The organism is Embleya sp. AB8, from assembly GCF_049739465.1.
Classification (GTDB): Bacteria; Actinomycetota; Actinomycetes; order Streptomycetales; family Streptomycetaceae; genus Embleya.
Genome location: NZ_JBMHHY010000003.1, coordinates 1 through 115,343 on the forward strand (window position 1 = coordinate 1; position 115,343 = coordinate 115,343).

Consider the following 115,343-nt stretch of genomic DNA (forward strand, 5'->3'; position numbering starts at 1 on the left):
ACCCCCCCCCCCTCGTGTTCAGGCCCCGGCTTCCTCCGTGATCTACCCCCAGGTTAACCCTCGGTCCACCCCCGACGCTCTTCCGATCTGTTCGCTCCGCGAACACGACGCGCGCACCTACGGTGCGCAAGGGTGGTGGGTGGGTCCGACTCCGTCGTACCCACCCACCACGCAATCGCTACGCGATTGCCCGGCGGGACTTGGTCGTAGGGCTGCGGACCATAAAACTCGGGAACTGCGCTGGCAGTAATGGGAGTTGGGAGGAGCCTCGAAGGTGCGAGGGTCCATGTTGTGAGGTTTCCCTCGACTGCTACCGCCTCCCTTGATCTGATGACTCGTCAACTTGCTTCAATAGGAGCTGTTTTGCTCGACTCATTCACTGATTCCCCTTGATCTCAAGGGCTTTGCACGATCCCGATGTCCACTTCATGGTAGGCGAGCTGCGCGGATCCGTCCATCGCGTGCATCATTCTCTTCCAAGGGTAGGATTTGGGTCCAGGTCGATGTCCCATCGAGTTGCGAAGCGCTCCGCGAACCGTGCCGGCGCCGTTCACGACGCGAAGGTGCTCCTTCTCCCGGGAATGATCCCGGTGGGACGCGTCCGGCCCCGGTTCCTTACCACTTTCCTCACTCGAAAATTCCTATACGAAACCCTCCGCGCTCTCGCGTCGTATCGAGGCTCGTGCGCGAACCACTGCGGCCCGGCAGTCCCCACCACGACGGGAACCTGTGCGCACCGCACCGCAGATGCCGTCACGCCCCGGCGGCCGAACGATACGACGCGGATCCACCGGCGGCGCAGCGGCGGGCGGATCCAATGGGCGGGGTGTCACGGTCGACATCGGTACAGCCGGTGAGAAGGTTGGGTTCGGGTCCGGGTCCGGAGCGCGGGAGTTGCCGCGGCGCAGCGTACAGGGCGGCGCAGACGACGACGTCGGGGGCCACGCGGCCCGGGGCACCGGTCGACGGCCTCGACGCTCCGGGCCCATCCGCCTGTCCGGCCGTACTCCCCGAGCCACTCGGGCCGGCTTGGGCACGAGAAACCTCAACGATTCCTTACCACTTACCACAATCACGAATTCCTTACAGAAAACCTGTGTGATTGTGCGGTGGTGGCCGGGGCGCCGGTGGGGTGAGGGCCGGGCTGGTGTGGTCACCGCCGGGTCTCGCGCCGTCAGGATGGCGGGAGGTTGAGGGGCGTGCGAGCGGAGCCTGTATCGATCGGCGAGCGCAAGCAGTCCGGGGACGGCCCCGTAGGGATCGGCGGGGCCTGCGAACAGGAAGGCGCTCACGCCGGAGGTGATCCACGTCAGGTGACGGGCGGCGATCAACGAACGGCGGGCCCAGGGCGGCACGGCGTACTCCACGCAGCCCGTGGTGAAAGCCGGACGGATCGTGCAGGAGCAGGGCGTCGGCCTCCGGGGATGGATCGCCGGCACGGGACCGGACGAGCCGGGCGGTGGGGGCGGCCGTGAAGACCGTGGCCACCGCTACCGCGGCGGGGCGGGGGTGGGCGGTCGCGGCGCCCCGCCTGCGGACGACCTCCGCCGCGGTGGACCACCGCAGGCCCGGCACGACGGGGTGGTCAGGGGGCGTCCGGTGACTTTCCCTGGGCGATGACGGTGGCGAGCATTTCGATGATCGCGGCGTGCCCGGTTCGGACGTCGCTCGCGAGCGCGTCGAGCTTGTGGTCGAGGCTGTTGACCTTCAGGGTCAGCGTGGTCAACTCGCTCTTGATGATCGCGAACTCGGTCTCGGTGCGCCGTGTGAGCGCGGCGAGTTCACCGGTCGTCAGTGGATCGTCGGCCATGCGGGACTCCTGTGGGTAGTGATCGTGTGTCTGTCGATGCCGGGTCGGGCTGCTGCCGATCAGGCTGTGGTGACAACGGCCCGGGTGCCGCCGAGTGTCTGCGAGCGGCGGGCGGGAGGCAGCAGTTCCAGGGCCCGTGTGGGGCCGGCGAGCAGGTCCGGCACCGGGACGCCGTAGTGGACGGAGACCCGGTCGAGGTCGGCCAGCAACCAGGCCGACAACCCGGCCTGCTTGCGCGAGACCTGCCCCTGACTCAGCCGGACGCCCCGGCCGAGATCGGTCTGGCTCTCGCCGGTGGCATGCATCAGCGCCGCGATCGTCGATCGCAGCAAAGTCTCCGTCGCAGTGGCCACCACCGACGCCCCCCACGTCCCAGCGCCGGCGAATTCGGCGCACCCTCGGTCCGGACGGCGTACCCGAGCCGGGCTCGCATGCTAGTACCCGCTGGTTCATGCATGCAACGCATATCGCTTGTGCGGGTGATGCGATCCGACGCACGCCGCTGCGCCGATGAAGCCCCTTGAAAGTGGCTGTGATGAGCGGATGCCGTCGGTGACGTTCGGCAAACGCGGTCGGCGGGTCCGCATCGCCCGGATCGTCTTGGTCCGACGAGTTGGGCGGGGCCGGGCGATATTCGGTGTTCCACCGGGTCGTCCACCGCGGCACCTCGGTGGTGAAGTCGCGGAAGGCGAGCGGGGGTTGGGCGGGTTGTCGGCCATGGCGGCTGCGAGGCTCGGGGGTGGGTGTGCAGCCGGGGAGGGCGGCGAAGAGCATGCGGTCGACGGTGCCGTTGAGGTTTTCGACGATGCCTTCGAGGTGGGGGCTGTGGGGCGGGAGCGCGCGGGTGGTGACGCCGAGCGCTCCGGAGCGGTGGTGACCGTGGTCGACAGGAAGTCCTTGCCGCGGTCGGCGCGCAGGTTCTCCGGGACTCCCCCGGCCGGGCCGTAGGGCTCGGTGCGCAGCGCTGCGGCGCGCAGGATGGTCGGGGTGGATGCGCGGGTGGGGTGTCCCGGGGTGACGGCGACACGGGTGACGACCTTGGTGGTGGTGTCGATGAACCGGGTGATGTGCGGGGCCGGTGACGGCACGGCCGGCGGGATCGGGGGCGTGTTCGTGTCCCCTGTTCCTGTCGTGCGGTGTGTGGCGGCCGCGTGGGCCTGGTCGGTCGACTCGCGGTGCACGGCTGCCGCGTTCCGGCCCCACAGTGCCGGCCGGGCGTGCAGGTCGGCGGTGATCGTGAACCGTGGCCGTGGGCGAGGGGTGGTACGGCCTTCCTCGCGGGCCGTCCGTGGCCGGCGCTGCAGGGTCGTGGTGACTTCCCCGCCGGCCGCCGCCGGGCGTAGGTGCTCGGGGGTCAACGCGCCCCGGGCCTCCAACCCCGCGAGGCGGGCGATCACTTGCCCCCCGAGCCGCAGCCGCCGGCACCACATCGGTTGCCCACCGACCGTCCTCGGGTGCATCGGTCACCACCACTCCCCTTCCCCCTCTTTTTTCCTGTCCCGGTCTCGGAAGTCCGGAGGACCCGGCCGTCGGAACACCGGCTTCCCCCCAGGAACACGGAAACCGCGCCGTCATGACGCCGAAAACGGCATTCCGACGACGCGGGCAGGACGTTCCGGTAGAAGCGGGAAAACGGGCGGCGCACAGGGAAGTTGCAGGACACCGACCTGCGGAACGGTGTTTCCACGACGCCCCAAAACCGCACCGAAACGACACGACCAAGGACCCACGCGGCCGTGACCACGCACGACCTGCCGCACCATCGACGACATACTCATGCAGCCACCACGACACCCAACCGCAACTTCACACCCGCGCTCGTACCGCTGCCTCGCCGTGCCGAAGCATGCCGGCTGTCACAAAGGCAGGCTTGTCGGCGCCGGGATCGCCGAGGCGCGGCGGCGTGCCACAAAGGTCGAGTTCCCGGGGCTCCGGCAACTTCGGCCACCAGGGCTGAAACCGACCCACCCGCGCCTGGTTGCCCCGATCACCGGCCCCGGGGCAACCAGGCGCCACCGGGCCCGAGTCGGGAACCGACCCACGGCCGAGGCCGGATACGACCCCGGCCCTGTCGCCTCACACGCCGACGATCCAACGATGCGACGCGGACCCGACGGCGGCGCAGCGGCGGGCGACACCGATCAAGCGGCCACCCGCGGCGGCCCTCTTCACCCTCGATCGCCGAACCCCACACACCGGGCGGGCCGCAGCGGAGCGCCTGCAGCATTCGACCTTGAAAACTTACAATATTTCCTCACGACTCCTTGGCGCTGCGGGGACGGGGGGCGAGTATCCGGTCCAGGTCGCCGAATACACCGGTACCAATGGGTTCTTCGGGCCGTTGCCGGTCTTGGTGCTGTCTCCCGGGCCGTCGGGGGTGGCAGCCGACGAATCGACGAGCTCGCCCGGATCGTCGACCGACGCCCGCAAGGGCGCGGCCGTCGACCGCGCCGTCTTCGCGGACATCGTCGCGGGGACCGCCTCGTTCCATCGGACGCGCGACCTTGTGGGTCGTGCTGCGGATCCTCGTGCTCGGCGCGGCGTCGGGGCGCCGGTTCGTGTGGTCGGGGGTCACCGGCGGATGGCGAGTTCGTTGTCGGGTGTGCGGTGCCAGGGGGTTTGGGTCACGTCGTGGGTGGTCGCGGTGGCGGTGAGGCCGAACTCGGTGGGTCCGGGGCGGCCGGCCTTGTTCCAGTGGTGCCAGGCGTCCTCGACCTCGCCCCATTGGTCGCGGGGGCCGAATTGATAGGCGGTCGGGGTCTGGTCGGTGTCGGGGAACCACGCGGCGGCGATGGAGGGGCCGGCGCCGGTGTCGGGGGCGTCGAGCCACAGCGTGCGGCCGTCGAGTTGGGGGACGCAGTGGGGGACGTGGAGGCCGATGACGACCTCGACGGGGTCGTACGCACCGCCGGTGACGTCGGCCAGGTCCACGCTCGGTGTGCTCGTGCGGGCGTGGTCCATCCAGGAGTTGTCGGTGAACGCGGAGGTGGTGTGCTCGCGTTGGTCGCGCAGTTTCATGAACGACAGCGCGCGTGTGAACGGGCCGGTGGCGTGGTCGGGGCCGGTGACGGTCAGGCGCAGCGCCCAGTCGTGGGGGCTGTAGTCGGTGCCCCAGGGCATGACGATCACCCCGCCCGGTCGGGTCTGTCGGATCCAGGCGGCGGGGATGCGGCGCACTCCGGCGGTGACGTGGACGCGGTCGAACGGGCCGGTCGGGGGGTGCCCGTCGGTGGCGTCGCCGGTGATCACGGTGACGTGGTCGGCGTGTCCGGCGCGGGCGAGGTTCGTCCGGGCCCGGTCGGCGAGGTCGGGGTCGATCTCGATCGTGGTGACGGTGCAGCCGTGGGCGGCCAGGAGGGCGGCGGTGTATCCGGTTCCGGTGCCGACGTCCAACACCCGCGTGCCGGGCGCCGCGTCCAGGTCGCCCAGGAGGTCGGCGACCGCGGCCGGGGCGGACGCCGACGAGGTGGCGAGGGTGCCGGGTGCGTCGCCGGTGTGGGCGCCGTCGTCCCACTGGGTCACCAGGGGATTGGGTCCGGCCGCCGCGGCGTGCCACGTCTTCGGGTCCCGGGTCCGGTCGACGGCGTGGCCGTAGGTTCCGGTGGCGTGGTCGAACGGCCAGACGCGGTTCGGGACGAACAGCGTGCGGTCCACCGCGGCGAACGCCTTCTCCCAGTCGGGAGGCAGGGCGTTCGCCGCGCTGAGTCCGGCGACGATCGCCGCGCCCGCGGAAAGCTCCGTCACTCGTCGTCCTTGCGATGATCGCCGTCGCCACCGGGGTCGCGGCCGTCCGGGTTGGGGTTGCTCGGCGGTTTCGGGCTGCGGTCCGGCGGGCGACTGTCTTTATCCGGTTTGCCACGATGGTCCGACATCGGGTCCCTCCCGGGCGACGACACGAGCGTCCGGTCTCGGTGGCGGGCCTTGAATCGTCCGCGACGCCTTCGATCCGGATCCTCTCCGAGCGTTCTCCTCCTGTGACCCTGCGTCAAGCCTTGCTGTGCGCACTCACCTGCGGACCCGGGAGATCACACCGCGCGATCGTGGGTCGGCGCCTGTATACCCCACATGGCCGCGTACTCGGCGCCTTCGCCGCCGATCCACGGCGACGGCCCCGGGCTGTACCCGTCCGGGCGGCGTCGCCCGTCCCGGGAGACGGCCGAGGGCGTTGCGCGCGTCGGCGGGCGCTTCGTGGGCGTGGCGACAAGCCCCGCCGAATCGGCGCCGGAGAGGGAGGCCGGCGTCGACGTCGGGCCCCGGGCACCCTGCCGTGTCGCAGGAGTCCGACCGATTTCCCTACCCCTGCTCGGCGGCCTCGCGTTCCCCGGTCGGCCGGTTCCGCCCGACGCCGACCGCCCGGGCGGCCCGGGCCGGATCCGCCGCCGAGCCGTCGGAGAGGACGCGGGTCGGGAACGACACGGACGGCCGCCGACAACGGCCCCGACACACGAACACACCATCCACCACAGGGAATTCTCAATCGCGCTGCGCGGCCTTCTCAAACCCTGCGACACCGCGGGTCAACCGACCCTTCGCCGAGGGACACGCCCGACAGCACACACCGAATTCCCAGGTCACAAAGCACAGACCACCATTCTCAATCGGTGCTGCACCCCAGATCAGAGCACCGCACCAGCACAACTCGACCGAGACGACGCACCCCTGGACGGCCCCTCCGGCCCTCGGTGCCCGATCTTCGCCACCAAAGCCCCGCAACGGACACGACAACTCCAGGCGGCCCCGATCGAAAGCCCCGAAGTTGTAAGGAAAAATCCGGACAGGAATCGGGACACCACAGAGCAACCACCTCCACTCGGCACCGCACCCCCACCCACACGACGGACCGGGCACGGCCAACTCCCGGGCACGCATGGGAAGTTGCAGGACGCTGCCCTGCAAAACGTCGTCTCCACGACACCGGAAACCATCCAAACGACACGAACGGCGCCCTGCGCGGCCGCGACGAGGCACACCCGTCACACCGACCCACGACATCCTCACACGGCCACCACGACACCCGACCGCAACTCCACAGCCCCTACGGCCCCACTCCCCCATGCCGCCAACGATCCGACATCGATCTCCAGGCGCAGCGAACGGGCCCTCCACCGTCGTCGCGAGCCCCGCCTCGGACCACCAGGACACCGCGGCAAGAAGCGCCAGACGCCCCCTGCGGCCCTCGTGCTCCGATTCCGCCACGGCCCGCGGCCGAGCCCCGAACCACGCCGCAGGACGGCACTGGGCGACGCCGACGAACCCGGACCCTCCCACCGAATGTCGTAAGGAAAACCACACAGAAACCGGACAACAAACCACCACGCCACCACACCCGAACACGACCCGAACCGGCAGAGACCAGGACGACAGGGCCTGCCACCGCGACCACACACGGCGCAGCGGACGACCCCGGCACGACTGGGGCCCGGACAGATCGAGCAGCTCGACGAGCTCGGCATCCGGCCCGAACACGGCGCGGCGGTGGACGGTGGCGGCGCAGCGGACGGCGACGTGGCGATGGCTGCGGGCGGCGACGTCGGCGGCCCTGGGGCCGACCGCTCCGGGGCGCGGGCGCACCGGCGCGGTCGGGGTGCGTGGGAGACGGCGTTCGCGGCGGCCGTCGACTACCGCGAACGCGAAGGCGATCTCGAAGTGCCCCGCGCGCACGGCGAGACTGTGCATGTGACGGGTGGCGCATTGGTGGAAGGCGGCGCGGCGGCGTCGGTGGTCGGCGGCTCGGGGACGGGTCCCGGCCCTGCGGATGGCGGTGCCGGCGAGAGGGTCGAGGTGCGGTTGGGCAAGTGGATCAACAACCAACGCAACAGGCGCGGATCGCTGAACGAGGAACGGGTGCGGCTGCTCACCGAACTCGACATGCGGTGGTGAACCGCGGTGTCGGGTGGGGTCTTCGTGTTCGGCGGGTGTGAGGTTCGCAGTGAGATCGAGGGGTGGAGGTGGCAGGTGGCTGGGTCTAGTTGCCGGAGCCGAGGCGGCTGAAGGCCCAGCGGAGCACTTCCTGGTCGACGTGGGTGCGGCCGGTGCGTTCGAGGGCGGTGTGGGTGTGGGCGGTCAGGCGGGCCCGGTTGCGGAAGTTGCCGTGCGCGGCGTGGTTGTCGGCGAAGGCGATGTCGCCGGGAGTGGCCTCGGCCCGGATGGGGTGGTAGAGCGGGATGACGTCCTGGACCTCGTCGGGGGTGAGGCGGGTGAAGCGCTGCCGGATGAAGATCCGGGAGGAGAGCATGGGTTCCTTGCGCAGGGTTTGGTGGCAGCCTTCTCCTCCCACGAAGACGATCGCGAGTTGGGTGTACGGGTCGTCCCAGAGGTAGCGGACGTATTCCAGTTGGTCGCTGGAGAGCCACTGTGCCTCGTCGAGGACGAGGGTGCGGGGGTGGGTGGCGAGTTCGGTCTTGAGGAGGTGGTCGAACTCGCCGGCGTAGCACGGTGGTTGGCCCGGGAGCCCGAGGCTGGTGAACAGTTCGTGGCGTACCGCGCGGGTGGTGGGGCGGGCGTGGAAGGTGATGCGGTGGATGTCCTGGTCGGGTTCGAGTTCGCGCAGGCAGCTGGTGACCGCCACCGTCTTGCCGAAGCCGGCGCCGGCGTGGATGCAGGTCATCGCGCGGGCGGCGATCGTGTCAGTCGGGTTCTCCCGCACGGTGAGCAGCGCGCGGGTGGTCACCGGGCGTGCGTCGGGGAGGGCGACGTACTGGTCAGTGGGGGCGGGTGGCAGGTGGCGGGTCATCGGGGGTCCTCGCGGGCGGGGAGCGGTTCGGGTGCGGTGGGTTCGGTGGGCCTGACGGGCCTGGTGGCCGTCTTCAGGGAGTCGGGGGTCGCCCAGTCGGCCGGGGGCGGTGCGGGTGGGATCAGGTCGGGCAGGGCCGGCGCTGCCGGGTCGCTCTCGTGGTGCCGGGCCAGTTCCCGGGCGGCCTCGCCGGCGGTGACGGCGTCCAGGCGGTGGGCGTCGGCGGGGAGCGTGGCGGGGGCGAAGCGGTCCCGACGGAGCTGTTCGGCGGCTTTGGCCTCGGCACGCAGGCGGCGGGCGCGGGCCGCTCGGGCGCGGCGCAGCGCGGCGCGTTGTTCGTCGGTGGCCTGGTCGGCGAGGTGGGCTGTGCCCAGGTGGCGGCCGTGGGGTGTGCAGACCTCGATCTCGTGGGTGTGGTGGGGCATGAACCGCACGGTGACCTCGCGGCTGGCCTGTCCGGTCATCCGGTCGGCGATGTAGTCGCGGTTGCGGAAGGCCACTCCGTGGCTGGTGATGACGCGAGTGCGGGCGTCGTCATCGAGGGTGAGGGACCACACGTCCGCTGCCGGGATGTCGTTGAGCGGGGTGGGGTCGGCCTGCCATGCCTGCAGTGGAGTGGTGCCGTTCAGGGCGGCGGGGCGGTGCTCGGTGTTCCACCAGGTCGCCCACCGCAGGACTTCGGTGGTGAAGGCGCGGAACGACATGGGGGGCGGGGCGTGTCGCCGGTCGCGGCGGCCGTGGGCTCCTCGGGGTTTGGGCGTGGGTGTGTAGCCGGGGAGGACGGCGAAGAGCATGCTGTCGACGGCGCCGTTGAGGTTCTCGATGCTGCCCTTCAGGTGGGGGCTGTAGGGCGGCAGGACGGTGATGTCGGCGTCCAGGGCGGTCAGTGCGGCGGTCACGGTGCGGGAGAGGAAGTCCTGGCCGCGGTCGAACCGCACGTGCTCGGGCAGCCCGCCGAAGGGCCCGTACGGATCGGTGCGCACGACTGCGGAGCGCAGCGCGGCCAGGACCGAGGCCCGCGTCGGAGGGCCGGGCGTGACGGCGACGCCGGTGATCGCCTTGGTCGCGCAGTCGATGAACCACGTGACGTACGGGTGGACGAGGTCGCCGTCGGCGTCCACACGCAGCGGGGCCTGGACGTGGTCGGCTTCCCAGGTGTGGTTGCGCCAGGTCCGGGGGCGTTTGGCGAACACGTCCAGCACCCGGGCAGCGTCCGGGCCCTTGCGGTAGCCGACCCGCTCCCCCGCGGTCAGGTCCCGGCGGAGCGCGCGCAGGAACGTCGACAGGGACGGGACCGGATCGAGCACCGGCACGGCGGCCGGCGGCGCGGCGCCCGGGGGCGGCATGCCGCCCGGCGGGGGCGGTGGTGCGGCGGGCGAGGCCGGCGAGGCGGCGTCGCCGGCCGTCGTGCCCGGGCCGGCGGCCGCACGGGCGCGGGCGACGAGTTCACGGTGGACCGCGGAGGCGTTGCCGCGCCAGTAGGACAGCAGCACCCGGATGGGCGGGGTGATCTCGAACCGGTCGCCGACGCGGGCGCCGGGGTGGGTGGCTGCGTCGGGTGTCGTGGTGGCGTCGGCCAGCCAGCGCCATACCGTGCGATCGGAGACGTTCAGGCATTGCGCGGTGGTGTGGACGTGCGCGCGGGTGAGGCGGCGTTCGGCGCGCAGTGCGAGCAGGCGGCGGACGGCCGGGGCGCGCAGGGCGGTCGACGACACGGTGTCGAGGGCGGGCTCGGCCGGGGGTGTCGAAGACTCCCGGGTGGTGTCGTCGTGGGGGGTGGTCATCGGAGTCCCTCGTTCCTGCCGTGGGAGCGGTGGATCGGCACGGGTCAGGGGTTGGGGCCCAGGCCGGAGCAGGCCCGGGTCGGCAGCGCGTGGTCCACCGCGGTGTCGGGGTCGCGGCTGCGGGCGGCGTAGGCGTGGGAGGTGATCTTCGCCCAGGTGCGGAAGTTCCCCCGCGCGTGCGCCCGGTCGGCGTGGAGGAGGTCCTCGTCGGTCGCGCCATCCCACAGCGGATGGAACAGGCGCAGCACGCCGGGGACTTGCGATGCGTCCGGACGTGGCACGTGTTGCCGGGTCGGGACGCGGGAGGCCGGCGCGGGAGCCCGGGCGAGGGTGCGTTCGGCGCCGGCGCCGCACAGCACCGGGCCGGTGTGGGTGGTGGGGGCGTCCGCCGGGAGGCGGAGGTAGTCGAGTTCGGGGGCGGCGACGCGTCGGAGCGTCGTCGATCACGAGCACGCCCGGGGGCGCGAGGGCGCCTGGGAGCGCGCGGTCGGCCGCGTCGGTGCGGTTCGTCGGGTGGGTGGCCGGCAGGCCGAACGCGGTGAGGAGCGCGGCCCGTAGCTGGGGCAGGGCCGGTTTCACCGCGACCGGCGCGCGGCGTACCGGGACGCGGCGCGGGAGCAGACGCAGTGCCTGGTGGAGCGCGATCGTCCTGCCGTGTCCGGGGTCGCCGTACACGCACACGATCCCGCGGGCGGCGACGGTACGGACGAGTGCCTCGGCGACCTCGCCGAGTCGGCGCGTCGACACCGGGTGCGCGCCGGGCACGTGGAGCCGCGATCCGTGGGCGAACGGCGACGGCCGGGTCACGGGGTCGGTCCCGGCCGCGGTCGGGGTGTGCTCGGTCGGGGGCGGCGGGGTGATCCGGCCGGTCTCGTCGACTGTGCCCGGGAGGGCGAGTTCGGCCAGGGCGCGGTCGTAGCGGTCCGGGTCCCGGCGTGCGTGGGCGGGTCGGGAGATCCCCCGGGACACGGCCCGCGCGTTGCTCGCGGTGGACCGCGTGATACAGCGTCGTCGGCGACGGCAGTGGGTTCGCGGTCGATGACGGCCGGGCCTGGTCAGGGTGTTCCCGCATCCAGTCGTGCAGGGCTTTCACGTTCGGGCCCAGGTCCGACAGGCACGCCCACAACGCGTCGGTGAGCGTGAAGGAGAGACGCCGGGCGGGTTCCGCCCGTCCGGACTCGCGGGCGATCGCCGGCCAACGCCACACGGTGCGCGGCGCCACCCCGGCCGCGGCCGCGGCGATCCGCACGTGCACCGTCTCCACCGTCCCGGCCTCGTCCAGCGCGAGAAGACGGGATACCACCGACCGGCGCGTGAGCGCACGGTCCCGGGACGGGGACGCGGCCAGCGACGCCTGTGCCGCGGCGGACGGCGGCGTGCCGGGCTTGCCCGGACCCGAAGACACCGGCGGCGAAGACGACTTCGCGCTCATGCCCGCAAGCACACCCCGCCCTCGCGCCGGCCGACACCGGAATGTGCATCCCCACGACAGCCGGACCACGCATGTGCCAGCCGCTGTCGGGCAGGCCACGACAGCAGTCCGGTCACACCATGACAGCAATGAATCCCGCAATAAGACCGACAAAACCCAGCCCAACAAGGAGAAACCGAAACCGGAACCGCTGACACCCACCCCGCCCACACCACACCACACACTCACAGGGGTCGGCGACCCGCAACAGAGCGGCGTGCGACCCGTCGCCCCAGTGGTTGCGACACGCCGCCGCGGCGACCAGGCCCAGCGCGTTCGTCGGTTCGTGCCCGAGACGGTTCGCGGCGATCCGCAACAGGAACGGCACCGCGAGCGGCGCCACCGAACCCGTCGTGCCCTGATGACACACCGAATTCCACAGCACCGAGCACGCGCGCCGTGCCGCAGTCGCGTCCGCGGAACGGATCAACTCCAGGTGGCCGGGCACGTCCTGACCCGAACCGTACGCGTGGGAGAACCGGCCCCGGGGCGCCTCCCCGAGGAGGAACCCGTCCTTGACGGCCCTCGGCAGGCCCGCGACCACGACACGCACATCCAGCGCGGTCCCCTCGTACACCTCGAACCCGTCCACACACGCCCGCCGGTAATCGAACGCCGGATCCTCGGACGTCACGATCGCCTCCCATGGATGTCACCGACCGAAAGACCCTTGCGTACCACCGGACACCGACACCACCTCGAAGAAACGCGGTTCGCGCATCGAGGGCAGGACACCGCCACGGCACGGTCGCCCGCTCGGCAGGACCGATTGCGGCCCCGAAGTCGTCGTCGCGCCGTGCCGGCCCGGACCGGTCGTCCCGTGTCGGCGGTGTACATCTGCGGCAAGCGGAGGCGATGTCGCCGGCAATGCGCACGTGGTGCCCGGGCATCCGCGTGTCCGAGAACGCACAACCGCCACGGCACGACTCGCGCCTGCGGTGCCGCTTGTGAGGCGGCGTCTTCGAGCACGTACCGAATCCTTCTCCACGCGCTCGGGCAAAACGCGAACCGGGGTCGAAACGGTCCCGGGTGCCGGAGAGTTCGGGGCCGGACCGGTGGCGCAGGCGTTCGACGGTCACCGGGCGGATGTGTCGGTGCCCGGGTGCGGTGTCGGTCGGGCGGCGTGTGCAAGGATGCGCGCGTCCCCAGGCATCCAGTGATTGGCCGGCCCTGTTCATGCACCCCGCCCGCGGGCGTCTCACCGCCGTCGTCGTCGTTGCCCTGCTCCTGGCGGCCGGGGCGTGTCGGTCGGACTCGGACGAGGCCCTTGCTCCGAGACGCTCTCCCAACGGCCCGAGCGTCGCGGCGAGTTCGCCCGCGGTCCCGTCGAGTGGCGCGTCCGACGCGGCGAAGGGCGGGGAGTTCACCGTCGAACGATTGCGGGCGGCCTGGGTCGTACAGGGTGATCTGCCGACGGGATGGACGCCGACCGGGGAGGCCACCCGGCCGGCGTTGAACCCCAAGGCGACCAGGCCGCAGTGTCAGCCGATCGCCGACCTGGAGGACCTCTCGGGGTCCGCCGCGCCCGCGGCCGTGACCCACCTCGGGCTGGACTCGCAGGACTCGCCGGGCACCTTCAACGCGGTGAGTATCGCCGTGCTCCCCGGGAACGACGCGGCCAAGGCCCTGGAGGCCGCCGGGAAGGCGCTGCCGTCGTGCGGCGACTACGCGGTGGCGACCGACGACCCCGCCGAGGAGGGTTCCGCGGCCGCGTACACACTGACCGGCGGCGCCGGCCACGACCTCGGCGACGACAGCCTGACGATGGACTTCGGCACCGGCGGGCAGTATTCGTTCGTCGTCACCGTGGTGCGGGTGGGGCCGATACTGCTCAGAGGCACCTCCATGGGAACGTACGGTCCACCGCCCACGGCGATCCCCAAGGCCGTCATGAAGGCCCAGGTCGACAGGATCGCTCGGCTGACACGCCCCGCGCGATGAGATCGAAGAACGCCCCGCGGCCCTGGTTCGCGCCCCCGGTCCACGACCACCGCCCCGTCATCCGTAGAACGCCACCGTCGCCCATCGCCCATCGCCCTTCGAGCGGCCGCGCCGTCGACGCCCGACCCGTCGCAACGATCCGCCGTCGGGATCGGAAAAGGGGGAGGCGGCGCGCGGGGGCGACCCTGCAGGATGCGGTGATGGTGAACCGTCGCGTGTATGTGGATCCGGACCGGGTCGAGGATCTCGATCACGGCTGGTTCCACGTGGTCCTGGAGAGGCTCTCCGGAGTCGTCCACGAGATCCGGCACGGCGGTCATTCCTGTTGCCCGGGGGCGATCGAGGGTTGCCTGGTGCCGGTCGAGTCGCGGGACGGGTACGCCGCGCCGATCGACCTGTTCGTGAACCGGCTGCACGGCGCGCGGGTGGCGATGGCGTCCATTGCGGAGCGCCTGCCCGCACTGCGCGCGGCCGTCGCCATGATCCGGTTCCCGGCGAGCAGCGAGTCCTCGCCCCCATTGGGCGACGACCCGGGCCCGATCGTCGTCGACGAGACACGCCCGGAGGAGACGACCGAGGCGCACGTCCCGGTGACCACGGAGTTCGGCCCGCGGCATCCTGGTCCGGTCCGACTCCGACCGAACCCCGCCACCGGGGACGGAAGAACGACCGCCTCGACGAGGACCTCGCCCCGGCACACCCGACTCGGTCTCGGTTGGCGCCGCGGAGGTGTCGGGGGTCGAAATGCGCGCACATCTGATGTCAGCGCCACCCTGTCCGGTCGGTGAACGGGACCTGCGGAGGCAGCCGTTCGAGTGCCGCGGCCAGGTCGTCCGTGTCGCGCCGGCGACCGATCCACGCCACCCCCGCCCCGGTCCGCGGACGCGGCTTCCGCTCCCCGTGGACCCGGACGCTCCACGTGGACCCGGACGCGGTGTGCAGCCGGTCGTCGGGCGGCGAGTGGAACTGCACCGCGCGGGAGCCGAAGCCGGAAACCACGACCCGACACACGTCATCCCGGGCGAAGTACCGGCACGGACACTCTCGGTGAAACCACCCTGGGGCCGGGTCGCGCTCAGCTACGTGTCGGTTCGATTGGAGACGAAGGAGTTCCACCTCGATGCCGGCTGGTATCGGACGGGCTTGCGGGTCGTTCTTCTCGCCCCCGGCTGGGGCAACGTGGACCGGTCCCACGCCAGCGCCGGCCTCGACGGCTTCGGCAGCACGCTCGAAGCCTGGCCGGGGATGGTCACGAAGTACGGGAGACTTCTCCGACCAGCCGTCGGGTGATGTCGATACGCCGGTGGCGTGCGCGAGTGTTTCGCGCGAGTTGTGTCGTCGTGGAAGCTTGCCCGTCCGACACCGCCTGGTTCCCGCGGCGACGGCGCAGTATCGTCGTCTTTGGGGTGGGGCATGGCGGGTCCTTTCGCATTGCGCGACTATCAGCGGCTGCTCGATCTGGCCGTGTCGGTGCTGGAGAGCGATGCCGCGGCGCTGCCGTGGACGCAGGTACGGCCCGCGCTGAGGCAATTGCTGGGCTGCACCGCCGCCGTGCTGTTCTACACCGACGGCTGGTTCCTGCGTCCTCCCGGTGGCCACCCGCCGCCGCTGCTGGGGGACTTGCTGCCGATGGACTTCGACGCGGCCATGCACCGGCATCCGTTGGTCGGCCACTACGAGCGGGTCCGCAGCGCTGCGCCGCCGACCGTCCACACCCTGAGCGCGGGCTCTCCTTGGGAGGACCAGGAGGCGCGGGAGATCTTCCAGGCCACGTTCCGCGCCGAGCAGCAGCTGGCGATTCCGCTGCCGGCGCCGCCCGGACAGGCGCACCTGATCATGATGGGCCGAGACGGCGGCCCGTTCGACGCGCGCGGGCGTGAACAGGCCGCCGCGGTCCAGCCGGTACTGCAAGCGCTGGTACGCCACTTCCACCAGCTGCGGCGGGCGTACGCGGCCGCGCCGGACGTGGCGGCCGTCGAGGCGATCCTCACCCCACGGGAGGCGGCGGTACTGGTTCTGCTGGCCGAGTCCCGTACCGCCGAGGCCATCGGACGGCGGCTGGGCATCTCCCCACGTACGGCGCACAAACACATCGAGAACCTCTACCGGAAGCTGGGCACGCACGACCGACTGGAGACGGTGCTGCGCGCCCAGCTCCTCGGGCTGCTGCCGGACATCTCCCGGCCGTCCGCGAACGGCCGGGACGACGTGCCGGAGGCGGGTTCGTGTCCGCACGGGTCCTAAGCGGGCGTCAGGTCCACTGGATGGACTTGGCCCGGTCGTCCATCGCTCCCAAGTACCCGGCGGAGCCGGAGAATCCGTAGCTGGAGCCCCACCAGTAGGTGTTCTCCCACAGCTTCAGGTAGCAGTTGCCGAAGCCGACGAAGGAGCTGATCCGGTTTTGCCAGTCGTTTTGGATGTTGACCTGGAAGTCGATGTCGCCGGTGGAGTCGGTGCACTGGTTGCCCGCGGTGTAGACGTAGCTGGGGCCGGCGAAGTTGCTGTCCCAGTAGGTGATGCCGATGACCACGTTGGTCTTCGCGGCCGGGGTGATCGTCCCGCTCGTCGGGTCGTTCAGCTCCTTGGTCAGGTGTTCGTCGGCCAACCCCGCCTTGGCGGTCGACGGCGCGTCGGTGACCCGCCCGCCGGTCGCCGCGGAGATGGCCTCCCGGAAGGTGGCGAAGCAGTGCCGGTGGCCGGTGGTGACGTTCATGGAGCAGTTGGGGTGGGCGTTGTCGGGCCGGGCACTGGAGGTGGCGGCCTGGGCGGTGGGCACGCTCAGGGCCATCGACGCCATGAGCGTCACCGCGCCGAGGGTGGCCTGCAGGGACTTGCGCAATGCCATGGGTCTCTCCTGAAAGAGATTGCGGATGTGGACCGGAGGGCCGGCCGGGTCCCGGGATCCGGCCGGCCGGCCGCAGCCAGGACGCCACTCCCGTGAACGGGGGCTTTGGCCGAAGAGCGCCTACTGACTTGGCAAGAAGCATGGCGGGCACGGGCCCGCCCCCGCGATACGCACATCTGCGTAGTGACCCACATGGGCCGGGCAATGGAGGGGGCGGATGGCCCTGAATGGATCCGCGCTGCTGCGCGACGCCGCAAACCGGCTTGGGTACGTCCCGGAGGGGCATCCGTTTCGGCGATCGGCGTTGCGGGGACGGGTGTCGAGGCGATCGGTGGCCGGTCTTTCGTGGGTCGAGATCTCCGACGTACGTGAAATCCGTTGTACGGCCCCGGTGTTCGGACAGGTCCGGGATTGCGCAGGTCCGGGATTGCGCAGGTCAGGGATTGCGCAGGTCAGGGATTGCGCAGGTCAGGCCGTTGATACGGGAATCCGTTGTACGGAAGAGCGGGCCCCTTGGGTAACTACCAGTGCCGAATTCCGCTTTGGGTGGGTGGGTGGGTCGTGGTCGAACGGTGCTGTTTCGGCTGCTCGGGGGCGAGTGTGGTGCCGAAGTTCCCATGGCCCGTCAACCCGTGGACGGGGACGAGGAGAAGAGGATCCGGAGGCCGGCGGGGGCGCGTCACGCACCGGGCGACTGGATCCTGCGGGCGCGGATCGTCACGCCGAGCCGGGAGGGTCTGTACGTGCCGCGGGTCGCCGCCCTGGCGGGGTGCGATGCGAAGACCGTGCGGCGGTGGCTGCACCGGTTCAACGAACAGGGCCCGGGCGGCCTCGGCGACCGGCCCGGCTGCGGCCGCAAACGGCGGATCACCGAGGCCGAGCGCTCACGGATCGTCGCCCTGGTCAAGCCGACTCCGCCCGGCCGGCCGGAAATTCGGCCGTCCGACGAGTTGTGGGTCGCGGGCGGGGCCGGGCCGCCGGAGTGGCCGTTGGATTCCCCGGCCGCCGAGGCCGGGAGACCGGGAGACGGGGAGACCGGGAGACGGGGCATCGAGGTGGGCCGTTCCCGGGTCCGTCGACGGATCTCGGGCAGGCTCGGCGGGGCGAGCCCCTCGCGGTCGTGTCCGGGCTTCCGTTTCCGTCTTCATGGCCCCGCAACGGGGCTTCCGGCCTTCGGGCCCGGCACGGGATCCGCCGGGCGACTCTCCAGCGTGCCGGCATCCGCGGCACGCAGATCCGCGATCACCCGCGGATCACGACCGCACGTCGCGATCCCCCACCTCGCCGAGGCACTGCCGGGTATCACAGCCGCGCCACCGGGACGACCGCCACCGTCACCGCGCGCACGATCACGCCGGCCCCCGACCCCGCAGCCGGACCGGCGCAGTGGGGCGCGATCCGGGTACAGGGGCGAAGCCGCCGCCGCCCAACGACCGAGTCGGCCGGACCAGCGGCTGCCCGAGCACAAGCACACCGGCAGCCGACGCGAGAAGGGCCGACCGCAGGTGATCGCCGCGTCGCATCAAGATCGGCATCCTCGAGGCGACCTCATCCTCCGTCCACGGGTTTTCCCAACGGAACCGAGCATCCGTCCCGGATTCCGTAAAGCCACAGGCCACAGGCCACAGGCCGGACAACGTCGAGCAAGACAGCAAAACCCAGGCCACGCAGTCAAGATCCGAAGTCCCGGATTCCGCGAGCCCAATGGTCGACACGTGATCGATCGACGAAACCCTTCACAGCAGCCGGGGCGGAGCAACCCGGGTGGGACCGACCGCGTTCGGACCCTCGAGGCCCTGGGGTCGATCTTCCGCGTCCTGCGCGATCGAGGCACGGTCTTCACGGATGCGGCGGCCCGCATGCGTGTCGGGATGAACACCACTCGCGCGCCAAAGTCGACGTCGACCGGCGTGCAGTGGATCCGGGGACACCGGCGACGCCCCGACGGCGCAGCGTCGACGGCGCGGGCGGCATGTCGGCGTGCGGCGGGTTCGTTGCCGACGCCGAATACGGCCGCCGGCGGTCGGTTCGGGTCAGCCCTTTCCTCGAGAGGATCCGCATCCGCAGGATTTCTCTCCGGGGGAGTTGCACACGACCGTGGCCGGTCGGCGGCGTGCTCCCACGGCGCGGTGATCGCCTCGGCCACCCCGCCCTCGAGGCGGCCGGTCGGCGTCGACGCAGCCCTTCGCCCCGGGGCGGGCGGTCGGGGCGGGGTCGGCGGCCGGTTCCGGTGACGCGGTCCCGTGGCGGACGGCGGCGGCGCGGTCAGGGGGTCGGCGCGGGGAGCGGGCAGCAGGTCCGGCGGGGGCTGTACGTCGGGACGGCGTCGTGGCGGACGTGCGGATCGGGACCCGTGATCAGGGGGCCGCCGCGCCCGGTCCGAGACATCGCGCCGGTGACGGACGACCGACGACCGCGCCCCGGGATCCGGGTCTGCGGCCGGGTGCACCGACGACTCCTGCGGCGCATGGTCGTTCATCGCGGGAAACGCCCGCACGGACGGTTGCGGATCGTCGACCGGCCGGGCAATTCCGCAGGGTTCCAAGCTGATTCAACAACTGTCAAAAGTCGGTACTTGTGGGGGTCGTTGCCTGCGTGGTGCGCTTGCGGTTCGCCGGGCAACCGATACTCGAGGAGGCGCACGAGTCTCATGATCAAGCGAATAGTCGCCCTGACGGCGCTGATTCCGGCCATGCTGGTCACCGCACCCGGTATTGCCTCGGCGCAGTCCGCGCCGAAGGCGACCGCGGCGGTGGTCACCCTGACCTACGACACGAGTCAGGCAGGGCAGTGGTCGGACACGATCACGCAGGCGGTGCAGATCTGGAACGACGCGGTGCACAACGTGCACTTACAACCGGCAAGCTCGCCCGGGTCGGCCGACTACGTATACAGGGCGACCGACGGCTGGCCCCAGGCGACGCTGGGGCCGGTGTTCCCGGGTGGCGGGGGTGAAGTGCAACTGGGCCAGGGAGCGGTGACCGAGGGCTATGACGCGACCCGGATCGCGGCGCACGAAACCGGGCACATTCTCGGGCTGCCGGACACCTACAGCGGCCCGTGTTCGGAACTCATGTCCGGCCACGGCCCCGGCACGTCGTGTACCAACGCCAAGCCGGACGCGACCGAGGCGGCGCAGGTCGACCAGAACTACGCGGCCGGCCCGTCGGCGATCGGCCCGCGGCACCACCGGGTCGTGATCGACATCTGGTCCGGCTCGGCTCTCGCCCGCTGACCAGGCCGCGCTGCCGCACGTACGAACCGTCGTCGGCGTCCTCGGCGGTGGTGACGTCGTCCGGCTCGAACCCGGCGGCCGGTGACCACGATCCGCCTCGCCACGGGCATCTCCCCCGCAGGCGCCGCGGCCGGGCACCGCGCCCGCCGGGCAGGCCCAGGGACGCGTCGACATCGTCCCGCCGTCCCGGCGCAGCGCCGTCGTCCCGCGCTGAACGGTGCCGGCGCTCGGCCCGCTGACGAACTCGACACCGAGAACCGTCGGTTCGCCTCCGAGACGATCGGGGCCGCTCCCCGGGGCGAGTCACCCGAAGCCGCACGAACCAACAACACCACCACCGAACCCACGGCGCGACACGACCCCGACCGTCCCGCACCGCACCGCTCCCCCGATCGCGGTCCACTCGATGGACCGGCGTGGGACAGGGCGGACATCCGGGCCGAGACTGGCGGGGCCGATACGCCCGGGGCCGGCAGGGGCATCCGGTGCCGCGCCCGTCCGTACCGGACACTACGCATCGTCCGCGGCGCACATCCCGGCACCCGGGTTCAACGCCGGCGGCATCTGGGAGATCCACCGGACCAACAGCGCCGTGGTCGCGCTCGACGTGGCCCAGGACGGCCAGGAAAGGTCTACGGACGCGCGAATCGCAGACGCGAGTATGGAAGACCTCTCGGGAGCACGTCGACCTCCTCGAGTCACGGTCCGGCGCCGATGTTCCACGGATTTCCGTTGTGGCCACCGTTGTTGATTTCACAGAAGCCGTACGGGTTCGGGTCGGTCTCCGGTCTCCGGTCACCGGCATCCGGCATCCGGCATCCGGCATCCGGGAGAAGTCGAAGAAGCCCCCCCTTGCGGCAGGGCCCCGGTGAAGTTGCCCGAGTTGTTGATCGGCTTCGCGTCGAGGTATGGGTGGAGGTCCGGCATGAAGCTCTGGGTCACCAGCGCGTACGGCGGTTGCTCCACTGGTTGTATGCCTGGGCGGTGGGCTTGACGGTGCCGTCCTGGCAGACCTGGGCTGATCGCCGTGTCGTTCCCACATTTCGCCTCGCCGAACGTGGAGTTCAGCCGTGCGGCCGGTCCGGGTGTACGTGTCCACGTTCGGGGCCGCGAAGCGGCCGCATCGTGCCCGGATCGCGACCGCGGCTCCCGACGGGTGCACGGCCGGTGCCGCCGTATGGTCGCCGATGTGTCCGTGTCGGGGCGGGATTTGGTGATCGACCTGATGGTGCGTCGGTTCTGCTGAAACGCTCATGTCCCGGCGGGGCCACACGCCCCGCCCCGGCGCTTCCGCCGCCGGCCGGCGCCATACCGTACGTTCCGACGCCGGCAGCGACCGCCACTTACGCGCGGTCGACACCACCGGCCGGCCGCCACGGCCGGCAGACGCCGCGCCAGCGCCGGCCGCGCGCGCAGAACCGGCAACAGGATGCACCGATACCGAAGGCGGCGAGCAGCGCGGCACGCAACCGGCGCAGGGCAGGCTTCACCGGGACGCGGCGTCGGGCCGGCGCGGCGGCCCGACGCACCCCAGGTCTCCGATCGGGCACCGGGGATGTCCGACTGCGGAATCAGCCGATGGCCGAAGGAGTCGATCGGGCCGGCCGGGGCCCGGCCGCGGCGCGTGGTGGTCGCGGACGACCAGGAGTTGTTTCGCGACGGCTCCGCGCTGATTCCGGGCGCCGAACCGGACACCGAGGTGGTCTGCGAGGCCGCGGACGGCGAGCAGGCGGTGCGTCCGGCGCGGACGCTGCGTCCCGACGTGGTGCTGATGGACGCGCGCATGCCTGGGCTCGACGGGGTCGAAGGGTGCGGCGGGTTTGTTGCCGACGCCGAATACGGTCGCCGGCGGTCGGTGTCGGGTCAGCCCTTTCCTCGAGAGGATCCGCACCCGCAGGATTTCTCTCCGGGGGAGCTGCACCCGTGCCCGATCGCGCCATCCGCACCCACCGCGTACGCGTGTATCCCGGCCCCGGAAGCAACGAAGAGGTGTTTCTCGGCGGCCGCGAGCGCGACGATCGGCGATCGTACGGCAATCTCCGCCACGCACCGGAACTCGCCCAGGTCCCACAGGCGTACCGTGCGGTCCTTGCTGCCGCTGGCCGGCAGGGTACGCGCGCCGAGCGCCAACAGACACAGCCCGCGGACCCAGTCCCGATGCCCGGTCAGGACGCGCTCGCTCCGTCCGGTCGCGGGGTCCCACAGACGTACCGTGCCGTCGTGGCTGCCGCCGGCCAGCAGGGTCCGGCCGCCGATCGGCACGCCGTACACGGCGTTGACCCAGCCGCGGTGACCGACGAGAGGCTCGGGGTGTTCGTCGGCCGTGATGTCCCACAGCCGGATGTAGTTGTCCCAGCCGGTACAGGCCGGCAGGGTGCCGTCCGCCGGCGGGAGGGCGCACATGGCGTCGAGTCGGCCCTTGTGGTGGGCCACGGTGCGCAGGTGCTCGCCGGTCGCGGGGTCCCAGAGCCGTACATGCGCCACGTAGTCGCTCCCGGACTCTCCGCAGGTGCCCAGCAGCTGCCGTCCGCCCGACGGCACCGGGCACACGGACGTGAACCGATCGAAGACCAACTCCCCTTCGGCGGTGCGGGCGTGAGCACCTGTCCCGGGCTGCTCCGGAAGTGCGGAGTCCCCCAGGTATCCGATCATGCGGACCTCCTCGCCCGCGACGGGGTCGTGCAGCCGGATGGTGCCGTTGTGGCCGGCGACGGCGAGGAGCGTCCGGTCCTCGACGGGCAGCGCGCGGACCCCGCCGACCCGGTCATGGGTGAAATCGGTCTCCTCACGGTTCAATACATCCGTACGGGTGCCAAGCTCCGCGTCCCACAGGCGGACCGCCCCGTTGCTGGCGCCGCTCGCCACCAGGGTCCGGTCCCCGAGCGGCAGCGTGCAGAGCGACTGCACGTTGTCGGGCAGGCCCGGGTCCACCGCGGACGGGCCCGGTGGGGTCCCACAGCCGTACCATGCCGTCGAACTTGCCGCCTCCACTGGCGAGCAGGGTCCGGCCGCCGACCTGCGGGAGTGGACGTACGCCACCCCAGACCGGGCCCGTGTGACCCTGCAGGGTGCGCAGCAACTCTCCGGTGTTCGCGTCCCACACCCGCACGGCATCGCCTCCACCGCCGGCTCCGGCCAGACCGGTGCGGTCGCCCAGCCGCACGGGGCACAGGCCGAAGGTCAACCCCGCGCCGTCGAACGTGAGCAGCAGTCGACCGGTGGCCGGGTCCCACAGCAGGGCCTTGTCGCCCCACTGGCCAAGACGGTGCGGCCGGCAATCGACAGCGCGCACAGTGCGTACACCGGCCCGGTATGGCCCTTGACGGCGGTCTTGAGGGGGTGGGGGAATGCGCCGGACTTGCGGTACGGGTCGGGTCTGCCTACGAGTTCGTCCAGCAGCGTGCCGGTGGCGGTGTCCCACAGCCGGATCGTGCCGTCATCACCCCCGCCGGCCAGCACGGTGCGGTCGCCGAAAGTGAAGGCGCACAGTCCGCGGACCGGGTAGGTGCCCTCGTACGGTTGCGTGTGCGCGGCCAGACTGTGCAGGAGACGGCCGGTACTCGGATCCCACAGGCGTACGGTGCCGTCGTCCCCGCCGCTCGCCAGCAACACAAGGCCGTCGAACGGCACCGGGCACAGCCCGTTGACGAGTTGGCCGCTGTGTCCTGACAGGGTGCGAAGGAGCTCGCCGGTACGCGGATTCCACAGCTGCACCGCCGCGCCGGGGCCGCCGGCAGCCAATACCGTCTCCCCGTCGACAGGGAGCGCGCTCAGGGCATGCACCGGGGATGGCTGCTCACCCAGGACGAGAGTCTCCTGGCCCGTGGTCGGATCCCATAGACGGATCAGGCCGTCACTGGTGCCGCAGGCGACCCGCGTCCCCTCGGCCAACTGCAGTACGCACAGGGCTTCGACCGCTTCGGCCCCGCTGTCGAACGATGCCACCTCGTCGCGCCGTGGCCCCACGGCCCACAATTCCCGGTGCGCCATCACAGCTCTCTCCGCTCCCCTGAATGCGCAGTCACTTTACGCAACGGGTGTGGTTCTTCTCGTCGAGGAGCAGCGGCCCCTGTGCGAGAACGCTGAATCGGGGCTGTGTGCGGGCCTGTTCGTCTCTACCGTGAAGGTGGAGGTGGAGGTGGAGTGGCGAATGAGCTCGCCGCGGCCGATGACAGCCGTTATCCACGGAGGAAGTGCCCCTCGACCGAGCGGTAGACCCGCTCCGCCTTCGAGGCCGGCGGTCGGGTGCGACCGCCGATCAGGCTACGACGACCCGAACGACTCCTGACCGAGTCGGGCATGGGCTGATGAGTGAGGCGAAGTGGGTGTCGGGGCAGGCGTTCCGAGGGGGTTGGTCAGAGCCGAACCATGCGCACGACCGTGACCGGCAGGAGTCCCGTGGTCGGGGCTACCAAGCCCGGCGGGGATCGCGGTATTCCTCCGGGGTCTGGTCGGGCAGATCCCCGCCCTGATCGGTCCGCAGCAGCATCCCCGGGGAGGGCTCGAACTCCTCGTCGGGCGGCGCGGGTCGGTGGAATCGCCGGGTGCCCGGAATGGCGGCCTCCACCAGCTTGCCATCCCGGAACATCCACAGACCGAAACAGTCGTCGTCCTGGTCGCGGAGCAGCACCTGCACCGTTCCCGGATACGGCCACGGCAGCGACTCCAGATGCTCGAGCAGACCGGAGCGGGCCCACACCTTGTCGAACTCCAGGGCCCACCCGAAGTCGAAACCCCACTGACCCGCGATCGGCACGAAGTGGCCGTGCCAGGTACGTCCCGCGTCCGGGCGGGTCAGCGGCTCCATGACCTCCTCCGCGTGGCGGGCGAGCACGATGACCTCGGCGTCTCTACTCATGGAGGAGTATCACCGCGCCCACACGACCCACCGCAACCCAATTCACCGAGCGCCGGTGCGAGTGCGTGGGGTGCCGGGCGCTTCTCGATCCGGCACCGCACAACGGCCGCAGGTCGCGGCGGCCCGCCGCACTCGTGGAAGGGTCAGCGCCCGGTGCGCCCGGTGCACCTGGTGCGCGCTGGGACGTGGCGGGTGTTCGACACCGGAGTGCGTGCAGACGGGCCCGGCGGTGGACCCCATCGAGTGCGGGCGGTCAACGCGGCGGCGGGCGGATCGGGCGCGGGCCTCGTCGGGTCGAGTACCTCGCGCCGGCATGCTCGAACCCGCATACCGCGCGGGGTTGTCGCCCGGCGCCCGCAGCCTCCCCGGGGGCGTGTGCGGATCGGCCGCACGACCGGGAAACCCGCACGGGCAGCGGAGGTTCGGCATGGCAGCGGGCGTCCGGATCGTGGGATCGATGTAGCCGGCCGCGAAACCGAACCGCCGTGGCGGGTTGCCGGCCGGCGGGCGGCGAAGCTGCCCGGTTTCCCTCGTCGACCGTGCCCGGCAGAGGCCGACGGCACAGCTGCCGGCGTTGCCGGGAGTTCGGTGGCCCAGCGACGGCGGCAGGCGTTCGTTGTCCGAGTCCGACGCGGCGCAGGGGTTCGGGTGATCGTCTTCATTGCTGCTTCGGGTGATCGTCTTCATTGCTGCTGTCGAATACTGCCGGCATGAAGGACACCCTGGCCGTCCCTCTCACACATGTTTCGAGGCCGACGACGAGGGCGAACCCCGGTGGATCCGAGCCGTGGTGTGCGCGGGCGGTTGCGCTGTCGCTTCCGGTCGGAGGGTTCGTCAGCGGTCGTGGGTGGTGCGCCGTTTCCGGGCCGATGCCCGGGCGGCCTCGGTCGACGAGCGTGGTGGTCCTGGCGACGCGTCCCGGCGGGATTCCTCGCCCGTATCCGAACGACGTGCGCTCCCGGGCTCCTTCGTCACCGACCTTGGGAACTGCCCCGAATGTGAGGCGGAGCCGGCAGGACCGGCCGTTGACGATCATCGAAGCTCAGTAGGGTGCGGGCATGACGGAGCGCCCCGGGTTCGGTGTGATGTTGGCGTGGTTGCTGGAGCACAGAGAGCTCGGCGTGGGGGATCTGGCCGATCGCGCCGGGTTGGCAGGAGACGAGGTCCGAGCGGTACTTGCGGGGGAAATCCCCGGCGAGGGCCTGCTGCGACGGGTCGCGCCCGCATTGGGATTCCGCGCCGTCGATCTGTTCATCCTGTCGGGACTGGCGGTCCCGGACGACATGGCACCGTTGGACGGCGCGGCCGAGCAGTGGGCGCCCCGGATCGTGATGGACGCGGTACACCTTCCGGTGGCGGCACGGCGTGAACTCCTGTGGATTGTCCGTTCGTTGCCGCAGGAAATGCGGCTTTGCGGCTTCGCCCCGAGGCCGCTCGGGCTCCTTGTCGATCCGGGTGGATCGGTCGTCCGCATGCTCCGGTACCGCAATCTGAGCCGGACGGGCATGGCGCAGACCTTGGCAGTCGTGACGCCCACATACCTGTCGGCGTCCACCTACGGTGTGATCGGCTCCGGTCGCAAGGAGTTGACGCCTCGCCTGGTGACGGACTTCGCGGCCTTGTTGGGGATCGACGCCCGGGAACTGGCGGTGCTGACGGGCGTTCACCTGCGCGAGGTGCCGGCACCCCCGCCCCGGGCGGCGGTCGATGCCGCCGTGCTGCTGTGGGAGGCACGGCGCCTGTCTGCCGCCCAGGCACGGCACGTCTGCGAGCTGGCGCGCTCGATGCGCGGGGACTCCGCCAACGGCTGTGTCATCAACTTCCCCGGAACCTGACAGATCAGGAGAGGGCAGGCGCGGAGGCGTTGCGTGCCAACGAACGGGCTGCCCGTTTCCGCTGCCGTTCGGGTGTACTCGGCGGGTCTACGGGAGCCCGGGTCACCACCGCGTCGCGCCGACATGCGCGCCGCCGATGAGATCTTCGCCGGTCTGCGGGGTATGCGATGCGGGACCGGCACGAACGGCGCGGCGGGTCAGGTCCATTCCAGGGTGTGCCTGCCCGAGGAGTGTCGGTGGGTGGTGGGCCGGGAGTCCCGGAACGGTGTGCCGTCCTCCAACGATCGGGCCAGGAGGTCGAAGAGTTCGGCCAGGCTCGTGGCCCACTCCACGGGTGGCCAACACCCGGATCCGAGGCCGATCTCGTACACGTGGCCGTACATCGGGCCGGGTTGGTGGTAGACGAAGGCGATGCCACCGTCGTTGGGGTGTGCGAAGGGCACCCAGCGGAGAATGTGGCCGTCGACGTGGTTTTTGCGGAAGTCGTCCACGTAGTCGGCCGGGTCGAAGTCGGCCTCGAAGTCCTCGGCCAGGGCGACGATTCCGGTGTATGCCGAGGCGATGGCGTCGGCTCCGTCGAGTCGGTGGCCGAGGGGGAGGAACGCTCCTGCCTGGAAGTGGTCGAGATCCCAACCGGCTTCGGCGTCGGGGACGCCGTCGTGGCGTTCCAGGAGAGCTCGGAGTTCGGGATGGAGCGGGAAGCCGAGTCGGGCTTCCAGCGCGTCGATCCGGGTGGCGGTCGCCGGAGGGCGCAGGGTGGAGCGATCCTCCGGCGACCGCTCGGCCAGTAGGGCCTCGAACCGATCCCATGCCTGTTGGAAGACGTCGACGTTCGTACCCGTGAGATCCATGCGCCGGACGGTATCCGCGGGCACCGACGTCCGTGGACACGACGCCGGATCCCGAGGCAAGTCGGTTGCCGGGAAACGACGTTCCCTCCGTCGGGAGCGGGGCGGCGATCCGGGCGATCGGGACCCCGGAACTGCTCGGCGCGGTGGGGTCGCCGAGTCCGCCGACGGCGACCGGTTTCGGGCGTGTGCCCGTGCGCGGCCGGGGTGCCGGCTGCTGGGCGCCGCGTGTGGGTGATGCGGGGCGGCCCGCCTCGCCGGGCGCCCCGGCGTCGTCGGGGCCGGCGGGGGTGCCGCCGGCGGTGCCGGACGGCGCCGGGGGCTGGATGCGTGGCTGGGCGAGGTGATCGCGGGGGCGACGGCGGATCTGTTGTCGGACGTGCCCGCGAGGCTGCGACAGCACCTGCCGGGCCCGGGCATACCGCGACCGCGAGGGTCGTCGGCCGGGTCCGGATGCTCGGCCGGGCGGAGGTCGACGGCGACAACACCGACACGGTCCGGCCGCCGAGATCTTCCGGGCCCGTGGGGCCGCTCGCGCGGGCGGCGTCGCGTGAACGAGCGGCCGATGCCGTGAGGTCGTCCGGGTGGGCGTCGAGAGTCCGGGCGAGGGCGGCCGGGTCGCGGATGGTGAACGCCCACGGGAGGCCGGCGAGGATACGGGCCATCGCCGGCAGGTCCTCGGCGCCGCCGGTCACCAGGACACCTCCGGTCGGGCACGCGTGGAGCTCGCCGAACGTCGGCGGGAGGCAACGGCGTGCGGCGTCGGGGTCGACGTCGGGGTCGACGTCCGTCCAGACCTCCGTGCGGTGTGTCCACGGCCCCAGGGTGAGCGCGTGGGTGACGTACCCCACCGGGTCGACCACCGGGTCGACGTCGACCGGGGGGACGAAATGGCCCGGGAGTTCGACGGCCGCGGTGATCCGGTCGATCCGGAACATGCGGATGTCGTCGCGCAGGTGGTCGTGGCCGACCAGGTACCAATGTCGGCGGTGGACGACCAGACCGTAGGGGTCCACGTCCCGGGTGCCGGGGGCCGGCCGGGCGCGGTGTGCACGATCCGTACCCGCCGGCGGGTACGCACTGCCGCTGGGCCTGGGAGCGGGTCACCCCGGACCCGGTCGCGGCCGGGCACGACATGCACCCGCTGACGCTGACCGGTTTCGGCGGCCGGGCCCACGTCGCCTCGCCCGCGACGACCTTGGGCACACACGCGCGACATCGCGTCGGCCGTCGAGGTCGCCGACCTGCGCGATGTCGTCCCGGTCGCGCTTTCGTACGCGGGCGCGCCCGCGACCGCCGCCGCGACCCGGATCGCCGACCGGATCACACGGATCGTCTACCTCGCGGCGGTACTGCCACAACCGGGCCGCACCCTGTTCGAACTGCTGCCGCCGGAAGTCGAGGACCTCATCGGCGCGACCGCGGACGCCGGCGGCGACGGCCGGCGCATCCCCGTCTTCGACGACATGATCCTCGACGGCACGTTCGGCGACCACGGCCTCGACCGCGGCGACCAGGGCCGGGTCGGAGCCACGGGGCGAAGCGGGGCACGGCCGGCGGCGCTCGGGCCCGGGTCGGCGGTTCGACCCGGGCGCCGGCGTCTTCGCCCGAGCCCGTCGCTACTCGAACCGCGTGGTGTCGCCCGCTCCTCGGCGGATGATCTCGGCCTCGTCGCCGGAGTAGTCGATGACCGTGGTCGGCCGGGTGCCGCAGTCGCCCGAGTCCACCACGGCGTCCAGCACGTGGTCGAGCCGTTCCTTGATCTCCCAGCCCTGTGTCAGCGGCTCGTCCTCGCCGGGCAGGAGCAGTGTGCTGGACAGGATCGGTTCACCGAGTTCGGCGAGCAGGGCCCGGGTGACGACGTGGTCGGGAATCCGGACGCCGACCGTCTTCTTCCTCGGGTGCAACAGTTGCTTCGGTACCTCGGACGTCGCACGGAGGATGAAGGTGTAGGGGCCGGGCGTCGATGCCTTGATGACGCGGAACACGTCGTTGTCCAGGTGTACGAACCGGCCCAGTTGGGCGAAGCTCTCGCACACCAGGGTGAAGTGGTGCCGGTCGTCGAGATTGCGGATCGTGCGGATCCGGCCGATGCCGTCACGGTTGCCCAATCGGCATCCCAGTGCGAAACAGGAATCTGTCGGGTACGCGACGAGCGATCCGGAGCGGATCAGGTCGACCACGCTGTCGATGGTGCGTTGCTGGGGGTTCTCGGGGTGCACATCGAAGTACTTCGCCATCCGCCGACCCTACGGGGAAAAGCCCCCGCGTCCGTGGGGTGGATCATCGCAAAGGGTCGGGCGTTGTCGTCGTCGTGTTCCACATCGGGCCGACGATCCGGACGGCGGTGACGACCGGGACGGCGGGTGCGACCCGGTAACCGACGAAGAAGCGGCCGATGGTGACCTCGGGCCGGTCCCTGTCGTAGGTCGGACTCGGTACGTATCCGTTGGGGGTCGTTCGCGAGCGTCCGCGCTCCCGCGTCGAGTTCGTTCCCGTCGCCCGGCGACAGGGCGCCGTGTTCCCGGTCCGCCCGCGGGCGGTACCTCACGTGGTAGGTCATTTCGGGCCCCCGGTTGTCGGTCGGGATGTGCCTCGGCCTCGGCGGCCGGACACTGTGCCCGGTCCGCGGCGGCGTACTCCGCGTGGAGTTGCTCCGGGGTGATCTCCCCGTCGATGACACCGACCTCGTCCACGACGAACGCGGCCCGGCGTGGGGGATGTTGGGGCGACGGCTGTGGGCGAAGCCCGCCGCTGCCGGGGAGCGGTGCCGTCGGCGACCGACCGCAGCGTGCTCCGCGCGCTCACCGGGATCCGGCGCCGGCACGCGTCCGGGCATCCACCGGTCTCGAACTCGCCGACGCCGCCGAGACCTACAGCCTCGGCGCGGCGATCCACTGGGCCTGGACCGGCACCGCCCCTGCCACCAACGGGGGCGTGTGGCGCGGACGTAGTCGCACGGTGGCGTCGCACGGGTGCGGATGGGCCGTCCGGGTGGGACGGCGCCGCAGGCCGGCGAGGGGGTGAGCGTCGATCCGGGCGGTACGCGGGCTTTTGCTTCGATCGCCGGCGGCGGTGGGGCGGGGCCGGTGCGGTGAGGCTCGCCGGGTGCGGCGCGGTGGGTCCGGGCGTTGTTTCGGGGGCCGGGTGGGGGCTCGGGCGGGTGGGGTTGGTCACATGGGTTGGTGGAGGGAGGGGTGGTGGTATGTCGATTTCGGGTCGGGGATTGGGGGGTCGGTCGTGGTGTTCGGGGTGTGTTGGTTCCGTTGAGGATTGTTGTGGTCGGTGATATCGGTGCTCGCAAGGGCTCGGCTATCGGCCAACTTGACGGGAATTCATTGTCGGGCGCGTCCGGCTTGCCGGGAAAGGCGAGGGATGTGCGAGGTAAGCAGATGGCGGGTGGTCGTGCGGAAGGGTCTTTCTCGGGTGCTCTGGTTCATCCTGGCAATCAAATGTCTGGCGTGCAGGGGGTTTGTGGTGTTCGGCTCCGGTGAATCGGTTCCGGCTTGGTGGAATTTGCCGGGGCGGTCGCGGCTCAGCGTTCGACCTGCGGGGTTTGTATGGTGGGAGGCGTGACGGGATGCGCAGGGAGATGTGATGTCGATCGGCGGAGAGCGGGTGGATCGGGGCGACGTGGTCGAATCGCGCGGGGTCTGTGGCATGGGGCTTACCGGGGCATAGTGGTCGAAATTGGCTACTGACTTGTTGTTCATCGGGAAACCATCACGAATTTGCGTTGGTAAAATAAGGGCCTTGGTCGCGCGGTTCGACGTGATCCGGGGCAGTCGGCACGGGGCCGCCGTCCGGCGCACGAAAATGATCAACCGCGACGGGTTCGGGAATCGGGCCCGGGAGCGTGATCGACATACGGGGACGAGGATCGGAGAAAAGAGCGGAAACGGGCGCCGGAAGCGGGACCGTGCGGAAGAAATCGGCATCGGGATCGCTTTTGTTCCGACGATCGCTCGAAGGTGGGAAGGTAATAAGCGGAGGAACTCTCCATTCCTTCGCGTGTGGTCGGGACGGATTCGGGTGCGGACATCGCCGTCGAATCGTCTCGGCGGCGGGAGCGGTCCGATCGGCGTGGTGCGATGCGACATTTCGTCAGTCCGACGGGGGAGAACGGCGAAGGATGGCAATGATCGAGCGCGACGACGAGCGCGCAGAGCTTCTCGATTTGTTCACCGAATGCCAACGAAACCGAGGCGGCGTCGCTGTCATCAGCGGCCCGATGGGGTGTGGGAAGACCGAACTGCTGCGGGATTTCGGGAATCGCGTCACGGCTGACGGGCTGCTGCTCAGTGCCTTCGGGGCCCGGGCCGAGCAGGGCGTACCGCTGAGCCTGATCGACCAGTTGCTGCACAACGCGGCCTCGTCGAGCGAGGACATCGTCGCCGCGGCCACACCGGAACTGGCCGAACTGCGGGCCTGCGCCCCGGGGATATCCGGTCTGCACATGATGCGCGATCTCGGTGCGACGCTGCGCAGACTCGCCGAGCACTCCCCCGTGGTGATCAGCGTCGACGACGCGCACTACGCGGACAAGGAATCCCTGCAGGCGCTGCTCTACTGCGTCCACCGGCTGAGTTCCTCGCGTGCCCTGGCGGTGTTCAGCGTGCCGACCATCCTGTCGCAGGAGTTCCAGCAGTTCCACGCGGACGTGCTGCGGCTGCCGCACGCGCGCCACATCGGGCTGACCCCGCTGTCCGAACCGGCCACGACCCGGCTCGTCGCCGAGACCTTGGACGTGTCGGCCGCGCACCCGCTGGTATCGGCCATCTACGCGACCACCGGCGGGAATCCGCTGCTGATCCGGGCCCTGGTGGAGGAGACCCGGATGCTCGCGAAGCTGACCGAGGGCGAGTTGCCCGCGCAACCGGTGGCGGGCGAGAAGTTCGGCCGGGCCGTCGCCAGCGGCGTCCGCCGCGGCGAGCCGGACGTACGCCAGGTCGCGGCCGGACTCGCGGTGCTCGACGCGGACTTCTCGCTCACGCTGCTGTACCGATTGGTGGACATGGACCCGGTCGCCTGCGCGCAGATCGTGCAGGCACTCCGCAGCGCCGGGTTGCTCGACGGGGGTCGGTTCCGCCATCCGAGCATCCGCCGCGCCGTCGTCGACGGGCTGACCCCGCAGCGGCGCGGCGAGTTGTACCGGCGCGCCGCGGTGTTGCTGCACGAGCAGGGCACGGCGGCGCCGAGCGTGGCCCGCTATCTGCTGTCCGCCGACGGGATCGAGGCGGCGTGGGCGCTTCCGGTGCTCAAGGAGGCGGCGGAGACGGCGCTGCTGCGCGACGATGTCGAGTTCGCGCTCGGGTGTCTGGGGATGGCGCTTCGACTGTGCGACGACGAGGCCGAGTACGCCGAGCTCAAGGTCGTGCGAGCGCGCGCCGAGCGGCGCGCCGATCCCTCCGCGTCGAACCGGATGTTGCCCCCCATGGCCGTCCAGGCCGATGAGGGCGGGCAGTCCCGGTCGAATCTGATCACCTCGCTTCTCGCGGACAGTACCGAGGAGGACGTGGTGGACATGCTGGAGCACATCGGGCTGCTTCGGCTGCCGTATTCGTTCCCCTCGCCCGCCGAGCGGGTGCGCAAGGCTGCGGTGGTGATCACCGCGGCGAGTGCCGAGGAGCGGGGGTCGGCCCGGGCGATGATCAAGATCCTGACCCGCGGCACCGACGAGGGGGCGATCGCCCACGCCGAGCAGGTCCTGCAGGGATCGCCGCTCACCGAGCGCACCGTCGACGGGCTGGTGCTGGCGCTGATGACGTTGATCTACGCCGACCGGCTCGACACCGCGCAGTTGTGGTGCGACACCTTCCTGGCCCAGACCATCACCCGTCGAGCCGACGCCTGGGCGGCCTCGCCGGCCGCCGTCCGGGCGGAAATCGCGCTGCGCCGGGGGGACCTGACCGCGACGAAGCGGCACGCGGGCCTGGCGCTGAGCCTGGTGTCGTCGCAGCGGGTGGGGATCGGCATCGGGCTCCCGCTGGCCTGTATGATCCGCGCGACCACCGAGGCGGGCGCCTACCGCGAGGCCGCCGAGTTGTTGGCTCGACCGGTGCCGCCGGAGATGTACGAGACTCGATTCGGGATGCACTATCGCAGCGCGTGGGGCCACTACCGCCTCGCGACCGACCGGGCCGATGCCGCGCTGGAGGAGTTCACCCGCTGCGGGGAATCGATGCGCAAGTGGGGAATCGACCGGCCTTCGCTGGTGCCGTGGCGTACCGACGCGGCGCTGGCCCATCTGCGGTTGGGCAACCGGCTCGCGGCCCGGGCGCTGGCGGTGGAGCAGTTGCAGCTGGGCATGGACTCCCGGTCACGAACCCGTGGCATCTCGCTGCGTGTGCTCGCGCTGACCGGGGAGGCGGGAAAGCGGCCGGCGTTGCAGCGCGAGGCCGTGGAGATCCTCGAAGGCACCGGCGACCGGCTCCATCTGGTGCGGGCATTACGGGACTTGGCCGCGACCAGCGGCGAGCGCGAGGACGCGGCGCAGGCCCGTATCCTGATGCGCCGCGCGGAGAAGCTCGCCGCGGACTGCGGCATCGGGCCGGTGGGCGCCGCCGAGTCGCCGCCCGCGTTCGTCGAGGACGCCGCGATCGACACGCTCAGCAAGGCCGAGCACCGGGTCGCGATGCCGGCCGGCGCGGGCTACTCGAACCCGCAGATCGCGCGCCGCTTGTTCATCACCGTCAGCACCGTCGAGCAGCACCTGACCCGGGTCTATCGCAAGCTCAACCTGTGCCGGCACGAACTGGCGGCGTGGTTCGGGGTCGCGCAGGGGGTGCACTCGCACGAGTCCCAGGTCGGCTGAGGTATGGCCGAGCCCCGGGCCGCGATCGCTCGGTCCGGGGCTCGGCCGGTCCCCGGGGTGGGCCCGGGCTCACTCGGCGACGTAGGTCGTGCCGTGCCAGACGAAGACCTGCAATTGCCGACCCTCGGACAGGCACGTCTGTGTGGTGCGCTCGAAGTGGTGGTAGCAGTTGCCGCGGAACAGCTTGAGCGTTTCCTGCCTGTTGGGCACGTACCGGATCCGTTCGCGCCCGGACAGGGTTGCCGGTCCGCCGCGGAGCATGGCGTTGGGGTGTTCGGACATGGAGTTCTCCTTCCGATGGGACCGCCCGAGCGGTCGGGCGTTTCGCGGCGCCGGCGGCGCCAGGGCGGGTCTTCAAGCCTCCGTCGGGCTCCGCGACGGGGGCTTGAAGACGCGCCCTACGACGGTGTGCTCACCATGGTCAGTACGGCGGCAGAGCAGATCCATCCCGGGCCCTGGGAGGTGAGCAGGACGTGGTCGCCCGGGCTCAGGTCGCCGCCGCGCACCAGGTGGTCCAGGGAGATGATCACGTCGGCCGCGCCGGCGTGCCCGATCGATCGACCGAAATCCCAGCTCGATCGATCGTTGGGGAGCCCGAGCGGGGCCATCACGCAGTACTCGACCATGCGCCCGTCGAGGTTGATCGGGACGACCTTGGTCAGGTCGGCCGCGTTGATGCCCGCGTCGACCAGGGCGCGGTGGATGATGCCGATCCCGAATCGGCTGAGGCTCTCCAGGGTGTCGGCGAGGGACATCTCGCTGTCGTGGAAGTACTCGGCCCGCTTGCCCACGTCGAACGTGTCCGGCGCGGCGTCGTACGGCGGCAGGAGCGAGTCCTCGCCACGATGCCACTTCTCCAGGTCGGGGAGGATGCCGGAGGCCAGCGATCGGACCTCGGCGAAGCCGCCCGCCGAGCCGACCAGCGCGGCGGCGGCGCCGTCGGCCAGGATGTAGGACTGGCCGTAGCCGCGCCAGCGGTCGATCAGCGGTGTGCTGAAGTTCTGCGCGGTGGTCAGCAGCGCCGCCTCGATCCCGGCGGCGCCGGTGATCTGCCCGACGGCCACCTCCAGGGCCGCGAGCATTCCGTTGCAGCCTTGGCGAAGATAGAGCGTCGACACGTTTGCGATGCCGAGTTCCCGCAGGATGTAACCCGGCGGGTAGGAGCCTTCCGGGCCCTGGTGGTAGACGCCGCTGTGGATATGGGATTCGATCGCGTCGATATCGAGCTTCGACCGGTCCAGGGCCTCCTGGGCGGCGGTGACGGCCATGTCCAACGCGGGTATTCCGTCCGCGACTTGGGTCCCGGTCAGGCCGCTCGCCTGGTACAGCTCCTCGTCGTGGCCGCCGTTTGCCACCGCCTGCTGCGCGCTCACCCATTCGGGTAGGTAGACCCCGAGTGCGTCGAGGTATACGCCTTCCACCTTCACGTCGACTCTCCTGACGTCTCGCGTTTTTGGTATTCGACTTCCAGTTCCCGAGGAGCTCCCGCTTGAGGTGGCGGACGAGCGCCACCGGGGTGGTGTGCTCGTAGATCAGCGCGGAGGGCAGCCGGAGTTCGGTCGCGGCGTTGAGTCGATTGCGTACGCTCAGCGCCGTCAACGAGTCGAATCCCAGGTCCCGGAATCGTTGGTCGGGCCGCACCACCTCGAGGGTTGGGTAACCGAGCACCGTCGCCACGCTGTTGCGGACCAGGTCGAGCAGGACCCGGTCCTGCTCCTGGTCGGACGTCCGCGCGACGAGGTGGCGAAGGGAGACCTCTTCGGTCGGGGAATCCTCGGCGGCTCGTCGGGCCGGATCGCGGACCAGGCCGCGCAGCAGCGTCGGCGTCGGCTCGGTCCGCGCCCGCCGGTTCAGTTCCGCGAAGGCCGGCCGCGCGGCCACCACCGTCGCCTCGCCGGACGCGCAGGCCGCGTCGAACAGTTCCAGCCCTTCCGCGGCGGAGAACTCGGCCACCCCCGCAGCCGCCAGGCGCGCCCGGCCGGCCTGGCCCAGTTGCTCCGTCATGCCGCTTTGCTCGGCCCACAGCCCCCACGCGATGGACAGCGCCGCCGCCCCCTCGGCGCGGCGCCGACGGGCGAAGGCGTCCAGGAAGGCGTTGGCCGCCGCGTAGTTGCCCTGGCCGGCCGAGCCGAGGATCCCCGCGCACGAGGAGAACAGCACGAACGCCGACAGGTCCAGCTCCCGGGTCACCTCGTGCAGGGCCAGGACGGCGTCGACCTTGGGCCGCAGTACGGCGTCGATCCGGTCGGGCGTCAGCGCCGTGACCACGCCGTCGTCCAGCACGCCGGCCGTGTGGATCACCGACTTGAGCGGCCGGTCCTCGGGCAGCGCGGTCAACAGCTCGGCCAGCGCCTCCCGATCGCTCGCGTCGCAGGCCGCCGGCGTCACGTGCGCGCCGAGGCCGCACAGGTCCGCCACGAGTCGGTCCGCGCCCGGCGCCTGCGGGCCCTGCCGGCTGATCAGCACCAGGTGCCGCGCCCCGTGTTCGGCCACCAGATGGCGGGCGAGCAGGGCGCCGAGCGCACCGGTGCCGCCGGTGATCAAGACGGTGCCCGTGGGATCGATCGGCGCACCCGACGGCCGGGTCGACGGCGCCGTGCCCGGCTCGATTCGCGAGAGCCTGGGCACCCGCAACGTGCCCTGACGCAGCGACAGTTGCGGTTCGTCTCGGCCCAGCGCCGCGGGCAGCGAGCGCCACGAGGCCTTGCCTCCGTCGATGTCGGCCAGCACGAGGCGGCCCGGGTGCTCGGACTGGGCGGACCGGATCAGACCCCATACGGCGGCGCCGATCGGGTCCGGCAGCGTGTCCGCGTGCTCGGGGCCGGCGGCTCCGCGGGTGAGGAACACCAGCTTCGAGGCGTCGAACCTGCCGTCGGTCAGCCAGAACCGGACCCGGTCGAGCGCGGCGTGGGTGCACCGTCGTACGGCGTCGGCCGTTGCCGCGCCGTCGGCCGAGGAAGGCGAGGACTTCGAGGCGGCCGAGGTCTCCGGCGCGCAGGTCACCAGCACGATGTCGGGCGCCGCCGCGCCCGCCTCGATCCGCTCGGCGAGCGCGGCCAGGTCCGGGTACGCCTCGGCGTACCGGCCGGCCGCCATCAAGGCGCTCCGGGCCCCGAGTTCGTCCGTCCCCACCACGGCCCAGGACTTCGGTGGGGTGCCCGCGACCGGTACCCCGACCCACTCGACCCGGAACAGGGCGTCGTGTTGCGCGGCGCCGGCGCTGCGGACCCCGTGCGCGGTGATCCGCCGGGTCCGGCAGGCGAGCCCGGCCAACGCCGGGCCCGGGCCCGGTTCGAGGAAGGTCGTCACGCCCAGGGTGTGCAGCGTTCGCACCCCGTCGTGGAAGCGAACGCCCGTGCGGATGTGGCGAGTCCAGTACTCGGGTGAGCGCAGCTCATCGGCGGTGGCCACCCGGCCGGTGACGTTCGAGATCACCGGAACGACCGGCTCGTGGTAGGTCACGCTCCGGGCCACTCGCCCGAACGCGTCGAGTACGCCGTCCATGTGCGCAGAGTGGAAGGCGTGGCTGACCCGCAGGAGCTTGGTCCGCGCGCCGCGGTCGGCGAACCGCCGGGCGAGGGTCCGGGCCGGTTCGGTGTCGCCGGAGACCACCACGGCGTTCGGGCCGTTGATCGCCGCCAGGCTCAGGGATGTCCCGAACTCCTCTAGCTGCGGGAGCACTTCGCTCTCGGGTGCGCCGATGGCGAGCATCGCGCCGCCCTCGGGCGCACTTTGCATCAGCGCGCCGCGCGCCGCCACCAGGGCGCAGGCGTCCGCCAGGGTGAGCACCCCGGCGACGTGCGCGGCGGCCAGTTCCCCCACCGAGTGTCCGATCAGCGCGTCGGCTCGCAGTCCGAACGAGTGCGCCAGTCGGTACAGCGCGACCTCGATCGCGAACAGCGCGGGTTGGGCGAAGGCCGTCCGATCAAGCAGCGCCGCCTGTTCGGTGTCCGGCTCGGCGAACACCACCTCGCGCAGCGACCGGTCCAGGTGCTCGTCCATGAGCGCGCAGATCTCGTCGAACGCCGCGCCGAACGCCGGGAAGGCGGCGTGCAGCCGGCGTCCCATGCCGGGTCGCTGGCTGCCCTGCCCGGTGAACATGAACGCCGTCGAGCCGGCTCCGGCGGCCGTCCCCACAACGGTGCCGGCCGAGGTCTCGCCGCGTGCGATCGCCGCCAGTCCGCCGAGGAGTTCGTCGCGGTCGGTGCCCAGGACCACCGCCCGGTGGCCGAAGGTGGTCCGGGTCGTGGCGAGCGCGCGGGCCACGTCGGTCGGGGCCGGTTCGGGACGGGCCGCGACGAACTCCCGCAACCTTCGGGCCTGTGCGCGCAGCGCGCGGGCGCCGCGGCCGGACACCGGCCACGGTAGGGGAGCCGTCGGGGCGGGCGCCGGCGCGCGTTCGGCCCGCGCGGACACCGGGGCGCCGGTGACGACCAGATGGCAGTTGGTGCCGCCCATGCCGAACGAGGAGACCCCGGCCAGTGGTGGGCGATCCGGGTGCGGCCAGTCGCCCGGTGCGGTCTGTACCCGCAGCCCGAGGTCGTCCAGCGGGATCTCCGGATTGGGCGTTCGAAAGTTGAGACTGGCCGGGATGGCCCGATGCTTGATGCTCAGCACGGTCTTGATCAGGCCGACGATGCCGGCGGCGCCCTCCAGGTGCCCCACGTTCGTCTTGGCGGAGCCGACGATCAGGGGATCGCCCGCCTGCTTGGCGGAGCCGATCACCGCACCGAGGGCGGCGGCCTCGATCGGGTCGCCGACCTTGGTGCCCGTACCGTGCAGTTCCACGAAGGCGATGTCGCCGGGCGCCACGCCGGCCTGCCGGTGGGCGAGGCGGATCACCTGTTCCTGGGCGGTCCGGCTGGGCGCGGTCAGTCCGCGACCGCCGCCGTCGTTGTTGATCGCGCCACCGAGGATCACGCCGGCCACGTCGTCCCCGTCGGCCAGCGCGTCGGCGAGTCGCTTGAGCACGACCAGGCCGCCGCCCTCGCCGCGGGCGTACCCGTTGGCCCGGGCGTCGAAGGTGTAGCAGCGGCCGTCCGGCGACAGTGCGCCGAAGCCGGCCATCGCCGCCGTGCCGTCCGGGGCCAGGATCAGGTTCACCCCGCCGGCGAGCGCCAGGCCCGTCTCCCCCTTGCGCAGGCTCTCGCAGGCCTGATGCACCGCCACCAGTGCGGACGACTGGCCCGAGTCGATCACCAGGCTGGGCCCGTGCCAACCCAGCACGTAGGAGACCCGGTTGGCGATGATGCTCCGGTGCATGCCGGTCGCCGAGTAGGGCGTGACCGCGCCCGGTCCCCGCCGGTGCGCCAGCGTCGCGTAGTCGTCCCCGATCGCGCCGACGAACACCGCGCCCTGGATGTCGCGGACCCGGTCCGGGATCAGGCCCGCGTTCTCCAGGGCCTCCCAGGCCAGTTCCAGGACCAGGCGCTGCTGGGGGTCCATCGCCACCGCCTCGCGCGGCGACACCCCGAAGAAGCCGGCGTCGAACCCGTCCACGGCGTCGAGGGCACCGCCGGCCCGCACGTCGCCGAAGCGGTGCGACGGCACCTCGCCGACGGCGTCGCCACCACTGCGCAGCAGCTGCCAGAAGGTCTCCGGATCACCTCCGCCCGGAAACCGGCACGACAAACCCACGACGGCGATCGCGTCGTTCTGCGCAACGTCGATGTCCGAGAACACGATTCACGAGCTCCATTTCGCCCATCCCGGGAATCGCGCCGCGGACGCTGCCGGATGGTCTGTCGGTGCGGACTCCGGCCCAGATTCACAGCGACGTCCAAAACCGTTCTTGCACCGGTCTTGGCCACCCCCGGGCCCCTCGGGCGCAGGTCGGACGGGGCGCGTCGTTCAAGGCGAACACAAGGATTTTCTAAGTCGACGCTGCGAGGGTCCGTAGCGGTCCGGGTGCGGCAGGCCCGGGAAACTCCCGGTTCGCGTTCGCCGGTATCGATGACTGCGTGAAGGAGTGCGTCGGATGAGAGTGGAGAACGTCTTCCTGGCCGGACTCGGTACCCACCTGCCAAAGCGCGTGAGCACCGAAGAGGCGGTACGGCAGGGCTGATACGACGAGAGCGAGCGCACGGACAGCCGGATGCTCTCGGTGGCGGTCGCCGGCGACGTGCCCGCGCCCGACCTGGCCGTGTTCGCGGCCGAGGAGGCGATCAAGCGCTCCGGGCACGAACCGGCGGAGTTCGCGGGCCTGTTCCACAGTCCGGTGCACTTCCAGGGGCCCGAGGGTTGGTCGGCCGCCCACTACATCCTGGACCGGACCCTGGGCACCCCGGTCGGCGCGGTGGAGATCCGGCAGGGCTGCCTGGGCATGCTGACCTCGATGCGGCCGGCGGCCGGTCTGCTGATGGCGGCCCCGGAGCAGCCGGCCTATCTGCTGACCGCCGCCGACAACTTCGGTACCCCGATCGTCGATCGGTGGCGGGCCGCCACGCACTATCTGCCGGCCGACGGCGGTTCCTCGGTCGTGCTCTCGCGCCGGTCGGGCTTCGCCAGGCTGCCGGCGGTCGGATCGGTGTCGAACCCGGCCGCGGAGATCCTGCACCGCGGCGGCGAGCCGCTGTTCCCGCCCGGGATCACCGTCGGCAGGCGGTTGGACATCGAGGCTCGGGCCCGGTACTGGCAGGAGCAGTGGGCGCAGGGCGTGCTGCCGCCCACGATCCATCTGGGCGACCTGGTGACCGAGGCGGCGAACCGGACCCTGGCCGAGGCGAGACTGGCGAGTTCGGACATCGCCCGGGTCGCGACCAGCGGCGTGGTGTGGACGCATGTGAAGCACGGCGTGCTCGAACCCCTGGGCTTCGACGAGTCGCAAAGCACCTGGGAGTTCACCCGTCGCCTGGGCCATGCGGGCGGCACCGACCAGATCGCCGGGCTGGAATACCTGCTGGAGGAGGGCGCGGTCGGTCCCGGCGACCACGTCCTGATGGTGAGTGTGACGGTGGGCATGGAGGTCGGCTGCGCCGTCGTGGAGATCACCGACACGCCGTGAACTCGGCGGCAGTGCGGGCAAGTCGAGAGGACCGAGCCAGTGAAGGACCCGAAGATGACGAATCCATCCTCCTCCGCAGCAATCGGACCGATCTCCCTGGAGGCATCGCGCGAGCGCGTCGCGGAGCTCCTCCGGCTCGCGCCCGCGGCGGTCGCCGACGACGCGCACCTGGCGAAACTGGGCCTGAAATCACTCCAGTTGATGCAGTTGATCAACGAATGGCGGCGAGCCGGCCTGATCGTCGACTTCCGCGAGTTGGCGGCCGATCCCACCATCGGGGCCTGGTGGGCGTACCTCCACAGAGCCGGCGCCGCGGCGAACCGACCGCAGCGCGACGCACCGCATCGGTGCGCGCGCCCCTATTGGAGACAGACCAATGAAGCCCACTGAGCAATTGTTCGAGTTGGCGGCCGGCGGCTGGATCGCCAAGGCGGTGGCCGTCGCCGCCGAACTCGACATCGCCGGACTACTGGACGAGACGCCGTTGACCCACGTGGAGCTGGTCGAGGCGACCGGGAGCAGTGCGGATGTCCTGCTCAACCTGCTCGGCTTGCTCGTCTCCCGTGGCGTGTTCGTGGCGGACGTGGACGGCCGCTTCGCGAACAACGAACTGTCCACCCCGCTGATCGAGGGTCGGCCGGAATCCATGCGGCACCTGGTCCGCTGGATGGCGGGCGTCTACGACACGGCCTGGTGCGGCCTGCTGCCGGCCGTCCGGCACGGCGGCACCGCGTTCGAGCACCAGTTCGGCCTGTCGTTGTACGCCTACCTGGCGGGTTCACCCGAGGCGGAGCGCGCCTTCCATCTCGCGATGGAGGACGCCACCCGCCCGACCGTCGCCGAACTCACCGCGCACTACGACTTCTCCGGCGTGCGGCACATCGTCGACGTCGGGGGCGGCAACGGCGGGCTGCTCAAGGGTTTGTTGACCGAGCTCCCCGACGCCACCGGCACCTGTGCGGACCGCCGGGAGGTGTGCGATCAGGCTTCCGCCGAACTCGCGAGCACCGACCCCGGGTTCGGGTCGCGGTTGGATTTCCGGGCCGCCGATCTCTTCTCCGACGTACCGCGGGGCAAAGACCTGTACATCCTCAAGAACGTGCTGCACGACTGGAATCCGGACAGCGCCCAACGCATTCTGCATACCGTCCGGGCCGCCATGAGCGGTCCCGACGCCCGGCTCCTGGTGATCGAGCCGCTGTTCGCGCGCGGCAGCCTGCCGGGGCTGCAACTGCTCAAGATGGTCATCTGCGAGGAGGGCACGCAGCTGCACGCCCCCGAGGAGATGCAACACATGGCGGAGATCGCCGGGTTCCGGGTCACGCGTACGTTCCCGGTGGCCTCGGGGCAGACCGTACTGGTGTGCGCGCTCGACGGGTGAACCCCCTCCGGTGGCGGCCGGCACGCCGCCACCGGAGCCCGGCGAGCCCCAACCGAACGGCATCGGATCTAGAACACGTCGCGCAGGGTCTCCAGGAGGCGGGCGATGTTCGCCTCGTCGCGGCGGTAGTAGGTCCACTTGCCCCGCCGGGTGGCGACCACCAGTCCTGCCTGGCGCAACATCGTGAGGTACTGCGAGGTGGTCGACTGTCCCATGCCTGTGCGCTGCGCGATGTCGGTCACGCAGACACCGATCTCGACGTCGTCGGGCTCCTGGCCGGGGAAACTCATCGGCTCCTTGAGCCACACCAGCATCTGCCGGCGGGTCGGGTTGGACAGGGCCCGGAACACAGCCAGCAAATCCGCCTCCGAGAACATGCGGTGATCGTAACGCACCTACATATTGACGATTTGCAATACGTCGATCTATGGTCGTCGCATGTCGACTTCGATGCGTGTGGTGGAACTCGTCCGCTTCGGTGCCGCGGACACCGCGTTCGCCACCCGAGAGCTGCCAAGACCCACTCCCGGACCGGGCCAGGTGCTGGTGCGCGTGGTGGCCACGTCCGTGAACCCGCTCGACCTGCAGACCCGGCGCGGCGACTACCGCGACCAGGTGGCGCTGCCCGCGGTGATCGGCAACGACGCGTCCGGCGTGGTGGTCGAAACCGGCCCCGGGGCAGGCGACTTCCGGCCGGGCGACGAGGTCTGGTACCTGGCGCCGGTGTTCGCCGGGCAGGGCACCTACGCCGAGTTCCACGTGGTCGAGCAGGCCCTGGTCGCCCACAAGCCCGCACGGTTGTCGCACGTCGAGGCCGCCGGTCTTGCGCTCGTGGGCGTGACGGCGTGGGAGGCACTGGTCGAACGCGCCGGGGTGCGGGCCGGGGAACGGGTCCTGGTGCACGGCGGAGCGGGCGGGGTCGGCTCGGTCGCCATCCAGGTCGCCGGCGCGTTGGGAGCCGAGGTGGTGACCACCGCGCGGGCAAGGGATCACGAGTTCGTCACCGGACTGGGAGCCGACATCGCGATCGACTTCTCGGCCGGTGACTACGTGCCGCAGGTTCGCGCGCTGGGTGGGGTGGACGTCGTACTGGACACGGTGGGTGGGGACACCCTCACCCGCAGCCCGGAGGTGCTCGCCGACCGAGGCCGCGTGGTGTCCATCGTGGACATCCCCGAACCCCAGAACCTGCTCGCCGCGTGGGGCGTGAACGCGACCTACCACTTCCTCTTCGTCAGCCCCGGCCGAGCGAAGCTCGAGGCCCTCGGCCGGCTGGTCGACCAGGGCAAACTCCGGCCGGTGATCGGCGCCGTGCTGCCGCTGGCCGACATCGCACAGGCGCACACACTGTTGGAAGCCGGCTCTGCCGGCGAGGGCCGCGGACGCCCACGCGGCAAGATCGCCGTCGCCGTGCAACGGCGTACACCGGGCCGGGTCACCGCCTGAAGGGCACCACACCGAGGCGCGCGGGATGAACATGGGATTGATCCACGACGCGCTCGACGAAGCGGGAATCGATCGCGCGCAGATCAGCGACGTGGCCATCACCCACAATCACGAAGACCACGTGAGCGGCCTGATCGCGCCGGACGGTTCGCAGGCGTTCACCGAAGTCGAGCGCGTGTGGATCGGCGCGGGCGACACCTCGGTATTCACCGGGCGGCTCAAGCCGATCCACGACCGGGTCGTACCCGTGTCGGAGAAGGTCGCGATCAACGACTGGAGCACCGCGATCCCGACGCCGGGCCACACCCCGGGTCACACCGTCTACGAGGTCAGGAGCAGCGCCGGTCGCCTTCTCGCCTGGGGCGACACCGTTCACGTTCCCACGCTCCAATTAGATCGGCCGAACGTGTCCTGGGAGCTCGACGGCAACCAGTCCCAGGCCCGCGCCGCGCGAGCGGCACTCCTCGAACAACTCACCCAGCCACACCACTTCGTGGCCGGCGCCCACCTCGACTCACCCGGCATCGCCCGCGTGACCCCCTCCGGCGACGGATACGCACTGGAATACCTCGCCCCACCGATCGGCTGATCGAGCCGGTCGGCCCCGAGCCGCGCTCGCGTACTCCGGCACGGACTCCCCCGCCCACGGGTGCCCGGTGTGGGTGGGGTGGTCAGATTTCGGTGTCGGCGGGGAGGTGGCGGATTCCTGGGACCAGGTCGTCGAGTTCGCCCGGTTCGAAGCGGCTCATGCCTACTACGTGCCAGAACTCGCCGGTGATGTCGCCGTCGAATTTGTAGCCTCCGGCGGGGTTGAGGGCTGCCCAGCCGCCTTGGACGCCGATCAGGGTGGCGCGTTCGGTGGGTGTGCCGTCGGGGGGCAGGGTCCACAGCCGGACGGTGCCGTCTTCGGCGCCGCCGGCCAGGAGGGTGCCGTCGGGGCTGAAGGCGAGCGTGAGGATGGCGCCGGTGTGGCCGGTGAGCAGGGCGGTTTCCTCGCCGGTGAGGGGGTTCCACAGGCGGATGGTGCGGTCGTCGCCCGCGGTGGCCAGGAGGTGGCGGGTGGGGTGGGCGGCGGCGGTCCACAGTCGGCCCGTGTGGCCTCGGAGGTGGTGGCGGGGGGTGGCGTCCTGCCAGATGATGGCCTGTCCGTCCCAGGAGGCGCTGGCCAGCCAGGCGTCGTCGGGGCCGTGGACGACCGCGTAGACGCGGTCGGTGTGGCCGGGGAGTTCGGCGCTCAGGTGGTAGGTGTCGGGGTCGCCGGTGAGGTTCCACAGGCGGACGTATTTGTCGTCGCAGCCGGTGGCCAGTTCGGCGGCGTTCGCGGTGAAGGAGAGGGATCGTACGCGGCCGCGGTGGCCGGTCAGGGTGGCGATGTGGGTGCCGGTGGTGCGGTACCACAGGCGGACGGTGTCGTCGTCGTTGGCGGTGGCGAGGGTTTGTCCGTCCGCGCTGAAGGTTTGCGCCCATACGTGGTCGGTCTCGGCGTCGATCGCGCGTTGGTATTCGCCCGTGTGGGCGTTCCACACGTGGACGGCGCCGTCGCTGCCGGGGGTGGCGAGCAGGGGGCCGCCGGGGATGCCGGTCGCGGAGACCAGGCGGTCGTTGTCGGTGGACAACTCCCGCACGCGGCGTCCGGTGGAGGGGTCCCAGACGCGGACCACGCCGTCGTTTCCGCATGCGGCCAGGTAGGTCCCGGCGGCGCCGAAGGCCAGGCCGGTGATCCTTCGGCCGTGGCCGCGCAGGATGCGCCGGCCATGGCCGGTGGAGGTGTCCCACAGCCGTACCGAGCCGTCGTTGCCCGCGGATACCAGCAGCGGGGCTGGGTCGGCGGTGCCGGCGCCGCCTCGCGGGCGGAATCGGCAGGCCCAGACGGATCCTTGGTGGTCGGCGGGTTGTGGGCGGACCGGGACGACGGACCAGCCGGTGTGGGTCGGGGCGATCCGCCAGAGCCGGACCGCGCCGTCGCTGCGGCCCGCGGCGAGCATGGTTCCCTCGGGGTCGAACACCACCTGGTACACGGCTCCGCCGCCGCGGGTGGGGGTCGCGACGGGGGTTCCGCTGATCGGGTCCCACAGCTTGACGTTGCCCTCGGTGTCCCCGGCGGCGAGGAGTCGGCCGTCGGGGTGGAAGTCCAGCGTGTAGACGCGCCCGGTGTGCCCGGTGAAGGTGTGGCGCAGGCTGCGCCGGCCCACGTCCCACACCCGGACGGTGCCGCCGTGCTCGTCTCCTCGGTCGCCGGTGGCGAGCAGGGTTGCGTCGGGGCTGAACGCGACGCGGTGGACGGCTCCCCGGTGGCCCGGGAGTTCGCCGATCAGGCGACCGGTGCGGGTGTCCCACAGGCGTACGGCCGCGGCTGCGTCGCCGGTGGCCAGGAGGGTTGCGTCGGGGCTGAAGACGGCGGTGAACACCGGTGCGGTGTGGCCGGTCAGCCGGTGGGCGACGGTGCCGGTGTCCACGTCCCACAGGGTGACGGTGCCGTCGGAGTCGCCGACGGCCAGGCGGTCGCCCAGGCGGTCGAGGGAGAGCGGCCATACTCCGTCGGGGTGGACCGGGAGTCGGTGCAGGCATGCTCCGGAGACCGGGTGCCACAGGCGGACGGTGCCGTCGGCGCCGCCGGTGGCGAGCACCTTGTCGCGGAACTTGACGGCGTAGACCCGGCCCACGTGTCCTTCGAGGGTGCGCAGGGCCGTCCCGGTGGCGCCGTCGCAGACCAGGACGCTGCCGTCCTCGCTGCCGAGCGCGAGCAGTTCGCCGCCGGGGCTGAACGAGGCGGGTTCGGGCAGTCGGATGGAGTTCATCCCGAAGCCGTACGGGACGCCGACCGCGCAGGGCCGCAGTCCCGGTTGGGCAAAGAGTCCGGGGCTGATCGCGGCGGCGCGCAGCTCCGGGGCGTCCAGGACGTCGGGTCCGGCGAGGGTGTTGATCAGGGCCGCGCGGTGCCAGTGGCTGCCCTGGACGCGGACGCCGCGCAGGTCGGTGCGGATCAGCCGGGTCCGGCGCAGGTCCGCGCCGCGCAGGTCGGCGCCGTGCAGGTCGGTATCGTCCAGGCGGGCGCCGACCAGGCGGGCCTCGCGCAGGACGGCGCCGGAGAAGTCGGCGCCCACCAGGCTCGCTTCGGTGAGGTCGGCGCGGGTGAGGTCGACGCCGGAGAAGTCGCGGTAGGACAGGTCTTCTCCGGCCAGGACGGCGCCGCGCAGGTCGGTGCCGGCCGGCACTCGGAGTCTGCCGAGGATTTTCACCGCGTTGGCGCGGGCGTTGTCCTCGCCGCTCCCCTCCCCCGCGCCGGTGTCGGCGGCGAGGGTGCGTTCGGCCCACTGCCGGCAGGTGTGGTGGTCGGCGAGGTCGCACAGGAACTCCACGGCCAGCCGGCTGAGCGGGCGGCGGGCCAGGAGGTCGGCCTCGGGGTGGTCGGTGCCGTCGAGGCGGGCGGCGGCCTCGCGGGCCACCAGCCATTCGGCCACCGATCCGTGGATGAATCGGAACAGGCCCTCGTCGGTGCGCACGAGCAGGCTGCCGGCGCCGACCGCGTGGGCGGCCTGCGGTACGGACATCCGGCTGTCGGCGAGTCCGGTCAAGGTTTCCGCGACGTCGTTGAGTTCGTCCAGGCGCAGGGCGCTCTCGCCGCTCTCCCACAGCCGTAGGGCGAGGGTGGTCACCGCCCGCCACAGTTGGGGCAGGGCGAGTCCGGGACCGCTGCCGGCGGTGCCTTGGCCGCGTCGCTCCTCGTGGCGCAGCCAGGAGGTGAACACTTCCTCGTACAGTGCGGCCGGGCTCAGTGCGCGGCCGGCGCCGGCGACCGCGCGCAGCCGTTCGTGGTCGAGGTCGGCGACGAAGCCGAGCAGGCGGGGGTTGCGGCACAGGGCGAGCAGGTCGGGGATGCCTTCCAGCAGGCGTAGTCGGCGGTCGGCGGCGGGCTCGTCGCCGTAGCGGTTGACCAGGTAGGCGCGGATTTGTTGGGGGGTGAACTCGCGGACGGCCAGGACGCGGCGCTGTGGGAGCAGTCCGACGCGTTCGCCGAGTGCGGTGAGTACCTGGGCCTGGGAGCGGAAGTGTTGGGTGCGGCCGGCGACGACGATCTTGGCGTTGTCGACGGCGGCGTCGAGGAGTACTTGGAGGTGGTCGGCGGCGCGGTCGTAGCTGACCTGGTTGACCAGTTCGTCGAAGCCGTCGAAGAGCAGGACGATCCGGCCCTGTCCGAGCATGTAGCGAAAGGCGCGCAGGTCGATGGTGTCGACGCCGTGACCGGCCAGGTGTGCGGCGACGAGTCCGTCCAGGGTGTGGGCCTTGTCGAGGCCGCCGAGTTGGATCAACAGGGGTACCAGGTGCGGCAGTTCCTGGGGGAGGCGGCGGGCCAGCTCGTGCAGGGCGAAGGTCTTGCCGTGTCCGAAGTCGCCCAGGAGCAGCAGGAAGCGGCCGTGGTCGGCGTCGAGCAGGCGCAGGATGTCGTCGACGAGGCCGTCGCGTTCGATGCCGCCGGGGCGTTCGAGTTCGCGGTAGCGCTGGGGGAGGTAGAGGCGGGGCTGGTATTGGGGGTCGGTGTCGAGCCGTTCGGTTTGTGCGTTGACGTAGCCGCGCAGGTCCAGCAGGCCCTGGAATTCGGTGAAGCTGCGGACCAGGACGCCGCGGCGGCGGGCGCGCTCGCGTAGTTCGCGGGCGGGTGGGGGGCCGTCGTGGACGAGTTCGGCGTCGGGTTCGGTGTCGGAGGCGTGGACGTGGTCGATGAAGCGGTCGATGTCGGGCGTCTGGGGGGTGCCGACGTGGACGCCGACGCGTTGTTGGCGGACGAATCCGGATTCGGTCCAGGTGACGAGCAGGCCGGGCAGTTCCCCGGGGATGCGGCGGACTTGGACGCCTTCGTGGCGGATGCGGCAGACCTCGGCGACGCGCGCGAGCAGGGCTTCGAGGGGGGTTTCGACGGCGCGGACGGGCGGCGCGGTGTCGGGCGCGCCGGGCGCGCCGGTGGGTTCGTCGGCGCCGGTGGGCCCTTCGGCGCCCGGGGCGGGTGCGGCCGTGCGGTCGGGGCCGAAGATGCGGGGGGTGTCGTGCCAGGCGAGGGCGTAGCGGCGCGGGGTGGTGCGGGGGCCGTCGGAGCGGGAGGTGATGCCGTCGCGGGTGATCTGGAGGAGCTGGTGCCGGGCGGGTCCGGCGACGCCGAGGACGGGTAACCGGCGGGTGGCCAGCGGCAGTACGCCGGCGCGGGTCGGGTCGGTCGCGGTTCGGGGGTCGCCGGTGGGGCCGTGCAGGAGCAGGTGCAGTCGGGGTGCGGTGAGCCGGGCGAGGACGTCGGTGTCGCGCAGCGGCGCGGTGGCGGGTTGCCGTCCGGGGCCCGCGGTGGGGCCGGCGGGCCCGCGGCCTGGGGTGCGGCCGGGGCCGGGGGGTGTGGGGGTGCGGTCGGGGTCGGGTTCGGGGTCCAGTGGCAGCCGCCCGTCCGGGGCGTGGCGCAGGGCGCCCAGGCGCAGCCAGCCCTCACGTTCGTAGGAGCGCATGGTCTGGGCGAACCAGGATGCCTGTTCGGATCCGATCAGGCCGTACTGGTCCTCGGTGCGGTGGCTGTAGGCCATGGAGGAGTTGAGTCCGGCGACGACGGTGCGCAGCGCGGGGACGGGGAACAGGCTCCATGGCTGGTCTGCGTCGAAGACGACGTCGAGTCCTTGGTAGAGCTCGCGAAACAGCCGTGCGTAGTGGCGCCATTTGGGCCAGTAGGGCGGTCGGGGCTGCATTTCGTCGGCTTCGCAGGTGCTGAAGTAGGCGCGGCTGGCGGCTTGGCTGACGTCCGCGGTGCCGGGGACGACGATGAGCCGGTCGGCGGCGAGGTCGAGCCGCGAGCGCAGCCCGGTCAGGAAGGTCAGCGCCTGGTCGCATTCGCGGGGGCTGCCGGAGGCGGTGAGGTCGCCGGTGACGACGAGGAGGTCGGGGGCGGGGGCGCCCGCGTCGGTGAGTTCGAGGAGGTCGCCCCAGATGGTGGCCTGGAGTTCGGCGGGGTCGGCGCCGCGCCCGAAGGAGGGGCCGGCGAGGTGGAGTACGGACACGTCGTCTCTGGTGCGCTCGGCGGTGGTGGCTTGGGGGTAGCCGGGCGGGGCGGCGGGGCGGCGACGGCCGGTCCAGCCGGCGGTGCCGGGGGCGTGGTCGCGGCGGGGTGGGGCGGCGCTGGGGGCGGGGGTGGTGGGGGCCGGGGGCAGGCCGGGGAATCCCGGGCGCGTGGTGGGGCGGGCGCGGCCGTCGAGGGCGTGGCCGACGCGGGTGAGGAGCAGTTCGCGGGCGGCGGCGGTGTCGTGCACGCCGACCAGGTCGACGTAGGTGATGGTGGCGAGGAGTCCCTCGACGGGGATGTCCTCCACGCGTACGGTGATCAGTCTGCGCTCGGGGGTGTCGGGGTCGGCGCGCAGCGCGGCCTGCCATTCCATGCGTCCGTAGCGCGAGCGTTCGTAGTTGTGGGAGAGGATGGCGATCACGGCGGCGGATTCGCTGACGCCGCGGTCCATGAAGTCGACGAAGTTGGTGCCGGGTACGAAGTCCCAGGCTTGCAGGACGGTGCGGTAGCCGGCTTCCTCCAGCGTCCAGGCGATCCAGGACGCCCATCGTTCGTCGGCCGGCGAGTAGCTGACGAAGAAGTGCAACTGCCGGTCCTGGGCGTCGGTTTCCTGGCGTGCGACCATGGCTCCATCCTAGGAAGGGGAGCGCACCCGGTCACGGGGTTCGTGATTGTGGTGTGCGATGCTCGTGTCCGTGCGTGCCTTGCGGGATCTCCTGGGACGTCTTCGGGTGCTGGACTGGCTGGCGGCCGGGCTGCTGGCGGGTGGTCTGCTGTTGGTGGCCTGCGGGGTGTTGCCGGCGGGGTCGGCCGGGGCGGCGATGACGCGGATCGCGCCGCTGCTCGGGTTTTTGGGCACGGTGATCGTGTTGGCCGAACTCACGGGTCGGGCCGAGGTATTCGACGTGGTGGCCTCGGGTGTGGCGCGGGCGGGGGGCGGTAGCTACGCGCGTTTGTTCGTGTTGTGTGTGGGGTTCGCCTCGGTGACCACGATCATCCTCAATCTCGATACGACGGTGGTGTTGCTGACGCCGGTGATGTTGGCGCTGGCGGCGCGGGTGGGGATCGCGGCGGTGCCGCTGGCGATGACGACGGTGTGGTTGGCCAATACCGCCAGTCTGCTGCTGCCGGTGTCCAATCTGACGAATCTGCTGGCCGCGGACCGGGTCGCGCTCTCCCCCGTGGGTCTGGCGGCGCGGATGTGGGCGCCGCAACTGGCCTCGATCGTGGTGACGATGGGGTGCTTGTGGTTGTTCTACTGGCGCCGGGGCAGGCGGGGCGCGGAGCGGTATGCGGCCGCACAGGTGCACCGTCCCGCCGATCCGGTGTTGTTTCGGGTGTGCGCAGTGGCCTGTGGGGGATTTTTGCTGGCGATCCTGGTGGACGCGGTGCCACTGTGGGCGGCGTCGACGGCGGCCGGCGCGGTGGTCGTGGTGGCGTTCGGGGTGCGGCAACGCTCGGTGTTGCGGCTGTCGTTGGTGCCGTGGCGGTTGCTGGTCCTGGTGCCGGGGCTGTTCCTGGTGGTGGAGGCGGTCGATGTACACGGCCTGCACCGTGTGTTGTCGTCGGCGGTGGGGACGGACGGCGGGGTGCTGGGGATGTTCCGGGCGGCGGCGGTCGGCGGGGGGCTGGCCAACGCACTCAACAATCTGCCGGTGTATCTGGCCGGGGAGTCGGCGGTTCCGGCGGGCAATCACGACCAGTTGTTGGCCCTGTTGATCGGCACGAACGTGGGTCCGGTGATCACCCCCTGGGCCTCGCTGGCGACGTTGTTGTGGTTCGAACGTTGCCAGGCGCAGGGGGTGCGGGTGTCGTTGTGGCGGTTCGTGGGCACGGGCGCGGTGCTGGCGGTGGGGGCGCTGGTGGCGGCGGTGTCGGCGCTGGCGCTGACCGGGTGAGTGGGCCGGCTCAGGTGCGGTGCGGGGGCTGACCGGGTGAGCGGGCCGGCTCAGGTGCGACGCGGGGGCTGACCGCGTGAGCTGGCAGGCTCGGGTGCGGCGCGGGGGCTTCAGGCGCGCGTTTGGCGGGCGAGCAGTCGCAGGAGGTGGGGGATGTCCTGTGGTCGGGCGGCGACGAAGCTGCGGTCGGTGTCGGGGCCGGTGACGTTGCCGTGGAAGTCGCCGCCGTCCAGGGCCCGGATGGCCAGGCCCGCCTCGGCGGCCAGCAGGGCGCCGGCCGGCAGGTCGATGGCCTCGGCGCGGTAGCCGACGAATCCGTCGATGTCGCCACGGGCGAGCATGGCCCAGGCCAGCAGTGGTGCCCACAGTTGCAGGACCCGTCGCGAGTGTGCTTCCAGGGCTTGCTTGAGGGCGCGCGCCACGGGGTCTCGGCGGGCGACGGCGTGCCCCTGGGTCCAGGCGAGCAGCGGCCCGGCCGGGGACAAGTGGCGGGAGGGGCCGACGAGTCGGCCGCGCGGGCCGTAGGCACCGCCGCCGGCCAGGGCCGTCCAGGTCCGGTCGGTCACCGGGTCGTGCACGACGCCCACCACGGGTTGCTCGCCGACGCACAAGGCGATGCCGACACCGTAGGCGGGCAGGCCGATGACGACGTTGTTGCTGCCGTCGAGCGGATCCACCAGCCAGGTGCGGACCGCGTCCGGTTGTGGTGTGCGCGGGCCGCGGGCGGCGGGGATGGCGCCGGCTTCCTCGGCGAGGATCCGGTCGTGCGGGAAGCGCTCCCGAATACGTTTGACGATCATCCGCTCGGCCATCAGGTCGAGTTCGGTGACGACATCGCCGTGCCCGCCCTTGGCCCGTACGTCGTACTCGTCGGCGAAACGCGCGCGCAGCAGCGCGCCCGCCTCGCGGGCGGCGCCCACGGCCAGCTCTCGCTCGGCGGTGAACCGTCCCGGGGAGCCGGCTCGATGCGCGCGGTCGCCGTTGCGGAGGGTGCCGTTGGGGAGGCCACCGTTGGGGATGTTGCCCTCGTCACCGGGAGTGGCAGCGTCACCGGAAGTGGGCACGTCACCGGGAGTGGCAACCATCGACCCTCCTCAGTACGGTGCGGGCCGCGCGGGCGGTGCGGGCCGCGTCGCAGGTTTGTCGCACCACCCGGTGTGGGCGGCCGTGGACCGGTCCGAGGGTGAGGTCGAAGCGCCCGGGCATCGCGCGGCCGAGCAGCAGCGTGGCCGCGGCGGTGCCCGGCGGTACCACGGTCGTGTGGAACTGGCCTGCCGCGAGGGTGTAGATGCCGCCGGCGACGCTGGTCTCCCGGGGGCCGGGCTCGCAGCTCACCAGGTGTGGGGTGGGCCGGATCCAGTCCACCGCGAGGGCGCCCGCCGCCGGGTCGGCGCCCATGGCGGCGGCGGTGCTGCGTACTTCGAAGAGGCGGTGCGTGGGGTGTTCGGGTCGTTCGCGCACCCGGACCCGCAGGTTGCCCACCTCCCCGTACAACACGCAGCTGGTCAGGTCCCAACTGTGCGCGTGTACGGGCGAGGTGGTCAGTAGTTGTGCCGTCTGTCGGGTCGCGTCGTCGAAGACGTGGATGCAGATCCCGTGCTCGCCCTCGCGCCGCACGGGCAGGCACAAGAAGCCCAACGGATGGCGGACGGCCCGCAGTTCGCGCCGCCCGGAGGCGATCTCCGTCAGGGCCGAGGCGGCTGCTTCGAACAACTCGTCGACCGCGGCCCCGGTTTGGGCCCCTCTCGCCATGGCTCGTTCGATCCGTCGATAGTCCATGGAACTGGGCACCGGGGAGTTCACCTCCGATACGGGTTCTCCGCGTGCAGGGCCTTTTCGATGACGTCGCCGACGTCCGGGTCGGTGTAGGCCGCCGGGAGCGGGAGGCCGAGTGTGTCGAAGAGCCGGACGACCTCGTCGACGGTGGGTTCCTCGCTGAGCGACACGGCGCGGCCCAGGTCGAGGGTGTGGGCCTGTTCCCGGCTCTGGTGGAGTTCGGTGACGTAGTAGTCGTAGAGCGGCCGGTCCCGCTCCACCAGCAGGTTGGCGCGCTGGGGGTCGTCCTGGGTGATGATCAGACAGGAGGCGGACAGGTCGAAGCGGAGCGTGGGCACGACCGAGGACAGATGGACGTCGATCTCCAGGGTGTCCAGGCGCTGCCGGTACCAGCAGGCGGCGAGGACGGTGGCGAACGACTCCTTGCGGGTGCGCTCGGCGCTCCAGGCGTCCGGCTGCGCGGTGTTCAGCCGGTGGGCGAAGGTCTGCCGAAAGCGCGCGTACGCCGCGCACGCGTGTTCGTCGGCCGGGTTGACGATGTCGATCTTCATGGTCAGGGAGCGGCGCTGGCGGCGCGCCTCCTGCACGCATACCGGGAGGGTCACCGCGCGCAGGTAGGTGCCGGTGCCGCCCTTGAAGACCCACCGGTCGGTGTTCGACCGCGCCCGATCCAGGGCGTGTTCGAGTTCGGCGCCGGAGAGGGAGCGCACCATGGTGACGTCTTCGAGGGCGCGCCGGTGACCGGACATCGCCTCGCGGATGTCCTTGATCCGGCGCCGCTTCTCGGTCAGCGTGCCGAACACCAGCGCGGCCAGGACCAGCAGGATCGCGCCGGAGGTGAGGTTGGTGTCGACCGGCTGGTTGAGCACGTTGAGGGTGCCGATGGTCAGGGCGGCGATCATGGCGATGACGCCGTCGGCGTTTCTGATGGTCCAGGCGACGGCGTTCTCGATGCCGCGCCCCAGCTGAGCCGTTCTGCCCGCCATGGCTTTCAGCCTCTCCCCCGGTTACCCCGATCATACGAGTGATGGCGTGGTGTGCTGAGGGGTTTCGGGTGTGGGGTTCGGGGATTGCGATGCGGGGCGGGGCCGCGACGGGAAGGGGGCGGGCGGGTGTCTTCGACACCGGCCCGCCCCCCTTTGTGCTACGGGATGTTGGGGTAGCAGCAGCAGGAACAGGACCACATTTCCGAGATGCCCTCCACGGGCTCTGCGGAGTCCTGCATGCCGACCACGGTCAGGCCGCTGAGGTCGAGCGCGGCGAGGTCGAACTCGTCTTCGGCGAAGGCGAGTTCGTTGAGGTCGAGGGTCTGGCGCATATGTTTGTCCGATCCGCTCGGGTGGTGGTGCCCGGGGTTACTGGGTCTGGTGCCAGATGCACGAACAGCAGCTGCTGCCGGCGGCATCGAGCCGGGGCAGCGCGGTCGTGTCGTACATGCCGACCACGGTCAGCGCGCCGAGGTCGAGGTCGCCGAGGCTGAACTCGTCCTCCAACGCGGCGAGTTCGAGGTCGGAGCGGAGATCGAGGTCGGTTTCGAGGGTCTTGGGCACGGGGTTCCTTCCTGGTATCCGGTGTGTGATGGGTCCGGCCGGACTTCGCGCGGGGACGTTCCGGTTTCCGGCCGGTCGGGGCCGGCTGCGGATGGGCAGTCCCTCGCCCGGCAACCTTGCGGCTTTCGGGCGGCTGCGGCATCGGTAGAAGTACGTAATCGGCTGCGGCGCGCGGGCGTTGGCGAGGTAGGTAGACGGTTGGGTGGTTCTACCGACGCGTGCGGTCGGGGCCGGCCGCGATCATCGCCTCCATGAGCCGGATGACCGAGTCGACCGAGGTGTCCGCCGCCGCTCCCGGGGCGCTGTCCGCGGCGCCGTACGCGCTGGTGCGCACCGCGGCGCTGCCCGCCCCGGGGCCCTCCCCCGCCGCGGCCGCCTACCGGGTCGGGGTCGAGCGGCTGGTCGAGTTGACCCGCTGGTGCGAACAGGTGCGCCCGGAACTGTGCGACACCCTGCACGACCTCGCCGCCTCGGCGCCGGGGCCGGTGCGTGAGCGGGTGCTGGTGCCGCTGCGCCGGGACGTCCACAACCGCCGGTCCCCGCGACCGGCCCTGCGGGTGGCGCTCGCGGATGCGGCTCTCGAGATGCCGCTGCTGGCCCGGTGGTTGTCCGCGTGCGACGAGTCGGACCGGCTCGGCGCACGGATCGACACACTCGCTGATCCGGCGCTGGCCGCCGACCGGCGGGCGCTGGCCGAACTGTGCCGAAGCCGGGAACTGTCCCGCGCCGTCGCGCTGACCAGCGAGGATCTGCTGCGCGCGGTCCGGCGGGCCGGGGCTTCGGGGGACGCGCCGAACAAGCAGGCCCGCAAATCCGAGCCCACCGTGCTGCGGTTCGCGATGCGTGCCGTCACCAAGACCAGCCCGCTGTCCTGGTTCGCGGACGTGGGGTGGGGCCGGTGGCGCGAGGGGGCGGAGGGACCTGCGGCGCGGCTCGGCACGCCGACGGCGATCACCAGGGTGGAGCACTTCGCGCTGGAGGCGCTGGTCCGGGCAGCGCTCGAACACCCGCGCTCGCGCGCGACATCGGCCCACCGGCTCGCGCCCGGGCTGCGCTCGGACGGCTCGCAGGTGCTGTATCGCCGGCGTCCCGTGACCGCGGCGGCGCCGCCTCGGCCGGCTCGTGAGGAGCAGGTGGCGGTGCCGCTGACCGGGCCGCTGCGTCATGTGTTGGCCCGGGTGGGGGCGGGCAAAGCGGTACGGGTGCCGGAGCTCGCCGCCGGTATCGCCGCTCGACTGCCCGGCCCGCCGGAACGGGCCGAGCGGGCGGCGCTGGGATATCTGGAGGAGCTGGTCGACCAGGGGCTGCTCCTGGCGGACTACCCGTTCGACCCGCAGGCGAGTGACGCCGTGCAGGCGGCCGGGCGCCTGCTGGTGGACCTCGGGTTCGTCGAGGCGGCGGCGATCCTGGCCGAGATCGCCGCCGACACGCAGGCGTACGCCGGGCTTGCGGCGGGTGCCCGGCCCGCGCACCTGGATCGGCTCCGGTCCCGGTGGTCACGGGCGTTCGCCCTGGTCGGCGCCGCACCCGTGGGGCGCCGGGCGCCGCTCACCGAGGATGTCGTGCTGGACACGGTGGTCGACCTGGACGTGCGGCACGGCCGCGCGGCGCTGCCCGATCTGGTCCGGCTGACCCCGCTGTTCGAAGTGTTCGACGGCTACTCGGTGGTCCGCCGGGTGGTTCGGGATCGGTTCGTCGCGCGCTTCGGAGTCGGTGGGCGCTGTGCGTCGCTGTACGAGTTCGCCGACACGTTCGCCGAGGCCTGGCAGGCGCTCGACGACGTGGATCCGGCGGGCCCGGGCCACGACGGCGACGGTGGCCGGCCGGTGGGCCCGCGGGTCGAGGAACTGCTGGGGCTGCGCGCCGAATTGGCGGCCGGCGTGCCGGACGCCGACGCGAACGGCGAGGTGGTGCTGCCGGAGCGGCTGGTCGCCGACGCCGCGCGGCGCCGGCCGAACTGGCTGGAGCCGCGCCCCACCTCGTACGGGGTGTTCGTCCAGCCGGTGCCGGACGGGGGCCGTACCCGGTTGTGTGTGAACCATGTCTACGGCGGGTGGGGGCGGTTCACCAGCCGGTTCCTCGACCACCTGGATCCGAGTGCCCGGGAGCAGGTCTCGGCCCGGATCGGCGAGTTGCTCGGCGCTGCGGAACGGGTCGCCCAGGTGCGGCCGGTGGGCGGGTTCAACGCCAACCTCCATCCACGTCTGGTGGCCGACGAGGTGTCCGAGATCGGGGCCCCGGGGGCCCTGGGGGCGCTTCGGCCGGAGGAACTGGAGTTGGTCCACGACCCGGTCGGTGACGGGTTGCGGTTGCGGGTCGCCGCCACGGGCGAGCCGATCAACGTCCTCTACCTGGGCTTCCTGATGCCGTTCGGGTTGCCCCGCCGTTGGCTGCCGCTGGTCGGCGACCTGGGGTCGGGCGTCGTGGACCTCGCCGGGGCGCTCGTGCCCACCCGGTACCGGGACACCACCGTGGGGCGGGTCGGCTACCGGCCCCGGGTGCGCTACCGCGACATCGTGCTCTCGCGGGCCCGGTGGCGACTGCCGGCGGAGACGGCGCAGGCGTGGCGTACCGAGTCGCAGCAGGGCTCACCGGTCCGGGCCGCGGCCCGGCGACGGGCCCATCTCGGCATCCCCGAGCAGGTCTTCGTCGCCGCGGCCCCTCCCGAGGCGGGTGGCGGGCCGGGTTCGCTGCCCGGTTTCGCCGACCGGCCCAGATCGCAGTTCGTGGACCTGGGCAGTGCGCTGCATCTGCGCTGCCTGGCGCGCACCCTGGCCCGCTACTCCGGGGGCCTGATCCTCGAAGAGGCCCTACCGCGCCCGGAAGCCGGCGCGCGCACGGTCGAGTTCGTCGCCGAGACCTATCGGAGTCACCTGTGAGCGCTCCACCCCGCACCGTGGTACTGCGGCTTCGGCCGATCGTGCACGCCAGTCCGCTCCCCGACGGGATCCATGTCCGGGGGGCGCGGTCGAGCTTCACCATGAACGGCGCCGCCGGGCTGTGGCGGTTGTGGCGGGCGCTCGCGGTGGCGCTGGCCGACGGCCGTACGCCCGAGCAGCTGCTCGACGTCGGGCCCACGCCGGCGGTGCGGAGCGCGATCGCCACCCTGGTGGGGCAGTTGCGCGAGCACGACATGCTGGTGGAGGTGCCCCCGGATTGGGGCGCGGAGGTCGACCCGGCCGATCCGCCCGCGCGGATCGCCGGTTGGCTGGCGGCGGTCGCGGCGGATCCCGTCGGCGCGTGGGAGCGGATCCGGTCGGCGGCGGTCGTCGTGGACGGGGCCGGTCCCGTCGCGGGCGCTGCCGCGCGGGCGCTCGCCGCGGCCGGGGTGCGGGGGCTGCCGCCGGGTCGTGGCGGGGCGGAGCCGGGCGCGCCGGTGCTGCTCGACGGGGAGCACGGGTCGGTGGCCGCGATCGCCGCCGGAGACGTCGGGCTGGTCACCCCGGTGGGGAGCGCTGCGGCGGCACGCCGCTACGCGGCGGCGATCGCCGAGCGGATCGCGCTGCCGGTCGGGGCTTCCGCGTTTGTGGTGCCGGCCGCGTTGGTCGGCGGTGCGGCGGCGCATCGGATGGTGTGCACGATCGCCGGGCTGCCCGATCCCGGTACGGACCCGTTCACCCCGGCACCGGCCGCGCGCGAGTTTCCGACGGTGCTCGTCGCGCGCCTGGATCCGTTGCGCGCCCGGTACCACCCGTGGTTGCCCGCCGCCGAACCCGCGCCGCCGAGCGCCGAACCGGTCGACCTGGCGGCCGCGTTGGCCCGGGTCGAGGCGCTGGGCGACCCCGAGACCGGCGTCCTGCCCGGGCTCGAACTCGACGACCTGCCGCAACTGCCGGCCGGGCTGGCCGGATACCGGATCGGCGATGCCGCCGGCTACGGTATCGGCGTCGACACCGCCACGGCTCGGCTGAGCGCCGCGCTGGGTGCCGCCGAGCAGCTGGTCCGCGTGCGCGGCGGACTCCCCGTCGCGGTGGGCACGAACCTCGGGCACGCCGAGGGGGTCCTGCTGCGCCGGCGGGCTCGGGAGTACCCGAGGGGCGCCGAGGTGGCGGCGACGGAGTGGGCCGCGTACCCGCCGGCGCGACGCTGGTTCAAGGCGGTGACGCTGCGCTTCGGCGTCCGGGCGCAGTTGCGGGTATCTCGGTTGGCGCCGGGCGTCCACCGGGCCGAACTGCGGGCCGACCACGAGCTGTTGGGTTGGGCGGTCGAGCACACCGCGGCGGACGCGGCGGCCTTCGCCGCGCTGGCCGCAGCCGGCACGTTGCAGTGGCGGGCCGCGGGCGGTGATCCGGAAGCAGCGGCGCACGCTCCCTGCGGGGCGACCCCCGTGGCCACGACGGACGCGCCCACCTGGCAAACCGACGCCTGGATCTGGCCGACGAGCGCGGCCGAGCACGAGAGTTCCCTGCGGAACGCGCTGCGCGAACTACTCGGCGCCACGGCGCGTTCCGCGGGTGCGGCGCGGTCTGCGGGCGCGGTGCCGTCCGCGACCGCAGTGCCATCCGCGAGCGCGGTGCCGGTGAACACCGACCTGACCCGAGCACTGGCCGCTGTCGGGTTCGTCGCCTTGGAGGTCGCACCGTGAGGGCCGCTGCACCGGGCCGGACGCCGGTTGCGCGGTTGCTCGGTGCGGTGCCGGAGGATGCCGGGCTGCTGTTGCCCGCTCCCGGATCAGCCGGCCGCCGGCGGCCTCGTCGCCTCGGAGGTCGCCTCGTGAGCCCCGTCGCGCCGCGCCCGACACGGCTTACGCGGTTGCTCGGTGCGGTGCCGGAGGATGCCGGGGTGCCGGTCCCGGGTCGGCCGGCCGCCGCCGGCCCCGTCACCCCGGAGGTCGCGTCGTGAGCCCCGCCGCGCCGCGCCCGACGCGGCTTGCGCGGTTGCTGGGTGAGGCGTTGGGAAGTGCCGGGCCGGCGTGGCCGGGTCCCGGGTCCGCCGGCCGCCACCGGCCCCTCACCCTGGAGGTCGCACCGTGACGGCCGCTGCGCGGCGCCCGACGCGGCTTGCGCGGTGGCTCGGTGAGGCGTTGGGGGATGCCGGGCTGCCGTGCCCGTACCCGGTCCCGGATCAACCGGCCGCCACCGGCCCCGTCACCCCGGAAGTCGCATCGTGAGCCCCGTCGCGCCGCGCCCGACGCGGCTTGCGCGGTTGCTCGGTGAGGCGTTGGGGGATGCCGGACTGGCCTGGCCGGTTTTGGCGCCGGTGGATTTGCCGGCTGCCGGCGATGTGGTTGCCGTGGTGGCGTTGGACGTGTGGACGCCCGATCAGGCGAGTGCGTTGTCCGCGTATGCCTGGCGGGCCGGTGCCATGTTGTTGCCGGTGCGAGTCGATGGATCGACGGCGTTGGTCGGGCCGTTGTTGCGGCGGGGTGCGCCTGCGTGTCTGGGGTGCGTAGAGGTGGAGCGGCTCGCGACCATCGGTGGTCGTACGCCCCGGGATCGGGGGGATCTGGTGCTGGGCGGCCTGGCCGCGCCGACCGCGCTGCCCGTGCTGGCCGCCCTCGCCGGCGAGGCGCTCGCCGATCCGGTCCGCTGGTCGGGCACGGTGTGGGCGGTGCGTACGCACGACGGCACCTGCTCGACCCATCGGGCCGGGCCGCGCCGCGGCGGTTGCCCGATCTGTGCGCCGCTGCCCGAGGACACGCCGGAAGGGGCCCGGTTCGTCCCGGCGCCGCGACCGCTGACCGATCCCGGCCGGCTGCGTCAGGACAACCCCGCCACCACCCGCGCCGGGCTGCGGGCCGCACTGTACGACGCGCGTCTGGGTCCGGTGGCGAGCCTGACCCGCGACGAGCAGTATCCGCTGGCTCTGGCCCACGCGGCGGTGGTCGGCGACTGGGAGCAGCGCGACGGCGGTTACGGCCGGGCGGGCACCTTCGCCGCCGCCGAACGGATCGCGCTGTTCGAGGCCGTGGAGCGGATGGCCGGGATGGCCCCGCGCGGCAAACGCACCGTGTTGCGCGGCAGTTTTGCGGAGCTTGGGCCGGAGCGCGCGCTCGATCCTGCGACGCTTGGCCGCTACGAGCCGCGCCATGAGCAACTTCCGCAGTTCCGGCTCGGCCGCTACACCCCGGACCGCGTGACGGACTGGGTCTACGGCTGGTCGTTGGGCCGGGACCGGGCGCTGGCGGTGCCGGAGCAGGTGGCCTACTGGGGTCTGCCGCAGCGGCGATCCACCGGCGAGGGGCCCGGGTTCGTGTCGGAGAGCTCCAACGGTTGCGGGGTGGGCAACAGCCTGGAGGAGGCGGCGCTGTACGGCCTGTTCGAGGTCGCGGAGCGGGACGCGTTCCTGATGGCCTGGTACGCCCACACTCCGCTGGCCCGGGTGCTGCCGCCCGAGGAGGACCCCCTGGTGGGCCATTGCCTCGACCGCCTGGACGCACTCGGCTACGACCTGCTGCTGTTCGACGCGAGCAACGACCTCGGGGTGCCCTCGGTCGCCGCTCTCATCCTCTGCCGCGCTGCCGAGTCCGCCGCTCCTCAGGCGTTCTTCGCGGCCGGGGCGCATCCCGATCCTCGGGAGGCGATTCGCGGGGCCGTCGTGGAGGTGGTCGTCAATCTCGAAGTCGCCGCGAAAGCGGCCCGGAGCTCGCCCGAACGTTTTGCTCGGGAACGGCTGCGGCCGATGCTCGACGACCCGCTACGGGTGGTCTCCCTGGAGGACCACACCGGGCTGTACACGCTGCCCGAGGCGCGGGCACGCTTCGAGTTCCTGCTCGCGGACCGGCGACCGCCCCGGCCCTGGCGGGAGATCTGGCCCGGACGGCCGTACCCGGTATCGGATCTGGGCGCGCTGCTGACCGAGTCGGCCGCGCACGTGGTGCGGGCCGGTCTGGATGTCGTCGTCGTCGATCAGACGGATCCGGTGGTGCGCGACGCCCTGGGACTGTACGCGGCGAAGGTGGTGGTGCCGGGCGCGCTGGCGATGACGTTCGGGCATGTGTACCGCCGCACCCGTGATCTGCCGCGACTGTTGGAGGTGCCGTATCGGCTGGGTCGGTTGCCGGCCCGCCCGCGCTACGGCGACCTGCCACTCGATCCCCATCCCTTTCCGTGAACGGGCAGGCATGACGAATCTCGTCGACACCGCGCTGGCCGCGGCCTACGCGCACGGCCCCGGGAAATCGGTACGGGTGCCGAACGGGACGCCCTCCCCCGGCGGAGCCCGCCCGGGACGCGGCATCGACCTGGCCGAACTGGCCGACCTCGGGCCGTTCGGCCCGGCCCTGGTCCGGGCACTGAGCGCGGCGCTGGCTCCGCAGCGGTGGGAGCCGTGGAATCCGTACAACGACCATCGGGCCTATCCGTCGCCGCGCTGCGCGTACCTGACCGATGCGACGCTGCGTCTGGGCGAGGACCGCCGGCTCCTCGACCCGGTCCGGCTCGTGCTGGCCGGCGAGCGGCCACTGCCGGATCCGTCGAGCGTCGACTCGGTCGGCGTGGAACTGACGGTCGCGCCGCACCGACTGCCCGCCGGGTACGGCGCGTTGCGCGATGCGCTGGCCTTCCTGGAGGCCGGGCATCTGGCCGCCGCGCTCGTCGAGGCCGGCGCACCGGCCGCGACCGCCGTGCTGCGGGGCGCCGGGGGCGCGTCCGGTGTCGTGGCGCAGGTGGCCTTCCGGATGGACCCGGCGCCGGCCGGCCGGTCCCGGGGACGGGTCGGCGCGGTGCGCAGTTCGGCGCTCGCCCCACGCGGGTTGTCCGCGGATCCGCGGCCGCTGCCCGCCGAGGTGTTGCGCCGGCTGATCGCGGACGGCCGCCCACCCGCCGGGTCGCCGGCCGCCCGGTCCGGCCCGGGCGGGTTGCGGCACCGGCTCGCGGTCCGCGGCGTGACCGGCTGCGCCGACGGGCTCTACGAACTGCGCGAGGGTGGGCCGGTGTTGCGCGCGGCCGGGCCGATCACCGAGTACCTGCAGGCCGCGTTCGGGTTCGGCCCGGCGGACGTCGACGTGAGCGGGATGAACGTGGTCTGGGTGAGCACCGCCGAGGTGGCGGCCGTGGTCCGCGACCGGGGTCCCGACGGCTACCCGAACGTGCTGATGACCGCGGGCGCGGCGGCCCAACACGTGTGCTCGGCCGCCGCCGGGGCCGGGCTGTTCTGTCGCCCGGTGCGCAGTTACGCCGAAGGCGCCGTCGAGGCGGCGGTGCGCGCCGAACCGGGCGAGGACGTGGTGTACATGCTGCTCATCGGCCGTCCTCGGGTGCCGGATTTCTGCTACGACCTCACCGACCCGGAGCAGCCGAGATGACCGTGACCCCCGCTGTGCCGCACGCCGGGACGTGGCGCGGCCTGCACTGTTTCGCGCACTGGCGGCCCGAGCACACCGATCGGTTCCTGACCACGACGTTGACCCCGATGGTGGAGGGTCTGCGTTCGGCCGGTCGGATCGAGGACTGGTTCTTCATCCGCTATGCCGAGCACGGGCCGCACTTGCGGATCAGGATCCGGGGCGCCGACCCGGCGACGACGGGGGACCTGCGGGAGCGGTTGGCCGAGGCCGTCCGGGGCGCGCCGTATCCGGTCGACGATGGGGTCGAAGAGCGATACCGGTCGGCGGAGGGTGGTGCGCGGACCCTGCGCGGGCATGGCGAAGTGTGCGAGGTCGCCTATGCGCCGGAACCGGAACGGTACGGAGGCGTTGCCGCGTTGCCGGTCGCGGAGGAGGTGTTCGGCTACTCGAGCCGGATCGCCGCGGCGGCCGTCGCGTGCACCCCGCTGCCGGCCCAACGGCTGGTCGCCGCGACGGATTTCGTGCTGGCCACGGCGCTGGCGCTGGATCTCGACGAGTTGGACACCGCGCGGTGGCTGCGGCGCGCGGTGATCGGTTGGCGGGGGTATCACGACGGTGCGCGCCCGGGGGCGATCACGGTGCGCGACGCGGCGCTGGACGCGGTGGCGAACCAGGCGGCGGCGGTGCTCCGGCGGCGGGACGAGATCGCCGCCTCGGGTGGCTCGGGGACGCGGTTGCGGGACCGGTGGGGCGCCTGTGTCCGGGCGGCCCGCGCCCGTCTGGAGACGAACAAAGCGAACGAGCCAACCGGGGCGGACGCGGCGGATGCCGCGGTCGGTCGGGGGCCCTGGTTGGGTGTGTGGTCCGCGCAACTGCACATGCTGCTCAACCGGATGGGCGTCCTGCCCGACGAGGAGCGCTCGCTGTGCTGGTTCATCGCCTCGTCGCTGCTCGCCCCCGAGGGGGGCACCGATTTCTTCGCGGACCATCCGGGCGCCGCGGATCGCCGCTATCTCGAAGCCGGCAACTCCGCGCCGAGTCGGATGCGAGGGCAGCAGCCGAGAAGTGCGCCGCCGGGCGGGAAACGGTCGAACCCGTTCGGCGCGGCACCGGTGGCGCTGCCGGCCGGGGAGCTGCCGGGCGTGTCCCTGGGTGCGGCGCTGGCCCGGCGGACCAGTGCGCGCGGGGACCTGGGCGGGGGCACGAGCGCGGCGGACCTGGGCACGGCCCTGTGGTCGGCGTACGCCGGAACTGCCGCGCCGGAGGTGCCCGATGGCCCCGGTGCGCCCGGCCGTTCGCCTCGTCCGTATCCGAGTGCGGGTGCGAAGTACGTCGCCCGGCTGCGGCTCGTGGTACGCGAGGTGGCCGGGTTGGCTCCGGGGGTGTACGAACTCGAGCCCGCCACACGGTCGTTGCTGCCGGTCGGGCCGGCGCCGAGCATCGACGAACTGGCCGCCGCGTCACTGTGGTTCGCCCGGGACGAGGTGGCCGACCCGTACGTGGACGTGTCGACGCTGCCCGCGCTGGTCGGCCTCTATGTCGAACTGGGCGTGCTGCGCGCCCGCTACGGGTTGCGGGCGTTGCGGTTCGCCTTTCTGGAGGCCGGGCATCTCGCCCAGAATCTGGCCCTGACGGCGGCCGCCGCCGGGTTGTCCATGGGGATGGTGGGCGGGTTCTACGACGATGTCGCGCACGAAGTGTTCGTCCTGGACGGCATCGACGACGTGCTGGCCTACCTGTTGCCGGTCGGCCGGGTGCGGTCCGGGTGAGGCATCGGGTCCGGGGTCGGGTCGGCGGCGTCGGTGCGCAGCAGCAGGCTGGTCAGGGCCGTGCGGGAGGAGACGTTGAGTTTGCGGTAGATCCGGGCCAGGTGCGCGTCCACCGTGCGGGGGCTGAGGAACAGCTGTTCGGCAACGTCGCGGCTGCGTTTGCCGGCGGTGACCAGGGCCACGATCTGTCGTTCCCGGTCGGTGAGCAGGGCCACCGCGGCGGGCGGTGTGCCGGCCGTGGCGGAGTGGTCGGCCGCCGTTCGCGCCGCCGCCGAGCGGCCCTGTGCGGCCGCGGCCTCCTCGTGCACTCGTACCGCGCCGTGCAGGTCGGCCAGGCGCACGGCGGTTTCCAGCCAGTCGGCGGCGGTGGCCGGGCCGCGTGCGGCCTCGACCGAGTCCGCTCCCGCGACGAGCGTCCAGGCCTGGTGGATCGGCCGCCCCGCGCGCCGGAACCCGAGCGCGGCTTGTTCGAAGAGCGTGGCCGCCATGAGGTGTTCCCCGTCGGCCAGGTACAACACGGCCCAGGCCCGATCGACGTGGGCTCGCTGTACGGGCAGCCCCAGCCGGTCGGCGGCGAGGTCACCGGCCCGCGCCCAGCGTCGTGCCGCGCCGGCGTCGCCGGTGAGCAGCGCGGACGTGGACAACATGGCCAGCAACATCGGGTGGTAGTTGGGTTGGAACAGGCGCAGGTCCCGGCCGCCGCCACCTTCGAGGAGGGCGTCGCTGCAACCACCGGGGTCGCCGCTGATCAGGCGCACCATGGCCAGTTGCATGGCCGCCGAGCCCGCCCACCAGCCGGGTTGGGCGGTGCGGGCGCCGTCCTCGGCGAGGGCGATCACCTCGGGACTGTCGCACCGGCGGTGGGTCCACACCATCGCACCGACGCGCATCGCCTTGCTCATCGCGATCGCGTCGGTGGCGCCGGTGGCCCGGGCGACACGTTCCGCCTCCAGCGCCCACTGTTCGGCCCGGTCGAGTCGACCGCTCTCCTGGTCGGCGTAGGACAGGCCGAGGAGGCAGTGCGGGACCATCTGTTGGGGTCCGCCGGCCCGGGCGAGGGTCAGGCCGCGGCGCATGTGGTGGGCGGCGGCGGGGAATCGTTCGGTGAACAGTTCGGCGCAGCCGAGCAGGGCGAGCAGTTCGGGGGTGCGGGCGGCGACCGCGTCCGGCATGCCGTCGACGAGTCGCACGCAGTCGTGCAGTGCGGGTATCGCGGCGGCGGTGTCGCCGAGGTAGCCGGCGCCGACGGTGGCCAGTGTGCGGACCAGGGCGATCGCCGCCGGGTTGGTCGCCGGCTCGGCGGCGGCCTCGGCAGCCGAGGTGGTGGCTGCCACGACCTCGTCGACGAGGGCGCGGGCCTGCCGGTAGGTGCCGCGGAACAGGTGCAGGACGCCGTATTCGAAGACGGGTTCGGCGGCTCGGGCGGGCAGTGGGCGCGGCAGTGCGTCCAGGGCGGTGCGGGCGGATGCCTCGGCTTCGGCGAATCGGCCGAGTTGGCGTTCGGCGGCGGCCCGGACGGCGCACGCCTTCAGGCGCAACTCCTCGGTCAGGCAGGTGTCGTCGCGCAGTACTTCGTGGGCGATGTGGCGGGCCGCGTCGAGCCGGCCCGCCGCACTCAGGGCCCGGCAGTATTCGAGCATCAGGGTGGCCCGCTCCGGAGTCGGCCGGTCGCCACTGGGCAACTTCTCCAGGGCCGACCGCAACCAGCGTACGGCGGTCGCCGGGGCGTCGGGGAGGACTTCCGCAGCGCCTCGGGTGAGCAGTCGCACGGTGGCCGAGGCGTCCGCGCCGACCAGGTGTTCGGCATGACGGGCCTGTTCGACGGCGGAGGCGCCGCGGGCCGCGAGCAGGTCCAGGGCCCGCCGATGGGCCGTCGACAGCGCCGAGACGCCGGCTCGTTCGTGGGCGACGTGGCGCAACAGCGGGTGCCGGAAGGCTAATCGCCCGCCGGGGGCGAGCGGGCGCAACACGTCGGCCCGGACCAGTTCGAGTCGGGCGACCTGCGCGATGTCTTCCGGTCGGAACGGGTCGCCCAGTACGGCGGCCGCGGCGGCGACCGCGGCCGCGTCCGGCGCAAGGGCGTCGAGTTCCGCCGTCAACGGCACCGCCGCGCGCAACATCGCGTTCGGGTCGGGGCCGGGACGGTCCGGCCACTCGTCGGGATGCGGGCCGCCGGCCAGCAGGATGCGCAGATGGCGGGGGTTGCCTCCGGAGGCGGCGCGCAGCCGGGTCACGAACTCGGGGAAGGGCTCGCCGAGTTCCGCGCCGCCCGGCTCCGGGCCGCGGTGCTCGGGCGAGGCGTCGTGCTCGGGTGGGGGCATGTTGCGCAGCAGGGTGGCGACCGCGTCGGTGTCCAGTGGGCGGGGTTCGATGCGGACCACGCTGCCGCCGCGCACGCCGTGATCCAGGGCTTCCAGCAGGTGCGCGCCGGTGCGCCGCGGCTGGTGGGCCAGGGCGATGACCAGGGGTCCGGGGATGGCGGTGTGGATCAGTCGGGCGGCGAGTTCGGCGGAGGCGGGGTCGCACAGGTGGATGTCGTCGAGCAGCAGCATGGCTCCCGCGCCGGCCGCGGCCCACTTGGCCAGGCGGGCGCGGACGCTTCGGAAGGTCGTCTCTTCGTCGGTCCCGGCCGCCAGGCAGGCGGGCGACCGGTGTCCGCAGGCGTCCCGGAACACCTGATACCGCACGGTGTTCCCGCGCAGGGCGTGCGCCCGGGCCACCGCGATGCCGTGCTGCTCGGCGAGTTCGGCCAGTACGCCCATCAGGCGGGTCTTGCCGATCCCTGGGTCCCCGGCGATCTCCAGGACGGTGCCTCGGCCGGTGCCGAGCCGTTGGGTGATGTCCGTGAGCCGGGCGATCTCGGCTTCGCGCCCCACCAGCAGGCGCTCGCTCTCCTGCGACGGCGTAGCGAACATGTGCGCCCCTCCCGACCGCGCCGGGTACGCGCACATCCGGGCCGTCGACGTCGCACACCCCGGCGGGCCCGGGGCGGCACAGGCGTCGATCCTACCCGGCACTCGGGGACCAAGTTCCGTGGTGGGTTTGACCTTTCGGTCGACAGTGGGCCGGCGGGCAGGGACTGCGTGGGGGCCATGTGGGGGCTATGTGCTCGCCAGGGCCTGGGTCGGGGTCAGGTGGGAGGCCTTGATCGCCGGGTGGGCGCCGGCGGCCATGCCGATCAGGATCGCGCCGGTGAAGGCCGCGGCGATGGTGGTCGGGGAGATGGCCGTCGGCCAGTGTTGGGACCAGGCGTAGGCGGCTGTCGCGGCTGCGCCCAGGGTGGTGCCGGCCAGGCCGCCGAGGGTGGACAGGGCGATGGATTCGGTGAGGAATTGGTTGCGGATCTGGGCTCGGTTGGCGCCCAGGGCTCGGCGTAGGCCGATTTCCTTGCGCCGTTCCAGGACGCTGATCAGCATGGTGTTGGCGACGCCGATGCCGCCGACCAGGAGGGCGACCCCGGCCAGGCCGACGAAGAGGGCGGAGAAGGTGTTCTCGGTGGCGCGTTTGGCGGCCAGGGCGTCGGAGGGGCGGCTGACCTGGACCAGGCCGGGCATGGCCGGGTTGACGGTTTGGGCCAGCACGGCGCGGACGGCCTCGATGGCGGGTTCGGCGGTGCGGACGTAGACGACGGTGGGGTGGCCGTCGAAGGCCAGGTTGGCGCGGGCGCTTTCCCAGCCGACCAGGACCGCGCGGTCGATGTCGGGGGCCAGTGCGGCCGGTTCCAGGATGCCGACGACGGTGAACCAGCGGTTGCCGATGACGACCTGGGGTGGGGCCTGGCCCGGGGTCAGGGTGTCGAAGCCGAGTCGGCGGCCGGCCTCGTGGCCCAGGACGACGGTGGGGAATCGTTCGGTGACCGGGTCGAGGAAGCGGCCGGAGCCGACCTTGGCGTGGATGGCTTCGAGGAGGTTGGGCCGGCTCGCCAGTACGGTCAGGCCCGAGCTGTCGTCGGGGTTGATCCGGTCCGAACGGCGCACTACCGCATGGGTGTTGGCGACCGCGCTGGTGAGGGTGACCGGGCCGATCCGGGCGGCCATGGCGTCGGCGGCCTCGGGCAGGAGTACTGGGGGCTTCTGGTCCGGTTGGGGTTCGGCGCGCAGGGTGTCGGTGCCGAGCGCGGAGAGTTCTCGCATCAGGGCCTTTTGGCTCGAGGCGGGGATGCCGGTGACGATGATCATCGTGGCGATGCCGATCGAGATGCCCAGGGCGGACAGCGCGGCGCGCATACGCCGGGTGCGGATGCCGAGCAGGCCCAGGCGCAGGATGTCGGTGGGGGCCAGGCGTACCGGGCGGGTCGGGTCGGTCGGGTTTGCCCGCTTGGGATGGGCGCGGTGGGTCATGGCCGGTCCCCGGCGGTCGTGAGGGTGGAGGGGTCGTGGGGTTGGGGCCGGCCGGTGTCGGTGATCAGCCGGCCGTCGCGGATCTCCACGCGGCGCGGCAGGCTCGCGGCGATGTCGCGGTCGTGGGTGATGATCGCGATGGTGGCGCCTTCGGCGTTCAGGTCGTTGAGCAGGTGCAGGATCGTGTGTCCGTTGGCGGTGTCCAGGGCGCCGGTGGGCTCGTCGGCCAGGACCAGGGCGGGGGCGTTGACCAACGCGCGGGCGATGGCCACCCGTTGGCGTTCGCCGCCGGAGAGTTCGTGCGGGCGGTGTTCGGCCCGGCGGGCCAGGCCGACCCGGGCGAGGGCCTGCACGGCGAGGGGTTTGCGGCGGCGGCGCGGGACGCCGGCGTAGAGCAGGCCGGTGGCGACGTTCTCGGCGGCGGTGAGGCCGTCGGTGAGGTGGAACTGTTGGAACACGAAGCCGAGCAGGCGTCCGCGCAGCGCGGAGAGCCGGCGGTCCGACAGGGTGCCGACGTCGTGACCCAGGATCGACACGGTGCCCGAGGTCGGGGTGTCCAGGGTGCCCATCAGGTTGAGCAGGGTGGATTTGCCGGAGCCGGACGGGCCGACGATGGCGACGAGTTCGCCGGGTTCGATGGCGAGCGAGACGTCGTCGAGGGCGGTGACGCCGCCCGGGTAGGTCTTGCTCGCGTGGAGGACCTCCAGGACGGGGCTCATGACGTGGTCACCACCCGGGTGCCCGGTTCCAGGCCGGGGCCTTCGACCTCGACCAGGCCTTTGACGAACAGGCCGGTCTTGACCGCGAGCAGGCGGCCGGTGGGCAGTTGCACGGCGTACCCGCCCTCGCGCAGGGCGACCAGCGCGCCGACGGGGACGGTCAGCACCGCCTTTCGGGTCTCGGTGACGAAGCGGACCTGGACGCCGGCCGCGTCGAGGTTCTTGACCGCGGTGGGGTCGTCGAGGGTGATCGTCACGGTCATCTTGGCGCCGCCGGGCTCCTGGTTCAGGCCGCCCATCGTGGTGTCCTTGCGTTCGGTGCTGCGGCCGATCGCGGACACCGTGCCCTTGGTCTCGGTGTTGTCCGGGAGTACGACGGTCACGGAGGTGTCCACCGTGATCGAGCCGATGTCGGTCGCGGCCACGGGGACACTGATCGCCTTGGCGGTGGGGGTGGCGGTCATCAACGGGGCGGCGGATCCGTCGTCGCCGAGGGCGGCGGTCAGGGCGCCGATCCGGATCTCGCCGGGCAGGACGGTGACATCGCCGACTTCGAGGAATCCGGTCTGGGGGGCGCCGAGGGCCTTCTGCCATTTCTTGACGGCGGCGGAGAGGGCGGGGGTCCAGGTCGCCTCGCCGGTGGGGACGCCGGCCGGTTGGCTGCCGATGTCGTGGCCGAGGGCCTTGAGATTGTCGGCGATCATGCGGACGTCACGGCCCTGAGGGGGTTTGGCGGGGTCTTTGGAGTCCTTCGGGTCCTTGGCGTCCTTCGGGTCTTTGGCGTCCTTGGGATCCTTGGCGTCCTTGGGGTCCCTTTTGGTGCCGTCCGGCTTGCCGGTGTCCTGCCTGGTGGTGTCGGTCGCGTCGCCTTCGGGTTTGCCCAGGGCGCGGAACATCGGGGTGGTGCCGTAGAAGAGCGCCACCGGGCGGTCGTCCAGGCGGTAGAGGGGTTTGCCGCGGGTGATCGTGTCGCCGCTCTTGGGCAGCCAGGTGACGATGCCCTTGCGGCCGGCCTTGAGCGGCTGTTCGGTGCCGAAGCCGAGGGTGCCCGGCAGGTCGCGAGCATCGGAGAGGTCGGTCCTGGTCACGGTGGCCGTCGCGACGCCGGCCGGCTTCTTCGCGGACGCGTCGGAGCCGTCGCCCCGGCGGGCGACGGCAAACGCCGCGACCGCGCCGAGGACCAGCACCACGACGACGATCAGCGCGACGCGGCGACCGACTCGCGCGCGCGAGGGGGGTGCGGTATGGAACTCGACCGTGCCGCCCTCGTCGTCGTGGGCCGCCTCGTCAGCGCTTGCCACCGAAGGCCTCCATCTTGCAGTCCTGTTCGACCTTGCGCTGCTGCTCGTTGCTCAACGACGACTCGCCCGTGAAGGTCCACCCGTCGGACGTGACCTTGACCTTCATGCCCTTGCCGTTCATGCACTTGACCCAGTCGCGCATGTCGTCGGCGTACTTCGGGTTCTGCTTGGGGTCCATCTCCGGCACCATCAGCGGCATCTTGACCTCGCACTCCTTGAACTCGCGGGCGTACTTCTTGGTGCGCGCGATCTCGCCCTCCACGGTGCCGGTCTGCCGGATGTCGACGCCCTTGCTGCTCAGGCACGCCTCGTAGGTGTCCCACATCCGCTTCTCCTCCTCCGCCGAGGTGTCCAGGCGGCGCTGCGGTCGGCCGCCGGCGGGCACCCCGGAGGTACCGGACGCGGTGTTCGCGCTCGTCCCGGGCGGCGCGCCGGGCTGGTCCTTGGCCGGGCCGGCGGAGGTGGGCAGCGAGGCGACCTGGTCGACGGACTTCGCGCCGCCGCCGTCGGAGCCGCACCCGGTCAGCACGAGCAGGGCCACGAGGCCGGCGGCGGACCGGGCGGCGGTGCGCGAGTGGTGGGTCGGGCGGTGCGGAGGGTGGAGTCGAAGCATGGCCGGGATGCTGCCGCGCGGATGTCAGAAACCTGTCAGGTCCCGGTCAGGACGGGGTCCGAATCGGGACGACCCGGGCCCACCGGCGATCGGATCCGGCCACGACGCCTAGGCTCGGCGCCATGTGCGCGCACGTGTTGGTGGCCGAGGACGATGAGAAGCAGGCCCGGTTGGTCCGCCTGTACCTGGAGCGCGAGGGCCATGTGGTCACCGTCGTGCACGACGGTCGGGATGCGATCGACGCGGCGCGGACGAAGGGGATCGACATCCTGGTCCTGGATGTGATGATGCCGCGCGTCGACGGTCTCGATGTCACGCGCGTGCTGCGCCGGGAGAGCGAGTTGCCGATCCTGATGCTGACCGCGCGCTCGACGGAGGACGATCTGCTGCTCGGCCTGGATCTGGGCGCGGACGACTATCTGACCAAGCCGTACAGTCCGCGCGAGCTGATGGCGCGCGTGCGCACGCTGCTGCGGCGCAGCGGGCGGCCGGCAACGGTGCCGGATCCGGATCCGGTGTTGCGGGTGGGCGAGTTGTCGGTGGACCCGGTGCGGCACGAGGTGGCCGTGGCGGGGCGTGGCGTGGACTGTACGCCGGGCGAGTTTCGCATCCTGGAGGCGCTGATCGCCGAGCCGGGGCGGGTGTACACGCGGCAGCAACTGCTCGATCGGGCACGGGGGTTCGACCGGTATGTGAGTGTGCGTACGGTCGATGTGCACATCATGAATCTGCGCCGCAAGATCGAGGCGGATCCGCAGCGGCCGGCGTATCTGGTGACGGTGTTCGGCGTCGGCTACAAGATGGCCGAGCCGGGTGCGGGTTCGCGTGGGGAGCGCCGCGGTGGCGCGTAGGGTCGCGCTGCATCGCAGTCTTCTGGTGCGGTTGCTCGCCTCGTCGATTCTGGTCGCGGCCGGTGCGGTGGGGGCGACCGCGTGGCTGGCGGCGCAGACCACGGAGGGGGCGATCCGGGAGGGGCAGAGCCGGGTGCTGGCCGATGACACGCGGATCTATCGGACGTTGTCGACGTTTGCGGCGACGCATCCGCAGTGGGACGGGGTCGAGCCGATCTTGCGCCAGTTGTCGCGCGATACCGGGCGGCGGATCGCGTTGACCACGCGCGAGGGTGCGCCGATCGCGGACTCCGACGCGGGGCCGGCGTCGCCGCCGCCGTTTCGGCGTGCGTCGGCGGTGGTGGATCCGCTCGCGGTGGACGCGGCCTTGGTGGCGACGACCGGGTCCGACCGGATCGATCCCGAGGCGGTGGGGCCGTTTCGGCTCACCGACGCGGAGAGCGCGCAGTCGCGTGCGGATGCCGAGTCTGTGGTGGGGTGTCTGCGCGGGGTGGGGCGCGCGGTCGAGATCGAGCGGCAGCCGAATGGGCGGTCGGTCGTGAAGGTGGCGGGCGGGGTCGGTGGCGGTGGGGAGAGCACGGGGCCGGTGGTGATCCCGTCGAGCCCTGCGGTGCTGCGCGATTCGCGTCCGGCTCCGGCTCCCGGTGGCGTCTCGCGCCGCGATCCGAGTTTGGCGGCTGAGCAGTTGGCGCGCGCCGGCGTCGATCAGTCCTCGACCGTCGTGGCCGGCGCGTCGTGCGGCCTGGAGCGGCTGAACGCGCCGACCGCGACCGAGCTGACGGCGCTGGGCGAGTTGAACACGATGTTCGCGGCCTGTCTGGAGCGCAGGCGGATCGCGCCGATCACGCTGGGGCTGGATCTGACCTGGGATCGCAACGCGGCGCCGCTCGCGGTGCGCGACGTCGACGCGTGTGTGGACACCGCCCGGCGTGAGCAGCTCACGCCGTATGTGGTGGCGGCGACGTTGTTGTTCGTGGGCGACCACGACGGGTCCACGGCTCCGGCGTTCGACCTGAGCCGGGCCGACACGGTGCGGATCGCCGGGGTCGCGGCGCTGATCCTGTTGCTGACCGCGACGGTCACCGGGCTGGTCGCGGCGCGGCTGATCCGGCCGTTGAGCGCGCTGACCGACGCGGCGCTGCGGATGCGCGACGGGGACGACTCGGCGCGGGTGGATCTGGCGGCCAAGCACGAGATCGGCCGGCTGGCCGAGGCGTTCAACGACATGTCCGAGCATCGGCTGCGGATGGAGGAGCAGCGCAAGGAGATGGTCGGCGATGTCGCCCACGAGTTGCGTACGCCGCTGAGCAATATCCGCGGCTGGTTGGAGGCGGTCGAGGACGGGGTCGTGGTGCCGGATCGGGCGTTGACGGCCTCGCTCCTGGAGGAGGCGTTGTTGCTGCAGCATGTGATCGACGATCTCCAGGACCTCGCCGAGGCGGATGCGGGCCGGTTGGGGTTGCGGCCGGAGTCGGTGTCGGCGCGCGAGGTGTCGGAGCAGGTGGTGGCGGCGCACCGGGCACGGGCGGTGGCGGCGGGGGTCGCGTTGGCGGTGCGCGGCGACGCGGAGTTGGCGGTGTCGGCGGATCCGGTGCGGCTGCGGCAGATGGTGGGCAATCTGGTGTCCAACGCGGTGCGGCACACCGCCGAGGGCGGAAGCGTGCTCGTGCACGCGTATCGGGACGGGGCGGAGGTGGTGTTCGAGGTGACGGACACCGGGAGCGGCATCGCGGCGGCGGATCTGCCGCACGTTTTCGATCGGTTCTGGCGGGCGGACAAGTCGCGCAACCGGCGCACGGGTGGCAGTGGGTTGGGGCTGGCGATCGTACATCGGTTGGCGCGGGCACACGGGGGGTCGGTGACGGTGCGGAGCACGCCGGGCGTGGGGTCGGTGTTCGGGGTACGGCTGCCGGGGTGAGATCGCTCGGCGGGCGCCGGTGACGGAGGCGGGTCCGCCTTCGGTACGGCCGGCGGAGTGCGCGCGTTCGGCGGTGACCATGGGGGTGGCCGGCGCCGCTGGACAACGCCCTTTCGTGGCCGGTGAGTCGGCCGGGCGGATCCGGGTTCGGCGGACACCTGCCGGGTGGGCGCCCGACCGGCGCCGGTGGGCGACGCGGGCCGGTGGCCGGGGGTTCGGTCGGGGACGGATCCGGGTTCGGCGGGCGGCTGGCAGGTGGCGGGTGGTGGGGATCTGCTGTGGGCGGATCTGCCGCAGGCGGATTTGCTTGGTGGGGCCGGGTGCGGCGGATCAGGGTGGGGGCATGAGCGATGACAGCACAGCCAAGTTTTTCCCCGAACGCACCCGGCAGGACCTGTACTCGCGGCGCGTCCTGCTGCTCGACGGTCCGTTGGACGACGACAACGGCGCCCTGCTCACCACCCAACTGCTGACCCTGGCGGCGGAGGACCCGGCCGCGGATATCGCGTTGTGGATCCACTCGCCCGGTGGTTCGGTGCCGGCGATGTTGGCGATCCGCGACGTGATGCGGGTGGTGCCGTGCGACGTGTCCACTCTGGTGCTCGGCATCGCGTACAGCGCGGGCCAGTTCCTGCTCTCCGCCGGAACCCCGGGCAAGCGTCGGGCGATGCCGCACGCCCGGGTGTTGATGCACCAGGGTTCCGCCGGGATCGCCGGGACGGCCGTGGACATCGAGTTGCAGGCCAACGATCTGCGGCATACGCGGGACACGGTGCTCGGGCTGATCGCGCAGGACACCGGGCAGCCGGTCGAGCGCATCTTCGAGGATTCATTGCACGACCGCTGGTACACCGCGCAGGAGGCGCTCGATTACGGCTTCGTCGACGTGATCGTGCAGGAGTTCGAGGAGATCGCACCGCGCGGTTCCCGGCACACCGCCCGGACCGCCGGTTTCCGGGGAGGCGCAGCATGAGTACGTACACGATTCCGAACGTCACCACCCGCGACCACCGGGGCGAACGCATCATGGATGTGTATTCGCACCTGCTCGCGGAGCGGGTCATCTATCTGGGCACGGCCATCGACGCGGGCGTGGCCAACGCGCTCGTGGCGCAGTTGTTGTTCCTGGAGGCGGACAACCACGAGCAGGAGATCCAGCTCTACATCAACTGCGAGGGCGGCGACCCCAGCGCGATGCTCGCGGTGTACGACACGATGCGCTACATCCGGTCGGAGATCGCCACCACGTGTGTGGGGCAGGCCGTGGCGGTGGGCGCGGTATTGCTCGCCGCCGGTGCGCCGGGCAAGCGCGCCGCGCTCCCCCACGCCCGCGTGGTACTGCATCAGCCCGCCGCGCAGGGGCGCGGCGCGATTCCGGACCTGATTCTGCAGGCCGACGAGGTGGTGCGGGTGCGGGCGGACATCGAGACGATCCTGTCCCGGCACACCGGTCGCAGTACGCAGACGTTGCGGGCGGACACCGATCACGATCGGGTGTTCACCGCGGCGGGAGCGAAGGAGTACGGGCTGGTGGACGTCGTGCTCGAGGAGCGGTGACGCGCCGCGACCGGCGCGCCCCCGCTTCCCGTCGGCATCGGGTGGCTACGCCGCCAGGGCGTACGCGGTGCGCGAGGCCGTGGTCGAACCGGCCGCCGGCTGCGCGCTCTTGAGGGTTTCGCTGACCGCGATGGTCAGGTCGACCAGGCTCGCGCCGAGGGCACCCCCGACCGCCGCGATCATCTCGCTGGAGGGTTCTTTGATGCCGCGCTCCACCTCGGAGAGGTATTGCGGCGACACGCCGGCCCGGCCGGCCGTCTCGACGAGTGTTTCGCCGCGTTCGTGGCGAAGGGTTCGCAGCTGCTCGCCGAGCACGTGCCGCCACAGCGGCTCGCGCCTCGGCGTGGCGGGGGCGGCCGGTCGGCGCGGCCCGGGGGCGGGGACGCGGTGCCGGGTGTCGTCGGCTTGGGGCGGGAGCGGTGTCGAGGTCTCTGCCATGGTTCATGGTAGGACGCGGCCCCGGTCGATTCGGCGTCGGTCGCCCGTTGTCCGCCGCCGGCGAAATCGGCGGCGGGTGGGCGGCGGTTCGGCGGCGGCCTACTCGATCTACTCGATGACGAGTTCGACCGCGATGTTGCCTCGGGTCGCGTTGGAGTAGGGGCAGACCTGGTGGGTGGCCTCGACCAAGGTGTGGGCCTGGGTCGGGGTCAGGTGTTCGGGGAGTTCGATGCGCAGGATCACGCCGAGGCCGAAGCCGCCTTCGCCGTTGGGGTTCAGCGACACCTCGGCGGTGACGGAGGCGTCGGCGGCGTCCAACTTCTCGCGCTTGGCCACGAGTTGCATCGCGCTGGCGAAGCAGGCCGCGTATCCGGCGGCGAAGAGTTGCTCGGGGTTGGTGCCGATGCCGTCGCCGCCGAGTTCGCGCTGCATGCCGAGCTTGACGTCGAGTTGGCCGTCGGAGCTCACCGCCCGTGCGTCTCGGCCGGCGGAGGTGGCGATCGCGGTGTACAGGCTCATGGGTTCATCCCTGGTTGTCGAGGGGTCTTCCGGAGTTTTCCGGAGCTTTCTGGAGCTTTCCGAAGTAGACAGATCTTTCTGTCTGGCCGACAGGATCGAATGTAGACAGATCTGTCTGCTAACGTCAAGGGCGTGAGTACGACAGATTCCGACCGCCGTCGCGAGAGTCCGGCTCGCCGCCGTGTCCTGGACACCGCGGGCACCCTCTTCTACGCCGAGGGCATCCATGCCGTGGGGGTCGACCGGATCATCGCCGAGGCCGGGGTGGCGAAGGCGACGTTCTACAGCCACTTCCCCGCCAAGGACGAGCTGGTCCGGGCGTATCTGGACCGGGAATACCGGTCGCAGCGCGCTGCGGTCGCGGCGTTGACGGCCGAGTCGGCGGGAGCTTCGCCGCGCGAGGTGTTGTCGCGGCTGTTCGAGCTGATGGGTGAACTCGGCCGGGCGGACGGCTTCCGCGGGTGCGCGTTCATCAACGCCGCCGCCGAATTCCCGGATCCGGCCCATCCGGTGCGCCGGGCGGTGCTCGAACATCGCGCCTGGTTCCGGGCGATGCTGACCGAGCTGCTGGCCGCCGCGGGGGACGCTCGGGCCTCGGCGACGGCGGACGTGCTGATGTTGCTGCGCGACGGGCTGGCGGTCGGCTGCGATCTGGACGACGCGGAGACGGTACGGCGGGCCGTTCGTGACGCGCTGGAGCGGGTGCTCGGCGGCGCGCTGCCCGGCGACGCCGCCGCCGGATAGCGCGCCGTCGTCCGGGCCGCCCCGCTTGGGCCGGCCCGGACGACGACGCGGTGGTCGGTCAGGCGACGTCGAAGCGGTCCAGGTTCATCACCTTGGTCCACGCGGCGACGAAGTCGGCCGCGAACTTCTCCTTCGCGTCGTCGCTCGCGTAGACCTCGGCCAGGGCGCGCAGTTCGGAGTTGGACCCGAAGACCAGGTCGACCCGGCTGCCGGTCCACTTGAGCTCGCCGGTGGCGCTGTCGCGGCCCTCGAAGCTGCTCGCGTCCTCGGAGGTCGGCGTCCACGTCGTGCCCAGGTCGAGCAGGTTGACGAAGAAGTCGTTGGTCAGCGTGCCCGGGGTGGTGGTGAACACGCCGAGCGGGGACTGGCCGTGGTTGGCGCCCAGCACCCGAAGGCCGCCGACCAGGACGGTGGTCTCCGGGGCGCTGAGGTCGAGCAGGTTGGCCCGGTCGATCAGCAGGTATTCGGCCGGCAGCCGGTTGCCCTTGCCCAGGAAGTTGCGGAAGCCGTCGGCGGCCGGCTCGAGGGCGCTGAACGACTCGACGTCGGTCTGCTCCTGGGTCGCGTCCGCCCGGCCCGGGGTGAACGGCACCTCGACCGCGAACCCGGCGTCCTTGGCGGCCTGTTCGACCGCCGCGGAACCGGCCAGCACGATCAGGTCGGCGAGCGAGATCCGGACGTCGTCGGTGCGGCCGGCGTTGAAGCCCTCCCGGATGCCCTCCAGGGTGCGCAGTACGCTCGCCAGCTCGTCGGGCTCGTTGACCTCCCACCCGTTCTGCGGCTGGAGGCGGATCCGCGCGCCGTTGGCGCCGCCGCGCTTGTCGCTGCCGCGGAACGAGGCGGCCGCGGCCCACGCGGTGCTCACCAGCTGGGACACCGACAGGTCGGCGGCCAGGATCCGCGCCTTGAGGGCAGCGACGTCCTCGGCGCCGACGAGCGGGTGGGTCACCGCGGGCAGCGGGTCCTGCCAAAGCAGCGCCTCGGTGGGGACCTCCGGGCCGAGGTAGCGCACGACCGGGCCCATGTCGCGGTGGGTCAGCTTGAACCACGCGCGGGCGAAGGCGTCCTTGAGTTCGTCGGGGTTGGCCAGGAAGCGCCGCGAGATCGGCTCGTAGGCCGGGTCGACCCGCAACGACAGGTCGGTGGTGAGCATCGTCGGCTGGTGCGTCTTGGCCGGGTCGTGCGCGTCGGGGACGGTGCCCGCGCCGCCGCCGTTCTTCGGCCGCCACTGGTGCGCGCCGGCCGGGCTCTGGAACAGCTCCCACTCGTGGCCGAACAGGATCTCCAGGAAGCTGTTGTCCCACTGGGTGGGGGTGTTCGTCCAGATGCCTTCCAGGCCGCTGGTGATCGCGTCGGCGCCCTTGCCGGTGCCGAACGAGTTCTTCCAGCCCAGGCCCTGCTGCTCCAGCGGCGCGGCCTCGGGGTCGGGACCGACGCTGTCCGCCGGGCCCGCGCCGTGCGTCTTGCCGAAGGTGTGGCCGCCCACGATCAGCGCCACGGTCTCCTCGTCGTTCATCGCCATCCGGCGGAACGTCTCCCGGATGTCGCGGGCCGCGGCCAGCGGGTCCGGATTGCCGTTCGGGCCCTCGGGGTTGACGTAGATCAGGCCCATCTGGACCGCGCCCAGGGGCTCTTCCAGCTCCCGGTCGCCGGTGTAGCGCTCGTCGCCGAGCCAGGTGGTCTCCGGGCCCCAGTAGACGTCCTCGTCCGACTCCCACTCGTCGACGCGACCGCCGCCGAAGCCGAAGGTCTCGAAGCCCATCGACTCCAGGGCCACATTGCCGGTGAGGATCAGCAGGTCGGCCCAGGACAGGCTGCTGCCGTACTTCTTCTTGACCGGCCACAGCAGCCGGCGGGCCTTGTCCAGGCTGACGTTGTCCGGCCAGCTGTTGAGCGGGGCGAAGCGCTGCTGCCCGGCGCCGGCACCGCCGCGGCCGTCGCTGATCCGGTAGGTGCCGGCGCTGTGCCAGGCCATCCGGATCATCAGCGGGCCGTAGTGGCCGAAGTCGGCCGGCCACCAGTCCTGCGAGGTGGTCAGCACCTCGGCGATGTCCTGCTTGACGGCGGCGAGGTCGAGGCCGTTGAACGCCCGGGCGTAGTCGAAGTCCGCGCCGAGGGGGTTGGCCACGGCGGGATTCTTGGCGAGGATCTTCAGGTTGAGCCGCTCCGGCCACCACTGGGCGTTGCCGCCGCCCTGGGTCGGATGCGGGGCGCGCCCGTGCGCGACCGGGCAGCCGCCGCTCCCGCCCTCCGTTTTGGCGTCCACGACGATGGCGTCATTGTTCTCAGACATGGGAATCCTTCCGGACCAGGCGGATCACGGTGCTTCGGGAGCGGATCTGGGGGTGGAGCCGAGCTGGGCATGGGCGGTCGGGTAGGCGATCGGGCACACAGAGCAGCCAGTCGGCTACCCAGAGCCTCGCCGATCGTATGGGCGCGTCGGTGGCGACACGACGCCTCTTCGCGATCATACGCTCACGTATGGTCACATACGGCGCGACACGGGCGGTGTTCACGCACGGGCCGGCACCGCGCCGGTCCACGACGGTGATCCCGTCACGTGTGCGTCTCCCGCCGTAGTGGAGCATTCCGGACCCTTGCCGCCTCTTGGCTATCCCCGGAACCGATCCTACGATGGACAGAGTCCAAGTCAAGATGTGCGCCAAGCCCATGTCCAACCGGAACCCGGACGTCCACCGGTAAACTTCGGGCACTCCATCGAACCTGAATAGGTGAACCGACATGAGCGACCTGCTGGAGCGACTGCGTGCGCGCGGCTGGCGGATGACTTCCCAGCGGCGTGTCGTCGCGGAGGTCCTCGACGGAGACCACGTACATCTCACCGCCGACGAGGTACACGCGCGGGCCGCCCGGCGGCTGCCCGAGATCTCCCGGGCCACGGTCTACAACGCGCTGGGCGAGCTGGTCGCGCTCGGCGAGGTCGCGGAGGTGTCCACCGACGGCCGGGCCAAGCGCTACGACCCCAACGCGCACCACCCGCACCAGCACCTGGTGTGCTCCTCGTGCGGCACCGTCCGCGACGTGCACCCCACCGGCGATCCGCTCACCGACCTGCCGGCGGAGCAGCGCTTCGGCTTCACGGTATCGGCGGTCGAGGTCACGTATCGGGGGTTGTGCCCGGCCTGCGCGTAGGGCCTTCGACCGGCTGCGGCAAGGCGGGTGACGCGGTTTCGGCCGGGCGGCCGATGTCGTGGCGGGGCGGCTCGCCGGGGGGGCGGGTGCTCGAACGGCGTTCGAGCACCGCGATCGGCGTCAGGTGGCGGGTGGCCGGGTCGGGTGGAAGGCGATGGCCTCCATCGGGCACAGGGACGCCGCGTCCTCGGCCTCGGGGGTGGGCGGCGGCGCGTCGGGGCGTGATCGGGCCCGGCCGTCGGGGTCCCGGGTGAAGTGTGCGGGGGCGGTGGCGGCGCAGATCCCGGACCCGATGCACAGGGTGCGGTCGACGTGGAAGTGGCCCGGGGGGTCGGGCTGTTCGGGCCGTGGCGGGGTGGGCACGGCGGCTACCACGTGACGGGGAGGGTGCGCGGGGCGCGGGTCTTCAGGCCGGTCTTCCAGGTGGGCGGCGCGGCGGCGCGCAGCGTCGGGAAGCGGGCGAGCAGTGCGGTGAGGGCTTCCTGGAGTTGTACCCGGGCCAGTTGGGCGCCCACGCAGTGGTGTACGCCGTGGCCGAAGCTCAGGTGCGGGTTGGGGGTGCGGGCCAGGTCGAGGTGTTCGGGCGCGGCGAAGACGGTTTCGTCGTGGTTGGCGGCGGAGTTGATCGCCATCACCGCGTCGCCCGCGCCGATCCGCACGCCGGCCAGGGTGAGGTCCTCGGTGGCGACGCGGAGGTTGGCCTGGACGTTGGTCTGGGCGTAGCGCAGGAGTTCCTCGATGGCCCTGGGGATGGCGTCGGGGTGCTCGCGCAGGTGGTGGTAGCGCTCGGGGTCGGCCAGGAGCAGGTGGATCATCCCGGCCAGCCGGTCGGAGGTGGTGCCGTAGCCGCCGGCGAGCAGGACCAGGCAGAAGGAGACGAGTTCGTCCTCGGAGAGGCGGTCCGCTTCGTCGCGGGCGGCGATGAGCATGCTGAGCATGTCGTCGGCCGGGTGGGCACGTTTGCCGGCGATCAGGGCGGTGAGGTAGCCGGTCATCTCGGTGACCGCGTCGGTGACCGCGGTGTCCGGGATCGCGGTGAGGCTGCGCAGCGCGTCGCACCACGCGTCGAGCCGGTCGCCGTCCTGCCTCGGGGTGCCGAGCAGGTCGCAGATGACGGCGAGTGGGAGTGGGCGGGTGAACAGGGTGACCAGGTCGGCCGGTCGGCCGTGGGTGGTGACGCCGTCCAGGAGTCGGGCGACCAGGTGGGCGATGTCGGCGCGCATCGTCTCGGCGCGGCGGGCGGTGAACGCGGCGGCGACGAGTTTGCGCAGTCGGGTGTGTTCGGGTGGGTCGGCGGCCAGGATCGAGGCGGGCAGGGTCGGTACGTTGGCGATGCGTGGGCCGGTGCCGCGGGTGGCGCGGGTGCGGCTGAAGCGCGGGTCGGCCAGGACGGTGCGCACGTCCGCGTAGCGGGTGACCAGCCAGGCCGGGTCGCCGCTGGGCAATCGGATCCGGGCGCACGGGTGGTCGCGGCGCAGTGCGACGAACTCGGGTACGGGATCCAGGCCGTCGCGGTGCGGGAGGGGGAAGACGGCGGAGTTCGCGCCGACTTCGGTGTACTCGGGCGGGGTGGTCACGGCTGCTCCCGGGTTGCGGCGTGCTCGTACACCGAGACGTGGTACTTGCTGCCCTGGTCGAACGGCGCGCCGGCCCAGGTGCCTTGGCGCCGGCGCAGCCGCAGGCCCGCGTGTCGGGCCCGCAGGTCGAGTTCGCCGGGGGACGCGTAGTGGAACGCGACGCGCAGGTGTCGGGTGCGGTCGGCTTCGTGGATGAGGTAGTGGGAGTGGTAGGTCTGGCCGGCCGGGTCGATCCGGCGGTGGCACAGGATGAGGTGTTCGTCGGTCTCGGCGACGACTTCGGGGATGCCGGAGGCGGCGGCGACGGCGAGCGCCTCGGGCAGGTGGGCGTCCAGGACGAGCAGGCCGCCCGGGCGCAGGTGGGCCGCGGCCGAGGTGAGGCAGCGTTGTTGGGCCTCGGCGTCGGGGAGTTCGAAGAAGGTGCCGCCGGCGAGGTAGATCAGGGCGTACGTGTCGGGGGTGGGGATGTCGGCGAAGTCGCCGATGGTGACCGGGATTTCGGTGCCGCCGGGCTTGTCGCGCAGGCGGCGGAGCATGGCCGGGGAGGCGTCGATGCCGTGCACGGGGATGCCGCGTTCGGCCAGGGCGAGGGCGACTCGGCCGGTGCCGATGCCCAGTTCGAGGACGGGGCCGGGGCCGGCGAGGTCGACGAGTGCGGTGAGGGTGTCCACGGTGGCGCCGGTGCTGCCGGGTTTGCCGAACCAGCGGTCGTAGTCGGCGGCGTGCGCGTCGGCGTAGTGCGGGCCGGTTGCCGCCGGGATGTGCGTGGTGTCGGGGGTCTTGGTGGGTGGGCGGGCGTTGTTGGTGGGGTTGTCGATCCTGGGCATGGTGGTGGTCTGCTCCTCGATGGGTCGTGGCCGGTCGGTGGGCCGGGGTGCCGGGTGCTCGGGTCAACCGAAGGGGTGCGGGCCGCGCGGATTGGGCAGGCCGCGCTCGTCGTGCGGGCCCGAGGGCAGCGCGGCGGCGCCGGGGGCGAGGACGCGGATCACCGTCGTGCCGAGGGTGCGGGCGGGACCGGCGGTGGTGTCCACCAGGACGACGTCGCGGCCGGTGTGCGCGGCGAGTGCGGCGAGGCCGGACTCGGGCGGTGGTTCGGGTCGAGTCGCGTGGGGCGGCGCGGAGGCCTCGCTCGCGGAGGTGTGGGCGGCGAGGTCGGATCTCGCGGCGGCCCGGGGGGCGTTCGACCGTTCGTCCCCGGCGACTTCCCGGGTGACCGGTCGCCCGGGGGCGCCGGCTTCGCCGGTCCCGGTCCATCGGCTCAGGCTGTGGGGCAAGTGGTAGGCCCACAGGGCGTGTTGCAGGGCGGTTTTCGGCGGGTGGGTGGCCTGCCATTGGTGCCATGTGTCGAGGGCGACGCGGGTGGTCATGCTCCAGCGGACCATCAGGGCTTCGTAGGCCGCCTTTTCCAGCAGCGCGGGCAGGTTCCGGTCGGGGCCGCAGCGGGCGCCGAAGGATTGGGCGGTGCCGTCGGGGGCGTGCAGGCAGACCACCACGCAGCGCACGCCAGCCGGGGCGGGGAGGTCGAGGGCGGTGGCGGTGGCGCCGAGTGCGGGCAGGAGTTCGGCGAGCGGGTCCGGCAGGTCGGGCGTGGGCAGGATGGTGGGGGCGGGCGCGAGGCCGTACCAGCTGCGCCGGATCAGGTCGCGTTCGAGGATCTCCCAGGCGGCGTGGTTCGCGGCGGCGGCCGGGCCGGGGTGCGCGGCGACCCCGGTCGAGCCGACGCCGGGGCCCGGATCGCAGTCGGTCGGCGGGCGGTGGTGCAGGAAGGCCGCACCGGCCGGTACGTGGATCTCCGCGTCGCCGTATGCCGTGTGCCCGAGCACCCACAGCCGCCGGGCGCCCCGGGCGGCCTCGGGATCGGCGGCCCGTTCGCCGGGGTCGAGCGCCGGGACGCCGCCGCGGCGCAGTTCGGCGTACGAGCCGAGCACTGCCGCGTCCGTCTCGGCCGCGCGGCCGGCCAGGATGTTGCCGACACGTTCCAGGAGTTCGCCGCGGGCGCCGACGGCGACCCGCTCACGGTCGTGCCCGGCGGCGCTGCCCACCACGATCGGCCGCTCCCCCGCCGCGGCGACCGCGTCGAATTGGGCCGAGCGCACCGCGATCCGGGCGAAGACCACGTCGGGGCCGCGCTCGTAGGGGCTGAACACCTGTGGTTCCCAGGCGGAGGCGGCCATCACCCACGCCCCCGCGCGACGTCCGCCGCCTGGTCCAGCACGGCCAATCCGTGCTCGGTGAGCGCGTCGCGGTGCGTGGTCAGCGTGCCGACGGCCTCGGTCGCGGAGCGGGCCAGCAGGTCGTGCCGGGCCCGGGTCGCGGCACTCCCCCGCGCCGGCGCGGCACGGTCGAGGAGCCGCCGGTACAGCAGCGCGCTGCGCACGAGCACCACCGCCTGTTGGAACAGGCCGGTCAGCGGCCTCGGATCGGCGCGCAGCGGGGTGGCCACGAGCGGCTCGGCGCCCTCGGCCGGCCGCAGGAACGGCTCGGCGGCGACCGAGGCCGCGTTGCACCGGGTGTGCGTGCCCTCGTGTACGAGCGCCTCGGCCAGCCGGATCGCCCCGGGCAGGCCGTCCGCGCCGGCCGTCAGCCGGTCCCGCCGGATGAACACCGCGCCGTGTACGCCGAAGTCGGTGAAGCCGTCGATCGCCGCGCCGTCCAACAGCGCGATCTGCACCAGGATTTCCCGCAGTTCGGCGTGCGCCTCGGGCCAGGTCGCGGCCAGCAGGGCGATCGTCTCGGCCAGTGTGTCGCGGTCCCGGGCCCGCCAGGCGACCACGGTCGAGGTACGCGGGGCCTCCCGGTCGTCGGACCGGCGCGGAATGGCCTTCAGGGCCCGGCCGACGCTGCGTTCGAGGTGCGCGCGGGGCTCGACCAGGTCCACCGGCCAGGGGAGTTCGGGGGTCGGCTCGGTGATCTGGGCCTTGGCCCGATGCAACATCCGGCCCAGTGCGGCCAGGCGCTCCGGATCCGGTGGGTCGGCGCGCAGGAGGCGTTGCGCGAGGTGGGCCGTCTCGATCACCGCCGGATGCGTGGATTCGCCCGGCGTCGCGGTGAGTTCGGCGCGGGCCAGGATCGATCGGGTCATCCGGGCCAGGACCGCGCGTTCGTCCGCGCTCTGACCGGCGTCCGGTTCCACGCGCATCGCGTGTACCTCCCTGCACGCGGTGGACGGTGTGACGGGGCGGTGGACGCCGACCCATCACACCTCGACGAGACTGGCTCAGCTGGGGATGTCGACCATCAGCGCCAGCTCGGGCAGGTCTTCTTCCGAGATCAGTTCGATGTCGTCCGGCATGTCGGTCTCCTTTCGGGTCGCCCGTTCCCCACGCTCGACGGTGGGGACCGGAAGCGCCATGGTGAGCGGGGAACGGCGACGAGCACAAGAAGTAAGGGGCGGTCGCGCTCCGTGGTGGATCATGTCGGGTATAGCCGGAAACCGCCTTGCCTCGACCGCCGAAAGGCCATCCGCCGGACCGCTGCGCCGACCCAGCAGGGGAGATGGCCACGCACGTGACCGGAGAACATGCGAACGACCCGCTGTCAACCGGGCATTCGGCCTGCCGATTTCCGGCGTCCGCACGAACATTGGCCGAAAATCCGTATTTCGCATCGCGCCGGACGGACCCTCCCGAGGGCCGGTGGAACAGCCGATTCCGGACGTTCCATCGGACCTTCCACCGGGCGTGCGCGATGGGTCGCCCGGCGGCGCGGTCCCGTCCGGATCGCCCGATCGGCCGCCGGCGCGCCGCGTGCGGCGGACGGGTGGGTGGCGACCGGTTCTCGCTCTTGTCCGCGCGTCACTCTTGGCGATCGGTCGGACACCGGTCAGGATGACCCGGCGCCACCGTCGCGGGGACACTCGGGCCCCACCCGCATCGACCGCCCCAGGACGAGGAGACGCCGATGAATCCGTCCCGCCCGACCGCCGACCACCGCCCACCGCCACCGGCACCGCGCGCGGCGGGGGGCTGAGCGGCCATGCGGATCGCCTACCTGCACGGCGGCAGCATCCCTTCCCTCTGGGCCAACAATGTGCATGTGATGCGCATGTGCGACGCGTTCGCCGCGGCCGGACACGACATCGCCCTCTACGCACTGCCCGGCACCCACCCGACCGCCGACGACCCGTACGCCTACTACGGGGTCCGCCACCGCTTCCCCATCCGCTTCGTCCCCGTGCCGGACTACACCCCCGCCGGCTACCGGCAACGCGCCGAGCGGGTGGCCGACTTGCTGGTGCGCGACGGTGTGCCGGACCTGATCTACGGCCGCGATCCGTACAGCCTCGCCGCCGCGGCGGACCTGGCGCCGTTCGTGTACGAGGTCCACCAGATCCGCGAGGACCTGTCCCCGCCCGAGACCGAACACCGCCTGCTCGCCGCACCCCGGCTGGCCCGGCTCGTGGTGATCACCCGCGCGCTCGCCCGCGACCTGGACGCGCACTACGCCGACCTGGCCCCGCTGCCGATCCTGGTCGCGCCGGACTGCGCCGATCCGCCGCAACCGGCCGCCGAGCGGGTGGAGTTGCCCGGTCGGGCGGGCGTACCCCGGGTCGGGTACGTCGGCCATCTCTACGACGGGCGCGGCATCGACCTGATCCTCGACCTCGCCGCGCGCCTGCCCGGCCTGGACTTCCACCTGGTCGGCGGGACACCCGAGGACCGGGACCGCTGGGAGCAGCCCTGCGGGCTCCCCCACGTGTACTTCCACGGCCATCGCCCACCAGCCGAACTACCGGGCTACTACCCGCGGTTCGACGTCGTCCTGGCACCGTACGCGGAGCAGGTGTATCTCACCGGCCGACTCGGCGAGACCGGCCGCTGGGCGTCGCCGATGAAGGTGTTCGAGTACATGTCCTACGGCCGGGCGATGATCGCCTCCGATCTCCCGGTCCTGCGCGAGGTGTTGACCGATCGGGTCAACTGCCTGCTCCGCCCGGCCGGCGACCCGCGGGCCTGGGCAAAGGCGATCGTCGAGTTGATCTCCGACGTTCGGCTGCGGCGCGACCTCGGCGACGAGGCCCGCCGCCAGGTGCTGGACCGCTACACCTGGCGCCGCCGGGTCGACGAGGTGTTGGTGGGGCTGGGCCTGGATGTACCGGATGTGGTCGGCAGTCCGGGAGCCACTTAGGCATTCACGGTCGACGCCTCCCGGCCGAGCCCGCCGCGCGTGGTGGCTCGGCCGGGGCCTTCGGTTACTTCGTCGGTGGGGCGCAGAAGACGTCGTCGATGACCTTTTCGGCCGCCGCCGTCTGGCCGTCGAGCAGGGCCGGGCTCTCGCGCAGTGCGGTGGAGACGGTCAGGGTGCGGTCACCGCTGGTGAAGAACTGGGTGTTGTGGCCGTATACGTCGCCGTCGTGCCCCCACACCTGGACGCCGCAGGACAACGTCTGGCTGAACACGCCCAGGCCGTAGACGGAGCCGTTCGTCGAGGTCGCCGGCGCGGTCAGTTCGCGGCGTTCGGCCGGGCGCAGCAGGTTGCCGCCGAACAGGGCGCGGCCGAACCGGTCCAGGTCCTCGGTCGTGGAGATGGCCTCGCCCGCCGCGTTGGCCCAACTCGAGCTCTGTACCGAGATGTCGACGTCCGTGCCGTCGATGCGCGCGTAGTCGTGGGCGTGCCGGCCGGGGATGGTCTTCGAGGCGCCCGGGAAGGTGGTGTGCTCGAGGCCGAGCGGGCGTACGATCCGCCGCTCGATCTGGGTGCGGAAGTCCTCGCCGGTCAGCTTGGTGATCAGCATGCCGGCGAGTACGTAATTGGTGTTGGAGTAGTAGAACCCGGCGCCGGGCGCGTTGCGGCGGGGCAGTCCGGGGTGCGCGGCGGTGCCGTCGCCGACGGCCGCGGTGACCAGTTCGCGCGGGGTGAAGGTGCGCCACCGGGCGGTGGTGTTCCATTCGCGCAGTCCCGCGTCGGTGTTCGTGTTCGGCATGACGGCCAGGCCGTATTCGGGCAGCCCGGAGCGCTGGTTCAACAGCGTGCGGACGGTGATTCCGGTGCTGTTCGGGATCAGGCCGGGCAGGTGCCGCTCGATCGGGTCGTCGAGGCCGAGCCGGCCCTCGCCGACCAGTTGCAGGACCACCGTGGAGGTGAACATCTTGGTCACGCTGCCGATCCGGAAACGTCCGTCGACCGGCACCGGGGCCTTCTTGCCGAGCTCGCGCACCCCCGAACTCCCGGTCCACGGCTTGCGGTTCCGGCCGTCGCGGACCTGCGCGACGATCGAGACGGCGTGCGCGTCGCGGGTGGCGGCGTCGAGGTCCTGTTGCCAGCGGGCCTGGCCGGGGGTGGGTCGGGAGGATTCGGTGTCGGCGGCGGCCGAGGCGGGCGCGGCGGCAGCGGCCGTCAAGACCAGGCCGGCCACCGCCGCGAGGGCGGCCAGGCGTGGCGGGAAGAACACGGGTCGCATGTGAAGTCCTAGCTGTGCAGCGGGCATTGGATCATGCGCACTCATGCTCGCGGCGACCGCGCACACCCGTCGTCGGTCTGCGGGATGCCCGGGAACGAGACCGTTGGTGGCGCCGTACGGCCTCGGCTGGTCCCCACGATCCGGGCCGACCGCGACCCGAGAGGGGTTGCCAACCGCGCACGTTCGGCGAACGCGCGCGGTTGATCCGTACGTCGGGCTCAGTCGACCGACCCGGCCGGGGTCGGCATCGAGGTCGGCATCGGGGTCGGGATCGATGTCCGGGTCTCCGCCGACGTCGGCAGCAGCGTGCGGAAGGTCTCCGCCCACAGGTGCAGCGCGCCCTCCTCGACGCCGTCGATCACCCGGCGTCGGGTCAGCGCCGCCATCAGCGCGCCCAGCGCGTGCGGGCGCAGGTCCTCGCGCGGGTCCACCCGCAGGCGTGCGGCGGTGCTGGTGACGAACCGCTGGGTGAGCGTGTCGATCACCGCGATGCCGTGGTCGTGGACGGAGCGGATGCCGAGGAAGCGCCGGCGCAGCGCGCGTCGCCGGGCGGTCTGCTCGGCCCGACCCTCCAGGTCGCCCTGACTGACGGCCAGTGCGTACTCCAGTGCGGGGATCGGCTCCAGTTCGGCCGGGGCGGCGGCGAACGCGGCCAGTACGATCTCGCCGAAGTCCCAGCCGAACAGCAGGGATTCCTTGGCCGGGAAGTAGCGGAAGAAGGTGCGGTGGGCGACCTCCGCACGGCGGCAGATCTGCTCGATGGTGGTGTGTTCGAAACCCTGCTCCTCGAACAGGTCGAACGCGACGGTGGAGATCACCTGCCGGGTCCGCGCCTTCTTGCGTTCGCGCAGGCCGGTGGGTGCCTTCGGCTCCCCCGTCGGTGCGTCCATGTCTGCGATACCCCTGTCCTTCGCGCGGCGGCGTCCGGCCGCCGGTCCCCGGAGATGGTACGCAACCGCGCCGGTCTCGGCAGGCCCGGTGCGGGCGGCGTACAGCCGACATCAACTGTTCAGAAAAAAGTAGCACTTCTGCCTTTTGGCTGTTGTGCCACTTCCTTAGGTTCCCGGTGTGGGGCCGCGTCGGCCCGCATCCCCTCTATCGCGAGGAACCATGAAACGGCACACGTACATCCTGGCGTCGGCCACGTCCGCGCTCGCCGTGGCTCTGGGCGCCGGTGCCTGCACCGCGTCGGACGACGCGGTGGCGGGCCGGCCGGCGGCGGCCGATCCGACCTCGGCACGGGACGGCGGCACCCTGCGGATCGGCCTGGACCGGCCGTTCGGCAGGCTCGATCCGGTCGATGCCACGCTCACCAGCCAGCCGCTGTTCCCACTGGCCAACGCGGTGTTCGACCCGCTGATGGTCAACGACACCAACGGCGGGGTCCGGCCCTATCTGGCCAAGGGCTTCACCCCCAACGCGGATGCCACCAGTTGGACATTGGACCTGCGCGAGGGGGTGAAGTTCAGCAACGGAGCCCCCCTGGACGCCGCCGCGGTGGTCGCGCATGTGAACCGGCTGGCCAAACCGGACAACAAGTGCGCGTGCGCGGCGGACGCGGCCCGGATCGCCGGCCTGACCCCCGTGGGCGCGACCTCGGTGCGGTTCGACCTCAAGGCCGCCGACGCGACCTTCCCCAACCTGTTCACCCGGGCCCTGGGCTACATCTCCGCGCCCTCCGCCGACCCGGCCGCGCCGATCGGCTCCGGCCCGTACACCGTGGAGAACAACCAACCCGGCGTGGCCGTCACCGTCGTGCGCAACCCGTCCTACTGGGGCGCCAAGGGGCACGCCGACAAGATCGTCTACCGGGTGCTGCCGGACGCCGACAGCCGCTACCAGAGCGTACGTTCCGGCGACATCGACCTGATCTGGAGCGAGACGCCGACCCAGTACCGGCAGGCCGGCGCGGACGGCCTGCGGGCCGCCGCCGCGCCCGCCGCGACCTCGTTCGCCGTGTTCAACACCACCGCCGCGCCGTTCGACGATGTGCGGGTACGCCAGGCGATGCAGTACGCGATCGACCGGGACACCCTGGCCAAGGTGGTCAACCTGGGCCAGGGCGGGGTCTCCGCCGGGCCGATCGTGTCCACCTCGCCGTATCGCGCCGGCGACGCCTACCCCGGCTTCGACCCGGTGAAGGCCCGCGCACTGCTCGCCGAGGTCGGCGCGCCGGTGAAATTCGACTACCTCGTGGTCAACACCCCCGCCGCGCAGCAGCGCGCCACGGTGATCCAGCAGATGCTCGGCGACGTCGGCATCAAGATGTCGATCAAGCCGGTCGACAACGCCGGCCTGGGCACCGCGCTGTTCCAACACCAGTTCCAGGTGGCCGACTTCACCACGAGCGTGCTGGGCGACACCGACACCGGGTTGTCCAGCGTGTTCGCCACCGGTGGGATGGTCAACTTCGCGTCCTACGCCAATCCGAAGGTGACCGCGCTGCTCGCCTCCGGGCGCGCCTCGCTGGATCCGGCCCGCCGCGGCGCGGACTACAACGAGGCGACGAAGACCATCGTGCAGGAGGCACCGGCGCTGTTCTTCACCGAGAACCGGGTCGGCTACCTCGCCTCGGCCAAGGTCGGCGGGCTGCCCGAGCTGAGCCGGGCGAGCACCGTCAACCTCTCCCCGGCGTCGTTGTGGCTGACCCCGTGAGCCGCACCGCCCTGGCCGGCGCCGCGGCCCGGACCGCGCGCACCGCCGCCGTGCTCCTGGTGATCGCCACCGGCGCCGTCGCCCTACCGCACCTGATGCAGGGCAGCCCGGCGATCGCCGCGCTCGGCCCCTCGGCCACGCCCGAGCAGATCACCGCGTACGACGCCCGAATCGGCCTGGACGAGAACGTGTTCGCCGCGCTCGGCCACTGGCTGGGCAACGCGCTGCACGGCGACCTGGGCCGGTCCCTGATCAACAACGTCCCGGTCACCACCGAACTGGCCAACCGTGTCCCGGTCACCCTGGAGTTGTTCCTGGCCGGCCAACTCGTCGCGCTGGCCGTGGCCGTGCCGATCGCACTGGCCTCCGCCTGGCGACCGGGCGGCCTGCTGGACCGCACCGCGACCACCGTCACGTTCGTGTCGCTGGCCGCGCCCGGCTTCGTGCTCGGCCTGCTCCTGATCTACGTCTGCGCGGTGCAACTGCGGGTGCTGCCCGCCACCGGGTGGGTGCCGTTCACCGAGGACCCGGCGCAGAACCTGCGACACCTGGTACTGCCCGCGCTGACCCTGGGCCTGACCGAGGCCGCCGTGTTCACCCGGACGTTGCGCGCACAGCTGATGGACACCCTCGACCAGCCCTACATCACCGCCGCCCGCAGTCGCGGCATGGGTACGCGTCGGCTGCTGGTGCGCCGTGCGCTGCGCCCGTCCTCGCTGCCCCTGGTCACCCTGGTGGGCATCGGTATCGGTACCTCGCTCGGCGGTTCGGTGCTGGTCGAGACGCTGTTCGCGGTGCCCGGCATCGGCAGCCTGGTGGCCGGCGCGATCAACAGCCGGGACTTCCCCGTCCTGCAGGCGGTGATCGTGGTCTCCGCGACCGGCGTCGTGCTCGCCACGCTCGTGGTCGACCTGCTCTACCGCCGCCTCGACCCCCGGATCGCCCATGACCACCGCTGAGTCCCCCACCGTCGCAACCGCGCGGCGGGCCCGTCGACTTCCGCCGACCGGGGTGTTGCTGGCCGCCGGCTGGCTGGCCGTGGTGGTGCTCGCCGCGCTCGTGGTCCCGCTGCTGCCCGGCTGTGATCCACTGCGCGCCGATTTCACCCACCCCTCCACCGCGCCCGGGCCCGGGCACTGGCTGGGCACCGACGGCACCGGCCGGGACGTGCTCTACCGCACCGTCGCCGGCGCCCGGGCGTCCTTCGCGGTTGCGCTGATCACCGTCGCCGTCGGGCTGCTCGGCGGCGGCGCGCTGGGCATCGCCGCGGGCTGGTTCGGCGGTTGGCCGGATCGGCTCGTCGGCTTCGCCACCGACGTACTGATGTCCGTACCGGCGCTGATCCTGGTGATGATCGTGGTCACCCTGCGCGGCCCGAGCCTGCCCCTGATCGGCTCCCTGATCGGCCTGTTGACGGTACCGGCGTTCACCCGGATCGCCCGGGCGAGCGTATTGTCCCTGGCCGAACGCGGCTTCGTGCAGGCGGCCCGGATGATCGGCACCGCGCCGCTGCGCATCCTGCGCCGCGAGATCGTCCCGCACATCGCACCCGCCGCACTGACCTTCGCATTCACCGCGGTCACCGTCGCGATCGTGGCCGAAGGGGCGCTCAGCTTCCTCGGCTTCGGGCTGCGTCCGCCCGAGCCGACCTGGGGCGGCATCGTCGCCGAGGGCCGCACCACGCTCGGCAGCGCGCCGTGGATCTCCCTCGCCCCGGCCGGCGCACTGTGCCTGACCGTCCTGGCGCTGAATTTCCTGGGCGAACACCTCCGCACCGGCTCCCCGAAGGGCACCCCGCGATGACCGCCGATCCGCCCGTCCTGGACGTCCAGTCGCTCGACACGCTGATCCACACCCCCGGCGGCGACCCGCTGCACGTCCTGCACGACGTCACGTTGGCCATCGCGGCCGGGGAGTGCCTGGGCGTGGTCGGCGAGAGCGGCTCCGGGAAGTCCGTGCTCGCCCGCACCGTCCTTGGCGTGCACGGCCGCACCTCGCGGCTGACCCACACCGGCCGGATCCGGCTGCGCGGCGAGGACCTGCTCACCGCGAGCGCCCGCCGCCGGGCCGAACTCCTGGGCACCGAGGTGGCGATGGTCCACCAGGACCCGATGACCTCGCTCAACCCGGTGGTCCGGGTCGCCGAGCAGGTCACCGAGGCGTTGACCAACCGCCGCCGTCTGGGCCGCCGCGAACGCCTGCGCACCGCCGTCGAGTTGCTCGCGGCCGTCGATGTGCCCGATCCCGAGCGGCGGGCCCGCGCCTACCCGCACGAACTCTCCGGCGGCCTGCGCCAACGGGTCGGCATCGCCGCCGCGTTGGCCGGCGGACCGGCGCTGCTGCTGGCCGACGAGCCGACCACGGCGCTCGACGTCACCGTCCAGCGCACCGTGCTCGACCTGCTCGACCGGCACCGGGAGACCCGGGGACTGGCCACGTTGCTGATCACCCACGACATCGGGCTGCTCTACGGCCGGGCCCGGCGGATCGCGGTGATGTACGCCGGGCGCATCGTCGAGACCGGGCCCACCGACGAGGTCACCGAACGACCCGCGCACCCGTACACGGCCGCCCTGTTGCGCAGCGTGCCACGCGTCACCGGCGCGCTGCGTCGGCCGCTGCCGACCATCCCCGGCACACCGCCCGACCTGTCCCGGCCGGTGCCGGGCTGCCCGTTCGCGCCGCGTTGCGAACGAGCCGACGCGGGATGTGTGGTGGCGGTGCCGCCGACGGTGGCGGTCGGGGCGGGGCACGAGGTGGCGTGCTTCCATCCGTTGGCCCGGGAGGGGAACGGGGCGGCGGGAAGCAGGACTTCGTTGCCGATCCCGGGAGCGGCGACAGGTACGGCTGCCGCCTCCACATCGGCTTCGGGTACGACTACGACCTCGGCCTCGGCCACAACCCGGAAGGACACCCCGTGACCCCCGTCCTGGAGGCCACCGGTCTCCGCGTCGTACACCGCACCCGCTCCGGGCCGCTGCACGCGGTCAGCGATGTCAGTCTGCGTCTCGAGCGACGCCGGATCCTGGCCCTGGTCGGCGAATCCGGCTCCGGGAAGAGCTCGATCGCCAAGGCGATCCTGCGGCTGCCCGCGCCCACCGCCGGCACCGTCACCCTGGACGGGATCGACCTGTCCACCGCGAGCGGCCGGGCGTTGCGCGCCCTGCGACCGCGGATCCAGATGGTGTTCCAGGACCCGCTGTCCTCGCTGAACCCGCGCCGTCGGGTCAAGGACATCGTCGCCGAGCCGCTCGACGCGCATCCGGACCCGCACCGGCTCCCCGATCGGGCCGCCCGGGTGGCCGAACTCCTGGACGCGGTCGGGCTCTCGGCGGCCGTGTTCGGCGACCGCCGGCCGCATCAGCTCTCCGGCGGTCAGGCCCAACGTGTCGCGATCGCCCGCGCGTTGGCCGCCGAGCCGCAGGTGCTGATCGCCGACGAGGCGGTCTCCGCGCTGGACGTGTCGGCGCAGGCGACCGTACTCAACCTGCTCCGCGGCCTGACCGACGAGCTGGGCCTGGCCGGGCTGTTCATCTCGCACGACCTGGGCGTGGTACGGACCGTCAGCGACGACGTCGCCGTGCTCCACCTGGGCCGACTGTGCGAACAGGGGCCCACCGAGGCGGTGTTGGCCGCGCCCGCGCACCCGTACACCGCCGCGTTGCTGGCCGCCGTACCGGAACCCGGCCGCCCGCTCGGCGAAACGCTGCTGCTGCCCACCGACCCACCCTCGCCGCTGGACCCGCCGTCCGGCTGCCGGTTCCGTACCCGCTGTCCGCTGGCCACAGAGCGCTGCGCCGCCGAGGACCCGGCGAGCCGACCGGTCGGCCCGGGACGCGCGGTGGCGTGCCATCACCCGCTGCTGCCGGTCGATGCGGCGTAACGCGGGGGTCGGACACCGGCGCTGTCCGACCCCCGCGCGGCTCACGGCGCCATGGTCCCCGGCGGCGGCGCGGTCTCGGCCGGGTAGGCGGGCATCGGGAGCTGGCGGTCGAGCAGGTAGGCGCGCAACGCGGCGTCGGCGACGGTGAACCGGTAGACGTAGCACGGAGCCTACGTGGTGCCCCGGCGGCGCGTCAGCGCTCATGCCCCCGCCTCCGGCTCACCCCGCGCCGAAGCTCAGCGGCAACTCCGCCAACCCCCGCAGGAAGTCCGACGACCGCCACCGCAACTTCTCCGTCGGAACGGCGAGTTCCAGCCTCCCGTATCGCCCGACTATCTCGGTGAGCGCCACCTTGATCTCCTGTCGGGCCAGGCGTTGGCCCAGGCAGAAGTGGGGGCCGTGGCCGAAGCCCAGGTGGGCCGTCGTGGCCCGGGCTATGTCGAAGGTGTGCGGATCTTCCCGGATCGCCGGGTCGCGGTTGGCGGCGGACAGCAGGAAGCGGACCAACTCTCCGCGCCGTACCGTGACTCCACCGATCTCCAGGTCGGTCAGCGCCACCCGGTTCGTCGTGGACAGCAGCGACCCGCGAAAGCGCAGGGCCTCCTCGACGGTGCTCTCCACCAACCCCGGGTCGGCGCGCAGTGCGGCCAACTGCTCGTCGTGCGTGAGTAGTTCCAGGAGTGCGGCGGCTATCAGATAGGCCGTGGTGACATGGCCGGCGAACAGCAGCACCGACCCGAAGCCGATCAGTTCGTTCGCCGACAGCGCCGAGCCGTCCTCCAGTTCGGCCTGGACCAGCTCGCTCAGCAGATCCTGCGTCGGCCGCGCCCGCTTCGCCTCGACCAGGGTCGCGCAGTACGCGACGAACGCGTCCATCGCGGCTCGGCGTACGGCCGGCGCCGGCGAGTCCATGTTCGCCACCCGGGTCCGGAACACCTCGCGGTCCGCCATCGACACGCCGAGGAGTTCGCAAATCACCTCCAGCGGGAAGGGATTGGCGAATGCCTCGATGATGTCGACCGTGCCCTCGGCCGGCAGCCGATCCAGCAGCCCACGCGCTATGTCGACGATCCGCGGTTCCAGGTCGCGCACCGCGCGCGAGGCGAACGCGGCGCTGACCAACCGGCGATAGCGCGCATGGTCGGGGTTGTCCTGCTCGAAGAGCACCGTCGGCCCGTCCGCCGACTGGGCGGCGTGCGGGGCGTGCGCGTGCAGGTCGTTGGACAACCTCGGGTCGCCGAGGAGTTGCCGGGTCAGGCCGGCGCCGAGCACGGTCCACGCCTCGACGCCGCCGACCTGTCGGGTGCGGATCACCGGGTACCGTCGGGCCAGCGCCTCGAGTTCGCGTTCGGCGTCGGGCAGCGTCGAGATCTGGACCAGTTCGAGTACCGGAATCACGGCCGCTCCTCCCCGCCGGACGCGGCGCCGGGCCCGATCATGGGCAGTTCCAGCAACCACAGGTGCCGATCGGCGATCCGCCACCGATCGCCCTCCCGGGTCAGTACGTCGGCGTACATCCCGCTGCGGCTGAACTCCTGCCGCCCGTCCAGCTCGTGCGCAAAACCCACGCACATCAGCGACCTCGCCTCGGCCGTCGCCGCGTCCAACCGGGTGATCACGGTGTTCGTGGTGAAGTGCCGCTGGTGCGCCACCCGGGTGCGGATGTTGTGCTCGCGCAGCGCGGCCATCGCAAGCACGATCTTGTCCCGACCGGACACCGCCGGCGGAAAGCCCTCCGGCGCGGGGGTGAACGTGTATCGCGCGTCCTCGGTGAACAGCTCGCCGAGCCCGTCGAAGTCGCCCGAGTCGTAGTACAGGCTGTAGGCGGCGATCACGTCCCCGATCGCGGCCCGATGCGCGAGGAATTGCGCGTCCAGGTGCGAAATGGAGCCTGGTTGAAGATGGTTCCGGTCACTCATGACATTCCTTTCCCGTGCTCCGAGGTCGAGTGGTGGTCCGCCCCACCACCCGCCAGGCCCGCGACCCATTCGCGCACCACCGTGCCGGTCTGCTCCGCGTGTTCGCCGATCATCGTGCAGTGGTCCCCCTCCACCTCGACGGCCGTATGCTCGTGCGGCCAGGTCGAGCGCCAGTCCTCGCCGGTCATCGGCTCCTCCGGAGAACCGGGGACGCAGCGCGACGGGCGCACCACGAGGGTGGGTACGCTTCCCGGCTTCGGATCCCACCCCCGGAACATCCGGCGATAGGTGCCGATCGCGGTCAGCCCGGTGTAGTCCAAGGCGGTGAACGCCTGCCTGCGCACCATGACTTCGTAGTTCATCGCCTTGCGCATCCGGCGCGACATCGACGCGGGCAGGTAGGTGTCCAACAACACCAGACCCGCCGCCGGCCGGCCGGCCGCCGCCAATCCGGTCGCCACGCCCTGCGCGAGCCAACCACTGGACGAGTAGCCAAGGAGTACGAACGGCTCGGCCTCGGCGCAGCGCAGCGTGCTCTCGGCCAGCAGGTCGAGCAGCACGTCCAACGAGGCGGCCAACGGCTCGTCCGGGCGAAAGCCCGGTACGGTGACCACTGCCGTGTCGCAGAAGTCCTCGAACGACGCGGCCAGTCGGCCGAACTGGATCGCCCCCTCGACCGGCGCGAACGGCGGGAAGCAGATCACCCGAGTCCGCGTCCTGTCGCCGCGCGCGAGCCGCACGAAGCCGGGCGCCTCGGCGAGCCGCTTCGGCCCGTCGAAGGTCCGCCGCAGCCCGGCCGCACCGGCCAACAACGACTCGGCGTCGTCCATTTGGCCGAGCAGGGCCAGCTTGCGATACACGGTGCCAAGCAGCTCGTTCGAGTCCTCGGCGCCGGGCGCGAGGTGGGCCGGCCGGGTCTCGGCGGTGCCCTCGCGCAGCACGGTGACCAGGTGCTCGGCCAGTGCCCCCGGCGACTCGTGGTCGTAGGTCAGGGTGCCCGCCAAATGCACCCCGGTGGCCTCCGCGAGCCGATTGCGCAGACCCACCGCCGCCAGCGAGTCGAAGCCCAGCTCGCGAAACGTGCGGCCCGGTTCGATCGCCGCGCCCGTGGCATGGCCCAGTTGTGCCGCCACCTCGTCCCGCACCAGATCGAGCAGATCCGCCGCCAACCGGGCGGGCGACCGGGTCGACGCGGCGTCCCACTTGCCCCCATCGCGGCGGAACTCCGGAGCTGCCGAGGGGAGTTCGGGCGGGAGCAGATCGGTGATCAACGGCCGGGCCCGGCCCGAGGTGTACCCGGCCACGAACCTGGCCCGATCCAGATCGGCGACCGTCACACACGTCCGGTCCTCGGCCAACGCGGATCCCAGCGCGGCCAAGGCCGTCCCCGGGTCCATCGGCCGTACCCCGACCCGCGCCAGCAACCGCGCGGCCTCCCCGTCGGCCATCCCGCCCGCGGCCCACGGCCCCCACGCGATCGAGGTGGCCGGCAGTCCGCGCTGCCGACGCCGCACGGCGAGCGCGTCCAGGAACGCGTTGGCCGCCGCATACGCGCCCTGCCCGGCCCCACCCCACACACCCGCGCCGGACGAGTACAGGACGAACGTGTCCAGCGCCTCGCCGTCGCCATCGCCCGCCGCGGCCCCGAACAGCGCGTCCAGCGCCAACGCACCGGCGACCTTGGCCGTAATGGTCTGCGCCACCTCGGCGGGAGAGCCGGACCCGATCGCCGAGGTCGCCCCCGGCACGCCGGCCGCGTGCACCACGGTCCGAATCCGCGGACCATCCACCGGCAACGCGGCCCGCAGTCGGCCGACCGCGTCCGGCTCGCTCAGGTCGCATACGATCGGCACCACCTCGGCCCCGGCCGCGACCAGTTCGGCACGCAGCTCGGCATAGCCCGGTGCCGCCGCGCCCCGCCGCCCGAGCAGGATCACCCGCTCGGTCCCGCTGCCGACCAACCACCGAGCGGCGTGCGCGCCCAACGCGCCGGTCCCACCCGTGATCAGCGCCGCCCCGCGGGTGCGCACCACCCGTGTCGCCGGGCCGGCCGGCAGCGGGGTCAACCGACGGGTGAACACCCCGAGCGGCCGAATCGCGAACTGGTCCTCCCCCGAGTCCCCGCCCGCTCCCACCAACACGCCGGCCAGCACACCCAACGCCCGTTCATCCGGCGCCGCCGGCAGATCGACCAGTCCGCCCCCACGCCGAGGCTGCTCCAGGCCCAGCACCAGCCCCAGGCCCCACAACCCGGCCCCCACCACACTGTCCAGGTCCTCCCCGGTCACCGACACCGCGCCGCGGGTCACACACCACAGCGGCGCCGCGACCCCCGCCGCACCCAGGGCCCGAACCAGGGCCTCCGTCGCCGCCACACTCGCCACCAGGCCGGCGTCGTCCTGGGTCGCCCCGTCCCCGAGCAACGACACGATTCCCGCGAGCGGTTCGGCGTCGACACCGGACGGCAGCCCGGTCGGCAGCCCGGTCGACTCCTCGCCACCGCTGCGCAGCACCTCGGCACCACACCCGGCCAGCACCCGCGCCACCGCATCGGCCGACGCACACCCGGCCGGCGCCACGACCAGCCAACGGCCGGACAGTGCCGCGGAGTTGCCCGAGGCGCCGCCCCACGGTTCCCAGCGCACCGCATAGCGCCAGGACGCCGCCGTCGCGGCCACCCTTCCCCGAGCCCGCCAGGCGGACAGCGCGGGCACCACCTCGCGCAGCGGCGCATCCTCGGATACCGCCAGCAACTCGGCCAGTTCATCCGCCCGCGAGCCCTCGACCGCGTCCCACCACGACGAGTCCGCCGGGTCGGGCAACGGCCCGTCCGCCGGGTCGCCCGACGGCTCGCCCACCGCCCGCGACGGTTCCGCCGCCAGCCAGTAGCGCCGTCCCTGGAAGGCGTACGTCGGCAAGTCCACCCGCCGGCCACCCACGTCGCCGCCCAACGCCCGGGCCCAGTCCACCGGCAGCCCGCGCACGAACGCCGTCGCCAACGCCCCGGCCAGGGTGGCGACCCCCGATCGCCCCCGCCGCTGCACGGCCAGTGCGGCCACCTCGGGCGCTCCGGCCGTGCACTCGGCCACCATCGCGGTCAGCGCGGCGTCCGGGCCGAGTTCGACGAACGTGGTCACCCCGCGCTCGCGCAGCGTGCCCACCGCATCGCCGAACCGCACCGCGCGGCGCACGTGTTCCACCCAGTACTCCGGATCGCACACCTGCTTGCTCGACGCCACCTGCCCACTGGTGTCCGAGACGAGCACGATCGCGGGCTCGGCGAAGGCCAACCCGGCCAGCACGAACCGCAGTTCGTCCAGCATCGGCTCCATCAGCGCCGAGTGGAAGGCGTGCGAGACCCGCAGCCGCGAACACCGCCAACTGCGCGCCGCGCACCACCCGGCCAGTTCGTCGACGGCCTCCGCCGGACCGGAAACCACCACACTCGCCGGGCCGTTGACCGCCGCGACCGCCACCCGCGCGGCCGGCTCGCCCGCGAGCAACGCGGTCACCTGCTGCTCGCTCGCCCCCACCGCGAGCATCGCCCCACCGGCGGGCAGTGCACTCATCAACCGGGCCCGCGCCGCCACGAACGTCACCGCGTCCGCGAGCGAGAACACGCCCGCCACGTGCGCCGCGACGATCCCGCCCAACGAGTGCCCGACCACGAAGTCCGGAACCGGCCCCCACGAGCTCCACAGCCGATACAGCGCCACCTCGAACGCGAACAGCGCCGGCTGCGCCACCCCGGTGTCCTCCGCCGCGGCCTCCGACATCCCCTCGGCGCCCAGCAACACATCGCGCACCGAGAACGCCGACACCGCATCGAACGCCGCCCCCACCTCGTCCAACGCGGCGGCGAACACCGGGAATGTCGCGTACAGTTCGCGACCCGCCCCGAACAGCCGGCCGCCCTGCCCGCTGAACACGACCGCACCCGGTCCGGCGGCCCGACCACCGGCGCCCCCCGCGCCCCCACCGCCACGCGGTGCACTCCCCGTCACCACCACCGGGGTTCCCACCTCCGACAGTTCGACCGCACCGGTCGCGCCGGTCGCCACCGCGTGCAACCCACGCGCCAGCTCGTCGGGGTCCCGGCCGAGCACCACGGCCCGCTGATCGAGCAACGCCCGCCCGGAAAGCAGGGACCGGCCCACATCCGCCGCCGACGTGGGACCTTCGCCCACCCGATCCCGCAACCGGGCGGCCTGCGCCCGCAGCGCTGCCTCGGATCGCGCCGACACCACCCACGGAATCAACCCGCCCACACCATCCGCCGGTTCGGGCTCGGCGGGCCCGCTCGACGCAGGCGACGACGAGGGCGCCTGTTCCACGATCACATGCGCGTTCGTGCCGCTGATCCCGAAGGACGAGATGCCGGCCCGCCGCACCCGCTCCCCCTCGGGCCACGACACCTCGTCGGTGAGCAGCGAGACGTGTCCGGTCGACCAATCCACCTGGGGCGACGGCGCGTCCACGTGCAGCGTGCGGGGCAACACCCCGTGCCGCAGTGCCATCACCATCTTGATCACCCCCGCGACGCCCGCCGCCGCCTGGGTGTGTCCGATGTTCGACTTCACCGACCCCAGCCACAACGGCCGATCCGCCGCCCGATCCCGCCCGTAGGTCGCCAACAGGGCGTGCGCCTCGATCGGATCGCCCAGTACCGTTCCGGTCCCGTGCGCCTCGACCACGTCCACCTCCGTCGCGGCCAGTCCGGCGCTGCGCAACGCCTGTCGGATCACCCGCTGTTGCGCGGGTCCGTTCGGCGCGGTCAGGCCATTGGAGGCGCCGTCCTGGTTGACGGCGGACCCGCGCAGCACGGCCAGTACCGGATGTCCGTTGCGCACCGCGTCCGACAACCGCTCCACAAGCAGCAGCCCGACCCCCTCGCCCCACCCGGTGCCGTCCGCCGCCGCCGCGAACGACCGACACCGACCGTCCGCCGACAATCCGCCCTGCCGGGAGAACTCCACGAAGGCGGTCGGCCGGGCCATCACCGTGACGCCACCCGCGAGGGCAAGATCGCACTCCCCTGCCCGCAGGGCGTGCGCGGCCAGGTGCAGGGCCACGAGGGACGACGAGCACGCCGTGTCCAGGGTGACCGCCGGGCCCTCCAAGCCGAGCGTGTAGGCCACCCGGCCGGACACCACGGACATCGAGCCGCCGGTGACCCGATGGCCCTGGACCTCGGCGGCCCCGCTGCCGAGGCCGCCGCCGTAGCCGAGCGCCGAGGCGCCGACGAACACACCCGTGCGGCTGCGGCGCACCGACAGCGGATCGATGCCGGCCCGCTCCAACGTCTCCCAGGCGGTCTCCAGGACCAGCCGCTGCTGCGGGTCCATCGCCAATGCCTCGTGCGGCGAGATGCCGAAGAACTCGGCATCGAACTCGGCCGCGTCGTAGACGAATCCGCCCTGGCGCGTGGTCGAGCCGGCCGCCGCCCCGAGCACGTCGGCGTACATCCCCTCCGGGTCCCATCCCCGGTCCGGTGGGAAGCCCGAGATGGCGTCCGTCCCGGTCCGGACCAGCTCCCACAGATCCTCGGCGGACCGGACGCCCCCGGGCAGCCGGCAGCCGATCGCCACGATGGCCACCGGCTCCCGGCCGGCCGACTCGACCTCCAGCAACCGCTGCCTGGTGCGCCGGAGATCCGTGGCGGTCTCGCGGAGGAAGTGCCGCAGCCGTTCTTCGTTCGACATTCCCATTCCCTGTGTCGTCTCGCCCGATCGGGTCGAGCTGCTGTCCGGTACGGCCGGCGGTCGGTGCCGACGGCTGCTGCTCAGGAGATGCCGAACTCCTTGCCGATCATGTCGAAGATCTCCTCGTCACTCGCCGCGTCGAAGTCCGCGCCGGCTTCGGCCGCCGCAGCGCCATTCGGGGCCGGCGTGTCCCGCCATTTCGCGGTCAGTTCGGCCAACCGCGCGCCCACCCGCGCCCGTTCGGCGAAGTCGTCGGGGCGTTGCGCCAGTTCGGCCAGGGTCGCCTCCAGCCGGTCCAACTCCGCGAACACCGCGAGCCCGTCGGCGGCCGGCCCGAAGACCTCGACGGCGATATGCGCGGCCAAGGCCGCCGCCGTGGGGTGGTCGAAGACCAGCGTGCTCGGCAGCTTGAGGCCGATCGTCTCGGTCAGCCGGTTGCGCAGCCCCACCGCCGCCAGCGAGTCGAACCCCAGGTCCCGGAACGGCCGTTCGGGCTCGATCGCGGCCGGGTCGGCGTGTCCGAGCTGGGCGGCCACCTCGGTCCGCACCAGCTCCAGCAACTGCGCGTCCCGCTCCGGCGCGGCCAACTCCGCCAGCCGGGCCCGCAACGCGCTCGCGCCGTCGGGAGAGGCGATGGCTCCCGCGGCCGGCTCCGCCGGGACCTCCGTCGCCACCAGATCGGCGATCAGCGGTCGCGGTCGGGCGGCGGTGTACCCGGCGGCGAACCTGGGCCAGTCCACGTCGGCCACCGTGACGCAGGTCAGGTCCTCGTCCAGGGCCTGGCGCAGTGCCTCCAGGGCTCGATCCGGGTCCATCGCCGGCACCCCGATCCGGGCCAGGTGTTCTCCGGCCGGCCCCTCGGCCATGCCGCCGCCGGCCCACTGCCCCCAGGCGATCGAGACCGTGCGCAGGCCGCGGGCCCGGCGCTGTTCGGCAAGGGCGTCGAGGCCGGCGTTCGCCGCCGCGTACGGCCCCTGCCCCGCGCCACCCCATACCCCCGCCGCGGAGGAGAAGTAGACGACCGTGTCGGGCTCTTCGGACTGCGCCAACTCGTCCAACAGGAGTGCGCCGCCGGCCTTCGCCGCCAACGCGTCGGCGAGTTCGGCGCCCGTCGTCGCCGCCAGCGGCCCGACCACCACGGTGCCCGCCGCATGCACGACGGTGTCGATCCGTCGGCCCTGCGCCCGGACCGAGGCCAGCAGCCCGGCCACCGCGTCCCGATCGCCCAGATCGCACGCGAGTACCGACACCTCGGCACCGGCCGCCGTCAGTTCCTCGCACAGCCGCGCGGCATCCGGCGCAGCCGGCCCGCGTCGACCGGTGAGGATCACCCGTTCGACCCCCTCGCGCACCAACCATCGGGCCACCCGCCCGCCCAGTGCGCCGGTGCCGCCGGTGACCAGCGCCGTGGCGCCGGGCCGCCACCGGGCCGTTGCGCCGCCGCCCTCCTCGGCCCTGGGCAACCTGGCCAGCCGGCGGACGAACACCCCCAGCGGCCGAATCGCGATCTCGTCCTCGTCCGTCGTAGCGGACAGCACCTCGGCGAGGATCCCGGCCACTCGGGTGTCCACCGTCTCCGGCAGATCGATCTGCCCACCCCAGCGCCCGGGTTGCTCCAAGCCGACCACCCGACCGAGGCCCTGTACCGCCGCTCCCGCGACGCTCGTCGGCGCCTCGCCCAGCACCGACACGGCGCCCCGGGTGACCAGCCACAGCGGTGCCTCGATGCCGGTGTCCCCGAGCGCCTGCACCAGGGTCAACACCGCCGTCGACGCGGCCAACGGAGCGGCGACCGCCACGGACAGTGCGAGCACCCCGGCAACGGCCTCGCCATCGGCGATCTCGCCCAACCGCCGGGCCAGTTCGGCCCGATCCCCGTGCATCCGGTCGACCGACAGCACCGACACGTCGGCCCCGCGCTCCGTCAGCGCGGCGGTCACCGCGGCCGTGACCGCAGCCGTCACCACGTCCCCGGCCTCGTCGGTCGGCGCCACCAGCAGCCAACGCCCGGCGATCGGCGACCCCGCACCCACGGTCCACGGTTCCCACCGCACCCCGTATCGCCACCCGCGTACCGTGGCATCCGCCCGCCGGCGCGCCCGCCACGAGGACAGCGCGGGGAGCACCTCGCTCAGCGGCGCGTCCGCCGCCAATTCCAGCTCGGCCGCCAGCTCTTCGGGCCCCGCCGCGGCCATCGCCGCCCACAGCCGGCTGTCCTCGGCATCGCCCGCCGGCACCGCCGGCCGGCCGGCGGTACGCCCGGGCAACGCCGTACCCATGTCCGGGTCGAGCCAGAACCGCCGTCCCTGGAAGGCGTACGTCGGCAGCTGCACGCGCCGCACCCCGTCGTGCCCCGACACGCCCGCCCAATCCACCGGCAGGCCCACCACGAACGCCGCCGCCAGCGCCGCGACCAGGCGGTCCGCGCCGCCCTCGCCCCGGCGCAGCGTCTCCAGGACCTTCCCGGTGCCGACCTCCAGCGCGTCGAGGGTGTCCCCGATCGGCACCACCAGGCCCGGATGCGGACTGCATTCGACGAAGATCGTGTGTCCGGCGGCGACCGCCGCGCCGACCGCCGTCTCCAACTCGACGGTGCGGCGCAGGTTCTCGAACCAGTACGCGCCGCCCAACTCGCTCGGATCGGTGATCCGCTCGCCGCCGACCGTCGAATACATCGGCACCCGGCCCGCCCGGGGTTCGACCTGTGCGAGCGACTCGGCCAGCACCTCGCGTACGTCGTCCATCCGCGCCGAGTGCGACGCGTAGTCCACCGGAATCCAGCGCGCCCGTACGCCGTCGCGGTCACAGGCCGCCGCGATCGGGGTCAGTCGCGCCACCGAGCCGGACAACACCACGCTCGTCGGGCCGTTGACCGCCGCCAGCGACAGTCCCTCCGTCGCCGCCAGCAACTCCCGGGCCCGCTCGGCCGATACACCCACCGACAACATCCCGTCGCCGGAGGCCGCGAGGCCACGCAGGGCCCGGCTGCGCAGCACCACGATCCGGACCGCGTCCTCCAGCGACAGATGGCCCGCGACGTGTGCCGCGGCGATCTCGCCCTGGGAGTGTCCGATCACCGCACTGGGCCGTACCCCGCACGACTCCCACCACCGCGCCAGGCCGACCATCACTGCGAACAACACGGGCTGGACCACGTCCACCCGTTCGAGCAGCGCGGCCGATGCGTCGCGCAGCACCTCGAGCAGCGACCAGTCCGCGAGCAGCGGGTCCATCGCCGCCGCGCACTCCGTCACGGTCGCCGCGAACACCGGGCATTCGTCGAGGAGTTCCGCGGCCATGCCGATCCACTGCGAGCCCTGTCCGGGAAAGACGAAGACCGGTCCGGCCGGCTCGCCGGCGACGCCGATCCCGCCCGATGCCACCGAACGGGCGGCCGATTCGCGGCCCGTGGCCAGCGCGTCGAGGCCCGCCGTCAGCTGCGCGCCGTCCCGGCCCCACACCACCGCGCGCCGCTCCAACACCGCCCGCCCGGCGGCCAACGACCAGGCCACATCGCCCGGTTCGGCCTCGGGGTGGGCCGCCGCCCAGTCCCGCAGCCGGGCCGCCTGCTCGCGTAGCCCGGCCTCGGTGCGCGCGGACAACACCCACGGCAGCACGCCGCCGATCCCGGTCCCGGGAACATCCGTCGCCGGCCCGGGATCCGGCGCTTCCGGGCCCTGTTCCAGGATCACGTGCGCGTTGGTCCCGCTGATCCCGAACGAGGACACCCCGACCCGGCGGGCCCGGCCCACCTCGGGCCAGGAGCGCCCCTCCGCGAGCAGTTCGACCCGGCCGGTGGACCAGTCCACGTGTGGCGACGGCGCGTCCACGTGCAGCGTGGGCGGGAGTACGCCGTGCCGCATCGCCATCACCATCTTGATCACCCCGGCCACCCCGGCCGCCGCCTGGGTGTGGCCGAGGTTCGATTTGATCGAGCCCAGCCACAGCGGGCGTTCCTCGGGCCGGTCCTGCCCGTACGTGGCCAGCAGCGCCTGGGCCTCGATCGGGTCGCCGAGCACCGTCCCGGTGCCGTGCGCCTCGACCGCGTCCACGTCCGCCGTGGACAGTCCGGCGTTGGCCAACGCCTGCCGGATCACCCGCTGTTGGGACGGCCCGTTGGGCGCGGTCAGGCCGTTGGAGGCGCCGTCCTGGTTGATCGCGGAGCCGCGGACCACGGCGAGTACCGGATGCCCGTTGCGGCGCGCGTCGGACAGCCGCTCGACCAGCAACATGCCGATTCCCTCGCCCCACGCGGTGCCGTCGGCCGCCGCCGCGAACGACTTGCATCGCCCGTCCGGGGCCAGTCCGCGCTGCCGGGCGAACTCGACGAACACGCTGGGCGTGGACATCACCGTCACCCCGCCGGCCAGGGCCAGGTCGCATTCGCCCATGCGCAGTGCGTGTGCCGCCCAGTGCAGTGCGACCAGGGAGGACGAGCAGGCCGAGTCCACGGTCACCGCGGAGCCTTCCAGGCCCAGGGTGTAGGCGACCCGCCCGGAGGCGACGCCGAACGAGTTGCCGTTGCCGATGTACGCCTCCAGTTCGTCGGCGACGTCGTGCACCCGCCCGGCCGCGTAGTCCGCGTACATCAGGCCCGCGAACACCCCGGTGTTGCTGCCGCGCAGCGAGGCCGGGTCGATGCCCGCCCGCTCGAACGCCTCCCACGAGGTCTCCAGGAGCAGGCGCTGCTGCGGGTCCATCGCCAGTGCCTCGCGCGGGGAGATCCCGAACAGCTCGGCGTCGAACCGGGAGATGTCGCGCATGAACGAGCCCCGGCGGGTGTAGCAGCGCCCGGAGCGGTCCGGGTCGGGGTCGTAGAGCGCGCCCAGGTCCCAGCCCCGGTCGGTGGGGAAGGACGAGGCCAGGTCCACTCCGTCGGCGACGCAGCGCCACAGCTCCTCGGGCGAGTCGATGCCGCCGGGATAGCGGCAGCTCATCGCCACGATCGCGATCGGCTCGTCGGTCGACCCGGGCCGCGCCGGGCTGCCGTTCGGGGCCTGGGCCAGGGCCGGTACGCGCAGCGTCTCGGCGCGCAGGAAGCGGGCCAGGGCGCCGGCGTTGGGGTAGTCGAACAACACGGTCGCGGGCAGCCGCAGGCCGGTGACCGCGTTGAGCCGGTTGCGCATCTCCAGTGCGGTGAGCGAGTCGAAGCCCAGCTCGGTGAACGCCCGATCGGCGGCGACTGCTTCGGCGCCGGCGTGTCCGAGCACCACGGCGGCCTGCGCCCGGGCCAGTTCGGTGAGCAGCCGCAACTGCTCGGCCTCCGACCGGCCGGCCAGCCGCTGGGCCAGTTTGCGGGTCTCGTCCGTACCGGGCCGGGTGCCGTCGCGGCGCTGCGCGGGGATCAACCCACGCAGGATCACCGGGAGTTCGTCCTCAAGGCGGCGCAGCGCGGCCAGGTCGAGGCGGACCGGGGCGAGCATCGGGTCCCCGTGCGCGAGGGCGGCGTCGAACAGGGCCAGGCCCTGCTCGTCGGACAGCGGCAGTACCCCGCTGCGGTTGATCCGCTGTCGGTCGGTGTCCGCGAACTCGTCGCGCATCAGGCCGCTTTCCTGTGCCCACAGGCCCCAGGCCAGGGACACCGCAGGCCGCCCGAGGACCTGCCGCCGCCGGGCGAGGGCGTCCAGGAACGCGTTGCCGGCCGCATAGTTGCCCTGTCCGAGGCTGCCGATCACGCCGGCCACCGAGGAGAACAGAACGAATGCGGACAGTTCGGCGTCCCGGGTCAGCTCGTGCAGGTGCAGCGCCGCGTCCACCTTGGGGGCCAGGACCCGGTCCACCCGGCTCGGCGTCAGGGCGCCGATCACCCCGTCGTCGACGACGCCCGCGACATGCACGACGGCGGACAGCGGGTGATCGGCCGGGATGGCGCCGAGCAGTTTGGCCAGCTCGGCCCGGTCGCCGACGTCGCAGGCCGCCACGTGCACGTGTGCGCCCAGTTCGGTCAGCTCCGCCGCCAGCAGCCCGGCGCCGGGGGCGGCGATCCCGCGCCGGCTCGCCAGCACCAGGCGGCGTACGCCGTGCGCGGCCACCAGGTGCCGGGCCACCAGGGCTCCGAGCGCGCCGGTGCCGCCGGTGACCAGGGTGGTGCCCTCGGGCCCGAACAGCGGCGCGGCCGGTTCGACCGCGGGGGTGCGGGTGAGCCTGGGAAGGTGCAAAACACCGGCCCGGATGGCCAGTTGTGGCTCGCCCGCGCCGAGTACCGCCGGCAGTACGCGCACCGACGCCGGGTCCTCGTCCAGGTCGACCAGTAGCAGCCGGTCCGGGTGTTCGGACTGTGCGGAGCGGACCAGGCCGCCGACCGCCGCGGCGGCCAGGTCGGCCCGGGCCCCGTCGGCCCGGTCCTCGTCGGCCACGGCCACCGCGCCCCGGGTGGCCACGATCAACCGGGCGGCGGCGAACCGCTGGTCGGCCAGCCAGGTCTGCACGACGGCCAGGGCCCGATGCACCGCGGCGTGTACGTCGTCGGGGTCCGGTACGTCGCCGTCCGGCGCAGGTGCCGGTGCGGCGGGCCACGGGAGCAGGACCGCCTCGGGGGCGGGCAGGCCGGCGTCGATCGCGGCGGCGAGGGCGGCCAGGTCGGGGTGCGCGACGGCGCCGAGCCGAGCCGCGAGCCGCTCGTCGTCGGACGTGTGCTCGGGCCCGGTGATGATCGCCCACTGCCCGCCGGCCGGCGCGGAGCCGGCGGCCGGGCGCGGCATCGGGGTCCACCGCAGTGCGTACAGCGGGTCCCGGCGTCCGGCCGTCGCGCTGCGCAACTGCTCGGGCGAGATCGGCCGTACGGCCAGCGACGCCACCTCGGCGACGGGTCGCCCGTCCTCGTCCGCCAGACTCAGCGACACCGATTCCGGCCCGGTCCGCAGCACGCGGGCGCGTACCGTCGCCGCGCCGGGCGTGCACAGCCGCACGTCGCGCCACGAGAACGGCAGCGCCAGGGCACCGGTGCCCTGCTCGGCCGGCTCGGCGAACGCGGCGATCCCGAGGAGGTGTTGCGTCGCGTCCATCAGCGCGGGGTGCACGCCGAACCGGTCGGCCTCGTACGCCACCTGTTCGGGCAGCGCGATCTCGCCGAAGATCTCCTCGCCGCGCCGCCAGACCGCGCGCACCGCGCGAAACGAGGGTCCGTAGGCCACGCCGTTGTCCGCCAGCCACGGGTAGAAGTCGTCGATCGGCACCGGCGTGGCGTCCACCGGCGGCCAGTGCGCCGGGTCGATGGTCGCCGGCTGCTCGACGACCGCGGCCGGATCCTCGACCGGGGCGAGGGTGCCCACCGCGTTGCGGATCCACGGTTCGTCCGGGTCGTCGTGGTCCGGGCGGGAGTGGATGGTGAGCGCGCGCCGCCCGTCCTCGGCGGCGGCCTCGACCCACACCTGCACCTGGAGTCCGCCACGTTCCCCGAACGCGAGCGGGGTCTCCAGGGACAGTTCCTCGACCCGGTCGACGCCCACCCGGCGTCCCGCGTGCAACGCCAGTTCGAGGAATGCCGTGCCCGGGAGCAACACCGTGTCCAGGACCACGTGATCCGCCAGCCACGGATGGGTGTCCAGGGACAACCGGCCGGTGAACAACGAACCGTGTCCGTCCGCCAGGCCCACCACCGCGCCGAGCAGCGGGTGATCCACCGTGCCCTGGCCCAGGCCCGCCGGGTCGCCCGCGGCGGTACCCGCGTCCAGCCAGAAGCGCTGCCGGGTGAAGGCGTAGGTCGGCAGGTCGACCCAGCGGCGGGTCCCGGGCAGCAGCGCGGCCCAGTCCACCGCCGCGCCGCGGACGAATACCCGGGCCAGCGCCTCGACCACGCCCGTCACCGGGTCCCGGTCCCGCCGCCGGGTGGCCACCGCCAGCACGTCGGGCGCGTCCGCCGTGACATCGGCGACCATCGGGGTCAGCGCCGCGTCCGGCCCGATCTCGACGAACGTACGCACGCCGTCCGCGCGCAGTGTGCCCAGCACGTCCCCGAACCGCACCGTGCGCCGCACCTGCTCGACCCAATACGCCGGGTCGCACACCTGCTCCGCCGTCGCGAGCCGCCCGGTGACGTCGGACCCGATCGGGATCACCGGGGGACGTAGCGCCAACGTCGCGGCCACCTCGGCGAGTTGCCCGAGCATCGGGTCCATCAGCGCGGAATGGAACGCGTGCGAGACCCGCAGCCGCGAATGCCGCAGCCCACGCTCCGCACACGCCCGGAGCACCGCCTCGATGGCCTCCGTCGGACCGGAAACCACCACGCTCGACGGACCGTTCACCGCCGCGACGGCCAACTCTGGGTAATCGCCCAACAGTCCCGCGACCACACCCTCCGAAGCGCCCACCGCGACCATCGCGCCGCCGGCCGGCAGTGCGCTCATCAGCGCGGCCCGGGCGGCGACGAACGCCACCGCGTCCGTGAGCGAGAACACCCCGGCCACGTGTGCCGCGACCACCTCGCCGAGCGAGTGGCCGGCCACCACGTCGGGCGTCGAACCCCACGAGGTCCACAGCCGATACAGGGCCACCTCGTACGCGAACAGCGCCGGCTGGGCGACACCGGTGTCCTCGGTGACCGCTTCCGTACCCAGCAGCACATCCCGCACCGAGAACGGCAGCACCGCGTCGAACGCGGCACACACCTCGTCCAGGACGTCCGCGAACATCGGGAAGGCCGCGTAGAGTTCGCGCCCCATCCCGTGGGTGGGCACGCCCTGCCCGGTGAACAGCACCGCCGTTCGCCCGGACCCGCGCCGGACCTCGCCGGCGATCGGGTCCGGCGCACCCGCCGCCACCGCGGCCAGTGCCTCGGTCAGCTCGGCCGTGTCCCGCCCGAGCAGCACCGCCCGATGCCCCCAAAGCGCGCGCCCGGTCGCCAACGACCGGCCCACGTCGGCCGGATCGGCCTCCGGGTGCGCAACGGCCCACTCCCGCAGGCGGGCGGCCTGGGCCCACAATCCGGCCTCGGAGCGGGCCGAAAGCACCCACGGCCGCACCCCGCCCAGCGGCTGCGGCGGGACCGGCGGCGGCGCCTGGTCCTCGACCTCGGCGGCCGCATCCGACTCGACCGGTGGCGCCTCCTCGACGATCACGTGCGCGTTCGTCCCGCTCACCCCGAACGAGGACACCCCCGCGCGGCGCACCCGTTCCCCCGCCGGCCAGGCCATCGGTTCGGTGAGCAACTCCACCCGGCCGGCCGCCCAGTCCACATGCGGGGTGCGTTCGGCCACATGCAGCGTGCGCGGCAGGACGCCGTTGCGCAGCGCCAGCACCATCTTGATCACACCCGCGACGCCCGCCGCGGCCTGCGCGTGTCCGATGTTCGATTTGATCGAGCCCAGCCGCAACGGCCGCTCCGCCGGGCGGTCCTGCCCATACGTCGCCAGCAACGCCTGCGCCTCGATCGGGTCGCCCAGCACCGTTCCGGTGCCGTGCGCCTCCACCGCGTCCACGTCCGCCGCCGAAAGCCGCGCATTGGCCAGCGCCTGCCGGATCACCCGCTCCTGGGCCAGGTCGTTCGGCGCGGTCAGCCCGTTCGAGGCACCGTCCTGGTTGACCGCCGAGCCGCGCACCACGGCCAGCACCCGATGTCCGTTGCGGCGCGCGTCGGACAGCCGTTCCAGGAGCAGCAGGCCCACACCCTCGCTCCACCCGGTGCCGTCCGCCGTCGCCGCGAACGACTTGCACCGTCCGTCCGCGGCGAGCCCCTGCTGCCGGGAGAACTCGTCGAACGCCCCGGGGGTGGCCAGCACGGTGGCCCCGCCGACCAGCGCCAGATCGCACTCCCCGGCGCGCAGCGCCTGGCCGGCCAGGTGTACCGCGACCAGCGAGGACGAGCACGCGGTGTCCACCGTGACCGCCGCGCCCTCCAGACCGAACATGTAGGCCAACCGGCCCGAGGCCACGCTGACCAGACTTCCGGTCAGCAGGTGCCCCTCGACCTCCTTGGGCACCCGGGCCAGCCGGGAGAGGTAGTCGCTGGCGATCACCCCGACGAAGACGCCAGTGCGGCTGCCGCGCAGCGCGGTCGGATCGATGCCCGCGTGCTCGAAGGTGGCCCAGGACGCCTCCAGGAGCACCCGCTGCTGCGGATCCATCGCGAGCGCCTCGCGCGGCGAGATGCCGAAGAACTCGGCGTCGAAGTCGGCCGCGTCGTCCAGGAATCCGCCCCGGTACGAACTGCCGGTCGCCGCCTCGGCGGCCTCCCAGCCGCGCCCGGGGGGCAGTCCGGTGATCGCGTCGGTGTCGGTGGCGACCAGGTTCCACAGGTCGTCCGGGGAGGCCACACCGCCGGGGTAGCGGCAGTGCATCCCGACGATCGCGAGCGGCTCGTGCCACTTGTCCTCGACGTCGCGCAGCCGCAGTCGGGTCTCCTGCAACTCGGTGGATGCCCGGCGGAGGTAGTCGCGGAGCTTGTCTTCGTTCGCCATCGATTCTTCTCCTTACTGGTTCAGGAGGACGGGAGAGTCCCAGCCCCGCGATCGCTCTTCAGTGCCAGTGCCGGGGGGCATCACTGGGTCCCGCCGTCGATGAACTCGAACATTTCCTCGTCGGTGGCCGCCTCGAACGCATCCCGACCTCCCCCACTCCCATTGCCGTTCGCGCCGAACTCTTCGCTGCCGAGCGGCTGTTCCGGTCGGCCGAGCAGCTCCCGCAGGCGCTCCGCGGCCCGGCCCCGGTCGCCGTCGTCCAGGAGCGCGAGCATCGCCTCGATCCGGTCGATCTCGCCGAGTACGGAATCCCACGAGATCGCCTGCTCGCGACGCAGCAGCGTGTGCAGATGCCGGCCCAGGGCCGCCGCGTTGGGGTGGCTGAAGATCAGCGTGGCGGGCAACGCCAGACCGAGCGCCGCCTTCAATCGGTTGCGCATCTCCAACGCGGTCAGCGAGTCGAAGCCCAGGTCCTTGAACGCCGATCCGGTCTCGATCGTGCTCGGGTCCTGGTGGCCCAGGATCGCCGCCGCACAGCCGCGCACCAACTCGACCAGCGCGCCCTCACGTTCGTCGTCCGGCAGGTCGAGCAGCCGGCCGCGCACCGCGGGTGCCGCCACGCCGGCGCCGGAGCCGCGCTCGGGGTCGGCCGCCAACGTGCTCAGCAGTGCGGGCAGGCCCGGTTCGGCGCGGCGCAGCGCGGCCCGGTCCGGGGCCAGCACGAGCAGGGCGGGCTCCGGTCGGCCGAGCGCCTGGTCGAAGCACGCCACCAGTTGCTCCGGCGTGATCGGCAGCAGTCCGGCGGCGGGTTCGTCCGCCGCCGCCCAGGCGAGTGAGAGCGCGGGCAGTCCGAGCTCGTGCCGGTGTCGGGCCAGTGCGTCCAGGAACGCCTCACCGGCGGCCCCTTCGCTCCGATCCGGGCCGCCACTCTGCTCCGGGCCGCCGCTCCGGTCGGGACGGGCGAGCAGCGCGTCCGCGCCGGAGATCGTGACGAATGCGGACAGTTCCGCCTTCCGGGTCAGCTCGTGCAGGTGCACGGCGGCATCCACCCTGGCCCGCAGCAGGTCGTCCGGGTCGCAGTCCTCGGCGATGTGCACCACCGCGGCCGGCGGGTAGCGGTCCGGGATCGCGGCCAGTACCCGCGCCAGTTCGGTCCGGTCGGCCACGTCGCAGTCGACCACGTCGACCACCGCGCCGAGCTCGGTCAGTTCCCGGATCGACGCGGCCGGGTCCGGTGCCGCGCCGCCCGCCCGACCGGCCAGGACCAGCCGACGTACCCCGTGTACCGCGACCAGGTGCCGGGCCACCGCGGCGCCGAGCGCGCCGGTGCCGCCGGTGACCAGTACGGTCCCGTCCGGCCCGAAGGGCGCGGCGCCGGCCTCGGCGGCCGGTACCCGGGTCA

The 115,343-nt window shown here is 72.5% G+C and carries 76 protein-coding genes and 3 pseudogenes (1 of these 79 running past the window's edge); 33 read left to right on the forward strand and 46 right to left on the reverse strand.

The features are described from left to right. Positions 1–1,585: 1,585 nt before the first annotated feature. The 4 genes from ABIA38_RS05110 to ABIA38_RS05125 all read right to left on the reverse strand — a co-directional run bounded on the left by ABIA38_RS05110 (position 1,586) and on the right by ABIA38_RS05125 (position 5,682). Entirely contained in the window at positions 1,586–1,810 is a 225-nt protein-coding gene (locus ABIA38_RS05110) for a hypothetical protein (RefSeq protein WP_424637191.1), read from the reverse strand. A 59-nt stretch (positions 1,811–1,869) separates the two neighbouring features. Then, positions 1,870–2,163: a helix-turn-helix domain-containing protein gene (locus ABIA38_RS05115; RefSeq protein ID WP_424637192.1), complete on the reverse strand. Its 294-nt coding sequence runs from the start codon at positions 2,161–2,163 to the stop codon at positions 1,870–1,872. Between the two features lie 2,218 nt (positions 2,164–4,381). Beyond that, positions 4,382–5,554, reverse strand: a complete 1,173-nt coding sequence (locus tag ABIA38_RS05120; RefSeq protein ID WP_424637193.1) for a methyltransferase domain-containing protein — start codon at positions 5,552–5,554, stop codon at positions 4,382–4,384. Next, complete coding sequence (locus ABIA38_RS05125) at positions 5,551–5,682, reverse strand: hypothetical protein (RefSeq protein ID WP_424637194.1); 132 nt, start codon at positions 5,680–5,682, stop codon at positions 5,551–5,553. The genes ABIA38_RS05120 and ABIA38_RS05125 overlap by 4 nt, the downstream gene beginning before the upstream one ends. A gap of 1,603 nt (positions 5,683–7,285) precedes the next feature. Between ABIA38_RS05125 and ABIA38_RS05130 the strand changes: the two genes are divergently transcribed. Continuing rightward, the gene (locus tag ABIA38_RS05130; protein WP_424637195.1) at positions 7,286–7,690 is read left to right on the forward strand and encodes a helicase associated domain-containing protein; all 405 of its coding nucleotides are present in this window, start codon (positions 7,286–7,288) and stop codon (positions 7,688–7,690) included. Between the two features lie 85 nt (positions 7,691–7,775). Here ABIA38_RS05130 and ABIA38_RS05135 read toward each other — a convergent pair whose 3' ends face one another. From ABIA38_RS05135 to ABIA38_RS05150, 4 genes are all read right to left on the reverse strand, one after another. Beyond that, positions 7,776–8,543 (reverse strand): AAA family ATPase, encoded by a 768-nt coding sequence (locus ABIA38_RS05135; protein ID WP_424637196.1) that lies wholly within the window; start codon positions 8,541–8,543, stop codon positions 7,776–7,778. After that, entirely contained in the window at positions 8,540–10,327 is a 1,788-nt protein-coding gene (locus ABIA38_RS05140) for a transposase (protein WP_424637197.1), read from the reverse strand. The genes ABIA38_RS05135 and ABIA38_RS05140 overlap by 4 nt, the downstream gene beginning before the upstream one ends. Positions 10,328–10,371: 44 nt before the next feature. After that, complete coding sequence (locus ABIA38_RS05145) at positions 10,372–10,575, reverse strand: hypothetical protein (protein ID WP_424637198.1); 204 nt, start codon at positions 10,573–10,575, stop codon at positions 10,372–10,374. A 1,296-nt stretch (positions 10,576–11,871) separates the two neighbouring features. Beyond that, the gene (locus ABIA38_RS05150) at positions 11,872–12,432 is read right to left on the reverse strand and encodes a hypothetical protein (RefSeq protein ID WP_424637199.1); all 561 of its coding nucleotides are present in this window, start codon (positions 12,430–12,432) and stop codon (positions 11,872–11,874) included. Between the two features lie 542 nt (positions 12,433–12,974). Here ABIA38_RS05150 and ABIA38_RS05155 point away from each other — a divergent pair. The 4 genes from ABIA38_RS05155 (at position 12,975) to ABIA38_RS05170 (ending at position 15,983) form a co-directional block, all read left to right on the forward strand. Further along, a complete protein-coding gene (locus tag ABIA38_RS05155) occupies positions 12,975–13,739 on the forward strand; it encodes a hypothetical protein (RefSeq protein WP_424637200.1) in 765 nt (254 codons plus the stop codon). A gap of 200 nt (positions 13,740–13,939) precedes the next feature. Continuing rightward, positions 13,940–14,527 carry a DUF6210 family protein gene (locus ABIA38_RS05160; protein WP_424637201.1) on the forward strand — a complete coding sequence of 196 codons (588 nt, stop codon included), beginning with the start codon at positions 13,940–13,942 and terminating at the stop codon, positions 14,525–14,527. Positions 14,528–14,699: 172 nt separating this feature from the next. Next, positions 14,700–15,029, forward strand: a complete 330-nt coding sequence (locus ABIA38_RS05165; RefSeq protein WP_424637203.1) for a hypothetical protein — start codon at positions 14,700–14,702, stop codon at positions 15,027–15,029. A 123-nt stretch (positions 15,030–15,152) separates the two neighbouring features. Next, the gene (locus ABIA38_RS05170) at positions 15,153–15,983 is read left to right on the forward strand and encodes a response regulator transcription factor (RefSeq protein ID WP_424637204.1); all 831 of its coding nucleotides are present in this window, start codon (positions 15,153–15,155) and stop codon (positions 15,981–15,983) included. A 7-nt stretch (positions 15,984–15,990) separates the two neighbouring features. Here ABIA38_RS05170 and ABIA38_RS05175 read toward each other — a convergent pair whose 3' ends face one another. Then, entirely contained in the window at positions 15,991–16,584 is a 594-nt protein-coding gene (locus ABIA38_RS05175) for a hypothetical protein (protein WP_424637205.1), read from the reverse strand. Positions 16,585–17,201: 617 nt separating this feature from the next. Here ABIA38_RS05175 and ABIA38_RS05180 point away from each other — a divergent pair. The 3 genes and pseudogenes from ABIA38_RS05180 to ABIA38_RS05190 form a co-directional block, all read left to right on the forward strand. Then, entirely contained in the window at positions 17,202–18,818 is a 1,617-nt protein-coding gene (locus tag ABIA38_RS05180) for a helix-turn-helix domain-containing protein (protein ID WP_424637206.1), read from the forward strand. A 416-nt stretch (positions 18,819–19,234) separates the two neighbouring features. Continuing rightward, positions 19,235–19,819 carry a snapalysin family zinc-dependent metalloprotease gene (locus tag ABIA38_RS05185; RefSeq protein ID WP_424637207.1) on the forward strand — a complete coding sequence of 195 codons (585 nt, stop codon included), beginning with the start codon at positions 19,235–19,237 and terminating at the stop codon, positions 19,817–19,819. Between the two features lie 1,555 nt (positions 19,820–21,374). Next, positions 21,375–21,620: pseudogene (locus tag ABIA38_RS05190) on the forward strand (response regulator transcription factor); the annotation flags it as partial. A 62-nt stretch (positions 21,621–21,682) separates the two neighbouring features. On the opposite strand, the gene ABIA38_RS05195 reads toward ABIA38_RS05190, so the two are convergent. The 3 genes from ABIA38_RS05195 to ABIA38_RS05205 all read right to left on the reverse strand — a co-directional run bounded on the left by ABIA38_RS05195 (position 21,683) and on the right by ABIA38_RS05205 (position 24,677). Next, positions 21,683–22,750, reverse strand: coding sequence for a WD40 repeat domain-containing protein (locus ABIA38_RS05195; RefSeq protein WP_424637208.1), 1,068 nt, complete (start codon positions 22,748–22,750; stop codon positions 21,683–21,685). A 249-nt stretch (positions 22,751–22,999) separates the two neighbouring features. After that, on the reverse strand, positions 23,000–23,764 hold the full coding sequence (locus tag ABIA38_RS05200) for a WD40 repeat domain-containing protein (protein ID WP_424637209.1): 765 nt from the start codon (positions 23,762–23,764) through the stop codon (positions 23,000–23,002). 463 nt (positions 23,765–24,227) lie between these two features. Next, the gene (locus tag ABIA38_RS05205) at positions 24,228–24,677 is read right to left on the reverse strand and encodes a hypothetical protein (protein WP_424637210.1); all 450 of its coding nucleotides are present in this window, start codon (positions 24,675–24,677) and stop codon (positions 24,228–24,230) included. Between the two features lie 1,058 nt (positions 24,678–25,735). Between ABIA38_RS05205 and ABIA38_RS05210 the strand changes: the two genes are divergently transcribed. After that, the gene (locus ABIA38_RS05210; protein WP_424637211.1) at positions 25,736–26,512 is read left to right on the forward strand and encodes a hypothetical protein; all 777 of its coding nucleotides are present in this window, start codon (positions 25,736–25,738) and stop codon (positions 26,510–26,512) included. 197 nt (positions 26,513–26,709) lie between these two features. Here ABIA38_RS05210 and ABIA38_RS05215 read toward each other — a convergent pair whose 3' ends face one another. The 3 genes and pseudogenes from ABIA38_RS05215 to ABIA38_RS05225 form a co-directional block, all read right to left on the reverse strand. Then, positions 26,710–27,363, reverse strand: coding sequence for an SMI1/KNR4 family protein (locus ABIA38_RS05215; protein WP_424637212.1), 654 nt, complete (start codon positions 27,361–27,363; stop codon positions 26,710–26,712). A gap of 605 nt (positions 27,364–27,968) precedes the next feature. After that, a pseudogene (locus tag ABIA38_RS05220) lies at positions 27,969–28,388 on the reverse strand (WYL domain-containing protein); the annotation flags it as partial. 591 nt (positions 28,389–28,979) lie between these two features. Then, positions 28,980–29,600: an L-threonylcarbamoyladenylate synthase gene (locus tag ABIA38_RS05225; RefSeq protein ID WP_424637213.1), complete on the reverse strand. Its 621-nt coding sequence runs from the start codon at positions 29,598–29,600 to the stop codon at positions 28,980–28,982. A 1,898-nt stretch (positions 29,601–31,498) separates the two neighbouring features. Here ABIA38_RS05225 and ABIA38_RS05230 point away from each other — a divergent pair. Further along, a complete protein-coding gene (locus tag ABIA38_RS05230) occupies positions 31,499–34,174 on the forward strand; it encodes an AAA family ATPase (RefSeq protein ID WP_424637214.1) in 2,676 nt (891 codons plus the stop codon). 69 nt (positions 34,175–34,243) lie between these two features. Here the strand turns inward: ABIA38_RS05230 and ABIA38_RS05235 are convergent, their stop codons facing one another. The 3 genes and pseudogenes from ABIA38_RS05235 to ABIA38_RS05245 form a co-directional block, all read right to left on the reverse strand. Continuing rightward, positions 34,244–34,456, reverse strand: coding sequence for a DUF5988 family protein (locus ABIA38_RS05235; RefSeq protein WP_424637215.1), 213 nt, complete (start codon positions 34,454–34,456; stop codon positions 34,244–34,246). 116 nt (positions 34,457–34,572) lie between these two features. Continuing rightward, complete coding sequence (locus ABIA38_RS05240; protein WP_424637493.1) at positions 34,573–35,442, reverse strand: ketoacyl-ACP synthase III family protein; 870 nt, start codon at positions 35,440–35,442, stop codon at positions 34,573–34,575. Positions 35,443–35,677: 235 nt separating this feature from the next. Beyond that, positions 35,678–39,856: pseudogene (locus ABIA38_RS05245) on the reverse strand (type I polyketide synthase); the annotation flags it as partial. Positions 39,857–40,268: 412 nt separating this feature from the next. On the opposite strand from ABIA38_RS05245, the gene ABIA38_RS05250 reads away from it, so the two are divergent. Genes ABIA38_RS05250 through ABIA38_RS05260 form a run of 3 tightly spaced genes read left to right on the forward strand, consistent with a single transcriptional unit; the run spans position 40,269 to position 42,558 of the window. Continuing rightward, positions 40,269–41,177: a ketoacyl-ACP synthase III family protein gene (locus ABIA38_RS05250; RefSeq protein ID WP_424637216.1), complete on the forward strand. Its 909-nt coding sequence runs from the start codon at positions 40,269–40,271 to the stop codon at positions 41,175–41,177. A gap of 39 nt (positions 41,178–41,216) precedes the next feature. Beyond that, entirely contained in the window at positions 41,217–41,567 is a 351-nt protein-coding gene (locus tag ABIA38_RS05255; RefSeq protein WP_424637217.1) for a phosphopantetheine-binding protein, read from the forward strand. Continuing rightward, entirely contained in the window at positions 41,554–42,558 is a 1,005-nt protein-coding gene (locus ABIA38_RS05260; RefSeq protein ID WP_424637218.1) for a methyltransferase, read from the forward strand. Before ABIA38_RS05255 ends, ABIA38_RS05260 begins: the two co-directional genes overlap by 14 nt. A gap of 68 nt (positions 42,559–42,626) precedes the next feature. Here the strand turns inward: ABIA38_RS05260 and ABIA38_RS05265 are convergent, their stop codons facing one another. Continuing rightward, complete coding sequence (locus tag ABIA38_RS05265; RefSeq protein WP_424637219.1) at positions 42,627–42,935, reverse strand: ArsR/SmtB family transcription factor; 309 nt, start codon at positions 42,933–42,935, stop codon at positions 42,627–42,629. Between the two features lie 61 nt (positions 42,936–42,996). Between ABIA38_RS05265 and ABIA38_RS05270 the strand changes: the two genes are divergently transcribed. Together ABIA38_RS05270 and ABIA38_RS05275 are read left to right on the forward strand one after the other, a co-directional pair. Continuing rightward, complete coding sequence (locus ABIA38_RS05270; protein ID WP_424637220.1) at positions 42,997–44,004, forward strand: zinc-binding dehydrogenase; 1,008 nt, start codon at positions 42,997–42,999, stop codon at positions 44,002–44,004. A 25-nt stretch (positions 44,005–44,029) separates the two neighbouring features. Next, the gene (locus tag ABIA38_RS05275) at positions 44,030–44,593 is read left to right on the forward strand and encodes an MBL fold metallo-hydrolase (protein ID WP_424637221.1); all 564 of its coding nucleotides are present in this window, start codon (positions 44,030–44,032) and stop codon (positions 44,591–44,593) included. An 82-nt stretch (positions 44,594–44,675) separates the two neighbouring features. Here the strand turns inward: ABIA38_RS05275 and ABIA38_RS05280 are convergent, their stop codons facing one another. Further along, positions 44,676–50,660 (reverse strand): TIR domain-containing protein, encoded by a 5,985-nt coding sequence (locus ABIA38_RS05280; protein WP_424637222.1) that lies wholly within the window; start codon positions 50,658–50,660, stop codon positions 44,676–44,678. 70 nt (positions 50,661–50,730) lie between these two features. Between ABIA38_RS05280 and ABIA38_RS05285 the strand changes: the two genes are divergently transcribed. After that, positions 50,731–51,933 carry an SLC13 family permease gene (locus tag ABIA38_RS05285; protein ID WP_424637223.1) on the forward strand — a complete coding sequence of 401 codons (1,203 nt, stop codon included), beginning with the start codon at positions 50,731–50,733 and terminating at the stop codon, positions 51,931–51,933. A gap of 110 nt (positions 51,934–52,043) precedes the next feature. On the opposite strand, the gene ABIA38_RS05290 is transcribed toward ABIA38_RS05285, so the two are convergent. From ABIA38_RS05290 to ABIA38_RS05310, 5 genes are all read right to left on the reverse strand, one after another. After that, complete coding sequence (locus ABIA38_RS05290) at positions 52,044–53,018, reverse strand: inositol monophosphatase family protein (protein ID WP_424637224.1); 975 nt, start codon at positions 53,016–53,018, stop codon at positions 52,044–52,046. Next, the gene (locus ABIA38_RS05295) at positions 52,999–53,685 is read right to left on the reverse strand and encodes a hypothetical protein (protein ID WP_424637225.1); all 687 of its coding nucleotides are present in this window, start codon (positions 53,683–53,685) and stop codon (positions 52,999–53,001) included. The genes ABIA38_RS05290 and ABIA38_RS05295 overlap by 20 nt, the downstream gene beginning before the upstream one ends. A gap of 47 nt (positions 53,686–53,732) precedes the next feature. Then, positions 53,733–54,695 carry a hypothetical protein gene (locus tag ABIA38_RS05300; protein ID WP_424637226.1) on the reverse strand — a complete coding sequence of 321 codons (963 nt, stop codon included), beginning with the start codon at positions 54,693–54,695 and terminating at the stop codon, positions 53,733–53,735. A 158-nt stretch (positions 54,696–54,853) separates the two neighbouring features. After that, a complete protein-coding gene (locus ABIA38_RS05305) occupies positions 54,854–55,027 on the reverse strand; it encodes a hypothetical protein (RefSeq protein ID WP_424637227.1) in 174 nt (57 codons plus the stop codon). Positions 55,028–55,064: 37 nt separating this feature from the next. Beyond that, a complete protein-coding gene (locus ABIA38_RS05310; RefSeq protein ID WP_424637228.1) occupies positions 55,065–55,259 on the reverse strand; it encodes a hypothetical protein in 195 nt (64 codons plus the stop codon). Between the two features lie 251 nt (positions 55,260–55,510). Here ABIA38_RS05310 and ABIA38_RS05315 point away from each other — a divergent pair, with 251 nt between their 5' ends. The 5 genes from ABIA38_RS05315 to ABIA38_RS05335 all read left to right on the forward strand — a co-directional run bounded on the left by ABIA38_RS05315 (position 55,511) and on the right by ABIA38_RS05335 (position 65,255). Further along, the gene (locus ABIA38_RS05315) at positions 55,511–58,138 is read left to right on the forward strand and encodes a lantibiotic dehydratase (RefSeq protein WP_424637229.1); all 2,628 of its coding nucleotides are present in this window, start codon (positions 55,511–55,513) and stop codon (positions 58,136–58,138) included. Then, entirely contained in the window at positions 58,135–59,844 is a 1,710-nt protein-coding gene (locus ABIA38_RS05320) for a hypothetical protein (RefSeq protein WP_424637230.1), read from the forward strand. Before ABIA38_RS05315 ends, ABIA38_RS05320 begins: the two co-directional genes overlap by 4 nt. Before the next feature lie 521 nt (positions 59,845–60,365). Continuing rightward, the gene (locus ABIA38_RS05325; protein WP_424637231.1) at positions 60,366–62,312 is read left to right on the forward strand and encodes a TOMM precursor leader peptide-binding protein; all 1,947 of its coding nucleotides are present in this window, start codon (positions 60,366–60,368) and stop codon (positions 62,310–62,312) included. Between the two features lie 10 nt (positions 62,313–62,322). Then, the gene (locus ABIA38_RS05330; protein WP_424637232.1) at positions 62,323–63,504 is read left to right on the forward strand and encodes a hypothetical protein; all 1,182 of its coding nucleotides are present in this window, start codon (positions 62,323–62,325) and stop codon (positions 63,502–63,504) included. Further along, positions 63,501–65,255, forward strand: a complete 1,755-nt coding sequence (locus ABIA38_RS05335; protein WP_424637233.1) for a thiopeptide-type bacteriocin biosynthesis protein — start codon at positions 63,501–63,503, stop codon at positions 65,253–65,255. The genes ABIA38_RS05330 and ABIA38_RS05335 overlap by 4 nt, the downstream gene beginning before the upstream one ends. Here the strand turns inward: ABIA38_RS05335 and ABIA38_RS05340 are convergent. The 5 genes from ABIA38_RS05340 to ABIA38_RS05360 form a co-directional block, all read right to left on the reverse strand. Next, the gene (locus ABIA38_RS05340; protein ID WP_424637235.1) at positions 65,219–68,170 is read right to left on the reverse strand and encodes an AAA family ATPase; all 2,952 of its coding nucleotides are present in this window, start codon (positions 68,168–68,170) and stop codon (positions 65,219–65,221) included. The genes ABIA38_RS05335 and ABIA38_RS05340 overlap by 37 nt on opposite strands. A 186-nt stretch (positions 68,171–68,356) precedes the next feature. Further along, positions 68,357–69,595 carry an ABC transporter permease gene (locus tag ABIA38_RS05345; RefSeq protein WP_424637236.1) on the reverse strand — a complete coding sequence of 413 codons (1,239 nt, stop codon included), beginning with the start codon at positions 69,593–69,595 and terminating at the stop codon, positions 68,357–68,359. Then, positions 69,592–70,314, reverse strand: coding sequence for an ABC transporter ATP-binding protein (locus ABIA38_RS05350; RefSeq protein ID WP_424637237.1), 723 nt, complete (start codon positions 70,312–70,314; stop codon positions 69,592–69,594). The genes ABIA38_RS05345 and ABIA38_RS05350 overlap by 4 nt, the downstream gene beginning before the upstream one ends. Then, complete coding sequence (locus ABIA38_RS05355) at positions 70,311–71,615, reverse strand: hypothetical protein (protein ID WP_424637238.1); 1,305 nt, start codon at positions 71,613–71,615, stop codon at positions 70,311–70,313. The genes ABIA38_RS05350 and ABIA38_RS05355 overlap by 4 nt, the downstream gene beginning before the upstream one ends. Continuing rightward, complete coding sequence (locus ABIA38_RS05360) at positions 71,602–72,228, reverse strand: hypothetical protein (protein WP_424637239.1); 627 nt, start codon at positions 72,226–72,228, stop codon at positions 71,602–71,604. The genes ABIA38_RS05355 and ABIA38_RS05360 overlap by 14 nt, the downstream gene beginning before the upstream one ends. 122 nt (positions 72,229–72,350) lie before the next feature. Between ABIA38_RS05360 and ABIA38_RS05365 the strand changes: the two genes are divergently transcribed. The 4 genes from ABIA38_RS05365 to ABIA38_RS05380 all read left to right on the forward strand — a co-directional run bounded on the left by ABIA38_RS05365 (position 72,351) and on the right by ABIA38_RS05380 (position 76,554). Then, positions 72,351–73,079, forward strand: coding sequence for a response regulator transcription factor (locus tag ABIA38_RS05365; RefSeq protein WP_424637240.1), 729 nt, complete (start codon positions 72,351–72,353; stop codon positions 73,077–73,079). After that, positions 73,069–74,997, forward strand: coding sequence for a sensor histidine kinase (locus tag ABIA38_RS05370; RefSeq protein ID WP_424637241.1), 1,929 nt, complete (start codon positions 73,069–73,071; stop codon positions 74,995–74,997). The genes ABIA38_RS05365 and ABIA38_RS05370 overlap by 11 nt, the downstream gene beginning before the upstream one ends. A 343-nt stretch (positions 74,998–75,340) precedes the next feature. Beyond that, complete coding sequence (locus ABIA38_RS05375) at positions 75,341–75,970, forward strand: ClpP family protease (RefSeq protein WP_424637242.1); 630 nt, start codon at positions 75,341–75,343, stop codon at positions 75,968–75,970. Then, positions 75,967–76,554 carry a ClpP family protease gene (locus tag ABIA38_RS05380; RefSeq protein WP_424637243.1) on the forward strand — a complete coding sequence of 196 codons (588 nt, stop codon included), beginning with the start codon at positions 75,967–75,969 and terminating at the stop codon, positions 76,552–76,554. The genes ABIA38_RS05375 and ABIA38_RS05380 overlap by 4 nt, the downstream gene beginning before the upstream one ends. A gap of 45 nt (positions 76,555–76,599) precedes the next feature. Here the strand turns inward: ABIA38_RS05380 and ABIA38_RS05385 are convergent, their stop codons facing one another. Together ABIA38_RS05385 and ABIA38_RS05390 are read right to left on the reverse strand one after the other, a co-directional pair. Further along, a complete protein-coding gene (locus tag ABIA38_RS05385; RefSeq protein ID WP_424637244.1) occupies positions 76,600–76,992 on the reverse strand; it encodes a helix-turn-helix domain-containing protein in 393 nt (130 codons plus the stop codon). 108 nt (positions 76,993–77,100) lie between these two features. Then, on the reverse strand, positions 77,101–77,511 hold the full coding sequence (locus ABIA38_RS05390; protein WP_424637245.1) for an organic hydroperoxide resistance protein: 411 nt from the start codon (positions 77,509–77,511) through the stop codon (positions 77,101–77,103). Positions 77,512–77,643: 132 nt separating this feature from the next. Here ABIA38_RS05390 and ABIA38_RS05395 point away from each other — a divergent pair, with 132 nt between their 5' ends. After that, positions 77,644–78,255, forward strand: a complete 612-nt coding sequence (locus ABIA38_RS05395; protein ID WP_424637246.1) for a TetR/AcrR family transcriptional regulator — start codon at positions 77,644–77,646, stop codon at positions 78,253–78,255. A 58-nt stretch (positions 78,256–78,313) separates the two neighbouring features. Here ABIA38_RS05395 and katG read toward each other — a convergent pair whose 3' ends face one another. After that, the gene (gene katG, locus ABIA38_RS05400; RefSeq protein WP_424637247.1) at positions 78,314–80,548 is read right to left on the reverse strand and encodes a catalase/peroxidase HPI; all 2,235 of its coding nucleotides are present in this window, start codon (positions 80,546–80,548) and stop codon (positions 78,314–78,316) included. A 449-nt stretch (positions 80,549–80,997) separates the two neighbouring features. Here katG and ABIA38_RS05405 point away from each other — a divergent pair, with 449 nt between their 5' ends. Beyond that, a complete protein-coding gene (locus ABIA38_RS05405; protein WP_424637248.1) occupies positions 80,998–81,408 on the forward strand; it encodes a Fur family transcriptional regulator in 411 nt (136 codons plus the stop codon). Positions 81,409–81,528: 120 nt separating this feature from the next. On the opposite strand, the gene ABIA38_RS05410 is transcribed toward ABIA38_RS05405, so the two are convergent. The 6 genes from ABIA38_RS05410 to ABIA38_RS05435 all read right to left on the reverse strand — a co-directional run bounded on the left by ABIA38_RS05410 (position 81,529) and on the right by ABIA38_RS05435 (position 86,337). Then, the gene (locus tag ABIA38_RS05410) at positions 81,529–81,771 is read right to left on the reverse strand and encodes a ferredoxin (RefSeq protein WP_424637249.1); all 243 of its coding nucleotides are present in this window, start codon (positions 81,769–81,771) and stop codon (positions 81,529–81,531) included. Between the two features lie 5 nt (positions 81,772–81,776). Continuing rightward, on the reverse strand, positions 81,777–82,985 hold the full coding sequence (locus ABIA38_RS05415; protein WP_424637250.1) for a cytochrome P450: 1,209 nt from the start codon (positions 82,983–82,985) through the stop codon (positions 81,777–81,779). Continuing rightward, the gene (locus ABIA38_RS05420) at positions 82,982–83,812 is read right to left on the reverse strand and encodes a class I SAM-dependent DNA methyltransferase (protein ID WP_424637251.1); all 831 of its coding nucleotides are present in this window, start codon (positions 83,810–83,812) and stop codon (positions 82,982–82,984) included. Before ABIA38_RS05420 ends, ABIA38_RS05415 begins: the two co-directional genes overlap by 4 nt. 63 nt (positions 83,813–83,875) lie before the next feature. Then, on the reverse strand, positions 83,876–85,159 hold the full coding sequence (locus tag ABIA38_RS05425; protein ID WP_424637252.1) for a YcaO-like family protein: 1,284 nt from the start codon (positions 85,157–85,159) through the stop codon (positions 83,876–83,878). Continuing rightward, entirely contained in the window at positions 85,159–86,124 is a 966-nt protein-coding gene (locus ABIA38_RS05430; protein ID WP_424637253.1) for an aKG-HExxH-type peptide beta-hydroxylase, read from the reverse strand. The genes ABIA38_RS05425 and ABIA38_RS05430 overlap by 1 nt, the downstream gene beginning before the upstream one ends. A 78-nt stretch (positions 86,125–86,202) precedes the next feature. Then, positions 86,203–86,337, reverse strand: a complete 135-nt coding sequence (locus ABIA38_RS05435) for a hypothetical protein (RefSeq protein WP_424637254.1) — start codon at positions 86,335–86,337, stop codon at positions 86,203–86,205. Positions 86,338–86,960: 623 nt separating this feature from the next. On the opposite strand from ABIA38_RS05435, the gene ABIA38_RS05440 reads away from it, so the two are divergent. Beyond that, positions 86,961–88,112: a glycosyltransferase family 4 protein gene (locus ABIA38_RS05440; RefSeq protein WP_424637255.1), complete on the forward strand. Its 1,152-nt coding sequence runs from the start codon at positions 86,961–86,963 to the stop codon at positions 88,110–88,112. A gap of 64 nt (positions 88,113–88,176) precedes the next feature. Here the strand turns inward: ABIA38_RS05440 and ABIA38_RS05445 are convergent, their stop codons facing one another. Both ABIA38_RS05445 and ABIA38_RS05450 read right to left on the reverse strand, forming a co-directional pair. Further along, positions 88,177–89,385, reverse strand: a complete 1,209-nt coding sequence (locus ABIA38_RS05445; RefSeq protein WP_424637256.1) for a serine hydrolase domain-containing protein — start codon at positions 89,383–89,385, stop codon at positions 88,177–88,179. Between the two features lie 218 nt (positions 89,386–89,603). Beyond that, entirely contained in the window at positions 89,604–90,275 is a 672-nt protein-coding gene (locus tag ABIA38_RS05450) for a TetR family transcriptional regulator (RefSeq protein ID WP_424637257.1), read from the reverse strand. Positions 90,276–90,495: 220 nt separating this feature from the next. Here ABIA38_RS05450 and ABIA38_RS05455 point away from each other — a divergent pair, with 220 nt between their 5' ends. From ABIA38_RS05455 to ABIA38_RS05475, 5 genes are read left to right on the forward strand one after another with little or no spacing between them, the layout of a single operon-like run. Then, a complete protein-coding gene (locus ABIA38_RS05455) occupies positions 90,496–92,040 on the forward strand; it encodes an ABC transporter substrate-binding protein (protein WP_424637258.1) in 1,545 nt (514 codons plus the stop codon). Further along, entirely contained in the window at positions 92,037–92,999 is a 963-nt protein-coding gene (locus tag ABIA38_RS05460; RefSeq protein ID WP_424637259.1) for an ABC transporter permease, read from the forward strand. Before ABIA38_RS05455 ends, ABIA38_RS05460 begins: the two co-directional genes overlap by 4 nt. Then, on the forward strand, positions 92,986–93,843 hold the full coding sequence (locus ABIA38_RS05465) for an ABC transporter permease (RefSeq protein ID WP_424637260.1): 858 nt from the start codon (positions 92,986–92,988) through the stop codon (positions 93,841–93,843). Before ABIA38_RS05460 ends, ABIA38_RS05465 begins: the two co-directional genes overlap by 14 nt. Continuing rightward, positions 93,840–94,961: an ABC transporter ATP-binding protein gene (locus ABIA38_RS05470; RefSeq protein ID WP_424637261.1), complete on the forward strand. Its 1,122-nt coding sequence runs from the start codon at positions 93,840–93,842 to the stop codon at positions 94,959–94,961. The genes ABIA38_RS05465 and ABIA38_RS05470 overlap by 4 nt, the downstream gene beginning before the upstream one ends. Then, the gene (locus tag ABIA38_RS05475; RefSeq protein ID WP_424637262.1) at positions 94,958–95,923 is read left to right on the forward strand and encodes an oligopeptide/dipeptide ABC transporter ATP-binding protein; all 966 of its coding nucleotides are present in this window, start codon (positions 94,958–94,960) and stop codon (positions 95,921–95,923) included. The genes ABIA38_RS05470 and ABIA38_RS05475 overlap by 4 nt, the downstream gene beginning before the upstream one ends. A gap of 219 nt (positions 95,924–96,142) precedes the next feature. On the opposite strand, the gene ABIA38_RS05480 is transcribed toward ABIA38_RS05475, so the two are convergent. From ABIA38_RS05480 to ABIA38_RS05500, 5 genes are all read right to left on the reverse strand, one after another. Then, positions 96,143–97,321: a cytochrome P450 gene (locus ABIA38_RS05480; RefSeq protein WP_424637263.1), complete on the reverse strand. Its 1,179-nt coding sequence runs from the start codon at positions 97,319–97,321 to the stop codon at positions 96,143–96,145. Continuing rightward, complete coding sequence (locus tag ABIA38_RS05485; RefSeq protein ID WP_424637264.1) at positions 97,318–97,842, reverse strand: nuclear transport factor 2 family protein; 525 nt, start codon at positions 97,840–97,842, stop codon at positions 97,318–97,320. Before ABIA38_RS05485 ends, ABIA38_RS05480 begins: the two co-directional genes overlap by 4 nt. Further along, positions 97,839–103,526 (reverse strand): type I polyketide synthase, encoded by a 5,688-nt coding sequence (locus ABIA38_RS05490; protein ID WP_424637494.1) that lies wholly within the window; start codon positions 103,524–103,526, stop codon positions 97,839–97,841. Before ABIA38_RS05490 ends, ABIA38_RS05485 begins: the two co-directional genes overlap by 4 nt. Before the next feature lie 98 nt (positions 103,527–103,624). Beyond that, a complete protein-coding gene (locus ABIA38_RS05495) occupies positions 103,625–113,941 on the reverse strand; it encodes a type I polyketide synthase (RefSeq protein ID WP_424637265.1) in 10,317 nt (3,438 codons plus the stop codon). 80 nt (positions 113,942–114,021) lie between these two features. Beyond that, positions 114,022–115,343: the end of an SDR family NAD(P)-dependent oxidoreductase gene (locus tag ABIA38_RS05500; RefSeq protein ID WP_424637266.1), read on the reverse strand. It continues 21,310 nt past the right edge of the window; the window shows 1,322 of its 22,632 coding nt (coding positions 21,311–22,632); its start codon lies off the right edge, out of view; the stop codon is at positions 114,022–114,024.

Excerpts from the sequence above, each read along its gene's own strand:
- ABIA38_RS05110 (WP_424637191.1), bottom strand. The coding sequence starts at position 1,810 with ATGGCCGACGATCCACTGACGACCGGTGAACTCGCCGCGCTCACACGG.
- ABIA38_RS05125 (WP_424637194.1), bottom strand. The coding sequence starts at position 5,682 with ATGTCGGACCATCGTGGCAAACCGGATAAAGACAGTCGCCCGCCGGAC.
- ABIA38_RS05135 (WP_424637196.1), bottom strand. The coding sequence starts at position 8,543 with ATGACCCGCCACCTGCCACCCGCCCCCACTGACCAGTACGTCGCCCTC.
- ABIA38_RS05140 (WP_424637197.1), bottom strand. The coding sequence starts at position 10,327 with ATGACCACCCCCCACGACGACACCACCCGGGAGTCTTCGACACCCCCG.
- ABIA38_RS05155 (WP_424637200.1), top strand. The coding sequence starts at position 12,975 with ATGCACCCCGCCCGCGGGCGTCTCACCGCCGTCGTCGTCGTTGCCCTG.
- ABIA38_RS05160 (WP_424637201.1), top strand. The coding sequence starts at position 13,940 with ATGGTGAACCGTCGCGTGTATGTGGATCCGGACCGGGTCGAGGATCTC.
- ABIA38_RS05170 (WP_424637204.1), top strand. The coding sequence starts at position 15,153 with ATGGCGGGTCCTTTCGCATTGCGCGACTATCAGCGGCTGCTCGATCTG.
- ABIA38_RS05175 (WP_424637205.1), bottom strand. The coding sequence starts at position 16,584 with ATGGCATTGCGCAAGTCCCTGCAGGCCACCCTCGGCGCGGTGACGCTC.
- ABIA38_RS05180 (WP_424637206.1), top strand. The coding sequence starts at position 17,202 with ATGGCCCGTCAACCCGTGGACGGGGACGAGGAGAAGAGGATCCGGAGG.
- ABIA38_RS05185 (WP_424637207.1), top strand. The coding sequence starts at position 19,235 with ATGATCAAGCGAATAGTCGCCCTGACGGCGCTGATTCCGGCCATGCTG.
- ABIA38_RS05205 (WP_424637210.1), bottom strand. The coding sequence starts at position 24,677 with ATGAGTAGAGACGCCGAGGTCATCGTGCTCGCCCGCCACGCGGAGGAG.
- ABIA38_RS05210 (WP_424637211.1), top strand. The coding sequence starts at position 25,736 with ATGACGGAGCGCCCCGGGTTCGGTGTGATGTTGGCGTGGTTGCTGGAG.
- ABIA38_RS05215 (WP_424637212.1), bottom strand. The coding sequence starts at position 27,363 with ATGGATCTCACGGGTACGAACGTCGACGTCTTCCAACAGGCATGGGAT.
- ABIA38_RS05225 (WP_424637213.1), bottom strand. The coding sequence starts at position 29,600 with ATGGCGAAGTACTTCGATGTGCACCCCGAGAACCCCCAGCAACGCACC.
- ABIA38_RS05230 (WP_424637214.1), top strand. The coding sequence starts at position 31,499 with ATGATCGAGCGCGACGACGAGCGCGCAGAGCTTCTCGATTTGTTCACC.
- ABIA38_RS05235 (WP_424637215.1), bottom strand. The coding sequence starts at position 34,456 with ATGTCCGAACACCCCAACGCCATGCTCCGCGGCGGACCGGCAACCCTG.
- ABIA38_RS05240 (WP_424637493.1), bottom strand. The coding sequence starts at position 35,442 with ATGGCCGTCACCGCCGCCCAGGAGGCCCTGGACCGGTCGAAGCTCGAT.
- ABIA38_RS05250 (WP_424637216.1), top strand. The coding sequence starts at position 40,269 with ATGCTCTCGGTGGCGGTCGCCGGCGACGTGCCCGCGCCCGACCTGGCC.
- ABIA38_RS05260 (WP_424637218.1), top strand. The coding sequence starts at position 41,554 with ATGAAGCCCACTGAGCAATTGTTCGAGTTGGCGGCCGGCGGCTGGATC.
- ABIA38_RS05265 (WP_424637219.1), bottom strand. The coding sequence starts at position 42,935 with ATGTTCTCGGAGGCGGATTTGCTGGCTGTGTTCCGGGCCCTGTCCAAC.
- ABIA38_RS05270 (WP_424637220.1), top strand. The coding sequence starts at position 42,997 with ATGTCGACTTCGATGCGTGTGGTGGAACTCGTCCGCTTCGGTGCCGCG.
- ABIA38_RS05275 (WP_424637221.1), top strand. The coding sequence starts at position 44,030 with ATGAACATGGGATTGATCCACGACGCGCTCGACGAAGCGGGAATCGAT.
- ABIA38_RS05280 (WP_424637222.1), bottom strand. The coding sequence starts at position 50,660 with ATGGTCGCACGCCAGGAAACCGACGCCCAGGACCGGCAGTTGCACTTC.
- ABIA38_RS05290 (WP_424637224.1), bottom strand. The coding sequence starts at position 53,018 with ATGGTTGCCACTCCCGGTGACGTGCCCACTTCCGGTGACGCTGCCACT.
- ABIA38_RS05295 (WP_424637225.1), bottom strand. The coding sequence starts at position 53,685 with ATGGCGAGAGGGGCCCAAACCGGGGCCGCGGTCGACGAGTTGTTCGAA.
- ABIA38_RS05300 (WP_424637226.1), bottom strand. The coding sequence starts at position 54,695 with ATGGCGGGCAGAACGGCTCAGCTGGGGCGCGGCATCGAGAACGCCGTC.
- ABIA38_RS05305 (WP_424637227.1), bottom strand. The coding sequence starts at position 55,027 with ATGCGCCAGACCCTCGACCTCAACGAACTCGCCTTCGCCGAAGACGAG.
- ABIA38_RS05315 (WP_424637229.1), top strand. The coding sequence starts at position 55,511 with ATGAGCCGGATGACCGAGTCGACCGAGGTGTCCGCCGCCGCTCCCGGG.
- ABIA38_RS05330 (WP_424637232.1), top strand. The coding sequence starts at position 62,323 with ATGACGAATCTCGTCGACACCGCGCTGGCCGCGGCCTACGCGCACGGC.
- ABIA38_RS05335 (WP_424637233.1), top strand. The coding sequence starts at position 63,501 with ATGACCGTGACCCCCGCTGTGCCGCACGCCGGGACGTGGCGCGGCCTG.
- ABIA38_RS05340 (WP_424637235.1), bottom strand. The coding sequence starts at position 68,170 with ATGTTCGCTACGCCGTCGCAGGAGAGCGAGCGCCTGCTGGTGGGGCGC.
- ABIA38_RS05345 (WP_424637236.1), bottom strand. The coding sequence starts at position 69,595 with ATGACCCACCGCGCCCATCCCAAGCGGGCAAACCCGACCGACCCGACC.
- ABIA38_RS05350 (WP_424637237.1), bottom strand. The coding sequence starts at position 70,314 with ATGAGCCCCGTCCTGGAGGTCCTCCACGCGAGCAAGACCTACCCGGGC.
- ABIA38_RS05360 (WP_424637239.1), bottom strand. The coding sequence starts at position 72,228 with ATGCTTCGACTCCACCCTCCGCACCGCCCGACCCACCACTCGCGCACC.
- ABIA38_RS05365 (WP_424637240.1), top strand. The coding sequence starts at position 72,351 with ATGTGCGCGCACGTGTTGGTGGCCGAGGACGATGAGAAGCAGGCCCGG.
- ABIA38_RS05375 (WP_424637242.1), top strand. The coding sequence starts at position 75,341 with ATGAGCGATGACAGCACAGCCAAGTTTTTCCCCGAACGCACCCGGCAG.
- ABIA38_RS05380 (WP_424637243.1), top strand. The coding sequence starts at position 75,967 with ATGAGTACGTACACGATTCCGAACGTCACCACCCGCGACCACCGGGGC.
- ABIA38_RS05385 (WP_424637244.1), bottom strand. The coding sequence starts at position 76,992 with ATGGCAGAGACCTCGACACCGCTCCCGCCCCAAGCCGACGACACCCGG.
- ABIA38_RS05390 (WP_424637245.1), bottom strand. The coding sequence starts at position 77,511 with ATGAGCCTGTACACCGCGATCGCCACCTCCGCCGGCCGAGACGCACGG.
- katG (WP_424637247.1), bottom strand. The coding sequence starts at position 80,548 with ATGTCTGAGAACAATGACGCCATCGTCGTGGACGCCAAAACGGAGGGC.
- ABIA38_RS05405 (WP_424637248.1), top strand. The coding sequence starts at position 80,998 with ATGAGCGACCTGCTGGAGCGACTGCGTGCGCGCGGCTGGCGGATGACT.
- ABIA38_RS05420 (WP_424637251.1), bottom strand. The coding sequence starts at position 83,812 with ATGCCCAGGATCGACAACCCCACCAACAACGCCCGCCCACCCACCAAG.
- ABIA38_RS05425 (WP_424637252.1), bottom strand. The coding sequence starts at position 85,159 with ATGGCCGCCTCCGCCTGGGAACCACAGGTGTTCAGCCCCTACGAGCGC.
- ABIA38_RS05430 (WP_424637253.1), bottom strand. The coding sequence starts at position 86,124 with ATGCGCGTGGAACCGGACGCCGGTCAGAGCGCGGACGAACGCGCGGTC.
- ABIA38_RS05435 (WP_424637254.1), bottom strand. The coding sequence starts at position 86,337 with ATGGCGCTTCCGGTCCCCACCGTCGAGCGTGGGGAACGGGCGACCCGA.
- ABIA38_RS05440 (WP_424637255.1), top strand. The coding sequence starts at position 86,961 with ATGCGGATCGCCTACCTGCACGGCGGCAGCATCCCTTCCCTCTGGGCC.
- ABIA38_RS05445 (WP_424637256.1), bottom strand. The coding sequence starts at position 89,385 with ATGCGACCCGTGTTCTTCCCGCCACGCCTGGCCGCCCTCGCGGCGGTG.
- ABIA38_RS05450 (WP_424637257.1), bottom strand. The coding sequence starts at position 90,275 with ATGGACGCACCGACGGGGGAGCCGAAGGCACCCACCGGCCTGCGCGAA.
- ABIA38_RS05455 (WP_424637258.1), top strand. The coding sequence starts at position 90,496 with ATGAAACGGCACACGTACATCCTGGCGTCGGCCACGTCCGCGCTCGCC.
- ABIA38_RS05465 (WP_424637260.1), top strand. The coding sequence starts at position 92,986 with ATGACCACCGCTGAGTCCCCCACCGTCGCAACCGCGCGGCGGGCCCGT.
- ABIA38_RS05470 (WP_424637261.1), top strand. The coding sequence starts at position 93,840 with ATGACCGCCGATCCGCCCGTCCTGGACGTCCAGTCGCTCGACACGCTG.
- ABIA38_RS05485 (WP_424637264.1), bottom strand. The coding sequence starts at position 97,842 with ATGAGTGACCGGAACCATCTTCAACCAGGCTCCATTTCGCACCTGGAC.
- ABIA38_RS05495 (WP_424637265.1), bottom strand. The coding sequence starts at position 113,941 with ATGGCGAACGAAGACAAGCTCCGCGACTACCTCCGCCGGGCATCCACC.